General features: G+C 65.7%; 108 protein-coding genes, 1 tRNA gene, 2 rRNA genes and 2 pseudogenes (2 of these 113 running past the window's edge). 46 read left to right on the forward strand and 67 right to left on the reverse strand.

Annotated features, from left to right (window positions below; genetic code table 11):
- The 6 genes from sdhC to ACZ52D_RS04850 form a co-directional block, all read right to left on the reverse strand.
- Positions 1 to 110: the 5' end (the start) of a succinate dehydrogenase, cytochrome b556 subunit gene (sdhC, locus tag ACZ52D_RS04825; RefSeq protein ID WP_222456283.1), read on the reverse strand. It extends 280 nt beyond the left edge of the window; the window shows 110 of its 390 coding nt (coding positions 1-110); it begins with the start codon at positions 108 to 110; the stop codon falls past the left edge of the window.
- Between the two features lie 174 nt (positions 111 to 284).
- Positions 285 to 1004 carry a DUF1194 domain-containing protein gene (locus ACZ52D_RS04830; protein WP_464442737.1) on the reverse strand — a complete coding sequence of 240 codons (720 nt, stop codon included), beginning with the start codon at positions 1002 to 1004 and terminating at the stop codon, positions 285 to 287.
- Positions 1005 to 1108: 104 nt separating this feature from the next.
- The gene (locus ACZ52D_RS04835) at positions 1109 to 2140 is read right to left on the reverse strand and encodes a MaoC family dehydratase (protein WP_464442738.1); all 1032 of its coding nucleotides are present in this window, start codon (positions 2138 to 2140) and stop codon (positions 1109 to 1111) included.
- Entirely contained in the window at positions 2140 to 2343 is a 204-nt protein-coding gene (locus tag ACZ52D_RS04840; RefSeq protein WP_222456286.1) for a DUF1737 domain-containing protein, read from the reverse strand. Before ACZ52D_RS04840 ends, ACZ52D_RS04835 begins: the two co-directional genes overlap by 1 nt.
- A 4-nt stretch (positions 2344 to 2347) precedes the next feature.
- The gene (locus ACZ52D_RS04845; protein WP_464442739.1) at positions 2348 to 2896 is read right to left on the reverse strand and encodes an NnrU family protein; all 549 of its coding nucleotides are present in this window, start codon (positions 2894 to 2896) and stop codon (positions 2348 to 2350) included.
- Positions 2897 to 2930: 34 nt separating this feature from the next.
- A complete protein-coding gene (locus ACZ52D_RS04850; RefSeq protein WP_464442740.1) occupies positions 2931 to 3785 on the reverse strand; it encodes an HpcH/HpaI aldolase/citrate lyase family protein in 855 nt (284 codons plus the stop codon).
- Positions 3786 to 4134: 349 nt separating this feature from the next.
- Between ACZ52D_RS04850 and ACZ52D_RS04855 the strand changes: the two genes are divergently transcribed.
- Positions 4135 to 4449 carry a hypothetical protein gene (locus ACZ52D_RS04855; protein WP_369928534.1) on the forward strand — a complete coding sequence of 105 codons (315 nt, stop codon included), beginning with the start codon at positions 4135 to 4137 and terminating at the stop codon, positions 4447 to 4449.
- 96 nt (positions 4450 to 4545) lie between these two features.
- On the opposite strand, the gene ACZ52D_RS04860 is transcribed toward ACZ52D_RS04855, so the two are convergent.
- On the reverse strand, positions 4546 to 5292 hold the full coding sequence (locus ACZ52D_RS04860) for a sulfite exporter TauE/SafE family protein (RefSeq protein WP_464442741.1): 747 nt from the start codon (positions 5290 to 5292) through the stop codon (positions 4546 to 4548).
- Positions 5293 to 5456: 164 nt separating this feature from the next.
- Here ACZ52D_RS04860 and mdh point away from each other — a divergent pair, with 164 nt between their 5' ends.
- From mdh to ACZ52D_RS04905, 9 genes are all read left to right on the forward strand, one after another.
- Positions 5457 to 6419 (forward strand): malate dehydrogenase, encoded by a 963-nt coding sequence (mdh, locus tag ACZ52D_RS04865; protein WP_222456291.1) that lies wholly within the window; start codon positions 5457 to 5459, stop codon positions 6417 to 6419.
- Between the two features lie 394 nt (positions 6420 to 6813).
- A complete protein-coding gene (gene sucC, locus ACZ52D_RS04870) occupies positions 6814 to 8007 on the forward strand; it encodes an ADP-forming succinate--CoA ligase subunit beta (RefSeq protein ID WP_464442742.1) in 1194 nt (397 codons plus the stop codon).
- An 85-nt stretch (positions 8008 to 8092) separates the two neighbouring features.
- Positions 8093 to 8977 (forward strand): succinate--CoA ligase subunit alpha, encoded by an 885-nt coding sequence (sucD, locus tag ACZ52D_RS04875; RefSeq protein WP_222456293.1) that lies wholly within the window; start codon positions 8093 to 8095, stop codon positions 8975 to 8977.
- A gap of 260 nt (positions 8978 to 9237) precedes the next feature.
- Positions 9238 to 12189, forward strand: coding sequence for a 2-oxoglutarate dehydrogenase E1 component (locus tag ACZ52D_RS04880; RefSeq protein ID WP_369928529.1), 2952 nt, complete (start codon positions 9238 to 9240; stop codon positions 12187 to 12189).
- Positions 12190 to 12202: 13 nt separating this feature from the next.
- Complete coding sequence (odhB, locus tag ACZ52D_RS04885) at positions 12203 to 13741, forward strand: 2-oxoglutarate dehydrogenase complex dihydrolipoyllysine-residue succinyltransferase (protein WP_464442743.1); 1539 nt, start codon at positions 12203 to 12205, stop codon at positions 13739 to 13741.
- A 70-nt stretch (positions 13742 to 13811) separates the two neighbouring features.
- The gene (locus ACZ52D_RS04890; protein ID WP_369928525.1) at positions 13812 to 14081 is read left to right on the forward strand and encodes a hypothetical protein; all 270 of its coding nucleotides are present in this window, start codon (positions 13812 to 13814) and stop codon (positions 14079 to 14081) included.
- Entirely contained in the window at positions 14078 to 14488 is a 411-nt protein-coding gene (locus ACZ52D_RS04895; protein WP_464442744.1) for an MAPEG family protein, read from the forward strand. The genes ACZ52D_RS04890 and ACZ52D_RS04895 overlap by 4 nt, the downstream gene beginning before the upstream one ends.
- Before the next feature lie 92 nt (positions 14489 to 14580).
- On the forward strand, positions 14581 to 15972 hold the full coding sequence (lpdA, locus tag ACZ52D_RS04900; RefSeq protein WP_417475630.1) for a dihydrolipoyl dehydrogenase: 1392 nt from the start codon (positions 14581 to 14583) through the stop codon (positions 15970 to 15972).
- A 51-nt stretch (positions 15973 to 16023) separates the two neighbouring features.
- The gene (locus ACZ52D_RS04905; protein ID WP_464442745.1) at positions 16024 to 16554 is read left to right on the forward strand and encodes a hypothetical protein; all 531 of its coding nucleotides are present in this window, start codon (positions 16024 to 16026) and stop codon (positions 16552 to 16554) included.
- Between the two features lie 91 nt (positions 16555 to 16645).
- Here ACZ52D_RS04905 and ACZ52D_RS04910 read toward each other — a convergent pair whose 3' ends face one another.
- From ACZ52D_RS04910 to ACZ52D_RS04925, 4 genes are read right to left on the reverse strand one after another with little or no spacing between them, the layout of a single operon-like run.
- Positions 16646 to 17251 carry a pyridoxamine 5'-phosphate oxidase family protein gene (locus ACZ52D_RS04910; RefSeq protein WP_464442746.1) on the reverse strand — a complete coding sequence of 202 codons (606 nt, stop codon included), beginning with the start codon at positions 17249 to 17251 and terminating at the stop codon, positions 16646 to 16648.
- The gene (locus ACZ52D_RS04915) at positions 17229 to 17981 is read right to left on the reverse strand and encodes a lysophospholipid acyltransferase family protein (protein WP_222456301.1); all 753 of its coding nucleotides are present in this window, start codon (positions 17979 to 17981) and stop codon (positions 17229 to 17231) included. Before ACZ52D_RS04915 ends, ACZ52D_RS04910 begins: the two co-directional genes overlap by 23 nt.
- A complete protein-coding gene (locus ACZ52D_RS04920; protein WP_222456302.1) occupies positions 17978 to 18877 on the reverse strand; it encodes a cell division protein FtsX in 900 nt (299 codons plus the stop codon). The genes ACZ52D_RS04915 and ACZ52D_RS04920 overlap by 4 nt, the downstream gene beginning before the upstream one ends.
- Positions 18874 to 19551: a cell division ATP-binding protein FtsE gene (locus tag ACZ52D_RS04925; protein ID WP_222456303.1), complete on the reverse strand. Its 678-nt coding sequence runs from the start codon at positions 19549 to 19551 to the stop codon at positions 18874 to 18876. The genes ACZ52D_RS04920 and ACZ52D_RS04925 overlap by 4 nt, the downstream gene beginning before the upstream one ends.
- A 229-nt stretch (positions 19552 to 19780) precedes the next feature.
- On the opposite strand from ACZ52D_RS04925, the gene ACZ52D_RS04930 reads away from it, so the two are divergent.
- Complete coding sequence (locus ACZ52D_RS04930; protein ID WP_464442747.1) at positions 19781 to 20785, forward strand: zinc-ribbon domain-containing protein; 1005 nt, start codon at positions 19781 to 19783, stop codon at positions 20783 to 20785.
- A gap of 185 nt (positions 20786 to 20970) precedes the next feature.
- Here ACZ52D_RS04930 and ACZ52D_RS04935 read toward each other — a convergent pair whose 3' ends face one another.
- From ACZ52D_RS04935 to argH, 5 genes are all read right to left on the reverse strand, one after another.
- On the reverse strand, positions 20971 to 23583 hold the full coding sequence (locus ACZ52D_RS04935) for a TIGR02302 family protein (protein WP_464442748.1): 2613 nt from the start codon (positions 23581 to 23583) through the stop codon (positions 20971 to 20973).
- A gap of 68 nt (positions 23584 to 23651) precedes the next feature.
- Positions 23652 to 24917, reverse strand: a complete 1266-nt coding sequence (gene lysA / locus ACZ52D_RS04940; RefSeq protein WP_464442749.1) for a diaminopimelate decarboxylase — start codon at positions 24915 to 24917, stop codon at positions 23652 to 23654.
- A gap of 470 nt (positions 24918 to 25387) precedes the next feature.
- Positions 25388 to 25552, reverse strand: coding sequence for a hypothetical protein (locus ACZ52D_RS04945; protein ID WP_464442750.1), 165 nt, complete (start codon positions 25550 to 25552; stop codon positions 25388 to 25390).
- Positions 25553 to 25643: 91 nt separating this feature from the next.
- Entirely contained in the window at positions 25644 to 25820 is a 177-nt protein-coding gene (locus ACZ52D_RS04950; protein WP_222456309.1) for a hypothetical protein, read from the reverse strand.
- Between the two features lie 36 nt (positions 25821 to 25856).
- Positions 25857 to 27251, reverse strand: a complete 1395-nt coding sequence (gene argH / locus ACZ52D_RS04955; RefSeq protein WP_222456310.1) for an argininosuccinate lyase — start codon at positions 27249 to 27251, stop codon at positions 25857 to 25859.
- A gap of 22 nt (positions 27252 to 27273) precedes the next feature.
- Between argH and ACZ52D_RS04960 the strand changes: the two genes are divergently transcribed.
- From ACZ52D_RS04960 to phbB, 5 genes are all read left to right on the forward strand, one after another.
- Complete coding sequence (locus tag ACZ52D_RS04960) at positions 27274 to 27834, forward strand: TlpA disulfide reductase family protein (protein WP_464442751.1); 561 nt, start codon at positions 27274 to 27276, stop codon at positions 27832 to 27834.
- A 129-nt stretch (positions 27835 to 27963) separates the two neighbouring features.
- Complete coding sequence (locus ACZ52D_RS04965; RefSeq protein ID WP_222456312.1) at positions 27964 to 28305, forward strand: hypothetical protein; 342 nt, start codon at positions 27964 to 27966, stop codon at positions 28303 to 28305.
- 176 nt (positions 28306 to 28481) lie between these two features.
- Positions 28482 to 29321 (forward strand): EAL domain-containing protein, encoded by an 840-nt coding sequence (locus tag ACZ52D_RS04970; RefSeq protein ID WP_222456313.1) that lies wholly within the window; start codon positions 28482 to 28484, stop codon positions 29319 to 29321.
- Positions 29322 to 29632: 311 nt separating this feature from the next.
- Entirely contained in the window at positions 29633 to 30808 is a 1176-nt protein-coding gene (locus ACZ52D_RS04975; RefSeq protein WP_222456314.1) for an acetyl-CoA C-acetyltransferase, read from the forward strand.
- 202 nt (positions 30809 to 31010) lie between these two features.
- Entirely contained in the window at positions 31011 to 31733 is a 723-nt protein-coding gene (gene phbB / locus ACZ52D_RS04980) for an acetoacetyl-CoA reductase (protein WP_222456315.1), read from the forward strand.
- A 113-nt stretch (positions 31734 to 31846) separates the two neighbouring features.
- On the opposite strand, the gene ACZ52D_RS04985 is transcribed toward phbB, so the two are convergent.
- On the reverse strand, positions 31847 to 31996 hold the full coding sequence (locus ACZ52D_RS04985) for a hypothetical protein (protein WP_369928493.1): 150 nt from the start codon (positions 31994 to 31996) through the stop codon (positions 31847 to 31849).
- A 114-nt stretch (positions 31997 to 32110) separates the two neighbouring features.
- On the opposite strand from ACZ52D_RS04985, the gene ACZ52D_RS04990 reads away from it, so the two are divergent.
- Both ACZ52D_RS04990 and yddG read left to right on the forward strand, forming a co-directional pair.
- Positions 32111 to 33058, forward strand: a complete 948-nt coding sequence (locus ACZ52D_RS04990; protein WP_222456317.1) for a transcriptional regulator GcvA — start codon at positions 32111 to 32113, stop codon at positions 33056 to 33058.
- Complete coding sequence (yddG, locus tag ACZ52D_RS04995; protein WP_464442752.1) at positions 33055 to 33918, forward strand: aromatic amino acid exporter YddG; 864 nt, start codon at positions 33055 to 33057, stop codon at positions 33916 to 33918. The genes ACZ52D_RS04990 and yddG overlap by 4 nt, the downstream gene beginning before the upstream one ends.
- A 125-nt stretch (positions 33919 to 34043) precedes the next feature.
- On the opposite strand, the gene ACZ52D_RS05000 is transcribed toward yddG, so the two are convergent.
- From ACZ52D_RS05000 to ACZ52D_RS05010, 3 genes are all read right to left on the reverse strand, one after another.
- Positions 34044 to 34217, reverse strand: coding sequence for a YdcH family protein (locus ACZ52D_RS05000; RefSeq protein ID WP_222456319.1), 174 nt, complete (start codon positions 34215 to 34217; stop codon positions 34044 to 34046).
- Between the two features lie 248 nt (positions 34218 to 34465).
- Complete coding sequence (locus ACZ52D_RS05005; protein WP_464442753.1) at positions 34466 to 35230, reverse strand: tRNA1(Val) (adenine(37)-N6)-methyltransferase; 765 nt, start codon at positions 35228 to 35230, stop codon at positions 34466 to 34468.
- Complete coding sequence (locus ACZ52D_RS05010) at positions 35227 to 35442, reverse strand: putative signal transducing protein (protein WP_222456321.1); 216 nt, start codon at positions 35440 to 35442, stop codon at positions 35227 to 35229. Before ACZ52D_RS05010 ends, ACZ52D_RS05005 begins: the two co-directional genes overlap by 4 nt.
- Before the next feature lie 57 nt (positions 35443 to 35499).
- Here ACZ52D_RS05010 and ACZ52D_RS05015 point away from each other — a divergent pair, with 57 nt between their 5' ends.
- The gene (locus ACZ52D_RS05015) at positions 35500 to 36498 is read left to right on the forward strand and encodes a polyprenyl synthetase family protein (RefSeq protein ID WP_464442754.1); all 999 of its coding nucleotides are present in this window, start codon (positions 35500 to 35502) and stop codon (positions 36496 to 36498) included.
- A 179-nt stretch (positions 36499 to 36677) separates the two neighbouring features.
- On the opposite strand, the gene ACZ52D_RS05020 is transcribed toward ACZ52D_RS05015, so the two are convergent.
- From ACZ52D_RS05020 to soxR, 4 genes are all read right to left on the reverse strand, one after another.
- On the reverse strand, positions 36678 to 37499 hold the full coding sequence (locus ACZ52D_RS05020; protein ID WP_464442755.1) for a 4-(cytidine 5'-diphospho)-2-C-methyl-D-erythritol kinase: 822 nt from the start codon (positions 37497 to 37499) through the stop codon (positions 36678 to 36680).
- The gene (locus tag ACZ52D_RS05025; RefSeq protein WP_464442756.1) at positions 37489 to 39210 is read right to left on the reverse strand and encodes a tetratricopeptide repeat protein; all 1722 of its coding nucleotides are present in this window, start codon (positions 39208 to 39210) and stop codon (positions 37489 to 37491) included. Before ACZ52D_RS05025 ends, ACZ52D_RS05020 begins: the two co-directional genes overlap by 11 nt.
- Before the next feature lie 135 nt (positions 39211 to 39345).
- Positions 39346 to 40992 (reverse strand): electron transfer flavoprotein-ubiquinone oxidoreductase, encoded by a 1647-nt coding sequence (locus ACZ52D_RS05030; RefSeq protein WP_369928480.1) that lies wholly within the window; start codon positions 40990 to 40992, stop codon positions 39346 to 39348.
- 172 nt (positions 40993 to 41164) lie between these two features.
- On the reverse strand, positions 41165 to 41632 hold the full coding sequence (soxR, locus tag ACZ52D_RS05035) for a redox-sensitive transcriptional activator SoxR (RefSeq protein WP_222456325.1): 468 nt from the start codon (positions 41630 to 41632) through the stop codon (positions 41165 to 41167).
- A gap of 97 nt (positions 41633 to 41729) precedes the next feature.
- On the opposite strand from soxR, the gene ACZ52D_RS05040 reads away from it, so the two are divergent.
- From ACZ52D_RS05040 to ACZ52D_RS05050, 3 genes are all read left to right on the forward strand, one after another.
- Positions 41730 to 42110 (forward strand): VOC family protein, encoded by a 381-nt coding sequence (locus tag ACZ52D_RS05040; RefSeq protein WP_464442757.1) that lies wholly within the window; start codon positions 41730 to 41732, stop codon positions 42108 to 42110.
- Positions 42111 to 42355: 245 nt separating this feature from the next.
- Positions 42356 to 42826: a transcription elongation factor GreA gene (gene greA / locus ACZ52D_RS05045; RefSeq protein ID WP_464442758.1), complete on the forward strand. Its 471-nt coding sequence runs from the start codon at positions 42356 to 42358 to the stop codon at positions 42824 to 42826.
- Positions 42827 to 42847: 21 nt separating this feature from the next.
- Positions 42848 to 43897 carry a hypothetical protein gene (locus ACZ52D_RS05050; RefSeq protein WP_464442759.1) on the forward strand — a complete coding sequence of 350 codons (1050 nt, stop codon included), beginning with the start codon at positions 42848 to 42850 and terminating at the stop codon, positions 43895 to 43897.
- Between the two features lie 172 nt (positions 43898 to 44069).
- On the opposite strand, the gene ACZ52D_RS05055 is transcribed toward ACZ52D_RS05050, so the two are convergent.
- The 4 genes from ACZ52D_RS05055 to ACZ52D_RS05070 all read right to left on the reverse strand — a co-directional run bounded on the left by ACZ52D_RS05055 (position 44070) and on the right by ACZ52D_RS05070 (position 47530).
- Complete coding sequence (locus ACZ52D_RS05055) at positions 44070 to 45326, reverse strand: molybdenum cofactor synthesis domain-containing protein (RefSeq protein ID WP_464442760.1); 1257 nt, start codon at positions 45324 to 45326, stop codon at positions 44070 to 44072.
- A gap of 68 nt (positions 45327 to 45394) precedes the next feature.
- Positions 45395 to 45886 carry a molybdopterin-guanine dinucleotide biosynthesis protein B gene (gene mobB, locus ACZ52D_RS05060; protein WP_464442761.1) on the reverse strand — a complete coding sequence of 164 codons (492 nt, stop codon included), beginning with the start codon at positions 45884 to 45886 and terminating at the stop codon, positions 45395 to 45397.
- Positions 45883 to 46521 carry a molybdenum cofactor guanylyltransferase MobA gene (mobA, locus tag ACZ52D_RS05065; protein ID WP_464442762.1) on the reverse strand — a complete coding sequence of 213 codons (639 nt, stop codon included), beginning with the start codon at positions 46519 to 46521 and terminating at the stop codon, positions 45883 to 45885. Before mobA ends, mobB begins: the two co-directional genes overlap by 4 nt.
- A gap of 136 nt (positions 46522 to 46657) precedes the next feature.
- Positions 46658 to 47530: a formate dehydrogenase accessory sulfurtransferase FdhD gene (locus tag ACZ52D_RS05070; protein WP_417475685.1), complete on the reverse strand. Its 873-nt coding sequence runs from the start codon at positions 47528 to 47530 to the stop codon at positions 46658 to 46660.
- Between the two features lie 64 nt (positions 47531 to 47594).
- Here ACZ52D_RS05070 and ACZ52D_RS05075 point away from each other — a divergent pair, with 64 nt between their 5' ends.
- Together ACZ52D_RS05075 and ACZ52D_RS05080 are read left to right on the forward strand one after the other, a co-directional pair.
- Positions 47595 to 48323 carry an AzlC family ABC transporter permease gene (locus tag ACZ52D_RS05075; RefSeq protein WP_464442763.1) on the forward strand — a complete coding sequence of 243 codons (729 nt, stop codon included), beginning with the start codon at positions 47595 to 47597 and terminating at the stop codon, positions 48321 to 48323.
- Entirely contained in the window at positions 48320 to 48649 is a 330-nt protein-coding gene (locus ACZ52D_RS05080) for an AzlD domain-containing protein (RefSeq protein ID WP_222456334.1), read from the forward strand. The genes ACZ52D_RS05075 and ACZ52D_RS05080 overlap by 4 nt, the downstream gene beginning before the upstream one ends.
- Before the next feature lie 24 nt (positions 48650 to 48673).
- Here ACZ52D_RS05080 and ACZ52D_RS05085 read toward each other — a convergent pair whose 3' ends face one another.
- The 5 genes from ACZ52D_RS05085 to ACZ52D_RS05105 all read right to left on the reverse strand — a co-directional run bounded on the left by ACZ52D_RS05085 (position 48674) and on the right by ACZ52D_RS05105 (position 52904).
- Complete coding sequence (locus ACZ52D_RS05085) at positions 48674 to 49294, reverse strand: hypothetical protein (RefSeq protein ID WP_417475647.1); 621 nt, start codon at positions 49292 to 49294, stop codon at positions 48674 to 48676.
- A gap of 24 nt (positions 49295 to 49318) precedes the next feature.
- A complete protein-coding gene (locus ACZ52D_RS05090) occupies positions 49319 to 49453 on the reverse strand; it encodes an aa3-type cytochrome c oxidase subunit IV (protein ID WP_222456336.1) in 135 nt (44 codons plus the stop codon).
- 207 nt (positions 49454 to 49660) lie between these two features.
- A complete protein-coding gene (locus ACZ52D_RS05095) occupies positions 49661 to 50113 on the reverse strand; it encodes a DUF6173 family protein (protein WP_222456337.1) in 453 nt (150 codons plus the stop codon).
- Positions 50114 to 50148: 35 nt separating this feature from the next.
- A complete protein-coding gene (locus ACZ52D_RS05100; RefSeq protein WP_464442764.1) occupies positions 50149 to 51195 on the reverse strand; it encodes an MBL fold metallo-hydrolase in 1047 nt (348 codons plus the stop codon).
- 5 nt (positions 51196 to 51200) lie between these two features.
- Positions 51201 to 52904, reverse strand: a complete 1704-nt coding sequence (locus ACZ52D_RS05105; RefSeq protein WP_464442765.1) for an acyl-CoA dehydrogenase — start codon at positions 52902 to 52904, stop codon at positions 51201 to 51203.
- Between the two features lie 141 nt (positions 52905 to 53045).
- On the opposite strand from ACZ52D_RS05105, the gene ACZ52D_RS05110 reads away from it, so the two are divergent.
- Positions 53046 to 54008, forward strand: a complete 963-nt coding sequence (locus tag ACZ52D_RS05110; protein ID WP_222456340.1) for an L-threonylcarbamoyladenylate synthase — start codon at positions 53046 to 53048, stop codon at positions 54006 to 54008.
- Between the two features lie 293 nt (positions 54009 to 54301).
- On the opposite strand, the gene ACZ52D_RS05115 is transcribed toward ACZ52D_RS05110, so the two are convergent.
- Complete coding sequence (locus tag ACZ52D_RS05115) at positions 54302 to 54859, reverse strand: YqgE/AlgH family protein (protein WP_369928453.1); 558 nt, start codon at positions 54857 to 54859, stop codon at positions 54302 to 54304.
- A gap of 168 nt (positions 54860 to 55027) precedes the next feature.
- Between ACZ52D_RS05115 and ACZ52D_RS05120 the strand changes: the two genes are divergently transcribed.
- Together ACZ52D_RS05120 and ACZ52D_RS05125 are read left to right on the forward strand one after the other, a co-directional pair.
- Positions 55028 to 55858: a protein-disulfide reductase DsbD domain-containing protein gene (locus tag ACZ52D_RS05120; protein WP_464442766.1), complete on the forward strand. Its 831-nt coding sequence runs from the start codon at positions 55028 to 55030 to the stop codon at positions 55856 to 55858.
- Between the two features lie 8 nt (positions 55859 to 55866).
- Positions 55867 to 56394 carry an NUDIX hydrolase gene (locus ACZ52D_RS05125; RefSeq protein ID WP_464442767.1) on the forward strand — a complete coding sequence of 176 codons (528 nt, stop codon included), beginning with the start codon at positions 55867 to 55869 and terminating at the stop codon, positions 56392 to 56394.
- Here ACZ52D_RS05125 and ACZ52D_RS05130 read toward each other — a convergent pair.
- From ACZ52D_RS05130 to ACZ52D_RS05155, 6 genes are all read right to left on the reverse strand, one after another.
- A complete protein-coding gene (locus ACZ52D_RS05130; RefSeq protein WP_464442768.1) occupies positions 56343 to 59738 on the reverse strand; it encodes an efflux RND transporter permease subunit in 3396 nt (1131 codons plus the stop codon). The genes ACZ52D_RS05125 and ACZ52D_RS05130 overlap by 52 nt on opposite strands.
- A gap of 5 nt (positions 59739 to 59743) precedes the next feature.
- Positions 59744 to 61207: an efflux RND transporter periplasmic adaptor subunit gene (locus ACZ52D_RS05135; RefSeq protein ID WP_464442769.1), complete on the reverse strand. Its 1464-nt coding sequence runs from the start codon at positions 61205 to 61207 to the stop codon at positions 59744 to 59746.
- A 129-nt stretch (positions 61208 to 61336) separates the two neighbouring features.
- Positions 61337 to 61879, reverse strand: a complete 543-nt coding sequence (gene moaB / locus ACZ52D_RS05140; protein WP_464442770.1) for a molybdenum cofactor biosynthesis protein B — start codon at positions 61877 to 61879, stop codon at positions 61337 to 61339.
- A 5-nt stretch (positions 61880 to 61884) separates the two neighbouring features.
- Entirely contained in the window at positions 61885 to 62505 is a 621-nt protein-coding gene (locus ACZ52D_RS05145; protein ID WP_222456347.1) for a LysE family translocator, read from the reverse strand.
- Positions 62502 to 63101, reverse strand: a complete 600-nt coding sequence (locus ACZ52D_RS05150) for a metallophosphoesterase family protein (RefSeq protein WP_464442771.1) — start codon at positions 63099 to 63101, stop codon at positions 62502 to 62504. Before ACZ52D_RS05150 ends, ACZ52D_RS05145 begins: the two co-directional genes overlap by 4 nt.
- A 15-nt stretch (positions 63102 to 63116) precedes the next feature.
- Positions 63117 to 63881, reverse strand: a complete 765-nt coding sequence (locus ACZ52D_RS05155; protein WP_464442772.1) for a uracil-DNA glycosylase — start codon at positions 63879 to 63881, stop codon at positions 63117 to 63119.
- Positions 63882 to 64087: 206 nt separating this feature from the next.
- On the opposite strand from ACZ52D_RS05155, the gene ACZ52D_RS05160 reads away from it, so the two are divergent.
- From ACZ52D_RS05160 to ACZ52D_RS05185, 6 genes are all read left to right on the forward strand, one after another.
- Positions 64088 to 65038: an aspartate carbamoyltransferase catalytic subunit gene (locus ACZ52D_RS05160; protein WP_369928436.1), complete on the forward strand. Its 951-nt coding sequence runs from the start codon at positions 64088 to 64090 to the stop codon at positions 65036 to 65038.
- Positions 65039 to 65042: 4 nt separating this feature from the next.
- Positions 65043 to 65576, forward strand: coding sequence for a hypothetical protein (locus tag ACZ52D_RS05165; protein WP_464442773.1), 534 nt, complete (start codon positions 65043 to 65045; stop codon positions 65574 to 65576).
- Positions 65577 to 65616: 40 nt separating this feature from the next.
- Positions 65617 to 66924, forward strand: a complete 1308-nt coding sequence (gene pyrC / locus ACZ52D_RS05170; RefSeq protein ID WP_464442774.1) for a dihydroorotase — start codon at positions 65617 to 65619, stop codon at positions 66922 to 66924.
- On the forward strand, positions 66924 to 67529 hold the full coding sequence (gene plsY / locus ACZ52D_RS05175) for a glycerol-3-phosphate 1-O-acyltransferase PlsY (RefSeq protein ID WP_464442775.1): 606 nt from the start codon (positions 66924 to 66926) through the stop codon (positions 67527 to 67529). The genes pyrC and plsY overlap by 1 nt, the downstream gene beginning before the upstream one ends.
- Positions 67526 to 67801, forward strand: a complete 276-nt coding sequence (locus ACZ52D_RS05180) for a hypothetical protein (RefSeq protein WP_464442776.1) — start codon at positions 67526 to 67528, stop codon at positions 67799 to 67801. The genes plsY and ACZ52D_RS05180 overlap by 4 nt, the downstream gene beginning before the upstream one ends.
- Positions 67802 to 68154: 353 nt before the next feature.
- The gene (locus ACZ52D_RS05185; RefSeq protein ID WP_464442777.1) at positions 68155 to 68628 is read left to right on the forward strand and encodes a YHS domain-containing (seleno)protein; all 474 of its coding nucleotides are present in this window, start codon (positions 68155 to 68157) and stop codon (positions 68626 to 68628) included.
- Positions 68629 to 68767: 139 nt separating this feature from the next.
- Here ACZ52D_RS05185 and ACZ52D_RS05190 read toward each other — a convergent pair whose 3' ends face one another.
- From ACZ52D_RS05190 to ACZ52D_RS05210, 5 genes are all read right to left on the reverse strand, one after another.
- Positions 68768 to 70138: a glutamate--cysteine ligase gene (locus ACZ52D_RS05190; RefSeq protein ID WP_464442778.1), complete on the reverse strand. Its 1371-nt coding sequence runs from the start codon at positions 70136 to 70138 to the stop codon at positions 68768 to 68770.
- Between the two features lie 65 nt (positions 70139 to 70203).
- Positions 70204 to 70731, reverse strand: coding sequence for a hypothetical protein (locus tag ACZ52D_RS05195; protein WP_222456357.1), 528 nt, complete (start codon positions 70729 to 70731; stop codon positions 70204 to 70206).
- Positions 70728 to 70910, reverse strand: coding sequence for a hypothetical protein (locus ACZ52D_RS05200; protein ID WP_464442779.1), 183 nt, complete (start codon positions 70908 to 70910; stop codon positions 70728 to 70730). The genes ACZ52D_RS05195 and ACZ52D_RS05200 overlap by 4 nt, the downstream gene beginning before the upstream one ends.
- Positions 70911 to 71047: 137 nt before the next feature.
- Positions 71048 to 72028: a hypothetical protein gene (locus ACZ52D_RS05205; RefSeq protein ID WP_464442780.1), complete on the reverse strand. Its 981-nt coding sequence runs from the start codon at positions 72026 to 72028 to the stop codon at positions 71048 to 71050.
- The gene (locus tag ACZ52D_RS05210) at positions 72028 to 72753 is read right to left on the reverse strand and encodes a 16S rRNA (uracil(1498)-N(3))-methyltransferase (RefSeq protein ID WP_417475661.1); all 726 of its coding nucleotides are present in this window, start codon (positions 72751 to 72753) and stop codon (positions 72028 to 72030) included. The genes ACZ52D_RS05205 and ACZ52D_RS05210 overlap by 1 nt, the downstream gene beginning before the upstream one ends.
- A gap of 12 nt (positions 72754 to 72765) precedes the next feature.
- On the opposite strand from ACZ52D_RS05210, the gene ubiA reads away from it, so the two are divergent.
- The 3 genes from ubiA to ACZ52D_RS05225 are packed head-to-tail and all read left to right on the forward strand — an operon-like array spanning position 72766 to position 76031.
- Positions 72766 to 73728, forward strand: a complete 963-nt coding sequence (ubiA, locus tag ACZ52D_RS05215; protein WP_222456361.1) for a 4-hydroxybenzoate octaprenyltransferase — start codon at positions 72766 to 72768, stop codon at positions 73726 to 73728.
- A gap of 60 nt (positions 73729 to 73788) precedes the next feature.
- The gene (locus ACZ52D_RS05220; RefSeq protein ID WP_464443117.1) at positions 73789 to 75717 is read left to right on the forward strand and encodes an OmpA family protein; all 1929 of its coding nucleotides are present in this window, start codon (positions 73789 to 73791) and stop codon (positions 75715 to 75717) included.
- Positions 75717 to 76031 (forward strand): hypothetical protein, encoded by a 315-nt coding sequence (locus ACZ52D_RS05225; RefSeq protein WP_222456363.1) that lies wholly within the window; start codon positions 75717 to 75719, stop codon positions 76029 to 76031. The genes ACZ52D_RS05220 and ACZ52D_RS05225 overlap by 1 nt, the downstream gene beginning before the upstream one ends.
- A gap of 1226 nt (positions 76032 to 77257) precedes the next feature.
- Here ACZ52D_RS05225 and ACZ52D_RS05230 read toward each other — a convergent pair.
- The 10 genes from ACZ52D_RS05230 to ACZ52D_RS05275 all read right to left on the reverse strand — a co-directional run bounded on the left by ACZ52D_RS05230 (position 77258) and on the right by ACZ52D_RS05275 (position 86440).
- Positions 77258 to 77704: a molybdenum cofactor biosynthesis protein MoaE gene (locus ACZ52D_RS05230; RefSeq protein WP_417475664.1), complete on the reverse strand. Its 447-nt coding sequence runs from the start codon at positions 77702 to 77704 to the stop codon at positions 77258 to 77260.
- Positions 77705 to 77708: 4 nt separating this feature from the next.
- The gene (gene moaD, locus ACZ52D_RS05235; RefSeq protein WP_464442781.1) at positions 77709 to 77954 is read right to left on the reverse strand and encodes a molybdopterin converting factor subunit 1; all 246 of its coding nucleotides are present in this window, start codon (positions 77952 to 77954) and stop codon (positions 77709 to 77711) included.
- Positions 77954 to 78625 carry a CDP-diacylglycerol--glycerol-3-phosphate 3-phosphatidyltransferase gene (gene pgsA, locus ACZ52D_RS05240; protein ID WP_222456366.1) on the reverse strand — a complete coding sequence of 224 codons (672 nt, stop codon included), beginning with the start codon at positions 78623 to 78625 and terminating at the stop codon, positions 77954 to 77956. The genes moaD and pgsA overlap by 1 nt, the downstream gene beginning before the upstream one ends.
- Before the next feature lie 137 nt (positions 78626 to 78762).
- Complete coding sequence (gene uvrC, locus ACZ52D_RS05245) at positions 78763 to 80652, reverse strand: excinuclease ABC subunit UvrC (RefSeq protein ID WP_464442782.1); 1890 nt, start codon at positions 80650 to 80652, stop codon at positions 78763 to 78765.
- Positions 80653 to 80963: 311 nt separating this feature from the next.
- A complete protein-coding gene (locus tag ACZ52D_RS05250) occupies positions 80964 to 81770 on the reverse strand; it encodes an SDR family oxidoreductase (protein WP_369928409.1) in 807 nt (268 codons plus the stop codon).
- 46 nt (positions 81771 to 81816) lie between these two features.
- A complete protein-coding gene (locus ACZ52D_RS05255; protein WP_417475665.1) occupies positions 81817 to 82767 on the reverse strand; it encodes a calcium/sodium antiporter in 951 nt (316 codons plus the stop codon).
- A 171-nt stretch (positions 82768 to 82938) separates the two neighbouring features.
- Positions 82939 to 83736 (reverse strand): S49 family peptidase, encoded by a 798-nt coding sequence (locus ACZ52D_RS05260; RefSeq protein ID WP_464442783.1) that lies wholly within the window; start codon positions 83734 to 83736, stop codon positions 82939 to 82941.
- 321 nt (positions 83737 to 84057) lie between these two features.
- Positions 84058 to 84819, reverse strand: coding sequence for an ABC transporter permease (locus tag ACZ52D_RS05265; protein WP_222456371.1), 762 nt, complete (start codon positions 84817 to 84819; stop codon positions 84058 to 84060).
- Complete coding sequence (locus ACZ52D_RS05270; protein ID WP_222456372.1) at positions 84816 to 85784, reverse strand: ABC transporter ATP-binding protein; 969 nt, start codon at positions 85782 to 85784, stop codon at positions 84816 to 84818. The genes ACZ52D_RS05265 and ACZ52D_RS05270 overlap by 4 nt, the downstream gene beginning before the upstream one ends.
- 122 nt (positions 85785 to 85906) lie before the next feature.
- The gene (locus tag ACZ52D_RS05275; protein WP_464442784.1) at positions 85907 to 86440 is read right to left on the reverse strand and encodes a CoxG family protein; all 534 of its coding nucleotides are present in this window, start codon (positions 86438 to 86440) and stop codon (positions 85907 to 85909) included.
- Positions 86441 to 86607: 167 nt separating this feature from the next.
- On the opposite strand from ACZ52D_RS05275, the gene ACZ52D_RS05280 reads away from it, so the two are divergent.
- A complete protein-coding gene (locus ACZ52D_RS05280) occupies positions 86608 to 87282 on the forward strand; it encodes an NAD(P)-dependent oxidoreductase (protein ID WP_464442785.1) in 675 nt (224 codons plus the stop codon).
- A gap of 92 nt (positions 87283 to 87374) precedes the next feature.
- Here ACZ52D_RS05280 and pobA read toward each other — a convergent pair whose 3' ends face one another.
- Entirely contained in the window at positions 87375 to 88556 is a 1182-nt protein-coding gene (gene pobA / locus ACZ52D_RS05285) for a 4-hydroxybenzoate 3-monooxygenase (RefSeq protein ID WP_464442786.1), read from the reverse strand.
- 124 nt (positions 88557 to 88680) lie between these two features.
- Here pobA and ACZ52D_RS05290 point away from each other — a divergent pair, with 124 nt between their 5' ends.
- Together ACZ52D_RS05290 and ACZ52D_RS05295 are read left to right on the forward strand one after the other, a co-directional pair.
- Entirely contained in the window at positions 88681 to 89541 is an 861-nt protein-coding gene (locus ACZ52D_RS05290) for a helix-turn-helix domain-containing protein (RefSeq protein WP_464442787.1), read from the forward strand.
- Between the two features lie 47 nt (positions 89542 to 89588).
- Positions 89589 to 90674 (forward strand): CaiB/BaiF CoA transferase family protein, encoded by a 1086-nt coding sequence (locus ACZ52D_RS05295; protein WP_464442788.1) that lies wholly within the window; start codon positions 89589 to 89591, stop codon positions 90672 to 90674.
- Positions 90675 to 90676: 2 nt separating this feature from the next.
- Here the strand turns inward: ACZ52D_RS05295 and ACZ52D_RS05300 are convergent, their stop codons facing one another.
- Positions 90677 to 90844 (reverse strand): hypothetical protein, encoded by a 168-nt coding sequence (locus ACZ52D_RS05300; protein WP_417475672.1) that lies wholly within the window; start codon positions 90842 to 90844, stop codon positions 90677 to 90679.
- A gap of 74 nt (positions 90845 to 90918) precedes the next feature.
- Positions 90919 to 91953 carry a uroporphyrinogen decarboxylase gene (hemE, locus tag ACZ52D_RS05305; protein WP_464442789.1) on the reverse strand — a complete coding sequence of 345 codons (1035 nt, stop codon included), beginning with the start codon at positions 91951 to 91953 and terminating at the stop codon, positions 90919 to 90921.
- Between the two features lie 182 nt (positions 91954 to 92135).
- Here hemE and hemC point away from each other — a divergent pair, with 182 nt between their 5' ends.
- Positions 92136 to 93095 (forward strand): hydroxymethylbilane synthase, encoded by a 960-nt coding sequence (gene hemC / locus ACZ52D_RS05310; RefSeq protein WP_464442790.1) that lies wholly within the window; start codon positions 92136 to 92138, stop codon positions 93093 to 93095.
- Positions 93096 to 93182: 87 nt separating this feature from the next.
- Here hemC and ACZ52D_RS05315 read toward each other — a convergent pair whose 3' ends face one another.
- From ACZ52D_RS05315 to clpS, 5 genes are all read right to left on the reverse strand, one after another.
- Complete coding sequence (locus ACZ52D_RS05315) at positions 93183 to 93998, reverse strand: glycoside hydrolase family 25 protein (RefSeq protein ID WP_464442791.1); 816 nt, start codon at positions 93996 to 93998, stop codon at positions 93183 to 93185.
- A 189-nt stretch (positions 93999 to 94187) separates the two neighbouring features.
- Complete coding sequence (hemF, locus tag ACZ52D_RS05320) at positions 94188 to 95081, reverse strand: oxygen-dependent coproporphyrinogen oxidase (RefSeq protein ID WP_464442792.1); 894 nt, start codon at positions 95079 to 95081, stop codon at positions 94188 to 94190.
- A 12-nt stretch (positions 95082 to 95093) separates the two neighbouring features.
- Positions 95094 to 95900, reverse strand: a complete 807-nt coding sequence (locus ACZ52D_RS05325) for an SDR family NAD(P)-dependent oxidoreductase (protein ID WP_222456383.1) — start codon at positions 95898 to 95900, stop codon at positions 95094 to 95096.
- A gap of 97 nt (positions 95901 to 95997) precedes the next feature.
- Positions 95998 to 96987, reverse strand: a complete 990-nt coding sequence (locus ACZ52D_RS05330; RefSeq protein ID WP_464442793.1) for a class I SAM-dependent methyltransferase — start codon at positions 96985 to 96987, stop codon at positions 95998 to 96000.
- A 15-nt stretch (positions 96988 to 97002) separates the two neighbouring features.
- The gene (gene clpS, locus ACZ52D_RS05335; protein WP_464442794.1) at positions 97003 to 97368 is read right to left on the reverse strand and encodes an ATP-dependent Clp protease adapter ClpS; all 366 of its coding nucleotides are present in this window, start codon (positions 97366 to 97368) and stop codon (positions 97003 to 97005) included.
- Positions 97369 to 97432: 64 nt separating this feature from the next.
- Here clpS and ACZ52D_RS05340 point away from each other — a divergent pair, with 64 nt between their 5' ends.
- The 4 genes and pseudogenes from ACZ52D_RS05340 to ACZ52D_RS05355 form a co-directional block, all read left to right on the forward strand.
- Positions 97433 to 98146: an HAD family hydrolase gene (locus ACZ52D_RS05340; RefSeq protein WP_464442795.1), complete on the forward strand. Its 714-nt coding sequence runs from the start codon at positions 97433 to 97435 to the stop codon at positions 98144 to 98146.
- Positions 98147 to 98213: 67 nt separating this feature from the next.
- On the forward strand, positions 98214 to 98540 hold the full coding sequence (locus tag ACZ52D_RS05345) for a hypothetical protein (RefSeq protein WP_464442796.1): 327 nt from the start codon (positions 98214 to 98216) through the stop codon (positions 98538 to 98540).
- A gap of 271 nt (positions 98541 to 98811) precedes the next feature.
- Positions 98812 to 100617 carry a D-alanyl-D-alanine carboxypeptidase family protein gene (locus tag ACZ52D_RS05350; RefSeq protein WP_464442797.1) on the forward strand — a complete coding sequence of 602 codons (1806 nt, stop codon included), beginning with the start codon at positions 98812 to 98814 and terminating at the stop codon, positions 100615 to 100617.
- A 204-nt stretch (positions 100618 to 100821) separates the two neighbouring features.
- Positions 100822 to 101681, forward strand: a pseudogene (locus ACZ52D_RS05355) (IS3 family transposase); the annotation flags it as partial.
- A gap of 10 nt (positions 101682 to 101691) precedes the next feature.
- Here the strand turns inward: ACZ52D_RS05355 and ACZ52D_RS05360 are convergent.
- Positions 101692 to 103098: an IS30 family transposase gene (locus ACZ52D_RS05360; RefSeq protein WP_464442798.1), complete on the reverse strand. Its 1407-nt coding sequence runs from the start codon at positions 103096 to 103098 to the stop codon at positions 101692 to 101694.
- 43 nt (positions 103099 to 103141) lie between these two features.
- On the opposite strand from ACZ52D_RS05360, the pseudogene ACZ52D_RS05365 reads away from it, so the two are divergent.
- Together ACZ52D_RS05365 and ACZ52D_RS05370 are read left to right on the forward strand one after the other, a co-directional pair.
- Positions 103142 to 103414 (forward strand): annotated as a pseudogene (locus tag ACZ52D_RS05365) (integrase core domain-containing protein); the annotation flags it as partial.
- Between the two features lie 178 nt (positions 103415 to 103592).
- Complete coding sequence (locus ACZ52D_RS05370; protein WP_464442799.1) at positions 103593 to 103988, forward strand: hypothetical protein; 396 nt, start codon at positions 103593 to 103595, stop codon at positions 103986 to 103988.
- A gap of 4 nt (positions 103989 to 103992) precedes the next feature.
- Here the strand turns inward: ACZ52D_RS05370 and ACZ52D_RS05375 are convergent.
- From ACZ52D_RS05375 to ACZ52D_RS05385, 3 genes are all read right to left on the reverse strand, one after another.
- Positions 103993 to 104069 (reverse strand) — tRNA-Met (locus ACZ52D_RS05375).
- A gap of 123 nt (positions 104070 to 104192) precedes the next feature.
- Positions 104193 to 104307 (reverse strand): 5S ribosomal RNA (rrf, locus tag ACZ52D_RS05380).
- A 215-nt stretch (positions 104308 to 104522) separates the two neighbouring features.
- Positions 104523 to 106087 (reverse strand): 23S ribosomal RNA (locus ACZ52D_RS05385); it runs 1263 nt beyond the window's last position.

Raw genomic sequence — 106087 nt, forward strand, 5'->3', positions numbered from 1 at the left:
ATGGCTGTAATACGAACCATGATCGAAGAGATGGAGGTCATCTGCGGCCGGTAATATGGCCCGATCATGAATGGCGAAAGCGGGCGGTTGCCCCGATTGACATCGGCCATGTTGGCTCCTTTCCGGTTGGCTGACGACGTTTTAGCCGATTTTCACGGCATGTCACCCGAAGGAAGGATTAAAACACGCCGGAAATCGCGCCGGTGACGCGAAAAGACCACGCGTTGTGATCACACAAAATATTTAGTGATCACAAATCGCCTGTTTGGATATTATTTGCAGAATCAGCGGCCGAATTGCAAATCACTGCAAAGGCAGGCAGCGGTCGGATCAGCCGGCGTCAGCGCCGCGGTCTGCTGGGCGACCTCTCGCACCAGCTTCTTTCGGATCCGGGCCGGGTAATCGGCAAAGCTGGCGGCTGTGACCACAAATGCCCCCTCGCCCCGGATCACGTTCTCGAAGAAGTAGGCGGTCAGCCCCGGCTCGCTCTGCTCGATGGCGATGGCATTCACGGTGACGCCCGCCGCCGCCAGCGGCCCATGCGCCGCGCGCGGCTCCACGCCCTCGTTGGAGAAGCCGTCACCGGAAATGTCGATCACCCGGCGGCGACAGTCCGGCACCGCCGCGAACTGCTCCAGCGCCAGGAACAGCGCCTCCCCCACCGCTGTGGAATAATTGCGCCAGGGCCGCGGCGCGGTCTCGATCCGCTGCGCCAGGGCTTCGACATCCGCAAAGCTGCGCAGCTGCGCCCAGCCCAGGGACACTTCCTGCCGCGACCGGCCGGACCATTGCACCAGCGAAACCTGCGCACGCGCCCGCACCAGGGCTTCCGAGACCACCCCATCGCGCAGGCCCGCCGCCAGTCCGTCCATCTGGATCCGGTATTCCTTCGCATCGACCGAGCCGGAGACATCCACCGCCAGCACCAACGCAAGGTCACAGGCAAGGGCCCGTGACGGCCCCTGAAGCCCCAGCAGCAATACGACTAGCAGCACGATGCGCATGCCCCAGCCTAACCGTCACCACGCCGCCGGGTCACGCCTTTTCACCTGTCCCCTCGCCGCTCAGGCAACCCAAGCGCGGCAAGGAAGGGGCAACGGCCCGCGTGTCACTTCGGCATCAAGGCCCAGTAGTCCAGGTCCAGCAGCACGCCGGGCAGGTATTTGCCGTCGTCACCCTTCAGCTCAAACGGTGCGCCGCCCGCGGTCGCCACCAGCCGCAGCCGGATCGCGCCGACACCCGGCGCGGCCGTCTCGGCCTTGTCCAGAACTTCGGACCAGGCCCGCACCGTCATCCCCGCAAGGCACGGGTTGGCATGGGCGCCGCCGTTCAGCCCGACGATCATCTGCGCATTGGCCAGCCCGTTAAAGCTCAGCGCCCGCGCCATCGAGATCACATGCCCGCCATAAATCAGCCGGGTCCCGTCGGGGCGCGCGGTAGTGTCGAAATGCACCTTGGCAGTGTTCTGCCACAGGCGCGTGGCCAGCATATGCTCGGCCTCCTCGATGGTGACACCATCGACATGGTCAATGGTCTCGCCCACCTCATAGTCGCCCCAGCGGTGCGGCTCGCCCGCCAGGGTGAAATCGTAATTGCTGAAATCCAGCCTCGCCGGGACCGCCAGCCGGTCGGCCGGGATCGCCTTGGTCAATTCGGGGATCACCGTCTCGGGCGCCGGCGCTTCGGGGTCGCGTTTGCGCACCATCACCCAGCGCACGTATTCCAGCACACATTCGTCGCGCTGGTTCAACCCGCGGGTGCGCACATAGACCACGCCCGACTTGCCGCTGGAGTTCTGCTTCAGCCCGATCACCTCGGATTCGGCGCGCAGCGTGTCGCCGGGATAGACCGGCAGCAACCAGCGCCCCTCGGCATAGCCGAGGTTCGCCAGCGCGTTCAGGCTGATGTCCGGCACCGTCTTGCCGAACACCAGATGGAAGGCCGCCAGATCATCCAGCGGCGCCGAAGGCAGACCAGCCGCGCGCGCGAACTCATCCGAGGAATAGAGCGCATGACGCGCCGGGTAGAGCGCGTGATACAGCGCCCGCTCGCCGCCCGATACCGTGCGCGGCACCGCGTGGGCGATCACCTCGCCAACGGTATAATCCTCGAAAAAGCGGCCCGGGTTGGTCTTGGCCATCAGTGTTCTCCCAGTTTGGTCTCAGGGGTGTAGGTGCCGTCGACGACCTTCACCACCGCCTGACCGCAGCGCATGACGCCCTTCACGGGATCAAAGGCCTGGGTCGGGCTGCCGTGCAGCTCCCAGCCCTTGTTCAGCGCATCAGTCACCTTGTGGCAAAAGGCGGACGTGTCGTCTTCAGACAGAAATCGGTACAGTTTCATGGTGTTATCCTCCAAAGGGCGATGGCCCGACCATCCCGTGGACGTAGCCGATCACCCCCAGCAGCACAATCGAGCCGCCAAGGAACATGGCATCCTTGGCCAGGCTGCCCTTGGGGCCGGGCTGCCACTCGGGCTGCGAGCGGTTGATGACGATCACCTCTGCCACCGCCCAGGCCAGCAGACCGCCGAACAGCACAAAGGACGCCAGGTCCCAGTTCACCAAAAGATGCGCCAGTGCCCACAGCTTGATCCCTGCCAGCATCGGATGGCGCATGCCATGCAGCAGCGCGCCCTTTTTCGGTGCCGGGCTCATCAGGAAGATGGCGACCAGCACCAGCAGGTTGTTGATATGGCGCAGCACCGGCGGCACCGCCGCGATGTCGTAATACTCGGCACTGCGGTAGCCGATCACCATCAGCACCACCGACAGCAGCAACACCAGCGCCACAAGCGGCCGCCCCTTGCTGCCCAGCGCGGCGCGCATGTCCGGGGCCAGCCGCTTGAACAGATGCGCGCCCCACCACAGCAAAAGTCCCAGAATCAGTAACGCCATGCCGGCCTCCCTCAGATGTTAATTCGATTAACACCTATTCGGAAAGCGCGGCGATTGCATCCGCTTTTGCAAGAATTTCGCGTGCCGTCGCCACATGCAGGTTCTCGACGATCTTACCGTCCACCACGGCGACGCCCTGCCCCTCGGCTTCCGCCGCCTCGAACGCCGCGATCTGGCGCTGCGCGAGATCAATCTCCGCCTCCGACGGCGCGAAGGCGGCATTCGCGATCTCCACCTGCGCCGGGTGGATCAGCGTCTTGCCGTCAAAGCCCATGTCGCGGCCCTGCTCGCATTCCGCGGCCAGCCCCTCGGCGTCCTTGAAGGCGTTGTAGACACCGTCGACGATCACCACGCCCTCGGCCTTGGCCGCCAGCAGGCACAGGCCCAGACCCGCCATCATCGGCAGCCGGTCGGCGCGATAGCGGCATTGCAGCTCCTTGGCGAGGTCATTGGTGCCCATCACCATGCCCTGAAGCCTGGGGTGCGCTGCGATCGCCGGTGCGTTCAGCATGCCGCGCGGCGTTTCCATCATCGCCCACAGCGGCATATCCCCGGTGATCTCCGCCAGCGCGTCCAGATCTGCCGGGCTGTCCACCTTGGGCAGCAACACCGCGTCGCAGTCCATCTGCGCCGCCGCCGCGGCATCGGCGCGGCCCCAATCTGTGTCCAACCCGTTGATCCGCACGATCTTCATACGCGCACCGTAGCCGCCCGCCGCCAGCGCCTCGGCCAGGGTCGCGCGCGCATTCTCTTTTTCCTCGGGCGAGACCGCGTCCTCGAGATCAAAGATCACCGCATCCACCGGCAGCTGCCGCGCCTTATCCAAGGCCCGCAGCTTGGAACCGGGGATATATAAAACCGAACGATACGGGCGGGTGCGCGGGTCCATCACGAGCCTCCAGAAGTTATTTTATTGCGCAAACGGCTACAGATTCGGTTGCAACCTTTCAAGGGGAATTTTGCCGCAGCGCAGAAACGCGCCAAGTGAATGACGCCCAATATTTTGAAAAAAATGTGAAATTACCGGGTACGCGCCATTAACCACTTGTCAGCACCTGCCCGGCACAGTGTAAGGTACCACGGCACCGGACCCAGGCCGCCATCTCCGGCCGCGCCCGACGCCAGCAGGCATGGGGCCTGCACCTGCAACTTCGTCACTCACCGGCCCACCCAGGGACGCCGGGGGCAGCGTTTCGCCGCCCCGCCCTGTCCGGCCGTTCCGGAAAGGGTAAAACAGTATGAAACCGACATTTCCTGCACTGACGGCCGCCTGCGCGGTGCTGACCCTGGCGGCCGCCCCGGCGATGGCTCAGGGGCGCAACTGCGCCCCCCGCGACATGGTCGTGAAACGCCTGGCCGAGAAATACGGCGAAAGTCGCCAGAGCATCGGCATGGGCCAGCAGGGCGCGGTCATGGAGACCTTCGCCTCGGGCGAGACCGGCAGCTGGACCATCACCGTGACCACGCCGAACGGGATGACCTGCCTGGTGGCCTCGGGCCAAGCCTACGAAACCCTCGCCGAGGCGCTGCCGCAATCCGGCGACGACGCCTGATCCGAGTGCCCGCGTCACCGCCCCGCGGCGGTGGTCCTCCCCGCGTCACTGTGCTGAGGTCAGGGATGCTGCAGCGGACCGAGGCTGTCGCCGGTGTCAGACAAACCCGTCCCAGATCAGCTTGATCCCGGTGATGGTCAGCAACACGTAGGTCAGCCCGAAGAACCAGCGCTCGGGGATCCGGTGATGCAGCCATACCCCCAGCGCAGCGCCCCCGAGGGCAAAGGGCACCAGCATCAGATCCAGCAGCAATGTTTCACGTGTGAACAGCCCCAGCCCCGCATAGGGCACGGCCTTGGCCAGGTTGATCGCCCAGAAGATCAGCACCGTGCTGGCCTGAAACTCTGTTTTCCGCAATCCAAGGCTGAGCAGGTAGACCGCCGCCGGCGGCCCTCCGGCATGGCTGACAAAGCTGGTGAAGCCAACAACCAGCCCCGCCAGCGCCCCTGCGGCACGGCCCAGCGGGCGCGCGGCGACCACTGGCCAGCCCAGCTTGGCGCGCAGCTGCCACAGCACGAAACCGACCGATACCGCACCAATCAGCACCCGCATCACATCCGCGTCCACCGCGCTGTACAGCCACGCCCCCAGCGCCACACCGGGCAGACCGCCCGCGATCAACAGTAGCGATGCGCGCAGGTTCCAGCGCCCCCAATAGGGTTTCAGCGACACCAGGTCGATCAGCATCAGCAGGGGCAGCATCAGCGCCAGCGCCATGCCCGGCTCCAGCACCAGCGCCAGAATCGCCGAGGATGCAAAGGCCGCACCCGACCCGAAGCCACTTTTGGACACGCCCGCAAACAGAACCGCCGGAACCGCAAAGGCGAATATCGTGACATCCATCACCGGGCTGCCCTCTTTGAAATCCTTTTGTCCAACAGCCTTAGCCGCAAAATTTCGGCATACACAAGTATGCCAAACACAATGCCGCAGCGCAGAAGACTTGCACCAAGGGGCGATTGGACGTAGGCATCAGGAAATTTCAACCGGACCGGAGACTTTTCCCAATGGCACGACCCAAAATCGCCCTTATCGGCGCAGGTCAGATCGGCGGCACCCTCGCGCATCTCGCAGCTCTCAAGGAACTTGGTGACGTCGTTCTCTTCGACATCGCCGAAGGTATCCCCGAAGGCAAGGCGCTGGACATCGCAGAATCCGGTCCCTCGGAAGGCTTCGACGCCTCCCTCAAGGGCACCCAGTCCTACGAGGACATCGCAGGCGCCGATGTCTGCATCGTCACCGCAGGCGTGCCGCGCAAGCCGGGCATGAGCCGCGATGACCTGCTGGGCATCAACCTGAAGGTGATGAAATCCGTTGGCGAAGGCATCCGCGACCACGCGCCCAACGCCTTCGTGATCTGCATCACCAACCCGCTGGACGCGATGGTCTGGGCTCTGCAGCAGTTCTCGGGCCTGCCCACGAACAAGGTCTGCGGCATGGCCGGTGTGCTGGACAGCGCCCGCTTCCGCCACTTCCTGGCCGAAGAGTTCAACGTCTCCATGAAAGACGTCACCGCTTTCGTTCTGGGCGGCCATGGCGACACCATGGTGCCGTCCGTGCGCTACTCCACCGTGGCCGGCATCCCGCTGCCCGACCTGGTCAAGATGGGCTGGACCAGCCAGGAGAAACTGGACGCCATCGTTCAGCGTACCCGTGATGGCGGCGCCGAGATCGTCGGCCTGCTGAAAACCGGTTCCGCCTTCTACGCTCCGGCAACCGCAGCGATCGAGATGGCCGAAGCGTTCCTCAAGGATCAGAAGCGCGTGCTGCCCTGCGCGGCCTATTGCAACGGCGAGCTGGGCGTGAAGGACATGTATGTGGGCGTGCCCACCGTGATCGGCGCCGGCGGCATCGAGAAGATCGTGAACATCCAGCTGACCGAAGAAGAGCAGTCCATGTTCGACAACTCGGTCAACGCGGTGAAGGGTCTGGTCGACGCCTGCAAGGGCATCGACAACTCGCTGGCGTAATCACGCCCACCTTTTTTCTAAGACTTTCGCAAAGGCCCGGTTCTCCGGGCCTTTCGTAATTCAGGGCCTGTGGCCCCAGCTGCCGATGCTGCTCCGCTTCCTCGACCGGCGGACTTTGCCCCAGGCACGGCGCCCGCGTCCCCACTGATGCCCGTCGCACGGCATTTCACACCAAACACCGCAGATCGCCCGCCGCTGGAGGATCTTCAAGATTCGTTCCGCAAGCTGCGCAGCGTGCGGCAAGCCTATTTGTGATCACACGCGCAAAAACTGTGATCACAAAAGTGAAAAATCTTCGGCATTTCCCCGCGCCCCGTCAAAAAAGCCTTTAACACTTGGCCCTAAGACAGCCTATAAATCGACAGATAATTGCAGCCAGACGGGACCGTTTCACATGAACATCCACGAATATCAGGCCAAAGCCCTTCTTCGCAGCTATGGCGCGCCAGTGTCCGACGGGCGCGTGGTACTGAAAGCCGAAGAGGCCAAGACCGCAGCCGGTGAACTGGACGGCCCGCTCTGGGTCGTCAAAGCCCAGATCCATGCGGGCGGCCGCGGCAAGGGCTCCTTCAAGGAGGCAGATGCCGGCGAAAAAGGCGGCGTGCGCCTGACCAAGTCGGTGGAAGAAGCCGCCGAAGAAGCCAAGAAGATGCTGGGCCGCACCCTGGTCACCCATCAGACCGGCCCCGCAGGCAAGCAGGTGAACCGCATCTACATCGAGGCCGGTTCCGGTATCAAAACCGAACTGTACCTGGCGCTGCTGGTCGACCGTCAGACCTCGCGCATCTCCTTCGTCTGCTCGACCGAGGGCGGCATGGACATCGAGGAAGTGGCCGAAGCCACCCCCGAGAAGATCCTGTCCTTCTCCGTTGACCCGGCCACCGGCTACCAGCCCTACCACGGCCGCCGCATCGCGTTTTCGCTGGGCCTGCAGGGCGCGCAGATCAAGCAGTGCGTCAAGCTGATGGGCCAGCTCTACAAAGCCTTCGTCGAGAAGGACATGGAGATGCTGGAGATCAACCCGCTGATCATCGGCGACGACGGCAACCTCAAGGTGCTGGACGCCAAGATCGGCTTCGACGGCAACGCGGTCTACCGCCACGCCGACATCGCCGAGCTGCGCGACACCACCGAGGAAGACCCGAAAGAGCTGGAAGCCTCCAAGTACGACCTGAACTACATCGCGCTGGACGGTGAGATCGGCTGCATGGTGAACGGCGCGGGTCTGGCGATGGCCACCATGGACATCATCAAGCTCTACGGCGCCGAGCCCGCGAACTTCCTCGACGTTGGTGGCGGCGCCACCAAGGAGAAAGTGACCGAGGCGTTCAAGATCATCACCTCTGACCCGAACGTCAAAGGCATCCTGGTCAACATCTTCGGCGGCATCATGCGCTGTGACGTGATCGCCGAGGGCGTGGTCGCCGCGGTGAAGGAAGTCGGCCTGAAGGTGCCGCTGGTTGTCCGTCTCGAGGGCACCAACGTCGAGCAGGGCAAGGAGATCATCAACAACTCCGGTCTGGACGTGATCGCAGCCGACAACCTGTCCGACGGTGCCGAGAAGATCGTCAAAGCGGTCAAAGGCTAATCCCGATTTTCCGTGGGATGGGCTGCGGCCCGTCTTTCCGTAGAATTCTGGCAGGCTGCGCCTGCCTAAAACAGGAGAACGCCAAATGGCAGTCCTCATCGACGAAAACACCAAGGTCATCTGTCAGGGCTTCACCGGCTCGCAGGGCACCTTCCACTCCGAACAGGCGATCGCCTATGGCACCAAAATGGTCGGCGGCGTCACCCCCGGCAAAGGTGGCCAGACCCACCTGAACCTGCCGGTCTTCAACTCGGTGCATGAAGCCAAGCACGTGACCGAGGCCAACGCCTCTGTCATCTACGTGCCGCCGCCGTTTGCCGCCGATTCCATCCTCGAGGCGATCGACGCCGAGATGGAGCTGATCGTTTGCATCACCGAAGGCATCCCGGTTCTGGACATGATGAAGGTGAAGCGCGCGCTGGAAGGCTCCAAGTCCCGCCTGATCGGCCCGAACTGCCCCGGCGTCATCACGCCCGACGCCTGCAAGATCGGCATCATGCCCGGCCACATCCACAAGCGCGGCTCGGTCGGCGTTGTGTCCCGCTCCGGCACCCTGACCTATGAGGCGGTGAAACAGACCGCCGACATCGGCCTGGGCCAGTCCACCGCCGTGGGCATCGGCGGCGACCCGATCAAGGGCACCGAGCACATCGACGTGCTGGACATGTTCCTGGACGACCCGGAAACCGAATCCATCATCATGATCGGTGAAATCGGCGGTTCCGCCGAAGAGGAAGCCGCGGAGTTCCTCGCCGAGCAGAAAAAGAAGGGCCGCTGGAAGCCGACCGCCGGTTTCATCGCCGGGCGCACCGCCCCTCCGGGCCGCCGCATGGGCCACGCAGGCGCGATCGTTGCCGGCGGCAAAGGCGGCGCCGAGGACAAGATCGAAGCGATGAAATCCGCAGGCATCGTTGTCGCTGACAGCCCGGCCGGTCTCGGCGAGGCCGTTCTGAAGGCGATCGGCAAGTAAAATGCCTTCGGCAGCACATCACGGCTGCATCCGGCGCCCGTCCTCGTGGCGGGCGCTGCTGATGCATCAGGCCCTGCTGTCGCTGGCCGCGATCCGGCGGCGCGCCTGCCGGACATGGGATACCGCTGTCGATGCGGCCTTCGCGGCCGCATCTGCTGTGCGATCCACACCGCACGTCACCATTTAGAAACCTGTGCAGGCCACCCTGCCCTGGTCCCGGCCTTACTGATTTACGGTCCCAACGCGCAAGAGGCACCCAAATGACCGACCAAAGCCCCAACGACCTCTTCCACGCCTCCTCCTTCATGCAGGGGCACAATGCGGAGTATCTGGAGCAGCTTTACGCTCAATACGCCAATGATCCGGGCGCGGTAGACGCCGCCTGGGCCGAGTTCTTCCGCCAGATGGGCGATGCCGAACTCGACGTTAAGGCAGAAGCCAACGGCCCGTCCTGGGCGCGTGGTGACTGGCCGCCCGCCCCGCAGGACGATCTGACCGGCGCGCTGACCGGCGAATGGCCGGCCCCGGAAGAGGCGCAGGGCGCAGGCAAGAAGATCAAGGAACAGGCCGCCAAGAAAGGCGTCGAGCTGACCGATGACCAGGTGCAGCGCGCGGTGCTGGATTCGATCCGCGCCCTGATGCTGATCCGCGCCTATCGCATCCGCGGCCACCTGGCCGCAGACCTCGACCCGCTGGGCATGCGTGCCGCCGCCAGCCACCCGGAGCTGGACCCCAAGACCTACGGCTTCACCGATGCCGACATGGACCGGCCGATCTTCATCGACAACGTGCTGGGGCTTCAGGTCGCCACCATGCGCCAGATCGTCGACATCGTGAAGCGCACCTACTGCGGCACCTTTGCCCTGCAGTACATGCACATCTCCGACCCCGAGCAATCCGCCTGGCTGAAGGAGCGGATCGAGGGCTATGACAAGGAGATCCGCTTCACCCGCGAGGGCCGCAAGGCGATCCTGAACAAGATGGTCGAGGCCGAGGGCTTCGAGAAGTTCCTGCACGTCAAATACACCGGCACCAAGCGTTTTGGCCTCGACGGCGGCGAAAGCCTGATCCCGGCGATGGAGCAGATCATCAAGCGCGGCGGCGCGCTGGGTGTGAAGGACATCGTGATCGGCATGCCGCACCGCGGTCGCCTCAACATCCTCGCCAACGTGATGCAGAAGCCCTACCGGGCGATCTTCAACGAATTCCAGGGCGGCAGCTTCAAGCCCGATGACGTGGACGGCTCCGGCGACGTGAAATACCACCTCGGCGCCTCCTCGGACCGCGAATTCGACGGCAACAAGGTGCACCTCAGCCTCACCGCCAACCCCTCGCACCTCGAGGCGGTGAACCCGGTGGTGCTGGGCAAGGTCCGCGCCAAGCAGGACCAGCTGAACGACGTCGACCGCACCCAGGTGCTGCCGATCCTGCTACACGGTGACGCTGCCTTTGCAGGTCAGGGCGTGGTGGCGGAATGCTTTGCGCTCTCGGGTCTGCGTGGCCACAAGACCGGCGGCACCATCCACATCGTGGTGAACAACCAGATCGGCTTCACCACCGCACCGCATTTCTCGCGCTCCTCGCCCTACCCGACCGACAACGCGCTGGTGGTCGAGGCCCCGATCTTCCACGTCAACGGTGACGACCCGGAAGCGGTGGTGCATGCCGCCAAGGTGGCCACCGAGTTCCGCCAGAAGTTCCACAAGGACGTGGTGCTGGACATCTTCTGCTACCGCCGCTTCGGTCACAACGAAGGCGACGAGCCGATGTTCACCAACCCCTTGATGTACAAGAAGATCAAGGGCCACAAGACGACGCTCAGCCTCTATACCGACCGGCTGGTGCGCGACGGGCTGATCCCCGAGGGCGAGATCGAGGACATGAAGGCCGCCTTCCAGGCGCACCTGAACGAGGAATTCGAGGCCGGCAAGGATTACAAGCCCAACAAGGCCGACTGGCTGGACGGCCGCTGGTCGCACCTCGACAAGCAGGACGCCGACTATCAGCGCGGCCGCACCGCGATCGAGCCGGACACGATGGCCGAGATCGGCAAGGCGCTCAGCGGCGTGCCGGAAGGCTTCCCGATGCACAAGACCGTCGGTCGTTTCCTGAACGCCCGCGCCAAGATGTTCGAAACCGGCGAGGGCTTTGACTGGGCCACCGGCGAAGCCCTGGCCTTCGGCTCGCTGCTGCTCGAAGGCTACCCGGTACGTCTCTCCGGTCAGGACGCCACCCGCGGCACCTTCTCGCAGCGCCATTCCGGCATCGTGAACCAGGAAACCGAGGAACGCTTCTACCCGCTCAACAACATCCGCGCAGGCCAGTCGCAGTTCGAGGTGATCGACTCGGCGCTGTCCGAATACGCGGTTCTGGGCTTCGAGTACGGCTACTCGCTGGCCGAGCCCAACGCGCTAACCCTGTGGGAAGCCCAGTTCGGTGACTTTGCCAACGGCGCGCAGATCATGTTCGACCAGTTCATCTCGTCGGGTGAATCGAAGTGGCTGCGGATGTCCGGCCTTGTCTGCCTGCTGCCGCATGGTTTCGAGGGCCAGGGCCCCGAGCACTCCTCGGCCCGCCTCGAGCGCTTCCTGCAGATGTGCGGCCAGGACAACTGGATCGTCGCCAACTGCACCACGCCCGCGAACTACTTCCACATCCTGCGCCGTCAGCTGCACCGCACCTTCCGCAAGCCGCTGATCCTGGTGACCCCGAAATCCCTGCTGCGCCACAAGCTGGCGGTTTCCAACGCCGAGGATTTCACCACCGGCTCCAGCTTCCACCGGGTGCTGTGGGACGACGCGCAAAAGGGCAACTCCGACACCCAGCTGGTGGCGGACGACAAGATCAAGCGCGTGGTGATGTGCTCGGGCAAGGTCTACTACGACCTGCTGGAAGAGCGCGATGCCCGCGGCATCGACGACATCTACCTGATGCGGATCGAGCAGTTCTACCCCTTCCCCGCGATCTCCATGGTGAAGGAGCTGGAACGCTTCAAGCAGGCGGAAATGATCTGGTGCCAGGAAGAGCCCAAGAACCAGGGCGCTTGGACCTTCATCGAGCCCAACATCGAATGGGTGCTGACCCGCATCGGCGCCAAGCACACGCGGCCCGTCTATGTCGGCCGCGCCACCTCGGCCTCGCCCGCAACCGGCCTGGCCAGCGAACACAAAGCCCAACAAGCAGCCCTCGTGAACGAAGCGCTGAGCATCTGAGGAAGACAGAGACATGACCACCGAAGTCCGCGTACCCACCCTGGGTGAATCCGTGACCGAGGCCACCGTGGCCACCTGGTTCAAGAAACCCGGCGACAGCGTCAGCGCCGATGAAATGCTCTGCGAGCTGGAAACCGACAAGGTGACGGTCGAAGTGCCCTCGCCCGCCTCCGGCACCCTCGGCGAAATCGTTGCAGCCGAAGGGGAAACCGTCGGCGTCGATGCGCTGCTGGCGACCCTGACCGAAGCCAACGGCGCCGCGGCGCCCGCCCCCGCCGGCGGCAGCTCCGACGCCAGCACCAAGAGCGCAGCCCCGGCCGCCGCACCCGCTGGCGACGGCGGCGCACCGGTGCCGGTCATGGTGCCCGCGCTCGGCGAGTCGGTCACCGAAGCCACCGTTTCGTCGTGGTTCAAGAAGGTCGGCGACACCGTCGCCCAGGACGAGATGCTCTGCGAGCTGGAAACCGACAAGGTCTCCGTCGAGGTTCCCGCGCCGACCGCCGGCGTGCTGACCGAGATCATGGCCGAGGAAGGCGCCACCGTGCAGGCCGCCTCGCAGCTGGGCGTGATCGCAGGCGGTGCCGCGGGTGCCGCTCCGGCCGCCCCCGCCGAAGGCCAGACCCCGGCCGCAGCGGACGCCGCCGCGGGCAAGGACGTGGCCAATGCGCCCTCCGCCGAGAAGGCGATGGCCGAAGCCGGCCTCAGCGCCGCCCAGGTCACCGGCACCGGTCGCGACGGCCGCATCATGAAGGAAGATGTCGCCGCTGCCATCGCCGCCGCCAAGTCGGCACCCGCCGCCGCGCCCGCCTCGACCCCGGCCCAGGTCCGCGCACCGGTTCCGGCCGATGACGCCGCCCGCGAAGAGCGGGTGAAGATGACCCGCCTGCGCCAGACCATCGCCAAGCGCCTGAAGGACAGCCAGAATACCGCGGCCATGCTGACCACCTACAACGAGGTGGACATGACCGAGGTGATGGAGCTGCGCAAACAGTACAAGGACCAGTTCGAGAAGAAGCACGGCGTGCGCCTCGGCTTCATGTCCTTCTTCACCAAGGCCTGCTGCCACGCGCTGAAGGAAGTGCCCGAGGTCAACGCCGAGATCGACGGCACCGACATCGTCTACAAGAACTTCGTGCACATGGGCGTCGCCGCCGGCACCCCGACCGGCCTGGTCGTTCCGGTCATCCGCGACGCGGATTCGATGTCCTTTGCCGAGATCGAAAAGGCGATCGCCGAGAAGGGCAAGCGCGCCCGGGAAGGCAAGCTGTCGATGGCGGAAATGCAGGGCGGCACCTTCACCATCTCCAACGGCGGTGTCTACGGCTCGCTGATGTCCTCGCCGATCCTGAACCCGCCGCAGTCGGGTATCCTCGGCATGCACAAGATCCAGGACCGCCCGGTGGCGATCAACGGCAAGGTTGAAATCCGCCCGATGATGTACCTGGCGCTGAGCTACGACCACCGCATCGTCGACGGCAAGGGCGCCGTGACCTTCTTGGTCCGCGTCAAGGAAGCGCTGGAAGACCCGCGCCGCCTGCTGATGGATCTGTAAGGCACACACCGCCACTCCGCATCGGGCCCATAAGCGGCCCGATGCACCGTCAAAGCATTGCGTGGGCTGGATGAGCTATCAACCCGAACCGGATCCTGAAAAGGAATACCCAAGGCTGTTCGCGCTTAAACACCGCGTGATCGCATGGAAGGCTCAGCGCCCGATAGCCTTTTGGTTCTGGGTCTGGATCGTCTGCACCGGCGCAACGCTGTTAGGATTCGTCGGCGGATCCGAACATCAAATGCAGCGTCCTTCGACCAAGCTGTTTGCACTCTATGCCGCCCTCGGCTGGATTTACCCGTTCTACCTATGGGTAAAAGCCCGGACACACCGCACATGACCCCCGAACTCACCGTCCTCACCCTTGCCGCGCTGCTGCAGGTCTTCCAGATCGCCCTCATGGCGGTCCCGGCCAACCTCGAGCTGAAGCCGGGCCAGACCCTCGGCCCGCGTGACCGCGACCGGCTGGGCAGCGACCTGCAGGACCAGGTCTCGCGCCGCACCGCGCGGCTGTGGCGGGCGATGAACAACCATTTCGAGGGGCTGATCCTGTTCACCATCGCCTGCGTCGTGGTCACACTGGCGCAGAAATCCTCGCCCCTCACCGCCGCCTGCGCCTGGCTCTACCTCGGTGCGCGCGTGCTCTACATTCCCGCCTATGCCTTTGGCTGGACGCCCTGGCGCAGCCTGATCTGGCTGGCCGGCTACCTCGCAACCGCGGCCATGCTGGCCGCCTGTCTCACTTGACCCTTCACCTTTGCCCATACACTCCGGGGGAGGCCCACAAGGGCCGGGGGCAGCGCCCCCTCCCCGCTCAACCCTAAAGGAGCACATGACACATGGCATCCTATGACGTGATCGTAATCGGCGCTGGCCCCGGCGGCTATGTCTGCGCCATCCGCTGCGCCCAGCTGGGCCTGAAAACCGCCATCGTGGAAGGCCGCGAAACCCTCGGCGGCACCTGCCTGAACGTGGGCTGCATCCCCTCCAAGGCGCTGTTGCACTCGACCCACCTGCTGCACGAGGCAGAGCACAACTTCGCCCATATGGGCCTCAAGGGCAAAAGCCCTTCGGTCGACTGGGACCAGATGAAGGCCTACAAGGACGAGGTCATCGGCCAGAACACCGGCGGTGTCGAGTTCCTGATGAAGAAGAACAAGATCGACTGGATCAAGGGCTGGGCCTCGATCCCCGAGGCCGGCAAGGTCAAGGTCGGCGACGATCTGCATGAGGCCAAGAACATCGTGATCGCCTCTGGCTCGGTGCCTGCCTCCATTCCCGGCGTCGAGATCGACGAAAAGATCGTGGTCTCCTCCACCGGCGCGCTGGAACTGCCGAAGATCCCGAAGAAGCTGGCCGTGATCGGCGCCGGCGTGATCGGGCTCGAGCTGGGCTCGGTCTATGCCCGCCTCGGCTCCGAGGTGACCGTGATCGAATACATGGACGCGGTCTGCCCCGGCATGGACAAGGACGTGCAGCGCAGCTTCAAGCGGATCCTGGAAAAGCAAGGCCTGAACTTCGTGATGGGCGCCGCCGTGCAGTCGGTGGAAACCTCCAAGACCAAGGCCAAGGTCAAGTACCAGCCCAAGAAGGGCGGCGACGAGGTGGTGCTGGACGCCGACGTGGTGCTGGTCGCCACCGGCCGCAAGCCCTATTCCGAGGGTCTGGGGCTGGACGCGCTTGGCGTCAAGTTGACCGAACGCGGCCAGATCGCCACCGACGACCGCTGGTCCACCAACGTCAAGGGCATCTACGCCATCGGCGACGTGATCGAAGGCCCGATGCTCGCCCACAAGGCCGAGGATGAGGGCATGGCGGTGGCCGAGGTCATCGCGGGCAAGCACGGTCACGTGAACTACAGCGTCATTCCCGGCGTCGTCTACACCACGCCCGAGGTGGCCACCGTCGGCCAGACCGAGGACGCGCTGAAGGCCGAGGGCAAGAAGGTCAAGGTCGGCAAGTTCATGTTCATGGGCAACGCCCGCGCCAAGGCCGTGGGCCAGGCCGAGGGCGGTTTCGTCAAGATCATCACCGACGCCGAAACCGACCGCATCCTGGGTGCAGCCATCATCGGCCCGGCGGCCGGCGACATGATCCACGAGCTGTGCGTTGCGATGGAATTCGGTGCCTCGGCCGAGGATGTGGCACTGACCTGCCACGCGCATCCGACCTATTCCGAAGCCGTGCGCGAAGCCGCACTGGCCTGCGGCGACGGCCCGATCCACAGCTGATCGAAACTGCCCGGCCCCAATGCGGGGCCGGGTCTTTGGCAGGACCAGCGATTGAAACTCAGAATATTGCTCACGGTATGTGCAGCCGGTCTCGCAGCAGGTTTGATGCTTGGCCGTATTCTGAAGCACGAACCCAGCCGCCCTGAACGCACTGTCCAGCTTTTCACAGACATTTGTGTGCCATTTTCGCGCGGTCAGCTCAGTGCGCCACCAGAAGGGCTGGGGCTGGTCAGGACTGACCTGTTGCCACGGGAGCGGCGATGGACAGATCCTGTTTCGGCAAGCTACCTCCTTCTGGATGAACACACCTGCTCCATTTCGACAAATGCGCCGAATGCGCTCACAAAAGCCGAAGGCGACGTGCTGGCCGCGGACATCGAGCAGGTTGTGGCCGTGGCTTTCCCGGAACTGGCCTTGGACCCAAAGGCAACCATGGGCGAGGATGTTCTGTTTCGGGCATGGATGACTGGGAAGGTGGCCTCGCCTCAGCGCTGGGGCGTATCCGTTTACATGTTTCCGGAATGGGGAGATGCCTCAGGTAGCCACGTGAGCCTCACACTCCCTCGCTCAAACCGCCAATAGGCAGCAAGTTACCGCTGCGATCTGAATCCATCTGTACGCGTCCGCTGGACAACTCCCGAAGCGGCTCTATTGGCCACGCCGCGTATAAGCGTTACCACATGGTCTTGGCCGCGCGGGCGTCCCAACCCGCGTCATAGGCGGCACCGCCCTCTTCTCCCGCGGTCTGCTCGGCCAGGATATCGCCCATCGTGGGCAGGCCTGCGCTCTCGTCCTGACCGCTCCATGTGCCCGCCCGCATCAGGGCGCGGGCGCATTGGCTGTAGATCTCGCCGATCTTGATGACGATCACCGTGGCGGGCAGCTTGCCGTTCTTCTCGAACCGCGCCCGCAGGTCCGCATCAGCGGTCAGCCGCGCCATGCCGTTGACCCGCACCACGTTGTTCGATCCCGGCACCAGGAACATCAGCGACACCCGCCCGTCCCGCAGGATGTTGCGCAAACTGTCCAGCCGGTTGTTGCCGCGCCAGTCCGGCAGCGCCAAGGTGGCGGGGTCAAGCTCAGCCACCACTGGCCCGTCATCGCCGCGCGGGCTGCCGTCGGTGCCCTCGGGGCCAACCGTGGACAGCACGCAGAGTTTCGACGCCATGATCCACTTGCGGTACAGCGGCGTCATCTGCCGGGCCACTTTACGTAAAGAAGGCGCTCCCGGTGTCCCGTAAAGCGCCTCCAGCTCGTCAATGCTGCTGAGATAATTCATGTGGTCCCTCAAACCCAGCTGCGGCCATCAACGCATCCGAGCGCCGTTCCACCTCATGCTCCAGCCGCGTCATGAAATCCGCCCGAGCGACGCCGGGCTGGATCGGCTCAAGGAACTCCACCACCGCCAGTCCCGGCTTGCGGTAGATCCCGGTGCGCGGCCAGAACACGCCGACATTCGTCGCCACCGGTACGCAAGGCTGGTTCAACCCCTCGTACAGCACCGCGGTGCCGATTTTGTAGGGTTTCTGCGCCCCCGGCGCGACGCGGGTGCCCTGCGGGTAGATCACCAGCTGCCCCGGCTCGCGGTTCTCGGCCGCGACATCGCGCACCATCTTGGTGATGGCGGCGCCGCGCTTGCCGCGGTTCACCGGCACGCAGCCCAGCCGCTTGGCATAGACGCCGATCACCGGCGTCCACATCAGCTCGCGCTTCATGATGAAGCGGGCCGAGGGCAGCGCGTTGAAAATGATCAGGATATCCAGAAAGCTCTGGTGCTTGGCGGCAACGATCACCTCGCCCTGCGGCACTTCTCCGCGCACCTCGGAGCGGATGCCGACCATCCAGGTGGCGGTCCACAGCACCCAGCGCGCATAGCTTTTGCAGGCCATCCGCGCGCCCTTGCGCGACACCGCCGCCCAGGGCGCAAACAGGATGCCCATCAGCAGCATCATCAGGTACATCTGCACGGTAAAGACCGCCGAACGCAGCCATTGGATCGCAAATTTCACGTAAGTTCCCCCAGACGTTTGGTGGCCGCGCGGGTGGTTGCGGCAAAGGCGACCAGCGCGCCGAGTGGCGGGATCGCCAGCGGTACCAGCCAGCCCCAGCCCTGGAACCCCAGACCGGTGAGGAAGCCGCCCTCATCCGAGGCTTCCGGCATCAGCCAGACCCCGATCATCCCCAGCAGCACGCCCACGGCCGCGCCGCTCAGCGCGCGCAGGGTGAACCGCCGGATGAAGGCCTGGGCGATATAGCTGTCGAGCGCGCCGACCAGCCGCAGGACCTCGATCACCTGGGCGTTGGCCGCCAGCGCCGCATTTGCGGCCAGCGTGATCATCGCGGCGGTGGCGCCGCCGATCAGAAGGATCGACACCCAGGCGAGACGCCGCAGCGAGCGTGCCGCGTCCACCAGCGGCTCGCGCCAGCGGGTGTGGTCGTCCAGCACCGCGCCGGGCACCTCGGCCTGCAGGCGCAGCCGCAGCCCGGTAGCGTCATAGCCGTTGCCATCCGCCGTCACCTCGATCAGCTGCGGCAGCGGCAGGCTGCCCGCGGGCAGGGTCGCGCCGAACCAGGGCGCCAGCAGGGCCGCCTGCTCTTCGCCGGACAGGGCGCGGGCGGTGGCCACCCCCGGCGTCTGGCGCAGGATCTCCAGCGCCGCCTCTGTCTGGGCCACGCGCTGCTCTGCCGGCGCGTTGATGCGCAGGGTAGCGGCACGGGCCAGCTCCTCGGCCCATTGGTCCGCCAGCCGCCCCGAGGCCATCGACAGCGCCAGTGCAAACACCGCCAGAAACGCCATGGCGCCGGATACGAACAGGGTCAGATGGGCGGTAAATCCGCTGGGCGGCACCACCCGGTTGGCCTGGGTATCGCCCAGCACCAGCTTGCGCAGCTTGCCCTCGGTCATAGGTCCGCCCCCGCCAGCTGCAACTGCCGGTTGGAAATCCGCAGCACCCGTGCCTGCACCTGGTTCTTGGCGGCACGGATCAGCGACAGGTCATGGGTGGCCACCAGGATCGTCTTGCCCATCCGGTTCAGCTCCACCAACAGCTGCAGCAGCCGCTGCGACATTTCCCAATCGACGTTGCCGGTGGGTTCATCGGCAATGATCACATCCGGCGACAGGATCACCGAGCGCGCCAGCGCCGCCCGCTGGCGTTCACCGCCCGACAGCTCCGGCGGCAGCGCATGGGCGCGCTCGCTGAGCCCGACCCAGTTCAAAAGCTCCCGCAGGTTCGCCTCCTCGTGGCTCAACTCGCGGCCCGAAACCAGCAACGGCAGGGCGATGTTCTCGATCACCGGCAAATGGTCCAGAAAGCGGCAATCCTGATGCACCACGCCAACCCGGCGGCGCAGATAGGCCATCTGGTCGCGGTCCAGTCCCTGCACGTCCATGTTGAAGGCTCGCACCCGCCCCGCGGTCGGGGTCAGCGCGCCGTAGCACAGTTTCAGAAGCGTGGTCTTGCCCGCGCCGGACGGGCCGGTCAGGAAATGGAACGACCCCGGCGCCAGCTGCACCGACACGGCATTCAGCAGCTCTCCGCCGCCGTAGTTGTAGCCTACGTTCTCCAGCTCGATCACGGCTGCCCCCTGGTTACGTCCCGCGTTCGGGACCCGGCTGTTTTGCCCCAAGGGGCACGCAGTTTCAATGGGGGCTCTGTTGCGCGGATACCGCCGCGCGGCGCAGGCCGGGCCAGCCCCCGTGATTGACCCTTTCACCGGCGCACGGGTGCACATATAATCCCTTGAAAAACAACCCGCCGCCCGCAGTTGCAACCGCGGCTGGCGGGATGGTGCCGAGGAGAGCATGATGCGCCTGACCTGCCCGAATTGCGCAGCCCAGTACGAAGTCCCGGAGGAGGTGATCCCGGCCGAAGGGCGCGATGTGCAATGTTCGAACTGCGGTGAAACCTGGTTCCAGGCCGCGGCCGCGCGGGCCGCGGAGCCGACGACCACAGACGCCGACAGCGCCGCTGCACCGCAGGAGACCGACGCGGAACACACTGCCCCGGCCGCTGCAAAGCAGCCGTCGCAGGAAGCGCCCTCCACGCCTGAGCCAGAGCCAAAGCCAGAGCCAGAGCCAGCGCCGAAACCGGCCGCCGCGCCGGTGTCCACCCCCGCCAGCTCCGATCCCCGCGAAGAGACCGAGGCCAGTGACGAGCCGACGTCCCGGCCGGACCCGGCTGTGCCCGCCGCGCCACAAGAGGTGGAAGAGGAGGACGAGGACACTGCGCCCATGCAGCCGGACGAGACCCCGCCGGTGCGCAGCCGCAGCCTGGACCCGGCCCTGTCCGAAATCCTGCGCGAAGAGGCCGAGCGCGAAGCTGCCCTGCGTGCCAAGGAGGCTGAAAGCCTCGAAAGCCAACCCGACCTCGGCCTGCAGGAACCCCGCCGCCCGGCACGCGCCGCCGAAACCGAGGACGCGCAACGCGGGCGCGAGGCCCGCGACCGCATGGCCCGGTTGCGCGGCGAGGATCCGCGGCTGGCCGCGGCTGCCGAAACCGGCAAGCGCCGCGAACTGCTGCCCGATATCGAGGAAATCAACTCCACCCTGCGCGCCAGCGGCGCCGACACCGCGCCGTCGGCATCACAATCCGATCCGCACCCGCCCGCGCCGCGGCGGCGGAGCGACTTTGCCCGCGGTTTCACCCTGTCGGTGGTGGCCGGATTGCTGCTGGTGCTGGTCTATGACAAGGCCACGGTGATCTCGGACACGCTGCCGCAGGTGGAACCGGCGCTCGACAGCTATGTCGCCTGGGTCGATCAGGCGCGGCTATGGCTGGATACCCAGGTGCGGGGCATGACCACGCAGTAACGCGGCACAGGGAAAAAGCCGCCCGCGTTTTCTGCCCAAGCGCGCCACCCTTCCGTCACCTTTGCTGGCCATCGCCTGTGGTCGCGGTCGAAAGACCGCGGGTTGCCCGGCTCGATGCGCTCTCCAAGTCGGTTTCTGCGCCCCTATCGACCCGGGCGGCTCCGCGATCGGAACGGGCCTCGCTATCAGAAGCGGTCCAGCAACCTTTGCAGGTAGCTGCGCTCCCGCTCGCTGCGCTCGCGTTCTCCGGCCCGGCGGCGGATGTCCTCCAACAGGTCCCAGGCGCGGCGATAGGCCTGCCCCTCGCCGACCTTGCCGCCATCATCGATGCCACCGTTGCTGCGCCCCAGCGGGTCGAGGCGCCCGCCTTCGGCTGTTGCCGAGGGCTGCCCCTGACCGTTGGGCTGGCCGTTCTGCTGCTGCTCGGCGAGCGCCTCGCCCATGCTGCGCATCCCTTCCCGCAAGGCTTCCATCGCCTCGGACTGGCGGTCGATCGCCTCGGCCCGGTCGCCGTCCCGCAGCGCCTGTTCGGCGCCCTCCATGGCCCGTCCGGCCCGATCCAGCGCCTCGCGCGCGGCCTCGCCAGCCTCGCCGCCCAGGTAGGGCAGCCCGTCGCGTTGACGCTGCAGCTGCTGGCGCAACGCCTGTTGGCGGTCCGCCAGTGAGCCGCCCTCGCCGCTGCGACCGCTGCGGCCATCGCTGCCCTGCCCGTCACGACCGCTGTCGGCGCCCTGTCCCCCCTGGCCACCCTGATGCTGCTGGCCACGTCCCAGGCCGCCGTCGCGGCCCTCGTTGCCCTGGCTTTCGCCGCTGCGGGCACCGGGGTTGAACTGTTCCTGCAGATCGCGGAAGGCCTGATCCGACAACCCCTGCTGCTCCCGCAGGGTTTCGCCCAGCCCCTCCATCGCTTCGCGGCCTTCGTTGCCGCCGCCCTGCCCCTGCTGCGAGCGCGTCATGCGCATGTTTTCCATCATCTGCTGGAACTCGCGCAGCGCTTGTTCCGCCTCGGCCATGCGGCCCTGCTCCATCAGCTCCTGGATGCGGTCCATCATCGCCTGCAGGTCATCCTGGCTGAGGGTCATCATGTCCTGGGGATTGCCACCCGGCGCGCCCATCTCACCCTCGGCCTCGGCCTGACGGCTGAGCTGGCGCAGATAGTCCTGGGTGGCCTCGCGCAACTCCTGCATCAGGCGGGCGATTTCCTGCTCGCTGGCGCCATCGCGCATCGCCTGGCTCAGCTGCTCCTGGGCGCGGCGCATCCGTTCCAGCGCATCGCCCACGTCGCCCTCCTCCAGCTGGATCGCCAGATCCCACAGCGCCGCCGCGATTTCCTCCTGCCGCTCCTCGGCTATGCTGCCCTGCACCGTGTGGGCCTCCAGCCGCCGCAGGATCATGCGCAGCCGCAGATAATCCCCATAGTCGCGAAAGACCCCTTCGGGCCGGTGCGACAGCGTGCGCAGCACCTGCGCCACCCGCGGCGCATTGGCGCGCGCCCACAACAGGTCGCGGCGCTGCTCGGCCACCGCCGCCGCCAGCGGATCAAAGAAGCGCCGCGTCACCAGCGGCGCGCCGAAACCTGCCGCCGCCGCGGATTGACCCGCTTCATCGACGACGGAAAATGTGAACACCACCGGCAGGTTGGCCCAGGGGTGTCGGGCAAAATCTTCGACCAGCTGCTCGGTGAATGCCTGCCGCGAGCCGGTGATCGGCAAGGGCAGATCCAGCACCAGTGGCGCACGCGGGTCGGGGTCGATGGCGAGCCCGTGGCGTCGCTCCACCGCGGCCAGGTCCAGGGTAATCCGCGCTTGGCCCGCTGCCACGCCGTAATCGTCCCGCGCCGAGAACGCCAAGGTGGTCACCCCGTCCTCCGCCAGCTGCGGCTGCCCTGCCGCCGCGATACGCGGCGGCTGATCCGGGATCATCTCGACCTGCCAACTGCGCCCGCCCGGACCGTTGATTTCCACGGACCCGCTGCGCGCCACGTTGAAGGTCGGCGCGGTGCCGTCCACCGCCGTCCCCTGGCCGCCATCCGCGCCGCCCGAGACGTCCTCGACCAGCGTCAACGCCCCGGTTTCCCCATAAAAGCGCAGCGTCAGGCGACTGCCCTGCGGCAGCGCCAGCACGCCTGCGGCCTGATCGTTCAGGTAAAGAACCGGCAACCGGGTGTAGGCCGGTGGCTCGGCCCAGCCTTCCCAGGCAGGGCCGGTCAAACCGGCGCTGCGACCGAGGCCCAGATCCCGCACCGTCGCCACCTGCCAGACCGAGCCGAACAGAAGCGCCACCGCCAGCATCAATGTCGCCATGTAGCGCAACGCGTAGGGGTCAGCGGCGGCAATGTTCAGATCCGGCTTGGCGGGACGCGCGGCGCGCGTCGCTTGGGCCATGCGGCGCTGGTGCGCCTGCCACAGCGCCGCCGAGGCCGCGTCATCGGCGCCACTTGCCTGCCGGTCCAGCAGCGCCGAAACCGGCCGCCCCGGCAGGGTTTCATCCAGTCGCGCCAGCGCAGCCTTGCGACCGGGCCAGCGAAACCGCCACAATCCCCAGCCCAGGGCGACAGCGCCAGCCAGCAGCGCCACTGCTGCCGCGCCCCAGACCAGCTCCGCCGCGAACCACTGGTGCACTCCCAGCATCAGCGTTGCCAGCACCACCATCAGCACCGATGCCAGCGGCCAGAAGGCACGCAAGCCCCGCTCCGCCACCATCCCCGCCTGCGTCAGCCGCAGCGGCGAGCGCAGGTGGCTCAGCTCCGGTTGCGGCGGGCTGTTGCGGGTCTGGTTGCCGTGACGGTCACTTGGCATGCGGGCCTCATCTGCAGGTGGCCCGCGCAGGGTCGCGCCAGTTCAGGCCCGGCCACAGCGGACCGGGCTCAGAGCCACTGGGGGATGGTATCGCGGTTTATCATTTCGTCAAAGGTGGGACGCGCGCGAATAACCGCGAATTGATCTTCATGCACCAGCACTTCGGGGATCAACGGGCGCGAGTTGTACTCGCTGGCCATCACCGCGCCATAGGCGCCGGCGCTGCGAAAGGCGACCAGATCGCCCGCCGCCAGCGGCGGCATGTTGCGCTGCTTGGCAAAGGTGTCGCCTGTCTCGCAGACCGGGCCGACGATGTCATAGGGCTGCTGCTCGACGCCTGCCGCCGCTTCCTGCACCGGCACGATGTCGTGATGGGCTTCATACATCGCCGGGCGGATCAGGTCGTTCATGGCGCCGTCAATGATCAGGAAATCGCGACCCTGGCCGGATTTCACGTAGATCACCTTGGAGACCAGCAGCCCCGCGTTGCCGGTAATCAACCGCCCCGGCTCGATTTCCAGCTCGCAGCCAAGGTGGCCCAGCGTCTCCTTGACCATCTGCCCGTATTCCACCGGCAGCGGCGGCGCGGTGTTGGAGCGCTCGTAAGGAATGCCAAGGCCGCCGCCCAGGTCCAGACGGCGGATGTCGTGGCCATCGGCGCGCAGGGTTTCGGTCAGCTCGGCGACCTTCTGATAGGCCAGCCGGAACGGCTCCAGCTCGGTCAGCTGCGAGCCGATGTGGACATCGATCCCCACTACGTCCAGCCCCGGCAGGGCGGCGGCGCGGGCATAGACCTCGCGGGCGCGGGCAATCGGGATGCCGAACTTGTTCTCGGATTTGCCGGTGGCGATCTTGGCATGGGTCTTGGCGTCGACATCCGGGTTCACCCGAATGGTGATCGGTGCCACCACGCCCAGCTCCTGCGCCACCGCGTTGATCACTTCCATTTCCGGCTCAGACTCGACGTTGAACTGGCGTATGCCGCCGCTCAGCGCGACGCGGATCTCCTCTGCCGTCTTGCCGACGCCGGAAAACACGATCCTGTCGCCCGGCACGCCCGCGGCCTTGGCCCGCAGGTATTCGCCCTGGCTCACCACGTCCATGCCCGCGCCCGCCTGCGCCAGCGTCTTCAGGATAGCCTGGTTGGAGGCCGCCTTCATCGCATAGCAGACCAGGTGGTCGGTGCCTTCCAACGCCTCGTCGAACAGGCGGAAATGGCGCAACAGGGTTGCCGTGGAATAGACATAGAACGGAGTGCCCACCGCCGCGGCGATCTCGGAGATGGGAACGTCTTCGGCGTAAAGCGCGCCGTCGCGGTAGAGAAAATGATCCATGCCCCGCGTTTAGGGCAAAACGGGCTGGCGGATCAATTGAATTCCCGCGCAACCCGCCGCGCCGACGCCTGCGGCAGGCGTTGGTTTTTTGAGTATTTGAGGAAAGATGAAAACGCCGCCGCGCGCTTCATCTTTCTCCAAATACTCACTGCGCGGGGCTATCATCAGGCGCGCCGTTGCGGCGGCAGCGCACGCCCCTCTCACCCGATGTTAAAAGCGGTTGTGCCATTGTGTCCCGGATCGCGATCATGTGCCGGGGCTGACACCCCCGGCCGCTAGGAACAGGGCCCCGTGGCAGGGGCACGCAGAGACAACGTTCAGCGTGCGGGCGGATACGCCCGTCCCGCCTCCGCCATCGTGGCGGCGCCGCCATTCCCAACCGTTGCGCGCTTTCCCCGGATTTCCGCAACGGATCGAGCCGACCACATCGACGGCGTCTTCGCTGACCCGGCGCCCCTCGGCGGACCGGTTCAGAAGCTGTGCGATACCCCTATCCGCGCATACCCCGAAACCGACACCCCGCTGGTGGGAGCGGGCTTCTGCGACGCCGCGGCGCGGTCTCCGGAGGCGCCGGTATCACAGGCGGCCATCATCGTGGTTGCGGCCAGTGCCAGCGCCAAAAGTGCAGATTTCATCGCGACGTCTCCAAGAAAAAACCGTCCGGACATCGGCCCGGACGGTTTTGGAGGTGGGGCGTGATACGCCGCCGATCAAGGGGGCGTGCGCTCAGAACCCAAGGGCCACGTGCAGCGGACCTTTGCTGAGGCCAACCGCGCCGCCGACATGAACACCGCCACTGCCGATACCGACCCCGGCATTCAGCGACGGCTGCACCGGCTCGCCATCGACACCGCAGGCGCACAGCATCGCCAGCCCCAGCACCGCAATAATCCTGTTCCGCATGTTCTGCCTCCTTGCAGCTGCGCGGGTGGCCGGGCCTCAGCCCTCCAGCATCTCTTTCCACCGGGCCACCTGCGCGCGCACCTGCGCCGGGGCGGTGCCACCGTAAGACATGCGCGAGTTGACCGAATTTTCGACCCCGAGCACCGAGAAGACATCCTCGGTGATGCCGTCGTGTACGCCCTGCATATCCTCCAGGCTCAGATCCGGCAAATCGCACCCGCGGCTTTCCGCCATGGCAACCAGCGTTCCGGTGACATGGTGGGCGTCGCGGAACGGCACCTTGAGCACCCGCACCAGCCAGTCGGCGAGATCGGTGGCGGTGGAGAAGCCGGAGCCCGCCGCCGCCGCCAGCGCCTCGCGGTTGGCGCTCATGTCCTTGACCATGCCTTCCATCGCCGCCAGCGCCAGCATCCAGTTGTCAGCCGCGTCGAACACCTGTTCCTTGTCTTCCTGCATGTCCTTGGAATAGGCCAAGGGCAGGCCCTTCATCACCATCATCAGCGCGGTGTTGGCGCCAAAGATCCGGCCCACCTTGGCGCGGATCAGCTCGGCGGCATCCGGGTTCTTCTTCTGCGGCATGATCGAAGAGCCGGTGGAGAAACGATCCGACAGGGTGACAAACCGGAACTGCGCCGAGGACCAGATCACCAGCTCTTCGGCAAAGCGGCTGAGGTGCATGGCGCAGATCGACGCCACCGAGAGGAACTCCAGCGCGAAGTCGCGGTCAGACACCGCATCGAGCGAGTTGGCGGTCGGCCGGTCAAAGCCCAGCGCGCTTGCGGTCATCTCCCGGTCGATCGGGAAGGAGGTGCCTGCCAATGCCGCCGAGCCCAGGGGTGATTCGTTCATCCGGACGCGAGCATCGCGCACACGGGACAGATCGCGGCCGAACATCTCGACATAGGCCATCATGTGGTGGCCCCAGGTCACCGGCTGCGCGGTCTGCAGGTGGGTGAAGCCCGGCATCACCCAATCGGCCCCCGCCTCGGCCTGCGACAGAAGCGCGCGGATCAGCGCCAGCAGGCCCGATTCCGCCGCGTCCAGCTGGTCACGCACCCAGAGTTTGAAATCGGTCGCCACCTGGTCATTGCGGCTGCGGCCGGTGTGCAGACGGCCCGCAGGCTCGCCGATGATCTCTTTCAGGCGGGCCTCCACATTCATGTGGATGTCCTCAAGCGCGGTGGAAAACTGGAAAGTTCCGCCCTCGATCTCTGACAAAACGGTGAGCAGCCCTTCCCGAATGGCCTCGGCATCATTATCCGTAATGACACCTGTGGCGGCGAGCATCGCCGCATGGGCCCTGGAGCCGGCAATGTCCTGCGCCGCCATCCGCTTGTCGAACCCGATCGAGGCGTTGATCGCCTCCATGATCGCGTCCGGGCCAGCGGCAAAGCGGCCGCCCCACATCTGGTTCGAGGATTGATCTGTCATGGTGTGGAACCCCGGAGATAATATGCGTCTGTTTCGTCAGCTTTCCCTTTATATGGCCCTTGCCTTGGGTGCAAATGCGGCCTTTGCCGCCGAGCCGGCGCAGCTGGAGGCGCTGCGCGACGGTTCCATGAAGAAACTTGTGGTGCACGCCGAGCCAAAGCCGGTCTCGGACACCGCCTTCCACCTCGCGGATGAGGCCGGGATGACCAGCCTCGAAGACTACCGCGGCAAGGTGGTGCTGGTGAACTTCTGGGCCACATGGTGCGCGCCCTGCCGCAAGGAAATGCCGCAGCTGGCGGAACTTCAGGCGGAGTTCGGCGGCGAGGATTTCGAGGTTCTGACCATCGCCACGGGCCGCAACTCGGCGGTGGGGATCCAGAAATTCTTTGATGAAACCGGCATCGACAACCTGCCCCGCCATCAGGATCCGAAACAGGCGCTGGCCCGCGAGATGGCGGTGATCGGCCTGCCGATCACCGTGCTGCTGGACCGTGACGGGCAGGAGGTTGCCCGGCTGCTGGGCGATGCCGAGTGGAACTCGGAGAGCGCCAAGGCGATCATTCGGGCGATGATCGACAGCTAGGGTTCTGCCCCGGGCCCGCCTTCCCTGCCTGATGGACGTTAGCCGGGCTGTGCCCTGACCCGGCCGACAACTGCACTATCTCTATTCCATGGAGGCCGCCGCTGTGCGGCGCGAATGGGAGAACGAGATATGAAACCTGTCGTGTTACTGATCGGCAAGTTGCCACATGTGATCGGCGATGTGGCCAGGCAGCTGGACCATCTGCCGATTCACTGGCTGGGCGCGCATGACCAGCCCGAGGTGGTGCGCCAGCTCGAGAGCGAGCCGCGCATCGCCTGCGTCATCATGGGCGCGGGGCTGGATGACCGCATCCGCGGCGACCTTATTGGCATCATCGCCGCGCTCCGGCCCGATGTCTGCATACACCTCAAGGACCGCGCCTCGGGCTCGGAAGGGTTGGTGCCCTTTGTCGAACGGGTGGTGCGGATGCAGCTGCTGTCGCCACCGCAGCACATGGCAGTGGCGGTCTGAGCCAGCGCCCGAACCGGACGTCGCCTCAGCCCCCTGCAGCGGCCTGAAACGGGTCTTGGGGGCGCGGCATCCGGTTCATTCAAATGCGATCTTTAATCCCGCATCAACCCTTTTGCCCGATGCTGCGGCAAGCATCATACTGTGTTACACCTTTGCCGGAATGGGGCCGCAGCAGAATGAGAAAGAAACACGGCAAGGCCGTATTGCCCGAAGGGGCGGAAAACCCGCTCAGCGCCGCTGTCGCGGGGCGCGATCAGTCCACGCTCGACATGGTGGCCGAGGCGATCAAGCACGACCAGACGGTGCTGGCCTATCAGCCGATCATGCAGGCGCTGGAGCCGCATGGGGTGGCCTTCTACGAGGGCTACATCCGGGTGCTGGACGCCACCGGCCGGGTCATCCCGGCCCGCGAATTCATGCATGTGGTCGAGGACAAGGAACTGGGCCGCGAGCTGGATTGCCTTGCGCTGCAACACGGCCTGCGGGCGCTGGAACAATTTCCCCAGATCCGTCTGTCGGTCAACATGTCGGCACGCTCCATCGGCTACCAGCGCTGGACGCGGGTTCTGGAACGTTTCCTGAAACGCGACGAGACCCTCGGTGAACGGCTGCTGCTGGAAATCAGCGAGGCCTCGGCCATGGCCGCGCCGGAACTGGTCACCGATTTCATGGGCCGGATGCAGCCGCATGGCATTGCCTTCGCCCTGGATAATTTTGGCGCCAGCACCACCGCCATCGGCCATTTCCGCCAGTTCTTCTTTGACGCGGTCAAGATCGACGGCCAGTTCGTGCGCGGCGTGCACGCCAATCACGACAATCAGGCCGTGGTCCGCGCGCTGGTCGGCATCGCCAAGCAGTTCGACATGTTCTGCGTCGCGGAATCGGTGGAGACCCAGGCCGATGCGGAGTTTCTAGTCTCCAACGGCGTCGACTGCCTGCAAGGCTACCTGTTCGGCGCCCCCTCCGTGTCGCCCTCCTGGATCGACGACATGAAGCACCGCCAACAGGCCGGCTGATTTCTTCGCGCCCGCCGCGCGCGACGTCGGCCGGGGCGATCCCGGTCCCGACAGCCCGCGCGGCGGCGCTTGCTGCATTGCAGCGTCAAGACAGACTTTTTCGAAAACTCCGCAGAATCCTGCTGCATCGACCTGCGCTGACGGTTGACTCGGCGCCTGCCCCTGGGACACCCTGTCAATTGCTGCACGTGCAGCAATAGATTAAGCCGGTTCCTGGAGGAGACGAAAAGACTGTTGCGCACATGACCGTGAACGCCCGGCGCAGCTCCCCCCTCCCTGAGACCTGAATTGATGGCTGAGGATCAAAACCAATGACCAATGTTGTAATCGCATCTGCCGCGCGCACCGCTGTCGGCTCCTTCGGCGGCGCATTCGCCAACACCCCCGCCCACGACCTGGGGGCCGCGGTACTGGAAGCCGTGGTAGAGCGCGCCGGCGTCGACAAATCCGAGGTGTCGGAAACCATCCTGGGCCAGGTGCTGACCGCCGCACAGGGCCAGAACCCGGCGCGCCAGGCGCATATCAACGCCGGTCTCCCCAAGGAAAGTGCCGCCTGGGGCATCAACCAGGTCTGCGGCTCGGGCCTGCGCGCCGTGGCGCTGGGGGCCCAGCACATCCAGCTGGGTGATGCCTCCATCGTCGCCGCCGGCGGCCAGGAAAACATGACCCTGTCGCCCCATGCCGCGCATCTGCGTGCCGGTCACAAGATGGGCGACATGAAATACATCGACACCATGATCCGCGATGGTCTGTGGGACGCCTTTAACGGCTATCACATGGGCCAGACCGCCGAAAACGTGGCCGAGCAGTGGCAGATCTCCCGCGACATGCAGGATGAATTCGCCGTGGCCTCGCAGAACAAGGCGGAAGCGGCGCAGAAGGCCGGCAAGTTCGCCGATGAGATCACCCCCTTCACCGTCAAGCACCGCAAGGGCGACATCGTGGTCGACCAGGACGAATACATCCGTCACGGCGCCACCCTCGAAGCGATGCAGAAGCTGCGCCCCGCCTTCACCAAGGACGGCAGCGTCACCGCGGCCAATGCCTCGGGCCTGAACGACGGCGCCGCCGCCACCCTGCTGATGAGCGCCGACGAAGCCGAGCGCCGCGGCATCGAGCCGCTGGCCCGCATCGCCTCCTATGCCACCGCGGGTCTCGACCCGTCGATCATGGGTGTCGGTCCGGTCTATGCCTCGCGCAAGGCGCTGGAGAAGGCCGGCTGGTCGGTGGACGACCTCGACCTCGTCGAAGCCAACGAAGCCTTTGCCGCCCAGGCCTGCGCGGTGAACAAGGACATGGGCTGGGATCCGGCGATCGTGAACGTGAACGGCGGCGCCATCGCCATCGGCCACCCGATCGGCGCGTCCGGCTGCCGGGTGCTGAACACGCTCTTGTTCGAAATGAAGCGCCGCGGCGCCAAGAAGGGTCTGGCCACCCTGTGCATCGGCGGCGGCATGGGCGTCGCCATGTGCGTGGAGCGCCCGTAAGTGGCGCGTTTTTGCTGATACGCGGGGCGCCCCTTTGGGGCGCCCTTTTTCTTTTACATTCGCACGTTATCTGAGTCGGAAGGCCCGAGGGTGCGACAATTTTATGCGGCAGTGCAGAATTTCCTCCGCGAAATATTGTTGCTAGATTGGACCTGAGTTTACAATAAGATTACCACTCGAAGACTAACTGGAGGACTTTTGAATGGCACGAACTGCACTCGTCACCGGCGGCTCCCGCGGCATCGGCGCAGCTATTTCCGAGGCGCTGAAGGCGCAAGGCTGCACCGTTGCAGCCACCTATGCCGGCAATGACGAAGCCGCGGCGAAATTCACCGAAGAAACCGGCATCAAGACCTACAAGTGGAATGTCGGCAGCTACGAGGAAAGCGCGGCAGGCATCGCCAAGGTCGAGGAAGAGCTTGGCCCGATCGACATCGTGGTGGCCAATGCCGGCATCACCCGCGACGCGCCATTCCACAAGATGACCCCGCAGCAGTGGCAGGAGGTGATCGACACCAACCTGACCGGCGTGTTCAACACCGTTCACCCGGTCTGGCCCGGCATGCGCGAACGCAAGTTCGGCCGCGTCATCGTGATCTCCTCGATCAACGGTCAGAAGGGGCAGTTTGCCCAAGTGAACTATGCCGCGACCAAGGCCGGTGACCTCGGCATCGTCAAATCGCTGGCCCAGGAAGGCGCCCGCGCGGGCATCACCGCCAACGCCGTCTGCCCCGGCTACATCGCGACCGAGATGGTCATGGCCGTACCGGAGAAGGTGCGCGAATCGATCATCAGCCAGATCCCGGCCGGGCGCCTGGGCGAACCGGAAGAGATCGCCCGCTGCGTGGCCTTCCTGGCCTCCGACGACTCGGGCTTTATCAACGGCTCGACGATCTCCGCCAACGGCGCCCAGTTCTTCGTCTGAACCGCGCCAAGGCTCGAAACGGCAAGGGCCGGTCCCGAAGGACCGGCCCTTTTCCTATCCCGTAAGAACCCTGCGCGCTCAGGCTCAGCGGGAAATTCTGTTGCGACGGGCGCTCAGGCCCAGCGCGAAACTCTGGGGCGAAGACCCGGCTGGGTGCATTTCGACACCAGCCAGCGCAGAGCCTGTTTCAGCACCGCCCCACGGGCCGCATGGGCACGGGTCATGGCGGTTTTGACGGCGGCATTGGCGGAGTATTCAAGCATCTCGGGCCTCCTTGGTTCGGATCAGTATCCTTGGATGTGTTGAATATGCGCGCGCCGAGAGAAACTGACAAACGAGACTTCTCCGCGCTTCGGTTAAGTATTACTTATGTGAACATGTCTGATCGCCTGCCCCCGCTGACCGCCCTGCGCGCCTTTGAGGCCGCCGCCCGTCACATGTCCTTTGCCAAGGCGGCAGAGGAGCTGCACGTCACCCCTGCGGCCTTGTCCTTCCAGGTGAAATCGCTCGAAGAACACCTGGGGGAGCCGTTGTTTCACCGGCTGAACCGCGCCGTGGAGCTGACCGAGGCGGGCAAGACGCTGGCCCCCGGCACCCGCGACGGCTTCGAACGGCTGAGTGCCGCCTGGCGCGCCACCCGCAGGCTGCAGGACAACACCACGCTGACGGTGACAGCCGGGCCTGCGCTCACCTCGAAATGGCTGGCACCGCGTCTCTATGAGTTCGCGCGAAGCCACCCGGAAATCGACCTTCGGTTCTCGGCCACGCTGCGGCAAATGGATTTTGCCCGCGACGAGGTCGATGTGGCGATCCGCTTTGGCTACGGCCCGGACGAGGGCGTCTGGGCGATGCCGCTGCGCAAGGATTGGCTGACGCCTGTGATGACGCCGGAAATGGCCGAGCGCTACCCCACCCCCGAAAGCCTGACAAAAGCACCGCTGCTGTTTGACGAGTCGCTGAACTTCCTGGATCCGCCGTGCGACTGGCCGGTGTGGTTCCGCTCGCAGGGGATCGATTTCACCCCTACCCACGGCGCCTGGTTTTCCCAGGCCGACCATGCCATCGACGCCGCTCTTGCCGGGGTCGGCGTGGCGCTGGGGCGGCGGCCGATCATCGTGACCGACCTGCACGCAGGCCGACTGGTGGCGCCCTTCAAGACCGCGATCGAAACCGACGCGCATTTCCGCTTCCTCTGCGCCAGCGGCACGGAGAACCGGCCGCAGATCGCCGCCTTTCGCGACTGGTTTGTTGCGGAGATCGAAAAAACCTCTTACATATCAGACGCTTTCGAGATCATCCCCGCAAAGGACCTGCCCCCACCATGACCCGTACCCGCGCGACCGCCATTGGCTTCATCGCTGTTCTCCTGTGGTCGCTGCTGGCGTTGCTGACCGTGGGCTCGGCCCCGACCCCGCCGCTGCTGCTGAACGCGCTGTGCTTCACCATCGGGGGCACCCTTGGGCTGGTCTGGACCGCTGCCAGCGGCAAGCTGGGCCAGCTGCGGCATGTGCCGGTGCGGGTCTATGTCTTCGGAACGCTGGGGTTGTTCGGCTATCACGCCTTGTATTTCTCGGCTCTGCGGCTGGCTCCCGCGGCCGAGGCCGGGCTGATTGCCTATCTCTGGCCGCTGCTGATCGTGCTGTTTTCCGGCCTGTTGCCGGGGGAACGCCTGAAGGCCGGGCATCTCATCGGTGCGGTGCTCGGCTTTGCCGGTGCGGCGACGATCATCTCGGGCGGCGGGGCCGGGTTCCAGGCGCAGTATCTGCCGGGCTACGGGCTGGCGCTGTTGTGCGCGCTGACCTGGTCGGGCTACTCGGTGCTGTCGCGGCGTCTGGGCGGCGCGCCGACCAGTTCGGTGGCGGTGTTCTGCCTCGCGACCGCCCTGGCGTCGTGGGGGCTGCATTTCGCACTGGAAGAGACGGTCTGGCCTGCGGGCACGCTCGGCTGGGTCTCGACCCTGCTGCTGGGACTGGGACCGGTGGGGCTGGCCTTCTATGTCTGGGACATCGGCGTGAAGCAGGGGGATATCCAGATGCTGGGCACCAGTTCCTACGCCGCGCCGCTGTTGTCGACGCTGGTGCTGGTGCTGGCAGGCGTCGCCACCGCGAGCTGGGGCCTGGCGGTCGCTGCGGCACTGATCACCGCGGGGGCGCTGATTGCCGCCCGTGCCAGCGCCGCGCGCTGACACCTCCCGGCAACGCCAGCTGCTAAACCTCCGGCCCAATCAAGAGGCCCACAAAACAAGGAAGGGTCGCCGTATCCGGGCGACCCTTCTCGTCTACATGCCGGGCGCGAGGCCCGGCCGGAACCTCAGACGGCCTCTGCCGTCAGGCGCTCAATCTCTTCCTTCAGCTTGAGCTTTTGTTTCTTCATTGTCGCGATTTGCAGACCGTCGGTACTCGGCGATCGTTGGGCCTGTTCCACTTCCATGCTCAGATGCTCGTGCTTCTTCTTAAGTTCGGTCAGGTGCGAGCTGAGGCTCATGGCACTCCTCCTTCGTTGAGCTAGATGTGTTCGGACAAGAAGAGTGGAGCACAAGTTTGCGCGTCTGTCACGCCGCAGCCGCAGCATTTTTGTCATGAAATATTCATATCGGCCGAGTGCCGCCCATCCGGCGCCAATTGCCCGCAAATTCCGGCTGCACACCGCATTCACCCCCACCGCAGAGGTTGAAACCGCATCGCCGGATCCCTATCTGGGCACGGCTGCCAAAAGGCGAGGCAGCCCGCGGTTCAGGGCCAGGGCAAGGCCGCCCCGTCCCGCAGCACCGCGCGAATTTGGGGGCTGTAGCTGTCTCCGTCGCGCTCATGTCGCGCGCCTTCGTGCAGAATCAGCGGCGCATGCAGACGGAAATCTGCGCGCCCGCCCTTGCGGGCCCGCAGGATCACCAGCTCCGCCGCGCGGTTTTGCCGCGGCGCCAGCGGCAGCACCTCGACCGAGCCCAGACAGTCCGCGCAGGCCGTGAGCATGTCCGGCAGCCGATCGGCCCGCTGGATCATGTGCAGGTAGCCCCGGTGCACCAGCCGCCGGGCCGCGGTGCGGATCCACGCGGCCAACGGGGTGCGCTCGCCCAGCGCCACCTGCCGCCCGGCATCGCGGGCCGGGCTGTGGGCGCCCGGCTTGTAATAGGGCGGGTTGGCGATGACATGGGTGAACTGACGCTGCTTCAGCGGCTCGGGCAGCGCCGAAAGATCCGCCTCGAAGACCTCCATCGGCTGGGCGTTGGCGGCGGCGTTGCGCCGGGCGAGATCGGCGTAGGACGGTTGCAGTTCCACGCCGGTCAGCGACAACTGCGGCACCCGTGCGCCCAGACACAGCAGGGCCTGGCCCGCGCCACAGCCCAGCTCCAGCACCGCATCCTTCGGCCGCGCCGGAACGCTGGCCGCAAGCAGCACCGGGTCCACCCCGGCGCGGTAACCCGCCAGCGGTTGCCACAGCTGCACCCGGCCGCCCAGAAACCCGTTGCGGCTCAGCTCGTTGTCGGCAAAACCCGTCATCTGCCCAGGGGAATGTCGTTGTCGCGCATCACCACCAGCGCCGCGTCGTAATCATCCGCACGCACCATCAGGCGGCGGGGGAAAATGCCGATGCCACCTTCCAGGATGCTCATATTTACGTCCATTTGAAAGCAGTCTATATCCTCACCCTCAAGAAGGGCGGAGGCAAAGGCCATGATCGTCGGATCGGTGCTGCGCAAAAGCTCTTTCATGGAACAGGATCTAAGGGCAAGGCGCCTGCCTTGTCGAGCCTCGCAGGCGGGAATGTGATGGACCAAGTGATGACCAAGAAGCCGCATGAGATGCTGGCCGCCACGCTGAGCCAGGAACTGGAGGCGGTGAACGCGCTGATCCGCGACCGGATGGCTTCACGTCATGCGCCGCGCATCCCCGAGGTCACCGCGCATCTGGTCGAGGCCGGCGGCAAGCGGCTGCGGCCAATGCTGACGCTGGCGGCAGCGCGGCTGTGCGGCTACGAAGGCGAGCATCACCTGAAGCTGGCGGCGACGGTGGAGTTCATCCACACCGCCACGCTGCTGCATGACGACGTGGTGGACGAGAGCGGCCAGCGCCGCGGGCGGCCCACCGCGAACCTGCTGTGGGACAACAAAAGCTCCGTGCTGGTCGGCGACTACCTGTTTGCCCGCAGCTTCCAGCTGATGGTCGAGACCGAGAGCCTGCGGGTGCTGGACATCCTTGCCAATGCCTCGGCCACCATAGCCGAGGGCGAGGTGCTGCAGATGACCGCCGCCTCGAACCTGAAGACGGACGAGGATGTCTATCTGCAGGTGGTGCGCGGCAAGACCGCGGCGCTGTTCTCGGCCGCGACCGAGGTGGGCGGCATCATTGCCGGCGCGCCGGAGGACCAGGTGCAGGCGCTGTTTGATTATGGTGATGCGCTCGGGATTGCCTTCCAGATCGCCGATGATCTGCTGGATTACCAGGGCGACACCAAGACGACCGGCAAGAACGTCGGCGATGATTTCCGCGAGCGCAAGCTGACGCTGCCGGTGATCAAGGCGGTGGCGCAGGCGACGGAGGAGGAGCGCGCCTTCTGGACGCGCACCATCGAGAAGGGCAAGCAGCAGGACGGCGACCTGGAGCAGGCGCTGGCGCTGATGGCGAAATACGGCACGCTGGAGGCGACGCGGCAGGATGCGCTGGCCTGGGCAGCCAAGGCACGCGCGGCACTGCAGGCGCTGCCCGATCACGCGATCCGCGGCATGCTGAGCGATCTGGCCGACTACGTGGTGGCACGGCTGCACTGACGGGGTTTTGAGGGGCGCTGCCCCTCGCGCCGCTGGCGCTCACCCCGGAGTATTTTTGCAAAGGTGAATGGCCGGACGATAACGCGCCGTGCGTCAGCGCGGCGCGCGGCCCAACGGCGGACAAGCATCCGTGATGCGCCGTGCCGCGGGCGGGAGCCTTCGGTCCGCGGAGGGGCGGGTCAGGTCAGGGTGACCGCGCTGCACCACCAGTCGGGATGCTCCGCGCCGATCTCATAAGCCGCCATATGGGCGGCCTTTTTTGTCGGATACAGTGCAAAGCAGGTGGCGCCGGAGCCGGACATGCGCGCGAGCAGCGCCTGCCGGGAGTTGCGCAGGTCGGAGAGGGTGCGGTCGATCTCCGGGACAAGTCGGCGCGCCGGGGCCTCCAGGTCATTGCGCTGTTCCTGCAGCCAGGCGGCGCAGTCCTCGGTGCCGGTGAAGGCGGGGAGCGCCTCGGGCATCGGCGGGTTTTCCCGCATCTCCAGCCCGTTGAAGACGGCACCGGTGGGCACATGCACGCCCGGATTGACCAGCAGCGCATGGAGCGGCGGCAGGTCGGTCGGGGTGACGCCTTCGCCGATGCCCTGCATCCGGGCAGCGCGGGCGGCCATGCAGACCGGCACATCGGCACCCAGCGACAGCGGCAGCTCTGCGGGGATCTCTGCGCCCTGCCCGGCGACGGCCTTCAACAGCGCCGCGGCATCAGACGACCCACCGCCGATGCCCGCCCCATGCGGCAGTTGCTTGTCGAGGTGAATGCGTCCGCGCCAGCCCGCGCCCGCGGCCGCGCGCCACACAAGGTTGCGCGCATCCGTGGGCACGCCCCTGGCGAACAGGCCGGAGACCTCAAGCGCCAGCTCCGGTCCCGGCTCCAGCCGCAGCCGGTCACCGACATCGGCAAAGACCACCAGCGAATCCAGCAGGTGATAGCCGTCATCGCGGCGGCCGGTCACATGCAGGGTCAGGTTGATCTTGGCCGGGGCAAAGACCTCAACCGCCATTGGCGACCTTCAGAGGTTGGGCCCCCTCCTCAACCAGCAGCGCATCGAGACCGATTTGCAGCTTGCGACGGATGCGGTCCGGATCGGCCTCGCCATCCGTGTCGGCGGGGTCGATGAAGGACAGGGCCCGCTTCCACTGAAACTCCGCCTCGCGGGCGCGGCCCACCGCCCAGTAAACGTCCCCCAGATGGTCATTGACCACGGGGTCCACCGGCATCAGCTCGACCGCGCGCTCCATATGCGCGACCGCCTCTTCGAAGCGGCCGAGGCGGAACAGCACCCAGCCCAGCGAGTCGACGATGTAGCCACTGTCCGGCCGCGCGGCGACGGCGCGTTCGATCATGTCCAGCGCCTCATCCAGCTTGATCTGCTTTTCCACCAGCGAATAGCCGAGATAGTTCAGCACCTGTGGCCGGTCCGGCTCCAGCTCGAGCGAGGCGCGGAAGTCGGCCTCGGCCTGCTCCCACTGATCCAGCCGTTCATGGCAGATGCCACGGGCATAAAGCAGGAACCAGCGGCTGTCGGACTCTTCGGGGAGATGTTCAAGCGCGGTGTCATAGGCGTCGATGGCCCCCGCGTAGTCTTCCTGCTGGCGCAACAGGTCGCCAAGGCTGATGTAGACGCTGGCCTGATCGGGGAAGGCGCGGCTCAGCTGGGCCAGCACCTCGGCGGCGGCCTCGGGTTTCGCCGCGCGGCGCAGCGCCTCGGCGCGCCCCATTTCGGCCGCGTGGTAGTCCGGGTGGCCACTGGGCACCTGCCGGTACGTGGCGACGGACAGTTCATAGCGCCCCATCTGGTCCAGCAAGCTGGCGCTGAGCAGAAGCGCGTCCACGTGGTCGGGTCGCATCGCGGCCGCGATGCGGGCGTACATCAGCACGTAGTCGTTGGCGGTATCGCCATTCAACGCCGCCCCCAGCGTAAAGAACACCTCGGCAATGCCATCGCGCGGCGTCGGAGCAATGGTGAAGGCCAGGGTTTCACCGGCCTGCAACTGCGCCTCCAGCGCCGCCAGCCCCGGGTCGAGCCGATCGGAGAAAGCCGCGTGCAGCGCCTCGCGGGCCTCGTCATTGCGGCCCAGCTGCGACAGGATCTGCACCCGCGCAATTGCCGCCCGGCGGCTGAGCCCGCCCAGGCGTCCCTCGTCCGCGGCAAACAGCGCATTGGCGCCGCCGTAGTCACCCGCAGAGGCCAGCGCCAGCGCCCGGTGATAGAGCACGAAGGGCCTGAGGCTGTCGTCCTCGGCCAGCTCATCGAACGTCTTCAACGCGTTGGATACCGACCCCACGCCGACATGCGCCCAGGCTTCGAGCAAGCCGTCGACAAGCGGGTGGATCGCCTCCAACTCGGGGTCGCGGGCCAGGATGGCCTCGAAATTTTCGTTGAGGGCATGGCTGCCAGCGATCACCACATTGCCGACCTGGCTGCGCGCACCGGCCTGCAGCAGCCGCTTGGCCACCGGCACCGCGGCGTCAATCCGGCCCATGGCGAGCTGGGCAAAGACGACGTTTTCCATCAGCAGCGGGTTCTGGGGATCGCGGGCCAGCGCCTGCGTGTAATAGAGCGCAGCCGCGGCAAAATCATTTTCGTATTTGGCGGCGCGACCGGCCAGGTAGGAACCGGCCAGCCCGCTGGCCTGCAGGGCAGGCGGAAAGACGGCGCAGACGGCGAGAAGAGCCGCCCCGGTCAGGCTGCGGTAGATGGATACGGGCACGCGGGACCCCCTTTGAGATTTACTGCTCTGGCGTTACCCCGAAAGCGTAGTCCGCTGCCCGCGAACACGCAATGGGGCGGCCCGAAGGCCGCCCCGAATTTCCGGCAAAACCACGCCGAATGCGTAAAATACGCGTTACATGTTGGGGTAATTCGGCCCGTCCCCGCCCTGCGGCGTGGTCCAGGTGATGTTCTGGCTGGGATCCTTGATGTCGCAGGTCTTGCAGTGGACACAGTTCTGGAAGTTGATGACGAACTCCGGCTGGCCGTCCTTTTCGACCACTTCGTAGACACCGGCCGGGCAGTAGCGCTGCGCCGGCTCCGCGAATTTCGGCAGGTTCACCTTGATCGGGGTGTCCTGGTTGCCGAGCCGCAGGTGGCAGGGCTGGCTTTCCTCGTGGTTGGTCATCGAGAAGCTGACGTTGGTCAAGCGGTCGAAGGACAACACGCCATCGGGCTTGGGATAGTCGATCGGCTGGTGCTTGGAGGCTTCCTCGGTCGCTTCGGCGTCGTTCTTGCCGTGGCCGAGCGTGCCGAAGAAGGAGAAGCCAAAGGTGTTGGTCCACATGTCCAGACCGCCCAGCATCAAGGACGCGGTGAGACCCCACTTGGACCACATCGGCTTCACGTTGCGGACCTTCTTCAGGTCTTCGCCGATGGCGCCGTTGCGGACCTCGGCCTCGTAGGCGGCCAGTTCGTCGCCCGAGCGTTCTGCCTTGATCGCCTCATAAGCGGCTTCCGCCGCCGCCTTGCCGGACAGCATCGCGTTGTGGTTGCCCTTGATGCGCGGCACGTTGACCATGCCCGCGGCACAGCCCAACAGCGCCACGCCCGGCGCGACCAGTTTCGGCATCGACTGCCAGCCGCCCTCGGTGATCGCCCGGGCACCATAAGCCACGCGCTTGCCGCCCTTCAGCAGGTCAGCCACCACCGGGTGGTGCTTGAAGCGCTGGAATTCCATGTAGGGGAACAGGTGCGGGTTCTTGTAGTTCAGGTGCACCACGAAGCCGACATAGACCTGGTTGTTGTCCAGGTGGTAGATGAACGAGCCGCCGCCCGCGTTCTTACCAAGCGGCCAGCCCATGGTGTGGGTCACGGTGCCTTCCTTGTGCTTGGCCGGGTCGATCTCCCAGATCTCCTTCATGCCGATGCCGTATTTCTGCGGCTCCTTGCCGTCCGACAGGCCATATTTGGCAATCACTTCCTTGGACAGCGAACCGCGCACGCCCTCGCCGAGGAAGACGTATTTGCCGTGCAGCTCCATGCCGGGTTCATAGGCCGGACCGGGGGTGCCGTCGGGGTTCTTGCCGAACTCGCCCGCGATCACGCCCTTTACCTCGCCATTGTCGCCATAGACCAGTTCGGAGCAGGCCATGCCGGGGAAGATCTCGACCCCAAGCGCCTCGGCCTGTTCGGCCATCCAGCGGCAGACGTTGCCCATCGACACGATGTAGTTGCCGTGGTTGTTCATCAGCGGCGGCATCGGGAAGTTGGGGATGCGGACCTGCCCCGCCTCGCCCAGCATCAGGAAGTTGTCTTCCTTGACCGGCACGTTCAGCGGCGCGCCTTTTTCCTTCCAGTCGGGGATCAGCGCATCCAGGCCGCAGGGGTCCAGAACCGCGCCCGACAGGATATGCGCGCCCACTTCCGACCCTTTTTCCAGCACCACCACTTCGAGGTCGGAATCCAGCTGTTTCAAGCGGATGGCAGCAGACAAGCCGGCGGGACCGGCCCCGACGATCACCACGTCGTATTCCATCGCTTCGCGTTCAATCTCGGCCATTTGCGGCGCTCCTTGGCTTTGTCTTCGCTACCGGCTCCACCACGAGAGGTAGGTGGGCGCAATTTTCTTTCGCGGTTGCTTAGCTGGTGGCAGGCCGCCGGGTCAATCCAAACACCGCGTCACGGGTTGTAAAACAGGCAACTGAGACAAAAAGTGCGTCCAAATTCGCCATTCAAGGATCATTTTCCGTCTCGGGGCTGTCTCCCATCAGATATCTTGGCCCCTTGCCCTTTGCCGCGGCGCGGTCGTCAGGGTTGTAGAGCTTGCAGGAAGACAGCGACAGGCAACCGCAGCCGATGCAGCCGTCCAGATTGTCGCGCAGTTTCACGAGAGTTTCGATTCGCTGGTCCAGCAGGTCGCGGAAGTTTTCCGAGATCTCGGCCCAGTCCTGCTTGGTCGGGGTGCGCCCGTTCGGCAGGCCGCGCAGGAAGCCGCGGATCTGCGGCAGTGAAAACCCGAACTGCTGCGCGATCATCACAAAGCTGAGCCGCCGGATGTCGGCGCGGTGAAAGCGGCGCTGGCCGCCCGCGTTGCGCCAGGGCTCCACCAGCCCCTGCGCCTCGTAATAGCGAATGGCCGAGACGGCGAGGCCGGTGCGCTCGGCCAGGTAACCGATGGAAATGCCTGCGGACGGGGGCATCGGACCTCCTGAAGAAAATGCTTGAGCTAAAGTTAGGTTTAGAAATTACGGTGACTCGCATCAACCGTTTTTTAAATCCAAACACAGGAGATTTCCGATGAGCGCAGTTCTGGAACACGCCAATGTCACCGTCGCCGACCCCCATGGCACCGCCGCCTGGATGCAGAAAGTCTTTGGCTGGCACATTCGCTGGGAGGGCGCGGCCAAGAACGGCGGCTACAGCGTGCACGTCGGTGAGTCCAACAGCTACCTGGCGCTCTACGCGCCCCCCTCAGCTGCGGGCAAGGCGCCCGAAAGCTATGGCATCATCGGCGGGCTGAACCATCTGGCGGTGATCGTGCCGGACCTCGACGCCACCGAGGACGCGGTCAAGGGCGCGGGCTTCACCCCGATCAACCACGGCGACTACGAACCCGGGCGCCGGTTCTATTTCCACGATGAAAACGGCATTGAATTCGAGGCGGTGCAATATGATTGATCTGATGTGGCAAGCGGCGCTGCGCGGCGGCGGCGCAGGCGGCATTATTCCGCGCAAAGCTGTGGAAAACCCGCGTAAAATCCCCCGTTTGCGGCAATAAGCGCCCGCAAGCGGCCCGCGCCCACTTGAAATCGGGCGCGGGATTGGGTCAGGTATCTGTCAACCGGATCGGACGCCCCGCGGCTTATGCTGCGGGGCTCCGGTTTTCCACCTGACAAGAACACTAAGCGACCTGGACCAATCTCATGGAAAAGATCCCGATGACCCCCACGGGTCACGCCGCGCTGGAAAGCGAACTGAAGACTCTCAAGTCGGTCGAACGTCCGGCCATCATCCAGGCCATCGCCGAAGCACGCGAGCTGGGTGACCTGTCGGAAAACGCCGAATACCACTCGGCCCGCGAAAAGCAGTCCTTCATCGAAGGCCGCATCAAGGAGCTGGAAGGCCTGCTGTCGCTGGCTGACGTGATCGACCCGGCCAAGCTGTCCGGCTCAGTCAAGTTCGGCGCCAAGGTGACCGTGGTCGACGAGGACAGCGACGAGGAAAAGTGCTGGCAGATCGTCGGCGAGCACGAAGCCAACATCGAGGCGGGCCTGCTGAACATCAAATCCCCCATCGCCCGCGCCCTGATCGGCAAGGAAGAGGGGGACAGCGTCGAGGTGCGCACGCCCGGTGGCGAGCGGTCCTATGAAATCCTCAAGATCGTCTATTCCTGATCCGCAAACACGGCAGCCCAGATGACAGGCCCCAGCAGCACAGGCCCCAACAGCAGTTCCGGCAGCGGCAGCGCCTTCAGCAGCGGTCGCCCGCTGCCGCGGCTTGACGGCCCTCCCGGCAACGGTCTGGGCGGTGCCGAGCTGGTCGCGATCGGGTTGGGGGCCTTGTGGCTGGTGGCGGCGGCGGGGCTGTACCTGTTTGCGCCGCAGGACAGCGGACTGGACGAATGGGGCGACCGCATCGTCGCCATCCTGGCGCTGGTACTGCCGCTCGCGATGCTGTGGGTGGCGGCCTCGGCCGCGCGGTCGGCCCGCGTCGTGCGCGAGGAATGCGAGCAGCTGCAAGCCGCCATTGACGGTCTGCGCCAGACCTATCTGACCCAGGCACAGCAGCAGGCCGCGGTGGCCGAACCCTCGGTGGCCAAGCGGCTGGAAGAAATCGCCGAAGCGACCCGCAAGACCGAAACCGCCCTGGCCACGTTCCACACCAGCCGCCGCAACCAGCCGACCCGGCCCGCGATTCCCGCCGCGGCTGCCGAGATGACGGCCGCCGAGCAGGGGTCCCTGGCGCTGGACACCCCCGCCGAGGAAGCGGCGCCGCCGCTGGCGGCGGACCAGTTCATCCGCGCGCTGAACTTTCCCGAAACCGCCGAGGACACCGAGGGCTTTGCCGCCCTGCGCGCAGCACTGAAGGACCGCAAGACGGCGCAGGTGATCCAGGCGGCGCAGGATGTCCTGACCCTGCTGAGCCAGGACGGCATCTACATGGATGATCTGCGCCCCGACATGGCGCGCCCCGAGGTCTGGCGCCAGTTCGCCCAGGGCGCCCGTGGCCGGGCGGTAGCGGCGCTTGGCGGCGTGCGCGATCGCAGCTCGCTGGCGCTGACGGCCGCGCGGATGAAGCAGGATCCGATTTTCCGCGACGCCGCGCATCACTTCCTGCGGCGGTTCGACCAGATGTTTGCCGACTTCGAGGCCGAGGCTACCGACAGCGATATCTCGGCCCTTGCCAATACCCGCACCGCGCGCGCCTTCATGCTGCTGGGCCGGGTGGCCGGCACCTTCGACTGAGCCACACCCGATCACGGCCAGTTCGCCCCTGTTGCCCGCACGGGCGCGGCTGTCGACAACGAATGTATGGCTTCAGAACCATGAGGCCTGCCCGCCGCGCCCAGGCGCGGCGCCCGGCCCAACGGCGGGCAAGCATCTGCGATGCGCCGGCCCGCGGGCGGGAGCCCCACCGTTACATCGCGAAACTGCCATAGGGGATGAAGCGCACCGGATCGCCCGGTTTCACATGCACGGCACCGTCCGGCAGCTCGACCAGCCCCTCGGCCCAGCTGAGGCCGCTGATGCGGCCGGAGCCTTCGGAGGCGAAGACCTCCGCGCGGCCATCGCGCATCCGGGCACGCAGGTATTCGCGGCGGCCCGGTTTCTTGCGTTTCTCGAACCCGGCCGGCACGTCAAAGCCCTGCGGGCGCTGCCAGCCCGCCCCCGCCATCAGCCCCATCGCCGGGCGCGCAAAGATCAGCGTGCAGACCAGCGCCGCCACAGGGTTACCCGGCAGGCCGAAGACCGGCGTGCCCTGCCACATCCCCAGCGCCAGCGGGCGGCCCGGTTTCAGCGCGATACGCCATTCCTGCATTGCACCGGCCTCGCGCAGCAGTGCGGAGACATGGTCCTCATCCCCGGCTGAGGCCCCGCCGGAGGTCAGGATCACATCGGCGCGCGCCGCTGCATCGTCCAGCCGGGCGCGCAAATCGCCGCGATCGTCTGCGGCCCGCCCCAGATCCAGTGCCTGAAATCCCATCTGCCGGAGCAAGGCCAGCAACATCGGCCGGTTGGCGTCATAGATCTGGCCCGGCCCCGCGGGCATCCCCGCCTCGACCAGCTCGTCCCCGGTGGAAAGCACACCGACACGCAAGGGCTGGCGCACCGGCAGCTCTGCCAGCCCCGTGGCGGCGGCCAGTGCCAGATCGGCGGGGGTAATCACCCGGCCCGCGGTCAGGATCACCGCGCCTGCCTGCACGTCCTCGCCCGCGCGGCGGGTGTTGGCGCCCTGCTTCAGCGGCCCGTTGAAGGCGATCTGGCGACCATCCGTGTTCACGTCCTCCTCGAGGATCACGGTATCGACCCCATCGGGCAGCGCCGCGCCGGTCAGCACCCGGATCGCCTGCCCTGCAGGCACCGCGCCGTCAAAGGGCACGCCTGCTGCCGCCCGCCCCTCAACCAGCGGCAGCACATGCGCGCCCGCGGGTCGTCCGCCCGCAAATCCGTAGCCGTCCACCGCGGTGTTCGGCTGCGGCGGGTTGGCGCGCCGGGCTGCCACATCCTGCGCCAGCACCCGACCCAATGCGGCCTCCAGCGGCACGGTCTCAGCCTCCGTGACCGGCGTCAGCCGCGTGCGCAGCAGCTCCAGCGCGTCATCCACCGGCGTCCAGTCGACCCCTGCGGGCAGGGCAAAACAATCGTTGCTGAGGGGGGGCGGGGTCAGGGTCATCTCGGGCAGCCTCAAAGGGTTGGAGCCATCACAGCCTGGAAGTCACAGGCCAGTTTCACAGGCCGATTTCACAGGCCGATATCGGCCAGCAGGAAATCGGCAATGGCCACGGTATCATCCAGATCGAACACCGGCCGGTCGAGGTCCAGCGGCACATCGCTGGCAACCGCGCGAATGCTGTCATCCCCCGGCGCGATCAGTTCGGTCCCGGCCGCCTGGCGGTGGGCTTCGATCTTGGGGTGGGCTTCGCGTTTGTAGCCCTCGACCAGCACCAGATCGACCGGGGAGAGCCGCGCCAGCAAGTCCGCCAGCGGCGGCTCCGGCTGGCCGCGCAGTTCCTGCATGAGGGCGATGCGGGCAGGGCTGGCCAGCACCACCTCTGCCGCGCCGGCCATGCGGTGGCGGTGGCTGTCGGTGCCGGGCCGGTCGACATCGGCACCGTGATGGGCGTGTTTGATGGTAGAGACCGTCAGCCCGCGGGCGGTGATCTCGGCCACCAGCCGTTCCATCAGACCGGTCTTGCCGTTGTTCTTCCAGCCAGTGACGCCGTAGATCTTCATGCCAGCAGCGCCTCGGCCCTGGCCAGATCCTCGGGCGTGTTGATGTTGAAGAACGGGTCGAAAGGCTCCGCCTCGAACAGTGCCTCGCGGCCCTGGTACCGGTCGGTCCAGAGCACCACCTTGCGCAGACCGTCCTGCAGTGCCGCGCGCAGGTCGTCGCGCAGGGCAACGGGCCAGAGGCCGAAGGCCGGGTGGCGGTTCACACGCTTGCCGCCGCCGGATTTCAGCGCCTCGTCGCCGCTGCGCGGGGTGGTGGCGAGCACCAGCGGATGCGCCATCCCTGCCCCGGCTTCGGTCAGCCGGGCCACCAGGTCGGTGGGAAAGAACGGCGTGTCGGCGGCGGCGGTGACGATGCTGTCTGCCCCCTGCTCTGCCGCCCAGTCGAGACCTGCCAGCACGCCCGCCAGCGGCCCGGCGAAGCCCTCGATCGAGTCGGCAATGACCGGCAGACCAAGGTCGGCAAACCGCGCAGCGTCACCATTGGCGTTGAGCGCGAGGCCCGCGACCTGTGGTGACAGGCGGTCAATGACGCGGGAGATCAGGCTTTGGCCGCCGACCTGCAGGCGACCCTTGTCGCCACCTCCCATCCGGGTGGCGAGGCCGCCTGCGAGGATTACGCCGAGGGGTTGGGTCATCTTTTGAGGTCTCCAGCTTTTGAGAAGCCGCCCGACCGGTAGGCCGGGCAGCGCCCGTCCCGCCCCCCACGGCGCGGGCGCTTCACGCCCTCCCCGTCGGGCCGAGCGCTGCCCTCGTCTCTATGTGACCGAACAGTCATTCCGCACTCTTCCGACGGTGCTTCTTTTCCTCCACCGGCGCGTCCTTGGGGTCCATGTCGCGGACCAGCCGCTCTTCGCCGGAAAGGCAGATGAACCGCTGGCCACGCATCCGGCCGATCAGGGTGAGGCCGACCTCGCGCGCGATCTCGACACCCCAGGCCGTGAAGCCGGAGCGCGATGCCAGCACCGGGATGCCCATCATCGCGGTCTTGATCACCATTTCCGAGGTCAGCCTGCCGGTGGTGTAGAGGATCTTGTCCGCGGGATCGGCGCCTTCGGACAGCATCCAGCCGGCGATCTTGTCCACCGCGTTGTGGCGGCCGACGTCCTCCATATAGACCAGCGGGCGGTCCTGATGGCACAGCACGGTGCCGTGGATCGCCCCTGCCTCGAGGTACAACGAGGGGGTGCGGTTGATCTTGTGCGCCAGCGCGTAAAGCCAGGAGGTGCGGATCTCGGCTTCGGGCAGGCGCACGTCCTCCAGCCCCTCCATCATGTCGCCGAAGACGGTGCCGACCGCGCAGCCGGAGGTGCGGGTCTTCTTCTTCAGCTTTTCCTCGTGGCTGGTTTCAACGGCGGTGCGCACCACCACGGTTTCCAGATCCTCGTCATAGTCGACGCGGGTGACCTCATCGCCGTCGCGCAGCATCCGCTGATTGCGCAGAAACCCCAGCGCCAGGTATTCCGGGTAGTCGCCGATGGTCATGGCGGTGACGATTTCCTGCGAGTTCAGGAAGATGGTCAGCGGGCGCTCCTCGACCACGGCGATCTCGAGGGCGTCGCCGTTCTGATCGGTGCCAGTGACAGCGCGGGTCAGCCGGGGGTTCGAGACCCCGGGGGCGATCAGATATTCTGACGTGATATCCATGCTCACCAATTGCATTCCTCCTGCGTCCGGCGTAGGCCGGATGCAGGCAATCTAGGACGCACAGATGGCAAGCTCCACCACCAAATCTGCCTTTTGGCAAGGCTTTCGCGACAGCGCGCCGTTTCTCTTCATGGCCTCGCCCTTCGGTTTCCTGTTCGGCGTGCTCGCCGCCGAGGCCGGGTTGATCGTGCCGGAAGCCTTTGCGTTTTCGCTGGCAGTCTTTGCCGGCGCCGCCCAGTTTACCGCGTTGCAGCTGATGCAGGAGAATGCGCCGCTGCTGATCGTGCTGGTGTCGGCGTTGGCGGTGAACCTGCGGATGGCGATGTATTCCGCCTCGCTGACGCCCTACCTTGGCGATGCGCCCATGTGGCAGCGAGCGCTGGCGGCCTATTTCGTGGTCGATCAGTCCTATGCGCTGTCGATCGTGAAATTCGAAAACGAGCCGCGGATGACCACCGGGCAGCGCATGGCCTATTTCCTGGGCACCAATGGCATCGTCACCCCGGCCTGGGTGATTGCGACCGTGGCTGGTGTCATGGCGGGCAGCCGCATCCCCGAGAGCTGGGGCGTGGATTTCGTACTGCCGCTGGCGTTCCTGACGATGATCGGGCCGATGCTGCGCACCCCGGCGCATATCGTAGCCTGCCTGGTGGCGGTCGCGACATCCCTGCCCGCGGCGATGCTGCCCTACAACCTGGGTCTGATCGTTGCAGGGATCGCGGGCATGATTGCCGGGGCGCAGGCCGAATTGTGGCTGGAGCGGCAGAAATCGAAGGCGGAGACCGTGAAATGAGCAGCATCCCCACCCCGGTCCTTTGGACCGTCATCGCCGGACTGGCGCTTGGCAGCTATGCGCTGCGCTTCGTGTTTCTGGGTTTCATGGGGGGACGCCCGATTGCGCCCTGGCTGATGCGGCATCTTCGCTATACCGCGGTTGCGGTGCTGCCCGCGCTGGTGGCGCCGCTGGTGGTCTGGCCTGCCCCGACCGACGGCACACCGAGCCTGATCCATTTCGCGGCCGCAGCCGCGACCTTCACGGTCGGCTATGTGACCCGCAACGTTCTGTACGCGCTGGCTGCGGGCGGCGTGTCATTGCTGTTGCTGTATCTCGCCGCATGACGCGCTGCGCGCCGGGCCGCCCCATCAGTTGACGGTGGCAGCCAACTCGGCGTTGCTGCGGGCGATCCCGTCCTTGAGATCGGCGCTGTCGTCTTCGTAATAGCGGGTGGTGCGCACGCCCGGCAAAGTGGCAAACTGCTCCGCCAGTTTTTCCGGGTAGAAGGTGCGTTCAACGGATTCGAACCCCGGGATCTGCTGCAGGATCGCCGCCGTGGCCTGGGCACAGAAGGCGCCCGGCACCCGACCATTGGTAACCGCCAGCTGATAGGCCTGCTGGGCCTGCTCCGGCGTGACCTCAACCTCCTGAACCATCACGTGGAAGGTGCTGCGCGCGTGCGACCCGCGGTAGGCCTTTTCCACCGCCGGGGTAATCCCGTAGAGCACGTCGTTCCGCTCCGGCACCACCGGGGCGTAGAAAGAGCCCGCAGGGTCGAAGATCACCCGCTCGGAGGCGTTGATCATCAACGAGGTGTGACCGCCCCGGCCGGTGCGGTTGTTGATCATCGTATAAAGAGTGAGCTTGGGCGGGCCGGGGTGGCGATAGGCCACCTGCGCCAGCGTTGCGGCGTCCGCATTGGGTTGCTGCGGCGCAGCGCAACCCGCGAGCGCCAGCAGCGCCGCGCCAAGACACAGCAGTTTGCGCATCGGCACCGTCCTTCGATCAGGAGATCAGGTTGCGAAGATCGCCAGGAACAGCGCGAAGAAGACCAGCGCGATGCAGGAGCGGGTGATGAAAGTCAAAAACCCTGCATAGACCTTTTCCTGAGTGGTGATGTCCATGGAGCCGTGCTGATGTTCAGCCATGTGCGTATCCCTCAAAATTCGCGTGCGTTTTGCCGCTGATTACTGGATTTGGCCCGGGCTGTCACCACGTCATTCCGGCGCAGCTGCCACAAATCGCCACCCCGGCACGAGCTGACAGGGGCCAGTGGGCCACAATTGCCACCGAACAGCGTCGAGCTGGCCGTTACGGCCAGCCCTGCCGCCGCGTTGGCGCGAATCGGACGCGCCTCAGACCGCGTCCAGATCGGACGCCAGCCGGAAGCCGATCCGGTTTGCCGGTTCCGCCTGCCGCAGCTTGGGCACCGCGCGCAGCATGACGTTGAGCTGGCTGACATGCTGCACCAGCTGGGTCTTGGTGCCGTTGGCCTCGCTGCCGTAGAAGGTGATGATGTCGGGATCGAAATAGCCGATGCCCTCGATCCGCAGCACGCCGGCGTCACCACCGGCAAAGCCCATGGCGACTTCGTGTTCGCTGTCCAGCTGCTTCTCGAAGTTCTGGATGTAGAGGATCAGCCGTTCATACGCCCAGCGCGACGCGCTTTTGGTGGCATCCGGCTGCTGCAGGCGTTCCGGTACCTTGGTCAGCCCGGCGCAGGCCTCGGGATCGGCGTGGACCTCGTGCACGCAGGGCAGGATCGCGGCCTCGGCCGCCTCGGCGCTGGTTGAAATTTCGTTGTCCATGCTTCCCCCCGATGGTGATGTCGCCCGAAGGTGCGTTACCCCCGGTTCTGGTAGAGCCAGGCGCCGTCCTCGCGTTTCCAGCGGGCCACCTGACCAATGTGGTACAGGTGATTTACATGGGCCACCGACTCGACCAGTGCAAGGCCGTATTCCCCTTCGCCAATCGTGCGCTTGAACAGAACGGAGAAGCAGTCCGCGGCAGTGCGGGGCTGGTTCAGATGCTCGCGCAGCCGTTCCAGCGCGCCGTGGTGGTTGCCGATCAGCTGCTGCATCCGGAGCGGCAGGCGCGAGAACGGCAGCTTGTGCCCGCCCAGCGCCAGGTGCTCGGGGCGCGCCAGCGGTGCCAGCCGCTCGCAGGCCTCCAGCCACTCGCCCAGCGGATCGGCCATCGGCTCGGTGGCATAGACGCCGATGTTGGGGCTGATGGTCGACAGGATCTGGTCGCCGGTCAGCACCAGGTTGTCGTCGCGGCTCCAGAACGTGGCATGTTCAGGCGCGTGGCCGTTGCCGATATGCACGTCCCAGTCGCGACCGCCCATGCGGATCACGTCATCCTGCCGGATGCGGGTAAAGCCCAGCGGCATGGGATGCACGGTGTCGGCGAAATTGAAGGGGCGCTCAGCCGCGCGCTTGTCGTAGAACGCGCGGTCCATGCCCGCACTGCGATAGAAGGCGAGTGTTTCCTCCGGCCAGGCTTCCTGCACATCCAGCGTCAGCATGCGGGCAAACAGCCAGGCAGTGCGGGTGGTGACCAGCTCGGCCCCGTGCGCGCGCTGGAACCAGCCCGCGAGGCCGATGTGATCGGGATGGTGATGGGTCACCACCACCCGGCGCACCGGCTTGCCGCCCAGCGGGCCGGCCATGAGCCGTTCCCAGATCGCGCGGCTGCGGCGGCTGTTCATGCCGGTATCAATCACCGTCCAACCGTCGCCGTCATCGAGCGCATAGACGTTGACGTGATCGAGCTTCATCGGCAGCGGCAGGCGCATCCACAGCACGCCTTCGGCCACCTCGATCGCCTCCCCCTCGGCCGGAGGGTCCTGCCAGGGGGTGCGCGGGGCGACGTCGGGAACGCTGGTCATCGGGCTTACCCTGCCAGCTCGTCCAGGCTGAGAGCGAAGGCCCCTTCCGCCCCTGCCTGTGCGTGGGCCAGCAGGCCAGCGTGTTCGGGCAGTATCCGGTTGATGTAGAAGCGCGCCAGTTTCTCGCGCGCGCCGCCCGGATCGGCCATCGCGGCGGCGAGGTGGTAGTGACCGCCCAGAACCCGGGCAAAGGCCTTGAGGAACGGCACCGCACCGGCAAACCGGTCCTGCAGGTCTTGCTGGGCCACCAGCCATTCGGTGGCTTCGCGCAGGGATTCGCAGGCCTGCCAGACAGCTTCGGCCATGTTGGGATGGCTGGCGCGGGCGCGTTCGGCCTGCTCTTCGATTTCCTCGATCAGGGCAAAGGCCGCCTCGCCCCCGTCCATCATCTTGCGCGCGACGAGGTCCATTGCCTGGATGCCGTTGGTGCCTTCGTAGATCGCCGTCACCCGCACATCACGGTAGAACTGCGCGGCGCCGGTTTCCTCGATGAAGCCCATGCCGCCGTGCACCTGCACCCCGGTTTCCGCCACCCGGATGCCGGTGTCGGTGCCAAAGGCCTTGGCGATCGGCGTGAGGAAAGCGGCCCGCGCGGCCCAGCCCGCGTCCCCGGTGGCCGTCTGCATGTCGATGGCCTGCGCACAGGCCAGCAGGATGGCCCGCGCCGTGAACAGATCCGCCTTCATCTCCATCAACATGCGGCGCACATCGGCGTGGTCGGCAATGACGCCGCTGGCGGATTTGCCCTGCTTGCGCTCCAGCGCATAGGCCAGCGCCTGCTGGTAGGCCCCTTCGCCCGCACCAACGCCCTGGCCGCCAACACCGAGACGCGCGTTGTTCATCATGGTGAACATCGCCGCCATGCCGCCATGCTCCTTGCCGACCAGCCAGCCGGCGGCGCCGTCATATTGCATGACGCAGGTGGGCGAGCCGTGCAGGCCCATCTTGTGCTCCAGGCTGACCACCTTCAGATCGTTGGCCTTGCCCGGATTGCCGTCGGCGTCGGGCAGGTATTTCGGCACCAGGAACAGCGAGATGCCCTTGGTCCCCGGCACGCCGTCGGGCAGCCGCGCCAGCACCAGGTGGCAAACGTTCTCGCAGAAATCATTGTCACCCCAGGAGATGAAGATCTTCTGCCCCGTCACCGCGTAGGTGCCATCGCCATTCGCCACCGCCTTGGAGCTGAGCGCGCCAACGTCGGAACCGGCCTGCGGCTCGGTCAGGTTCATGGTGCCCGACCATTCGCCCGAAATCAGCTTGGGCAGGTACAGTTCCTTCAGCGCATCCGAGGCGTGGTGCTCCAGCGCCTCGATCTGGCCCTGGCTCATCAGCGGAGCGAGCTGCAACGACAGGCAGGCCCCCGCCATCATCTCGTTCACCGCGGTCGCCAGGGTCAGCGGCAGCCCCATGCCGCCATGTTCCTCTGGCGCGCTGATACCGATCCAGCCCCCTTCGGCAATCGCCTTGTAGCCCTCGGCAAAACCGGGAGAGGTCCGCAGCACCCCGTTTTCCAGGCGGGCCGGCGTCAGATCCCCGTCGCGCTGCAACGGAGCCATCACGCCGTCACACATCTTGCCGGCCTCGGTCAGAATGGCGCTGACGACATCCGCAGTTGCATCGGCAAAGCGGTCGGTCGCGGCGATCCGGTCGTAGCCGGCAACATGTTTCAGCAGAAATTCATACTCGGCAACGGGGGAACGGAAGGTCATGGCGCATCCTTTGGTGGTCTGGACGGGTCGTTTGCATCGGGCGGTCTTGGCATCCCCGAGCCGGCCCATTAAGGTCTGGGGCTTGATCGATTACCTACCCGCCCCCCCGTTTCAAGCAACCAAAACGCCGCGTCACACGCAATGCCCCAGTTGAGCACCGAAATTCTTGCCGCCGACGGCCCCGGCTTCGCCCGCGCAACCGAGCTGCTGCGCCAGGGCGCGCTGGTCGCCTTCCCCACCGAAACGGTCTATGGGCTCGGCGCGGATGCGCGGCAGGGGCAGGCCGTGGCCGCGATCTATGAGGCCAAGGGGCGGCCCAGCTTCAACCCGCTGATCGCCCATGTGCATTCCGCCGAGGCCGCGCGGCGCTACGTGCAGTGGAATGACGCTGCGGAACGGCTGGCGCAGGCCTTCTGGCCGGGACCGCTGACATTGGTTCTGCCGCTGCGCGACGGGCACGGGATTTCTCCGCTGGTGACGGCAGGTCTGGAAACGCTGGGGCTGCGCGTGCCCGCGCATCCGGCTGGTCAGGCCCTGTTGCAGGCACTGGACGGGCCGGTTGCGGCGCCTTCGGCCAATCCCTCCGGCCGGATCAGCCCGACCACCGCGGCGCATGTTGCCGGAGGGCTGGGCGGCCGCATCGCCGCCATCCTCGATGACGGTGCCTGCGGCGTCGGGCTGGAATCCACCATCATCGGCCTCGCCGGGCCAGAGCCGATGCTGTTGCGGCCCGGCGGGCTGGCGGCGGAGGAGATCGAAGCGGTGCTGGGCCGGAAACTGGTGATGCGCAACGTGCACGACCCGCTGACCGCGCCGGGCCAGCTGCTGTCGCATTACGCCCCCGGCGCCTCGGTGCGCCTGAACGCCAGCACCGCTGCCCCGGGCGAGCTGTTTCTGGGCTTCGGCCCCATGGGCAATGCGCAGACCTGCGACCTCAACCTGTCGGAAACCGGTGATCTAGCCGAGGCCGCGGCCAACCTGTTCGGCCATCTGCACCGGCTGGATGCGCTGGGACAGCCCATCGCGGTGGCACCGATCCCGGATCACGGACTGGGCGCGGCCATCAACGACCGCCTGCGCCGTGCCGCCGCACCACGAGACTGAATAAACGGCGCGCAGGCGCGACTGGATCCCGGTAGCCGCGTTCATTGGCGGTGGCCACAGACCAGGACAACAGGCGAAACCGCCGCCTGCCCGGCCTCAAATCACACGGCCCCTCTCGGTCTGGGACGGGAGCGCCGTGCGCAGCACGGCGCCGGGCCCAACCTTTGCCCGGTCATCCCTGATGACTGGGTCAAAGGGCGGGAGCCCGTGCTTCTGTCCGGGTCCGGCCCGCAAACCGGGCCAATCGGCGTTCTGGGTGAAGGAGGCTCCGGATGCGCCTGCGGCGACCGCGGTCAGGCGTGACCTGCGCTGGCCGACAGGTTCAGCGGATCGACGCCCAGCGTCTTCAGCGCCGCGCCCCATTTGCTGTCATCCGCCAGGGTAAAGACCAGCTCGGGGCTCGCCTCGGCCGTCAGCCAGCCATTCATGGCGATTTCCGACTCCAGCTGTCCCGGCCCCCAGCCGGCGTATCCCAACAAGACCAAGAGGTCGCGCGGCCCCTTGCCCTGGGCGATATCTTCCAGCACGTCCAGCGTCGCGGTCATCGAGAAGCCGCCAGACACCTTCAGCGAGCTGACGTCTGATTCGTAATCCGGCGAGTGCAGCACGAAGCCGCGCTGGGTCTCGACCGGACCACCAAAGCGCACCGGCAGCGTGGCGGCAGAGCTGGCCTCGCCCCCCATCTCGAGCTGTTCCAGCAGATCGCCCAACACCACACCATCGGCCGGCTTGTTGACGATCAGCCCCATGGCACCTTCTTCCCCATGCGAGCACAGGAAGATCACCGAATGTTCGAACCGGGGGTCGCCAATTCCGGGCATTGCAATCAAGAGCTTGCCAGTAAGATCCATGACCGTCCATCTTTCTGCTGCGTTCTCCCACCATGCCGCCCAGCCCGCCGGCACGCAAGGGGCGCATCGGCGCGCGGCCGCCAACTCTCCGGCAAAATTGCCGCAAACACAGCACGATGACTGCAACGTGACTTGGCAAACCCCGCCGCGCGACGCATGTATCCGGGCATGAGACAACGACTTTCATCCGTCGCAACCGCGCTGGCGGTGGCCGCCGCACTGGCCTGCGGCCTCTTCGGCCTTGGTGCCACCGCGCGCGCCGGAACCGGGGAAATCGTGCGGGTCGAGGTGCTGGACGGCGGCACCACCGCGCGCGGCACGCTGCAGGCGGCACTGCGGATCACCTTGCAGCCGGGTTGGAAAACCTATTGGCGGGCGCCGGGCGATGCGGGCATTCCGCCGACCTTCTCCTGGCGGGGTGCGCGCAACCTCGGCGCGGTCGCCTTCACCTGGCCGACGCCCGAGGTTTTCCTGACCTCCGGCTTTCGCACCATCGGCTATCACGATCAGCTGGTGCTTCCGGTTGAGGTGACGCCACAGACCCCGGGCAAGCCGGTGCGCCTGAAGGGGCGGATGGAACTGGGCGTCTGCAAGGATGTCTGCGTGCCCGCAGACGTGCGCTTTGACCACCAGCTTGATCCGGGCGCGCCGCGCCACCCGGCGATAGCCGCCGCCCTGGCCAGCCGCCCCTGGTCCGCCAGCGAGGCGGGCGTGCGCGCCGCCACTTGCAGCCTGCGCCCCACCAAATACGGCATGGAGGTCACCGCCCGCATCACCATGCCCTCGACCGGTGGCGAGGAGATCGCGGTGATCGAACCTGGCAGCCCCACCCTGCACGCCGGGGAAACCAAGACCCGGCGCGAGGGCAACCAACTGATCGCACAGACCGAATTCCTGCCTGCCGAGGGCCGCGCCTATGCCATCGACCGCTCGAAACTTCGGATCACCGTGCTGGGCCGCGACCACGCGGTGGACATCCGCGGCTGTGACGCGGGATGAGTCGACGCATGCCCGAGGACAAGACCCTGCCCACCGTGGACGCAACCCCCGAACCCCTGCCCGATCCAGTCGTGAAACGCCCGGTTCTGGGGGCCATCGCAGTGGTGTCCCACCGGATTGACGGGCAGGATCACGTCATCCTGGTGCAGCGCGGCAAAGCGCCCAACGCGGGCTGGTGGGGCTTTCCGGGCGGGCACGTGGAATTGGGAGAAACCGCGCTGGAGGCGGCGGCCCGGGAGCTTCTGGAGGAAACCGGCGTCCACGCGCGGCCAGTCGAATACCTGACCAACATTGACGTGATTGCCCGGGACGCGGACGGCGCAGCACAGCAGCAGTACCTGCTGTGCGTGGTGCTCTGCGAATATCTGCACGGCACCCCGGCACCGGAAGATGACGCCGAACAGGCCGAATGGATCCCGGTGGCGGAGATCGCCACCCGCGGGCTGCAACTTCTGGACCAGGTGCCGGAAGTCGCGCTGGCAGCTCAGGCGCGCTGGCGGGAGTTGGCCCGCAACGCCAACCCGCCGACAAGGTAGGTCAGCAGCGCCAGAACCAGCGCCCCGAGGACAAAGGCCAGCAGCCCCGCCCGCACCGGCTCCATCGCTGCCAACGATGGCAGCGACCGCAGGGCCGGATGCAGCGCACCGGTGGCCATCGGCCAGCCCAGCGCCAGAACCAGCCAGCCCAGTTGCACCATCGCAGCCCCCGTCATCAGCCAGCGTAGCCGCCCGGCACCGCGTCGCAGCGCGCGCCGGAAGGAGGTCACCGGCCGGCTGAGATCGCGCTGCACCGCCACCAGGGCAGGCACCACGAGAAGCACGAGGAACATGCCGAAGCCGAGGCCGTAGACCAGGGTAATCACCGTGGGTTTCAAGAACTGCGCCTGCTGCGAGCGCTCGAACAACAAGGGCGCCAGCCCCAGCACAGTGGTCATCGTGGTCAACATCACCGGGCGCAGCCGGTCCGCCGCCGCGTCGATGATCGAGGGAATCAGCCCGCGATCCCTGGCGTATTCGTCGATGGTCGTCACCAGCACGATGGAATCATTGATGATGATACCGGTCATGCCGAGAAGCCCCACCACGGTGAACATGCTCAGCGGCACCTCCCACATGTAGTGGCCCCAGATGGTCCCCACCAGGCCGAAGGGGATGATCGCCATCACCACCAGCGGCCGGGTCCAGCTGGCAAAGATCCAGGACAGCACCAGGTAGATGCCGGTCAGGCACAGCACCAGCCCGGTGCCCGCCTCCTGCAGGAAGGTCTGTTCCTGCTCGGCCAGACCGGACAGCCGCCAGTCCACCTGCCGTTCGCTGGCGATCTGCGGCAGGATTTCCTGCTGCAGCGCCTGCATCACCGCCTCGGCGCGGGCGGGGTCATCCTCGGAGATGTCACCGGTCACACTGATCACCCGCACGCCGTTTTCGCGCCGCACGGTGGAAAAGCCGCTGCGCCGCTCGACCGAGACGATGTCAGCGAGGGGCACGTAAATGCCGCTGGGCGCGCGCATCAGGGTGCGTTCCAGGAAATCAGCGGTCAGCTCACCCTCCGGCAGCTCGACCCTAATGGTGGCGCTGCGCGGCCCATCCGGGTAGGTCGCAGCCTCGATCCCGTTCAGCCGCGCCCGCAGCGCCTGACCCAGGCTGCCGATGGTAAAGTTCAGAGCCTGCCCCTGCGGGGTCAGGTCCAGGATCAGCTCTTCCTTGTCATAGGCGAGGTTGTCCTCGACCGCGGAGACCTCGGGGAAGCGCAGCAGCGCGGTCTTAAGATCCTCGGAAGCGTCTTTCAGCACCTGCACGTCAGCGCCGGAAAACTGCACGTCCAGCGCGTCCCCCCCCGGCCCGGAACGCCAGCCGCGGAAGGACACGGTCTCGACCAGCGGGTGACGCACCACCCGTTCCTGCAATTCCGCAACGAAGGCAAAGCTGGAATAGGGGCGCAGGTCAGCCTCGATCAGCTCGATCGAGATGCCGCCAAGGAGATCGGCATCCTTGGCTTCGACCCCGGACAGCCCGCGCCCGCTGTTCCCGCCGACCTCGGCCATCACGAAAGCCAGCGGATTGCGGCCATACCGCGCCTCATACTCGGCGCCCAGCGCCTCGGTCGCGCGCTGCATCTCCTGCATCATCGCCAGCGAGTCGGCACGGGTGGCGCCCTCGACCATGGCGAAATTGCCGGTGACGGACCCGCGTTCCGGCGCATTGAAAAAGCGCCATTTCACGTCGCCGTTGATGAACAGGGCCGCCTGGCTCGCCAGCACCGCCAGTGCCCCCGCCAGCACCGCGTAGCGCGCCCGCACCACCAGCGCCATCAGCGGGCGGAAGCCATGGTCGCGCAGCCAGCGAAAGCCGCGGTTCACCATCCGGTTGGGCCAGTCGTACCAGTGCCGCGCCTGCGCGTGGGTCAGCGCATGGGCGAGGTGGTTGGGCAGGATCAGGAAGCATTCCACCAGCGAGGCCGCCAGCACCGCGATGACGGTGAAGGGGATGTCGCGGATCAGCTCACCAAAGCGCCCCCCCACCGACACCAGGCCAAAGAAGGCAATGATGGTGGTCAGTGTCGCCGCGAAGACCGGCATCGCCATGCGGCGGGCGGCGTTCTCGGCGGCCTCGACCGGGCTTTCGCCCAGGCGGCGCACGCGGAAGTCAGCATGCTCCCCCACCACGATGGCATCATCCACCACGATCCCCAGCGTGATGATGAGACCAAAGAGGCTGATCATGTTGATGGTGATGCCCGCGGCATACATCAGCGCCACGGCGGCAAACATCGCCGCCGGGATGCCCGCCGCGACCCAGAAGGCGATGCGAGTGTTCAGGAACAGGAACAGCAGGCACATCACCAGCCCCAGTCCCGCCAACCCGTTGTCGACCAGGATATCCAACCGGTCAGTGATCGCCTGCGCCCGGGTGCGGATCAGCTCGGCGGTTACCCCCTGCGGCAGGCTGGCCTGCAACTGGTCCACCACCTCCTGCACCTGCGCCTGCAAGCGGATCGCATTGCCCTGATCCGAACGGTCGACACGGATCGACATCGCCGGATTTTCACCGACAAAGTAGGAACGGTTGCGGTCGACGCCTTCGACCCGTAGCTGCGCCACATCGCCAACCGTCAGCACCGAGCCATCGGCATTGGTGCGCAGCACGATGGCCGCCAGCTGATCGGGTTTGCGTTTCTCGCTGCCGGTGCGAACGCGGGCATTGGCGCCGCTGATGTCGCCTGCCGGGTCTGCATCGACCTCGGCGGCGATGGCATCGGCGATTTCGCGCATGGTGATGTCATGGGTAATCAGGCTGGCGGTGGGCACCTCGACGATGGTTTCGGGCGCCGCCACGCCGCGGATGGTGGTGCGGGTCACCCCGGCCTCGAACAGGCGCACGACCAGCTCATCGGCGAATTGCCCCAGCTGCCCCGGCGCCACCGGGCCGGAGATCACCACGTCTGTCACCCGGTCTCGCCAGGCGCCCCGGCGCACGCTGGGCTCCTCGGCCTCCTCCGGCAGCGTGGTGACGCCATCCACGGCAGATTGCACGTCATCGGCAGCCTGCCCCATATCGGTGCCCGGCTCGAATTCCAGTGTCAGCGTGGCGCTGCCCTCGCGCGAGGTGGAGGTGGTTTCCTCGACCCCGTCCACCGCGAGCAGCACCGGTTCCAGCACCTGCACGATGGCGCTGTCGACATCCTCCGGGCCTGCGCCTTCCCATTCCACTGAGACGGTGACGCTTTCGACGATCACATCGGGAAAGAACTGCGCCCGCATGTTGGGGATTGCCATCCCCCCCAGCACCAGCATCAGCACCAGCATCAGGTTGGCGGCGGTGCGATGGCGGGTGAAGTAGCTGAACAGCCCGCGGGCGGTGTGCGGCAGATCGCGGACCATCGGGATCAGCCTCCCATCCGCGATTCAATGCGGCTGACAAGCCCCGCTGGCACCCGCGCCGCGGCCAGTTTCTGCAGCATCTGCTGCTTTTCCTCCGACGGCATCGTGCCATTGGCCTCGACAAAGGCCACCAGCCGGGCGCGGCGCTCGTCGCTGAGTTCGATCAGATCCGGCAGGTCCGGACGCGCCTGCGCCTCGGCGCCCTGGCGCAGCGGGCGGACCTTGATGCCCGCCCCCAGCAGCGGCGTGCGCCCGGTGACCACCGCGCGCCCGGCGAGACCGGCCCCGCGGATCAGCACGTCGTCGCCCTGGCGGCGCACCAGCTCTACCGGCAATGCCTCCAGCCGGTTGTCGGCATCCAGCACCAGCACACTGCCATCCGCGCCCAGCGCCGAAGCCGGGACGCGGGCCACGCCCGCGACTTCCGGCTCGGTCACCCGCACGGTGACAAAATCACCCGGTTTGAACCCCGGCGCGACGTCCAGTTCAGCGTAGATCAATCGCCCGGTCTGCCCATCGCCCGCCGCGCCGCTGGCGCGCGTGATCCGGCCCGTGGCGCTGAGCCCGGCACCGGCGGCATCCAGCGTCACCCGAACCGGTGCTGTCAGCACCCGCCCCTCGGCATCCAGCAGCCGGGCGTATTGCGCGGTAGACACACGAAAGGCGACCTCGAGCAGGTCGGGATCGACGAGCTCAGCCAGTTTTTCATTGGCCGACACCAGCCGCCCCTGCACCAGGCTGACGCCCTGCAGGGTACCGCTGAAACCGGCGGTGATGGTGGTATCCTCAAGGTCGCGGCGGGCCTCGTCCAGCGCGATCTCGGCGCGCGCCACCCGGGTGGCGGCCTGGTCGGCGCGGGCCTCGGCCTGGCTGACGGCCTGACGGCGCGAAATCACCGCCTGGCGGGCCTGCACCGCCGCCAGCTCGGCGGTTTCAACGGTGGCGGCGGTGCCGACGCCACGTGCCTGCAGATCCTGCTGACGCTGGAACGCCCGTTCGCGCAGTTGCGCCTGATCCTGCGCCGCCTGCAGTTCGTCCTGCGCCAGGATCAGCGCCCGGCCGGCGTCGCGTTCTTCGGCGCGGGCATCCATCATGTCGGCCTCGGCGCGGTCCAAAGCGGCCTGCGCGTCCGCCGGGTCAATCTGCACCAGCACTTCGCCCGCGCGCACGCTGCCACCTTCGACGAAGCCCTCCGCCAGCTGCACCACCCGCCCCGAGGTGGCGGTGCGCAGCTCGAGCGTCCGGCGGCTCTCGATACGGCCAAAGGCGGTCAGCTCCGGGGCCACGGTCTGCATCTGCGCGGTGACGACATTCACCGCGAACACCCGCTCGCGCGACGGCGGCGCGGCACGTTCGGCCCCCAGCCGCGATTGCACCGCGTCAACGATCAGCTGCGCGGCAAAAATCAGCAGGGCCGCCGTCACCGCCACCAGCAAAAGGCCTGTTACACTCTGCCGCAAAAAGCGCATCCTCAAATCCTTCCGGTGGCGGTTGCTTCCGGGGCCGCCGCATTGCTATGCCTGGGCGCGAACGCCTTGAACCCGCTTGCAAACATACCGTTTTGCGCAGGGGTTTTCGAGCTTACACGCAAGCCACCGTCATTTCCGACGCAGATGTTCGTCCAATCTGGGCATTATTTCCACGAAATTGCAGGGCCGGTGCCGGTAATCGAGCTGTTTGCAAAGGATCTCGTCCCAGCCGTCCTTGCAGGCGCCGGGGCTGCCGGGCAGCGCAAACAGATAGGTCCCGCCTGCGACGCCGCCCGTGGCACGCGACTGCACCGCGCTGGTGCCGATCTTCTGCATCGAGATGATGGTGAAGACGGTGCCGAAGGCCTCGATCTCCTTTTCGTAGACGTCACGGTGCGCCTCGACCGTGACATCGCGCCCGGTCAGACCGGTACCGCCTGTCGAAATCACCACATCAACCTTGGGGTCAGCCACCCAGGCGCGCAGCTGCGCCGCGATCTCCGCGCGCTCATCCGGGATGATCTTGCGATCCGCCAGCACATGGCCTGCGTCGCGCAGCCGGTCCACCAGCACCTGGCCGGAGCGGTCGTCCTCCAGTCGGCGGCTGTCGGAGACCGTCAGCACGGCGATGCGTACCGGGATGAACTCCCGCGTTTCGTCGATCCGGGACATGAGCGTCACACCTTTTCCATGATGGCCAGCCGTACCGCCAGCGCTGCAAAAATCGTTCCCGACACCCGGCCGAGCCAGCGGGCAAAGACTGGCGAACCCGTCAGCTTGCGCCCGGCCTGCCCGGCAAAAAGACCGACCAGCCCGTTGATGATGAAACCGCCCAGCGACAACACCGCGCCGTAGATCAGGAACTGGCCGAACACCGGCCCGGCTTCGGGCACCACGAACTGCGGGATGAAGGCCAGCACGAAGAGGATTACCTTGGGGTTCGTCAGGTTCACGATGAACCCCGCCCGGAACGCCCGCGCCGCGGGCACCGGCACTCCGGCGGCGGCCACCTGCCGACCGCGCCACGCGCCCCAGGCCAGATAAAGCAGGTAGCCGACTCCGACCCAGCGGATCACGTCGAACAGCCCCGGCAGCGCGGCCACCACGGCCCCGAGCCCCAGTCCCGCCAGCACCACATGCACCATGCACCCGGCGGTGATGCCCGCACTGGCCGCCACCGCGGCACCACGCCCCGAGCGCAACCCCTGGCCGAGGCAGAACATCATGTCCGCCCCAGGGGTGAGATTCAGCGCCAGCGCCGCCGGAATGAAGGCCAGCAATGTCAAAAGATCGATCATCGTTCCACCTCGAACCACGTCACGCCGGGGCCGAGGTTGACCACCTGCGTTTTTCCGATCCGGCCGCGTTGCCCCCAGCAATCATGCACGTGTCCGCACAACAGCAATTGCGGCTGAATCCGCTCGGCAGCAGCGCGGATCGCGGTGGAGCCCACCGAAATCCCGCCGGATGTCACATCGGCAACCCCCTTGGGCGGGGAGTGCGTTATCAGGATATCGGCGGTGTCGCAGCCCGCCAGCATCGCGTCCGCCTCTGCCTCGCTCAGATCGCAGGACCAGCTGCCAAAGGGCGTTTGCGGCACGCCATATCCGAGGCCGAACAGGCGCAGTCCTGCGCTCTTTGTCCCTTCACCATGCAGAACCGTTGTCGCGGCAAAGCCCGCAGCGCGCAGCTCATCGGCGCTTTCGCCATTTCCGGGCACAGCCACCATCGGCGCCTGCAGGTCCGCCAGCATGGCCGCCGCCCGGTCGAGCCCCCGCCGCATGTTGCAGAAATCTCCGGCTCCGATCACCAGATCCGCCTCGGCGCTGGCCGCCACCAGCGCCGCCGCGTGCGGCACCGACAGGTGCAGGTCGGAAAAGGCGAGGATCTTCATCGGCTCCCCCCGAGATCAGCTGACGGCATCCAGCCGGGCGCGAAGCGCCAGCAGATCCGCCCATGCCAACCGCTTCTGACGTGGCTGGCGCAACAGGTCCGCCGGATGGTACATGGGTACGACGGGCTTGCCCCACGCCTGCTCCCACTTGCCACGCAGCCGGGACAGCCCCCGTTTGCCAAGCACCGCCTGACAGGCGACATTGCCCATCAGCACCAGCACCTCCGGCTCCGCCAGCGCCACATGCCGCTCCAGAAACGGTGTCAGCATGGCGATCTCCGCAGCCGTCGGGTCGCGCCCCTGAGGCGGGCGCCATGGCAGCACATTGGTCATGTAGACCTGGGCGTCACGTTCAAGATCAATGGCCGCCAGCATCCGTTCCAGAAGCGCCCCCGCCTGCCCCGCGAACGGCAGGCCCGAACGATCCTCCTCGCGGTTGGGCGCATCCCCGATAAGCATCACCCGCGCCCCCGGCGCACCAGCAGAGAAGACCAAGTTGCGGGCGCCGAGTTTCAATTCGCAATGGCTGAAGGCCTCCATCGCCGCGCGCAGGGCGGCCAGGCTTTCGGCAGCGCGCGCCGCCTTGCGCGCCTCCTCGACCGGGTCGACTTCCTTGGGCTTGGGCGGCGGCGCCGGGGCCGCCCCGGGCTTGGGCTTCGGCGCCGGGTCCTCCAGCGTGTAGCGATCCACTGGCGCCTCGCACAGGGCATCGGTGGCGCCAAGCTCCACCTGCCACTCCAACAGCGCCCGGGCGCTCCAGTAATCCAATGCCGATTCCATAGGCCCAAGCTACTCCGCCCCGCCCCCGAGCGGAACACCTCTCGGACCCCTCGCCCCAACTTTCAAGCCCTTCACCTTTTTGGAAATACTCCGGGGAGCGCGAGGGGCCGGCCCCTCGCCTGCGCGCGCGGCGCAAACTGCCGCAGCGCTTGCCGCACGCAGCCGCCCCGCCTATAACAAGCCGCAAATCACGCGGAGCTGCCCCCATGTCCTTTGAACACCGCCACCTGCTTGGCATCGAGCCGCTGAAGCCGCATGAAATCACCGCGATTCTCGATCTTGCCGACGAATACGTGGCGCTGAACCGCCGCCCGGAAAAGCACTCCGACGTGCTGGCGGGGCTGACCCAGATCAACATGTTCTTCGAGAATTCCACCCGCACCCAGGCCTCGTTCGAACTGGCGGGAAAACGGCTGGGCGCGGATGTGATGAACATGGCGATGCAGGCCTCCTCGATCAAGAAGGGCGAGACGCTGATCGACACCGCGATGACGCTGAACGCGATGCACCCGGATCTTTTGGTGGTGCGCCATCCGCATTCCGGCGCGGTGGATCTGTTGGCGCAGAAGGTAAACTGCGCGGTGCTCAACGCCGGCGACGGCAAGCATGAGCACCCGACACAGGCGTTGCTGGACGCGCTGACCATCCGCCGCTCGAAGGGGCGCCTGCACCGGCTGAACATCGCGATCTGCGGCGACATTGCGCATTCCCGCGTGGCGCGGTCGAACCTGATCCTTCTGGGCAAGATGGAAAACCGCATCCGGCTGATCGGCCCGCCGACGCTGGTGCCCGGCCAGTTCGCCGAGTTCGGCGCCGAGATCTATGACGACATGCGCGAAGGTCTGAAGGATGTCGACGTGGTGATGATGCTGCGGCTGCAGAAAGAGCGGATGGACGGCGGCTTCATCCCCTCCGAGCGCGAGTACTATCACCGCTATGGCCTCGACGCCGAGAAGCTGGCGCTGGCCAAGCCCGATGCCATCGTCATGCACCCCGGCCCGATGAACCGCGGCGTCGAGATCGACGGCACGCTCGCCGATGACATCAACCGCTCGGTCATCCAGGAGCAGGTGGAAATGGGCGTTGCGGTGCGGATGGCGGCAATGGACCTTCTGGCGCGCAACCTGCGGGCGGAGCGCCAGGCAAAAGCGGGGTGATCTCATGACCGACGTAATCCATATCCCGGCAGGCGAGCGCGGCGTCGTGCGGCTGTTTGCGCTGGACATGCGCCCCGAGCAGGCGATGTTCCTCAAGGAGCCCGGCGCGCTGGCGCAGGTGCTGGGAATTGAAGACATCGACCTGGAGCAGGTCGAGATCTTCCCGGTCAGCGATCTGGAAGACATCGGCCTCGCAGGCTACCTGCGCGAAGGGCTGGGAGTGCCGTCCGAGCAGATCGAGGCCGACCGTGACAGGCTGGACGCGCTGGACGGCCATGTGCTGCTGATCCGCTCGCGCGCCTTTGACGGGCGCGAAACCCGGCTGACACCGGCCAGCCAGATCACCCTGATCGGCAGCTACGGCGAGCGCGCCACCGACTGGAGCGGCGCCCCGCTGACCGCCGAAAGCGCCAAGCCCAACTCGGCCCCGCCGCTGCCGCCGCGCGAAGCGCGCGCCAAGGCGCAGCGCATCGGCGCAACGCTGTTCGCAATCGGCATGATCCTGATCGCCCTCCTGGTCTGGGCGCTGGCGACGTGACGGCGCACCGGATCTCCAGAAATTCAGTCAAGGTACGCACATGACCACTCTCTTCACCAATGCCCGCCTGATTGATCCCGAAGGCGGCACCGATGCGCCGGGCCAGCTGCTGGTCCGCAACGGCCGCATCGCCGCGGTCGATGCGGCCTCTGACCCGGCGGCGCTGCTGGCGGCGCAGGGCCTGCGCGCCGAAGACGTGACCGTGCAGGACTGCGGCGGCAAGTGCCTGGCGCCGGGGATCGTGGATATCGGCGTCAAGGTCTGCGAGCCGGGCGAGCGGCACAAGGAAAGCTACAAGACCGCGGGCCTCGCGGCGGCGGCGGGCGGGGTCACCGCCATCGTCACCCGGCCTGACACCGCCCCCGCGATCGACAGCCCGGAGACGCTGGAGTTCGTCACCCGCCGCGCCCAGGCCGACACGCCGGTGAAAGTGCTGCCGATGGCGGCCCTGACAAAGGGGCGCGAGGGGCGCGAGATGACCGAGATCGGCTTTCTGATGGATGCCGGCGCGGTGGCCTTTTCCGACTGCGACCACGTGGTCACCGACACCAAGGTGTTCCAGCGGGCGCTGGCCTATGCGCGCTCTTGCGGGGCGCTGGTGATTGCCCACCCGCAGGAGCCGGTGCTGAGCCGCGGCGCCGCTGCCACCAGCGGCAAGTTCGCCGCGCTGTATGGCCTGCCCGCGGTGTCGCCGATGGCCGAACGCATGGGGCTGGACCGCGACATCGCCCTGCTGGAGATGACCGGCGCGAAGTACCACGCCGACCAGATCACCACCGCCCGCGCCCTGCCCGCGCTGGAGCGCGCCAAGGCCAACGGGCTGGACATCACCGCGGGCACCTCGATCCACCATCTGACGCTGAACGAGCTGGACGTGGCGGGCTATCGCAGCTTCTTCAAGGTAAAGCCCCCGCTGCGGGCCGAGGACGACCGGCTGGCGGTGGTCGAGGCGGTACGCACGGGGCTGATCGACATCATTTCCTCGATGCACACGCCGCAGGACGAGGAAAGCAAGCGCCTGCCGTTCGAGGAAGCCGCCGCCGGGGCGGTGGCGCTGGAAACCCTGCTGCCGGCCGCGCTGCGGCTGTACCATGCCGAGCTGCTGGATCTGCCCACCCTGTTCCGCGCCATGGCCCTGAACCCGGCCAGGCGGCTGGGGCTGGACAGCGGCCGCCTGGCCGTCGACGCGCCTGCCGATCTGGTGCTGTTCGACGCCGATGTGCCGTTTGTGCTGGACCGGTTCAAACTGCGTTCGAAATCGCAGAACACCCCTTATGACGGCCAGCGCATGCAGGGCCGCGTCGAGGCAACATTTGTGGCGGGTGAAGCCGTCTACCGGAGGGACTGATGCCCGTTATCGAAAGCTCTGCCGCCACGCTGATGCTGTGGGCGCTGATCGGCTACGGCCTTGGCTCGGTGCCGTTCGGCATGGTGGTCACCCGGCTGTTCGGCCTCGGCAACCTGCGCCAGATCGGCTCCGGCAATATCGGCACCACCAATGTGCTGCGCACCGGCAGCAAGACGGCGGCGGCGCTGACCTTGCTGCTGGACGGCGGCAAGGGCGCGGTCGCGGTGCTGCTGGCGCGGGCGCTGGCGGGCGAGGATGCGGCGCAGGCCGCGGGGCTTGCCGCCTTTCTCGGCCATTGTTTCCCGGTCTGGCTGGGGTTCAAGGGCGGCAAGGGCGTGGCCACCTTCCTGGGCCTGATGCTGGCGCTGGCCTGGCCGGTGGGCGTGGCCTGCTGCCTGAGCTGGCTTGCGACTGCGCTGATCAGCCGGATTTCCTCGCTCAGCGCGCTGGTCGCGGCGGCGCTTGCGGTGGTCTGGTCGATCCTGCTGGGCTACCAGTCGGTGGCACTGCTGGCGGCGGTACTGGCGGCGGTGGTATTCATCCGCCATTCCGCCAACATCAACCGGCTGCGCACCGGAACCGAGCCGAAAATCGGCCAAAAATGACCCCCGGCGGCGGGCTGGCGGCATTCCTTGCCGCCTTTGATGCGCTGCCGCTGGGAAGTTTCACCGGCACCGCCGAGGGCCGCAGATACCGGGTCAGCCGTCAGGATATGGCCGATGGCAAGGCGCAGAAACTGGTCGCGCATGAGCTGGGCGGCAAGGATTACATCAGCCTGAACCTCTACCGGCTGGCCAGCGGCGCGCGGCTGAAGCCCTGCGAGATGCCGGAGCAAAAGGTGATCCGCTTCGTCCTCGCCCTGCGCGTCACGGGCTGAGCCGCGGCCACGCGGCCATAGGCCCAAATGCCCTGCACCTTTCTACTGGGCTTCAGCACATGGAGCACCGGTGGCTGCCCCCGCTTGACGCGGTTCACCTCGCCGATCCGGGGGCCGCTGCCGACGAGTTCTTGGACCGCGATCTCCCTGCCTTCACGCCCGCGTGTGCGCAGGTGCGCACAGGCCAGCCGCGCCGCTGCACAGACAATTTGAGTTGTTTTGAACGTGATCGCCCGATGCCCCACTTCGGTTGCGTGACCCGCACTGATGCGCGGCACAAACAACAGAACATGTGACCCTCTGGCCGGGGCAGGTATTTTCAGCCCCCGGCGGATTTTCAAAAGGACGGAACAATGAACAAGGTAAAAGCGCTCCTCAGCGGTGTGGCCCTGTCGGTGGCCATGGCAACCTCGGCGCTGGCGGCCGGCGTGGAGATCAACGCCTCCTCCACCGGGCTGGCGATGCAGGGCTATGATCCGGTTGCATATTTCACCGATGGCGCCCCGACCAAGGGCAGCTACAAGATCACCTCGATTTACAATGACGCGACCTACCGCTTTGCCTCGGAAGAGCACAAGGCGGCATTTGAGAAGAACCCCGAGGCCTATGTGCCGGCCTATGGCGGCTATTGCGCCTTCGGCACCGCTATGGGCTTCAAGTTCGACGGCGACCCGAACCACTGGAAGATCGTCGACAACACCCTGTACCTGAACCTGTCCGAGGACATTCAGGAGCGTTGGGAGGGCGACATTCCCGGCTTTATCCAGAACGCCGACGCCAACTGGACCGACATCGCCGAAAAGTCGCCGGAAGAGCTGCAGCAGTAAACACCTGCACCACTCAGCCGGAACCGTCGGCGGCAGGGCGACCTGCCGCCGACTTTTTCATGCGGGGGCTGCTGACACGAAAAAGGGCCGCGTCATCGACGCAGCCCCGTTCGTTGCGCATTGTGCGGCAAGCCGCTGATCAATAGGCAAATTCGCCGTAGATCCGGCTCAGGTCCCCGCCCCATGCGCCGTTGTAGCGCTCCAGAAGCTCATCCGCGGGCACCTTGCCGCTTTCCAGGCTGTCCTTCAGCGCGTTCAGGAAATGGGTCTCATCCGGGACCAGGCCACCGGCGCCGGGACGCGCACGCGCCTTCAGGCCGCTTTCGGAGATCGCCACCACTTCGCGGGCCAGCTCATGCATGTTGATGCCGCCGACCTGCGCCTGCAGGCCGTGTTCGGATGCGGCGGCGCGCAATTCTTCGCGGGTTTCGGCGTCCCAGCCCTTGACCAGGTCCCAGGCAGCGTCCAGCGCGGACTGGTCGTAGGTGAGGCCGACCCAGAACGCGGGCAGCGCGCAAAGGCGGCGCCAGGGGCCGCCGTCGGCGCCGCGCATCTCGATGAATTTCTTCACCCGCGCCTCGGGGAAGATGGTGGTCAGATGGTCGGCCCAGTCGCTGAGGGTCGGAGTCTCGCCCGGCAGCGCCGGCAGCTCGCCCTTGAGGAAGTCGCGGAACGACATGCCCAGCGCGTTGATGTATTCGCCGTTGCGGTAGACAAAATACATCGGCACATCCAGCGCGTATTGCACCCAGGCCTCGAACCCGAAGCCCTCGTCGAAGACAAAGGGCAGCATGCCGGTGCGCGCCGCGTCCAGGTTGCGCCAGACCAGCCCGCGGGTGGATTTCACCCCGTTCGGCTTGCCGTCCAGGAAGGGTGAATTGGCGAACAGCGCATTGGCCACCGGCTGCAGCGCCAGCGCCACGCGCATCTTCTGCACCATGTCGGCCTCGGAAGAGAAGTCGAGGTTCACCTGCACGGTGCAGGTGCGGCGCATCATGGTGGTGCCCATGGTGCCGACCTCTTGCATGTAGCTGTCCATCAGCTTGTAGCGGCCCTTGGGCATCAGCGGCATGTCCTCGTGCCGCCAGACCGGTGCCGCGCCGAGGCCGATGAAGCCGACGCCGATCTTGTCGGCGATGTCCTTCACGTCGCGCAGATGGCCATTCACCTCGTCGCAGGTCTCGTGGATGGTTTCCAGCGGCGCGCCCGACAGCTCCAGCTGGCCGCCCGGCTCAAGGCTGATGTTGGCGCCATCCTTGGTCAGGCCGATGAGGTTGTCGCCCTCGACCAGCGGATCCCAGCCGTGACCGTCGCGCAAACCCTCCAGCACCGCCAGAATCGACCGCTCACCCGCATAGGGCAGCGGTTTGAGCGTATCCTTGCAATAGCCGAACTTCTCGTGCTCGGTGCCGATGCGCCAGGCATCCTTGGGCTTGCAGCCCGCAGCGAGGTATTCGGCAAGCTGTTCGTGGCGTTCGATCGGCCCGCCGCCGGACTGGGGAATGGACATGCCTGGCACTCCGTCCTGTTAGGTCTGTCATGAAGGGTCAGTGGTGAGCGGAATCGCACCCGGTGTCAATGCAGCCGCTGATGTTCCGGTCGGCTCGGGACACGCTCCCAGATCACGACCTGGTGAGGGCCGCCCTTGCGCAATTCGCTCAGCATCCGCTCGGTCCTGAGACCGGGCAGCGCCGCAAAGACGTCGAACAGCGCATCCGATCCTTCGGCGTTAACCGGGATCGCCAGCGGTGGTTGGCCGGGCTGTTCCAGCACCCAGTGTGGCGGGCGGGCGGATTTGTCCAGCGCCAGCCGCTCCAGCTCCGAAGCCGCCACCGCGCCGCCGGTGAGCGGCCCGAAATAGGCGATCTGGCCCTCGTCCACCTGCACCACGCCGGGGCCGCCCGTGCCGCGCCGGAAGCGCATCCGCTGGGCGCCGATGACAGCGGTGACCAGGCCGGTGGCGATCAGCGCCCAGCCGGTAATGGCGGTAAATCCAAACGAGGTGAACGCCCACTTCAGGCCGAGAAGGGTCATCAGCGCGGCGCCGATGACCTCGCGCCATTGCCACAGGGTGGCGCGGGCTTCAGGTCGGATGAAAGTCATGGCTCCTCCTGCGACTGCGCAGAGATACACAGTGTCTGTGCGGCATCAAACAACAGCAAACCATAGGTTCCTCCCGACTGGAATCCCTTGGCGCAGTAGGCGCGCGCGGCGGCGTCGGCCGCGAACAGAACCTTCTGCTGCTCTCCGCGGGTCCGGGCTTCGGCCAGATGCGGCGCCACTGCGTGACGGGCAAGGTCAAGGGGGCAGGTGGTTTCCTTCCGGGGCCGGAATTGCGGCGCTGCTCTGGCTTCACCGGCCCGGCCCGGTCCCGGCGATGACGCGAGCCGTGCAGAGCAGGTTTTTGACGGCGCCGACCTCACGGCAGGATCTTCCTGCCCTGACGCAGATCCTTGAGGTAGGCCTCGATCCTTGCGCGGCGCATCCGCATGCGGCGCACGCGTTTGGTCTTCTTGGAGTACATCCGGAGGAATGTCAGACCGACAAAGAAGATGAAAAAATTCTCGACCTCCTCCTCGGGCGCATTGCCGTATGCGAGAAACTGCCGCATCTCGGCTTCGTCCAGCCCGTAGATGAATTCACTCTCCAACTTCCTGCCCTGGAAGTCCTTGGAGACCAGGAAAATAGCCGCCTGCCGGGATCTGAAGAAGGTTCCGCCGCGATGAATATCAATCGCGGCGACACCCCCATCCGGCCGCAGGATGAGATTGCGCGGTGCGAAATCCGGATGACCCGGCCCTCTGAGAGCGGGGCGTTCGCCGAAATCCGCCAGCATAGCCAGCAATTCGTCTGCCAGCTCGGCCAGCAGCGCAGCGTCAGGGTGATCCGCAGAGGTGGCAAGCACGTTGTGGATTTCACCGGCGAACCGATCCGCTGGCAGGGCGGTGGCGGCAACGTCACCCTGCCCGGCCCAGTCATGCCATGCGCAGCAGCGCCGGATCACGTCCGAGCGGTTCGCCGCAGGTTGCCGGAACAGCTGGTCCACTGGCGTGCCTTGCTCGAAACTCACCACCACAAGGCCGAGATTGCCGGAACTGGCAAAATACCTGTTCACGGAGTAGTCGCTGTGCCCCTCCAACCCGTCGAAACGCTTCAGCGCGTGAACGGTGCCGCCCACGAACTCGCGACGGGTGCCGCGGTCCCAGAACTTCTTCACGACCACGGGGTCCGACCCACGGTAGCCACGAAAGACCGAGGCTTCCGCCGCGATCTTCAGCGGGCTTTCCAGCCTGATGCGCCCGACCGGCCATTTCAGCAGCGCCTGGCGCTGCACCCGCTGCATCTGGCGCTCGGCACCTTTCGGTGCGGCTGCCTGCGGCAAACGCTGCAACAGCCCCATCACCAGTCCCCCAGCGCCTGCTGCCACAGGGTCAGCGCCGCGACGGCCGCCGTATCGGCACGCAGGATGCGGGGGCCGAGGCTGACCACATGCGACTGCGGCAGATCATGCAGGCGTTTGCGCTCGGCCTCGGAGAAGCCGCCTTCGGGGCCGATCAGGATCGCCCAGGGCGCGCCTTTCCGGGTTTCTGCGGCAAGCTGAAGCGCATTGCCGACCTCGGCCTCGTCGCAGAACATCAACTGCCGTTCGGCAGGCCAGTGGTCCAGCAGGCGCGACAGCTTTTGCAACTCGGCCACGTCCGGCACGTAGGTTCCGCCGCATTGCTCGGCGGCCTCGACCGCGTGGGCCTGCAGGCGATCCTGGCGGATGCGTTCGGAATTGGTGAAATCGGTCTGCACCGGCAGGATCCGTGCCGCGCCCATCTCGGCGGCCTTTTCGACGATGAAGTCGGTGCGCGCTTTCTTGATCGGCGCAAACAGCAGCCACAGGTCGGGGGGCAGCTGCAGCGGTCTGGTCTGTTCCAGGCAGGCCAGCGTGCCGCCGCGTTTTCCGGCTTCGGCGACTTCGGCCAGCCATTCTCCATCGCGCCCGTTGAACAGGGCCACATGGGCTCCGGCCGCCTGCCGCATCACCCCGAACAGGTAATGCGCCTGGTCACGGTCCAAAGGAACCGTTTGCCCTGCCCCCAGCGGGTGATCTACATACAGTCTGATTTTTGCACTCATGAGGTCCTACATATGCAAGGGCAACAGCCAGCGCCAGAGGGTCAGGTCGCGGATGCGGTCGCGGGAAACTGGGTCGACAGATACGCCCCCGGCTGGAGCCGCCCCTATCTGCGCCTCAGCCGCGCCGACCGGCCGATTGGCACCTGGCTTTTGCTGATCCCCTGCTGGTGGGGACTGGCGCTGGCGATCCTGGCGGACCAGACCCCGCGCTGGCAGGATCTGTGGATCGCCGTCGGCTGCGCCGCTGGTGCCTGGCTGATGCGCGGCGCAGGCTGCACCTGGAACGACATCACCGACCGTGACATCGACGACAAGGTGGAGCGCACCCGCTCGCGCCCGATCCCCTCCGGCCAGGTCACGGTCAGGGGTGCGCTGGTCTGGATGGGGCTGCAATGCCTAGCCGGGCTTGCCATCCTGCTGACCTTCAACCAGGCGGCCATTGCCATGGGTGTGCTGTCGCTCCTGCCGGTGGCGGTGTACCCGTTTGCCAAGCGCTTCACCTGGTGGCCACAGGTCTTCCTGGGGCTGGCCTTCAACTGGGGCGCGATGCTGGCCTGGGTGGCGCATACCGGCACCTTGAGCTGGCCGCCGGTGCTGTTGTATCTGGCGGGCATCGCCTGGACGCTGTTCTACGACACCATCTATGCCCACCAGGACACCGAGGACGATGCGCTGATCGGGGTGAAATCCACCGCCCGGCTGTTTGGCAGCGACACGCCGAAATGGCTGCGCCGCTTCATTACGGCCTTCGTTTGCCTGATGGCGCTTGCGGTCATCCTTGCGATGCAGGCCAGCGCCTCGGTGCTGGCGCTGGTGCTGGCGCTGGCCGGCCCCTGGGCGATGGGCTGGCACATGACCTGGCAATTGCGCATCTTTGACGCCGACAACAACCCGAGACTGTTGCAGCTGTTCCGGCTCAACCGGGATACCGGCCTGATTCCGCTCATCTTCTTCACCATCGCCATGTTCGCATGATTGAACCTCGGCCGCCTGCACGGTATGAGCGTTCAACGCAAACTGGAAAGTTGTTGCCATATGCGCCTGTCTAAGCTGTTCATCCCGGTCCTGGCCTTTGCCTCAGCCGCGGGGCTAAGCCTCGTCGCCGCCGGGTTCGCAGTGACCGCGGTCGAACGTGGCACCGAAACCGAGGTCCGACGGGCGCTTGATGCGCGAGGGTACACCTGGGCAGAGGTGACCGCCGATGGCCTGCAGGTTCTGCTGGAGGGCACCGCCCCGGACGAAGCCACTCGGTTCTCGGTGAAATCCACGGTTGGCACGGTGGTGGATGCGGCGCGCATCCTGGACGGGATGGAGGTGCCGCCCGCCGATGGCCTTGCCCCGCCGCGGTTCTCGGCAGAGATACTGCGTAACGATGGCGGCATCTCGATCATCGGTCTGATCCCCGCCGGGTCCGGTCGCAGCACGCTGGTCAGCCAGCTGGTTGACCTGGCTGGCCCCGACAGCGTCGCCGACCTGCTCGAGGTTGCCAAATACGACATCCCGGACGGCTGGACCGAGGCGATGGACTACGCGGTCGAGGCCCTGAAACTGCTGCCGCGGGCCAAGATCTCGGTGGCGGCGGGCGAGGTGTCGATCACCGCGATTTCCGGCAGCGAGGAAGCCAAGGCACGACTGGAAGAGCAGCTGGGCCGCAACGCCCCGCCGGGATTGCGGCTGGCCCTGGACATCGCGGCGCCGCGCCCTGTCATCACGCCCTTCACGCTGCGGTTTCTGCTGGACGAGGATGGCGCCAGTTTCAATGCCTGCTCCGCCGAGAGCGAAGAAAGCCGTGATCGCATCCTGGCCGCCGCCCGCAAGGCCGGGCTGACCGGCAGCGCCGACTGCGTGATCGGCATGGGCGTGCCGTCTCCCAATTGGGCGCGGGCCGCAGAGCTGAGCATCGGTGCCCTGGCAGAGCTGGGGGCGGGTTCGGTGACCATCGCCAATGCCGACATCACCCTGGCCGCCGCCGAAGGGACGCCAAATGCCCGCTTCGACCATGTGGTGGGTGAGCTGGAAAGCTCCCTGCCCCGGGTGTTTGCCCTGCATGCGGTGCTGCCAGTGCCCGAAGCGCAGGACGCGGACGGGGTGCCGGAGTTTACCGCCACGCTCAGCCCCGAAGGCCAGGTGCAACTGCGCGGCCGCCTGTCCGACGCCGCCCTGCGCCAGGTCGTCGACAGCTATGCACGGGCCCGCTTCGGCTCTGCCAATGTGCACAGCGCCGCGCGGGTGGTGGCCGATCTGCCCGCCGACTGGCCGGTACGGGTGCTGGCCGGGCTCGAGGCGCTGTCCTACCTGCAGCGCGGGGCCGTCACCGTGACGCCGGAAAACCTGGAGCTGCGCGGCATGAGCTTTCGCAAGGATGCTCCGGCCGAGATCGCCCGTTTCCTGTCGGCCAAGCTCGGCGAGGCGGAGACCTACGACCTCGACATCAGCTACGAGGAACCGCCCGCCCCGAAGGATCAGCCGATCCCGCCGGAGCTCTGCGAGGCCCAGCTGGTCAGCGCCCAGAGCGAAACCAAGATCACCTTCGAACCCGGCTCCGCCACAATCGCGGCCGACAGTGCCGACACGATGGACCGGATTGCCGAGGTTCTGGCCCGCTGCGGCCCCGTCCGACTGGAGATTCAGGGCCACACTGACAGCCAGGGGCGCGAGACGATGAACCAGAACCTCAGCCAGGCACGGGCGCAGTCGGTGCTGAACGAATTGCGGGCCCGGCGCATCGTCACCTCGACCTTCACCGCCAAGGGCTACGGCGAGAGCAACCCGATTGCCGACAACGGCACCGAGGAAGGCCGCGAGGCCAACCGCCGCATCGAGTTCAAACTGATCCAGCCCACGGGTCCGCAGGCCGAGGCAGACAGTGAACAGTCCGAGGATGCCGAAGCGCAAGACGCGCCGGAGACGGATGAAGACGCCGCGGACGGCACAAGCGAAGACGCACAGGAGACCTCAGAGTAATGAACAGGACAGAGTTCATCATCACCACCGCGATCATCCTGTTTGTGGCCTTTGCGCTTGGCTGGTTTGCCAACTGGCTGGTGCACCGTTTCACCCGCGTGCGGCAGAGCGACGTGGCAGATCTCGACCGGATGAGCCAGGAGCTGCACGAGGCCGAAGAGACCCGTGACCAGGCGATCACCTATCTGCAGCAACGCGAGGCGGAGCTGACCAACCAGCTGACCCAGACCGAAGCCGAGCTGCGCGCCGCCATGGACGGCCTGCGCGAGGCCCGACGCGAGGCCGAAGAGCTGCGCGCCCAGCTGCCGCAGTAAGGCGGCGAGGCTGACCGAAGGCAGAAGGAGGAACTCCCGCGCCTGCGGCCTGCGCTGGCTATGCGCCAGCACCGGCCGAGCAGCCTTGGGCATAGCGCCGTGCTGGCGCACGGCGTGGGCGTTAATGCAGCGGCCCGACGGATGCCCCCAGGCATTGCGCTTGCTGTAGTCACAGAGAGATGCAGCGATATGGACGGGGGCTGAATGCCGCCGCCCGCTATTGCCCCCTGCAAATCGGCAACAGCATGGCCCGCCTGGTTGCGGTTACGGCCTCTTCATGCTGCGTAGGATTGTCGCTGCGGGTTCATTAGCCGGACCGCCCCTCTTGTCGTTCTGAGACGCCGAATTCAGCATATCAGCCGGTGACACTCGAGAGGAACTCTCGGGCGACCGAAACGGTGCTTAGATGCCTGCACCAGAGATCGTTAAGGTTCGTCGCTGGATCAGCACGCTTTATTCCTGCACAGCTGGTTCAACTGATTTTATCTCTGACAAGGTACAGGACTACACGAACAGTGGTGGTCGGCGGGCAACTAGCCCCCGACCTGTTTGCGGTTCCGCCTCACTTCAAGGGACTGCAACGCGGTGCAGGAGCATAGTCAGCCGACTCCATCGGACACGCGAGCCACGCCAGGCAGCCGCTCAGAGCGCTTGGAACGCGAGTCCCTGCGCATTCAAAAGCCCGACCATATTGCCGGTTGCGCTCCAGGAGAGCAGGAATAGTCGCTCGTGTCCGAAAGACAGTACACCACGCAAGATCCGTTTTGGTCTCGGCACAAACGCCCCCACCTTGCGAATACGCAAGCAACGGCGGCAACGTGCTGAGAGACGCCTTCCCGCAACCGTGCAGGCCAAGCCCAGCGACGTTATCGCCGGCAGACAAACCTGTTCTCGCCAGAAATTTCGACCTCATGCCGACAACAAAAGCTCTTTCGCACGGCGCGGCGTTCGAGGGGCATCTACAGGCGTTCCCAGCGAGGGGAATAAAGGATGCTACGGGAAGCACGCCAGCGCCACCACACCTCGGCCCCGTCGCAAAAGGGTGCGCATCACTTGTCAGACACCCTTTATCGCCCCCTGCCCAAGCATGACCGCGCTTCCTGAGACCACCACCGCTGCCAAGCGATACCCCCCCGCCGCGCGCAGCGCGGCGCCGGGCCCAACAGGCGGAGATCATCCTTGGATGGTCGAACACCTGGCGGGAGCCCGCCCGGTGATGCGAGGGCTTACCAGCGTTTCAGCGCGTCCTCGTCGGCGTCCTTGGCCGCGACCCAGTCGGCACTGCCGCCGGACAGGATCTCTTTCTTCCAGAACGGCGCGCGGGATTTGAGGTAGTCCATCAGGTATTCCGCCGCCTCGAAGGCATCCTTGCGATGGCGCGCGGCGGTGGCGACCATCATGATGCGCTCGCCCGGCGCCAGACGGCCATGGCGGTGGATCACCAGCGCATCCGCCAGCGACCAGCGGCGCATGGCCTCCTCGGCGATGGCGGTCAGCGCCTTTTCGGTCATGCCGGGGTAATGCTCGATCTCCATGGCCACCAGACCGCCCTGATCGGCATCGCGTACCACGCCGGTGAAAGTCACCACCGCGCCAGCACCCGCGACACCGGCGGCAAAGGCGTCGCTTTCGGCGCCCAGTTCGAACGGTGCCTCCTGAACCGCAATCCGCATCGGCTCAGCCGCCCGTCATCGGCGGGAAGAAGGCCACCTCGCGCACGCCCTCAAGCGGCGAGTCGAAATCCGACAGCTCCTGATCCAGCGCCACCCGCAGCGCCGAGAGGTCAGCGAAGGCCGCGGCATAGCGCTCCTCGCGGGCGCTGAGCTCTGCCACCAGCTCGGCGACGGTGGCGGCCGAGGTCTCCACCCGCTCGCGCGGCAGGCCGATGCGCTCGCGCACCCAGGCGAAATACAGGATTTCCATCAATGCGCCTCCTTCAGATGCGGCATCGCCTTGCGCAGGTAGTCCGCGCCGGTGATCACCGTCAGCGCCGCCGCGATCCACAGCAGCCACAGGCCGATGCGGCCGGTCCAGAACACGCCCGCCTCTTTCCAGCGCAGACCGAACAGGTCCTCCAGCTCGCCCGCGATGATCTGGGTATAGATCTGGTCGTCCATGCCAAAGGAGGACATCACCAGATAGTGCTCGAAGATACCCTGCGAAAACAGCGTGGCGATGGCGATCATCTGGGTAGTGGTTTTCCACTTGGCCAGCTTGGTGACCTTAAGCGTGCCGGCAGTGTCGCCGAGGTATTCACGCAAGCCCGAGACAAAGACCTCGCGGAAGAGGATCACGGTGGCGGGCAGCACCAACCAGGGGGTCCAGTGTTCGGCGGCATAGCCGACGATGATCATCAGCGCGATCACCACCATCGCCTTGTCGGCGATCGGGTCCAGCATCGCGCCGATCTTGGTTTCCTGTTTCCAGGCCCGTGCCAGATAGCCGTCGAACCAGTCCGTCACCGCCGCCGTGATGAACAGCAGCAGAGCAAACCAGTCCGCGTAGGGGCGCGAGAAGTAGAGGAACATCACCGCAAGGCCGGGCGCGGCAAGCAGGCGCAGCAGGGTGAGGATATTGGGCAGGGTCCATTTCATGGACGCACATTATCCGGCTGTTTAGAAAGTGGAAAGCGCATGCGCTGAAAAATCCGCCCCATCCGGGGCGGATGCCCCCGGCGGGGATAGGTTGGGCCAGAAGAAGGGCCGGGCGTTTCAGTTTTCAAGAGGTGTTCTCAGCTGCTGGCGTGGAAGTGGTCGTAGATCCGTTCGGCCAGCGCCGCCGAGATGCCCTCGACCGCCTTCAGATCCGCAAGGTTGGCGCGGCTGACGGCCTTGGCGCTGCCGAAATGCGCCAGAAGCGCGCGTTTGCGGGAGGCGCCGACGCCCGGCACCTCGTCCAGCGGCGTGGCGCTGACCGCCTTGGCGCGCTTGGCGCGGTGGGTGCCGATGGCAAAGCGGTGCGCCTCGTCCCGCATCCGCTGGATGAAATACAGCACCGGATCATTGCGCTGCAGCGCAAAGGGCCGCGCACCGGGGCGGTGGAATTCCTCCTTGCCGTGGTCGCGATCAACCCCCTTGGCGACGCCAACCATGGGAATATCCTGCACGCCGTGCTCTTCCATGATCTCCGCCACCGCCGAGACCTGGCCCGCGCCGCCATCGATCAGCAGCAGATCGGGCCACAGCCCCTTTTCGCGGTCCGGGTCTTCCTTGAGCAGGCGCGAGAAGCGGCGGTTCAGCACCTCTTTCATCATTCCGAAGTCATCGCCCGGCACCAGGTCATCACCGCGGATGTTGAACTTGCGGTAGGCGTTTTTCATGAAGCCCTCCGGCCCCATCACGATCATGCCGCCCACGGCGTTGGTGCCCTGGATGTGGGAGTTGTCGTAGACCTCGATGCGCTGCGGCGGCGCCTCCAGGCCGAACGCCTCGGCCAGGCCGCGCAGGAGCTTGGCCTGGGTGGCGCTTTCGGCCATGCGGCGGGCGAGGCTTTCGCGGGCGTTGCGCACGGCAAAGGCCACCAGCTCGGTCTTTTCACCGCGCTGGGGCACCAGCAGTTCCACCTTGCGGTCTGCCTTGTCGCTCAGCGCCGCTTCCATCAGGTCGGCATTCTCGATCGCGTCCGACAGGATCAGCTGCCGCGGCGGCTCCTTGTTGGCGTAGAACTGGCCGAGGAAGGCCTCCATCACCTCTGCCGGGCTCATGTCGGCATCGATGCGCGGGTAGAAATCCTGGTTGCCCCAGTTCTGGTTGGCGCGAATGAAGAAAACCTGCACGCAGGCCTGGCCGCCCTCCATGTGCAGGCCGATCACATCCGCCTCGGCCACGCCGCGCGGGTTGATGCCCTGGCTGGACTGCACCTGGGTCAGCGCCTTGATCCGGTCCCGCAAGGCGGCGGCACGCTCGAACTCCATCGCCTCGGAGGCAGCCATCATCTGCTCGGCCAGCTCTTCCTGGATCTTGGTGGAACGGCCCGACAAGAAACGCTCGGCGTCGCGCACGCTTGCAGCATAGTCCTCTTCCGAGATCAGCCCCACACAGGGCCCCGAGCAGCGCTTGATCTGATATTGCAGGCAGGGGCGCGTGCGGGTCTCGAACATGGAATCCGAGCAATTGCGCAACAGGAATGCCTTTTGCAGCTGGTTCAGCGTCCGGTTCACCGCACCCGCACTGGCGAAGGGGCCGAAATAGCTGCCCTTCTGCTTGCGCGCGCCGCGGTGCTTTTTCAGCTGCGGAAAGTCGTGATCCTTGGCCACCAGAATATTGGGGAAGCTTTTGTCATCCCGCAGCAGCACGTTGTATTTCGGCTTCAGCTGCTTGATCAGGTTCTGCTCCAGCAGCAGCGCCTCGGTTTCCGTGCGCGTGGTCAGGAACATCATCGAGGTGGTCAGCGCGATCATCCGCTCGATCCGCGGACTGTTGCCGGGCCGGGTATAGTTCGACACCCGTGCCCTCAGGTTGCGCGCCTTGCCGACGTAGAGCACCCGGCTCTCGGCATCCAGCATCCGGTAGACGCCGGGCGAGGCATCCAGAGTTTTCACGTAATCCTGAATCACCGCGTAGCCACTACGCGGCTTTGGGGTCGGCGAATCCGGGGCTGTGTCGGAAGGCTGATCAGTCATGCGCACAGACATATGATTCCCCGCATTGGGCTGCAATGTTTGACCCGCGGGATCAAGAGAGAGGAAATCCACGCAACATGTGGATAACTACGAAGATAACTTTGGGCTATCTGCGATTTTTTCTTATTTTTACGCTATTCCGGCCAAATGCCTAAAATTTAAGCAATTTACCAAATTATTGAAAATAAACGAAACTTTTTACGACCCCTGACAAGGTTATGAAAACAAAGGGGTTTTTGTAACGCTTCCGTGACACCCCTCGAGGCGGTGTACAACTTTCCGGGCCGAAGCCGAAATCGTCGCCCGAAACGCTACTCCAGCCCGTCGCTGTCGGGGGTCTGCCAAGCCAGGTGCTGACCGCCATCCGGACAAATCATTTGGCCCGTCACGGCCCGTGCGCGCAAAAGATACGCCAGCGCAGCCGTGACATCTTCGCTGCTGGCCCCCCGTTGCAGAATGGTGGCCGCGCGTTGCCGCGAGAACTGGTCTGCTGTTTGCCGCGCTCCCCTCAGGGTTGGTCCCGGCCCGATGGCATTGACCCGGATCCAGGGGGCCAGCGCCTGTGCGGCGGTGCGCGTCAGCGTCCACAGCGCCGACTTGGCCAGGGTGTAGGACATGAAATCGGGGGTCAGCTTCAGGACCCGCTGGTCGATCATGTTGACCGCCAGCCCCCAGGCCAGCGGCTCGCCCTCCGCGTCGCGAAGCTCGCGCACGCCCTGTTGCGCGGCCATTGCCTGCAAAAGGACGAAAGGGGCACGCAGGTTGCTGGCCATGTGACGATCCCAGCTGTCGCGGGTGGCGCAGGTCAGCGTGTCGCGTTCGAACACCGAGGCATTGTTCACCAGGCACGTGATCGGCCCACCCAGCGCGTCCACGGCACGCGGCAGCAGTGTCTGGCACTGCGCCTCGTCCAGCAGATCGGCCTGCAAGGTCACGGCCTGTCCCCCTTCGTCGACGATCTGGCTGGCGACCTCCTCGGCGGCCTCGGCCGAGGTGCCGTAATGCACCGCAACCGCATGACCGCCCCGGGCCAGCTCCAGCGCCATGGCACGCCCCAGACGTCTGCCCGCTCCGGTCACCAATGCCCGCATCGCTGTCTCCTTCCTGCCCCGGCCCATGGGACAGCAGCCAATCGATGGCCCCTGCCCCTTGCCATGCCGGAGGTTAGAGCAGCACCGCCAGATACGCCAGATAGAGCGCGCTGAGGATGATCCCCCAGATGCGGGTGATGTCCTGTTTGAAGAACACGAACGGGATCAGCAGCAGCGACGCGGCCAGCATCACCCAGAGATCAAACCGCAGGAACTCGGGATCCACCGAGATCGGTCCGACAAAGGTGGCGAGCCCGACGATGGCGAGGAGGTTGAACATGTTGGAGCCGATCACATTGCCCAGCGCGACATCCGCCTGCCGACGCAGCGCCGCCATGACCGTGGTGGCCAGTTCCGGCAGCGACGTGCCCACCGCCACCAGCGTCAGGCCGATCACGGTTTCGCTCACGCCATAGGTCCGGGCAATGATGGTGGAGTTGTCGACCAGAAGATCCGCCCCGAGCGGCAGCCCGACAAGACCCAGCAGGAGGTACAGCCCCACCCGCCAGTAGGGCATGTTCGGGTCGGCTTCCTCGATGTCTTCCAGGTCGTCTTCCGCGGCCTTGCCGTTGCGACGGTGGTTGCGGGCCTCGCGGAAGGCGATGCCCAGCACCACCGACAGCGCGGCCAGCAGGATCAGGCCCGACCAGATGGTGAAGGTGCCACAGAAGGCGAGGCCGATGAACAGCACCGACGCGATCAGCATGAAGATGTAATTCTTGCGCGTGCTGCACTCGCTGGTGTGCAGGGCCCGCATCAGGGCGGGGATGCCCAGCACCAGCAGGATGTTGGCGGTGTTCGATCCCACCACGTTGCCCAACGCGATCCCATCGGCATTGCGCGCGACAGCCTTGACGGCGATCAGCAGTTCCGGTGCCGAGGTGCCAAACGCCACGATCGTCAGGCTGACGATCAACGCGGGCACACCCAGACGCAGGCTGAGATTTACCGCCCCACGCACCAGGGCGTCCCCTGCCAGCAGCAGAATCACCAGCCCCAGGGCCGAGTACAGCCATGGCATCATTTGCCAGACCCTCCGTTCTTGCAGGCGCAGACGCCCCTGCCGATCTTGAAGCGGCCACAGGACGGGCACCGCTTTGAATTGATATGTTTCTGGCCGGGAAACCGCAGCTTGCCGAACATCGCAAGCACCACCATCACCACCAGAAAGATTGCAACGATCTTTACCAGCACGTCAGAGCCCGAACCGCGCGAACTCGGCGCGCTCCTCGATTCCGGCCAGCGCGTCCTGGGCGATCTGCACGCCAAAACGGCTCAACAGCGGCTTCTTGACACCATAGCGGCGGAAGCGGACCTTTTTGCCGAAACGCTCCTGCATCTTGGGCTTGAGATGGCCGATGCCGTCGATCAAGCCCAGCTCGGCCGCGCGGCGTGCCAGCCAGATCTCGCCGGTGAACAGCTTCTGATCCGTCGCCAGTTTGGCACCGCGGCGTTCGGTGACATGGTCGATGAAATTGGCGTGGATGTCGTTCAGGATCTCCTTGAGACGCTCCACGTCCTCCTGGTTCTCCGGCCGGAACGGGTCCAGCATCGATTTGCTCTCGCCCGCGGTATAAACGCGCCGCTCGACCCCTTGCCGGGCCAGCAGCACATGGGCGCCAAAGCCGGCCGAGATCACCCCGACGGACCCCACGACAGAGCTGGCGTCCGCCCAGATCTCATCCGCCGCGGCCGCCAGCCAGTAGCCGCCCGAGGCCGCCACATCTTCGACGAAGGCGTAGACAGGGATCTCCATCTCTTCGGCCAGACTGCGGATGCGGGCCCCGATCAGGGAGCTTTGCACCGGCGAGCCACCGGGAGAATTGATCTCCAGCGCCACCGCGGCAGGTTTGCCTTTGCGGAAGGCACGTTCGAGCACGGGCGCCAAGGTGGTGTCGCTGAGAGAGCCGCGGCCGGTCATGCCGATGGCACCGTTCAGCCGCACCACGGCGACCAGCGGCTGTTTGTTCAGGAAAGGCAGGTGAAATCTCATGGCGCCGATGTAGAGGCCCGCCCGAGGTGAAACAAGATGCGGTGCCGGGGGAATTGCGGTGAAATGCAAAAACCACACAGCCACAGGCAAAAATGCAACGCTGCCCTGCCTGCCCTGACCACCTGCCGGTCCAGGCCCGCGTGCCGCCAGATCAAAACGCTCCCGCCCGTCAGGCCATCTGCCGCGGCAGCTGCCTTCCCGTTGGGCGGGGCGCCGCGCCAACGCGCGGCGCGGCACGCGCAGCGTGCCGGGCCCAAATGCAAGGCGGCCGCCAGGCCGCAGGCGCAGGCGGGAGCATATGCTGCCCCGCGCCAGTCGCGCTCAGGCGCGGATGCGCCAGCCGGTCTTGAAGATCCACCAGATCACGCCCATGCAGGCCAGGGTGAAGCCGCCGATGGCGCAGAGGCTCAGCAGCACCGGCACATCCGCCTGGCCAAAGAACGCCCAGCGAAAGCCCGACACCAGGTAGACCACCGGGTTGAACAGGGTAATGGTCTGCCACACCGGCGGCAGCATCGAGATCGAGTAGAAGGACCCGCCGAGGAACACCAGCGGTGTCACCACCAGCAGCGGCACCAGTTGCAGCTGCTCGAAATTGCCGGCCCAGATACCGATGATGAAGCCCATCAGCGCAAAGCTGAGACAGGTCAGCACCAAAAAGGCCACCATGGCGATGGGGTGCTGGATATGCAGATCAACGAACAGCGAAGCGGTGCACAGGATCACGGTGCCGATGAACAGCGACTTCGTCGCCGCCGCGCCGACAAAGCCTGCGACCACCTCGAGGAAATTGATCGGGGCCGACAGGATCTCGTAGATATTGCCGATGAATTTCGGGAAATAGATCCCGAAGGAGGCGTTGGAGATGCTCTGGGTTATGACCGACAGCATGATCAGCCCCGGCACGATGAAGGCGCCGTATTCCACGCCGTCGACTTCCTCGATGCGGCTGCCGATGGCGCTGCCGAAAACCACGAAATACAGCGAGGTCGACAAAACCGGCGAGATGAAGCTTTGCAGGAAGGTGCGCCAGAACCGCGCCATTTCCGCCTTGTAGATGGTGGCCACTGCCGTCCAATTCATGCCGCGTCTCCTGAAACTGCCGCCGTGCCGCTCCGGTCAGCGCCGTTGCGCGCGACGAGACCCACAAAGATGTCCTCGAGGCTGGATTCCCGGGTCTGCACATCCGCCAGCACCAGCCCGGCCTGCGCCACGTCATTCAGCAAGGTGGTGATCCCCGTGCGCTCGGCCCGCGTGTCGTAGGTATACAGCAACCCGTAGCCGCCATTGACCAGCTCGAGCCGATGTGGCGCCAATCCGGCCGGGATTTCCGATATCGGAGCGGTCAGCTGCACTTCCAGCTGCTTCTGCCCCATCCGAGCCATCAGCTGCTCCTTTTCCTCCACCAGCAGCAGCTCGCCGCCGGTGATTACCCCGACACGGTCGGCAATCGCCTCGGCCTCTTCGATGTAATGGGTGGTCAGGATGATGGTCACGCCATCGGCCTTCAGCTCGGCGACGATTTCCCACATGTCCTTGCGCAATTCCACATCGACCCCGGCGGTCGGCTCATCGAGGAACAGGATCCGCGGGTCATGCGCCAGCGCCTTGGCGATCAGCACCCGTCGCTTCATGCCGCCGGACAGTTCCATGATCTTGCTGTCGCGTTTCTCCCACAGCGACAGCTTGCGCAAGACCGCCTCGATCCGCGCCGGATCGGCGGGTTTCCCGAACAGCCCGCGCGAGAAGGTTACCGTGTCCAGAACCTTGGCGAAGGGCTCGAGCGTGATCTCCTGCGGCACCAGCCCGATCAAAGACCGGGCGGCCCGAAATTCCGTCACATTGTCGAAGCCGCCGACGCTGACCTGACCCGAAGACGCGGTGGTGATGCCGCAGATGGTGGAAATCAGCGTTGTCTTGCCCGCGCCATTGGGCCCGAGGAGGGCCAGGATTTCACCCTCTTCGATATCCAGAGAGACGCCCTTCAGCGCCTCGAATCCGCCGTCATAGACCTTGCGCAGGTCGCGGATGGACAGGATGGCTGCCATGATGCCTCCGGTGTATGCTCAAATCCCGGCCACCCTAGCGGCAGTGTGCCGCATCTGCCAGCCCCGCAACCCGCATATGCAACTGTGCATCAGCGCAGAGAGCGCGCGCGAAGGAGCCGACCTCACCCGCGACCGGTCACCTTGCTGAACCAGCCCTTCTTGTCGGCGCCACCGGCTTCCGCCTCCGACGCCTCCGCCGCATCGTCCGGCGCGTCCGCAGGCGCGAGGTGCGACTGGAGATTGGCGAAGAACTGATCCGCCATCTTCTTGGCGAAGCCGTCGATGATGCGGCTGCCCAGCTGCGCCAGCTTGCCGCCGACCTTGGCCTCGACGTCATAGGACAACAGCGTGCCGGTCTCTGACGGGGCCAGCGTCACCGTGGCGCCGCCCTTGGCAAAGCCGGCCGCGCCGCCCTTGCCTTCACCGCTGATCTTCAGTTGTTCGCCCGGCACCATGTCCGACAGCGTCACCTGCCCCTTGAAGGTCGCCTTCACCGGGCCGACCTTTTGCGTGACCTTGGCCTCGAACCCCTCTTCCGGGGTGCCGGTCACCTCCTGCGCGCCGGGCACGCAGGCCTTCAGAACCTCGGGATCCAGCAGGGCCGCGTACACAGTGGCGGGATCGGCGGCGATTTCCTTCTGGTCAGTCATCTGCATGGCTTGGCCTCCCTGGCGTCATGGCGTGTTTCACCAGACCTAGCCAACGGGCCGCGGCCTGCCAAGCCATCTGTCACAGGCAGCGGGCGGCAGCGCTGCATTTTTATCTTGACGTCGAGATTGTCGACAGCTATCTCGATATCAAGATAACTTAAAGGAGCACCCCAATGAAAATCCTCATCCTTGGCGCCACCGGCGATGTTGGCGGCGCGGCCCTGCGTGCGGCCGTGGCCCGCGGCCATCAGGTCACAGCAGCCGCCCGCAAGCCGCAGGCGCTGGCCGCGATCAGCCCGCTGGTCACCCCCTGCCCGCTGGACCTGTTGGCCCAGCCGCAGGCGGCGACCGAGGCGGCTGTCGGCCACGACCTGATCATCAGCGCCCTGCGCCCGCCGGTGGGGCGCGAGGCCGACCTTGTGCCCCTGACCCGCGCGGCGCTTGAGGCCGCCGAGACGGCCGGTATCCCGGTGCTGGTCACCGGCGGCGCCGCAACGTTGAAACTGGCCGATGGCAGCGGCCACACGGTATTGACCGCCCCCGGTTTCCTGCCGGGCAGCGTGCGCCCGATTGCCGAGGCCTGCGCCGCGCAGGACGCGGTGCTGGATGCCGCCACCGACACCGGGTGGACCTGCCTGCGCCCGCCCGCGATGCTGATGGAGGGTCCAGCCACCGGGCGCTACCGCTTCGGCACCGACACGCTGGTGGTGGATGAGGAGGGCAACTCACAGATTTCATTCGCTGATTTCGGCTCTGCGCTGATCGATCTCGCCGAAGCGCCCCGCGACAATCATGGCAAGCTGACCGTTGCCTGGGGCGCTCCCGCCCCGGCCCTGGCGGCCGGCTGACGCCGGACCTTGGGCCGCGTTGGGCCGGGCATGCATCTGTGATGCAGGGCAAAGGCGCGGGAGCCCCTCGCCGCTGCGGCACGCAGCTCAGCTCAATACGGCAGCCCGACGTAGTTTTCCGCCAAAGAGGCCTGCGCCGCAGCGGAGGAAAACAGATAGTCCAGATCGGCCTGCTGAAGCCGCAGGTCGGTGTCATTGCCGTCCGGTGCGCGGTGCAGCAGGTTGGTCATCCACCAGCTGAACCGTTCCGCCTTCCAGACCCGCGCCAGCGCCTTTTCCGAATAACTGTCCAGCCCGGCGCTGTCGCCGTTCAGGTAGTGATCCTGGAACCCATGATACAGATAGTAGATGTCCGAGGCCGCCAGGTTCAGCCCCTTGGCACCGGTTGGCGGCACGATATGGGCGGCGTCGCCCGCCAGGAACAAATTGCCATAGCGCATCGGCTCGGCAACGAAACTGCGCAAGGGGGCGATGGATTTCTCGATCGACGGCCCGGTCTGCAGCCCGGCTGCCACGTCCTGCGGCAGGCGGCTTTTCAGCTCGGCCCAGAAGGCGTCATCGCTCCAGTCCTCCGCACGGTCACTCAGCGGCACCTGGATGTAGTAGCGGCTCAGGCATTTGCTGCGCTGCGAGCACAGGGCAAAGCCGCGCGGATGGCGGGCATAGATCAGCTCCTCCGCCACCGGCGGCGTCTGCGACAGAACCCCCAGCCAGCCAAAGGGATAGACTTTCTCGTACTCGGTCAGCACATCCGCCGGGATCGACTTGCGGCTGACGCCGTGAAAGCCGTCGGCGCCGACGATGAAATCGCAGTCGGCCCGATGCGTGCCGCCGTCCTGCTGCCAGGTCACGTAAGGGCGAGCGTCCCGCAGCTCGTGCAGCTCAACGTCCTCGACACCGTGGAGGACAACGCCCCCCATCTCGTCCCGCGCCGCGTACAGGTCCCGGGTCACCTCGGTCTGGCCGTAGACCATCACCGTGGCGCCGCCGGTGGCACCAGCCAAATTGATCCGATCAAGCCGCCCCTGATGGGCGATGTAGAAGCCTTCGTGGGTCTCTCCCTCGCGATCCATGCGCGCGCCGCAGCCGGCCTCGCGCATCAGCGCAACAAGCCCCTGCTCCAGAACACCGGCGCGGATCCGCCCCAGCACATGGTCCCGACTGCGCTTTTCCAGCACGATGCTGTCGATGCCCTTGCGATGCAAAAGCTGTGACAGCAGCAACCCCGAAGGCCCGCCGCCGATGATGACAACCTGGGTCTCGTAACTGGTCATATGGCTCCCCCCCAAACCACCGGTCCGCCGCAGGCAGGACCAAACAAAGTGCTGGCGGCCATAATGCGCCCGGAACGCCGCTTTGCGAATGGACCAACTGCGCCAGTTCTTGTACATTTCGAACATGCCCTCCGCCGCCCGCATCAGCAGCTACAACCTATTCGGCGAAACCGCCGAACTGGCCGATGTCCTGCATGTGGAAACCATACGCGCCCGATCCGAGCTGCATGACTGGCAACTGAAACCGCACCGCCACGACCGCCTGCACCAGCTGCTGGTGCTGATGCGCGGCGGCGGCAGCACTGAAATTGACGCAAACACCCATCCGCTTTCCCCGCCGTGCCTGGTCAATGTGCCGCGCGGTGCAGTGCATGGGTTCCGCTTTGCCAGCGGCACCAGCGGTTGGGTGCTGACGCTGACCTCCGACCTCCTGGACCAGGGGCTGTCCGCCCAGGAAGGCGTGCAGGCGCCGCTGGACCTGCCCGCGGTGCTGCCGCTGCCGGACGGCATGGAGGCGCTGGCGCGGCAACTGATCGCGGAGTACCAGCGCCGCGACTTTGGCCGCGCGCAGATGCTGCGCGGGCTGGCGCTGGCGGCCACTGCACTGGCCGCGCGCGCCATCGCCACCGCGCAGCCCACCACGGGCACGCCGCAGACCAGCCCGCTGTTTGCCCGTTTTGAAGCCCTGGTCGAGGAAAACTTCCGCCAACGCCTGCCGCTGGCCGACTACGCGCGGCAGCTGGCGGTCTCCCCCACCCATCTGAACCGGATCGCCCATCAGGCCACCGGCCAGCCCGCCTCGGCGCTGATCCGCGCGCGCACCCTGCGCGAGGCGCGGCGACTACTGATCTACACCAGCCTCAGCGCCGCCCAGATCGCCTATGAGCTGGGCTTCTCCGACCCTGCGCATTTCAGCCGCTTTTTTGCCAGGGGCACCGGTATGCCGCCACGGAAGTTCCGCCAGCAGCTTGCCCGCGGCGGCTAGGCTGCCGCAGGCTGGCTGCAGTACGCCGACACGGAGGAGCAGGCCGCATGCTGGAGGGAATTCGTATTCTGGAGGTCGAGGGGCTGGGCCCGGCCCCGTTCGCCGGGATGACACTCGCCGATCTGGGCGCCGAGGTGATCTGCGTCCACCGTCCGGGCGCGCCGCCCACGCCGGGGATGCCCGAACGGTCGCTGCTGGACCGCGGCAAGCGGTCGATCACCCTGGACCTCAAGGCCCCAGCCGACGCCGAGGTCTTCCTGAAACTGGCCGCAACGGCGGATGGTCTGATCGAGGGCTTCCGCCCCGGTGTGATGGAGCGGTTGGGCCTTGGCCCGGCAGAATGCCACGCGGTGAACCCGGGACTGGTCTATGGCCGGATGACCGGCTGGGGCCAGGACAGCCCGCTGGCCCAGACGGCAGGGCATGACCTCAACTATATCTCGCTGTCGGGCGCGCTGTGGTATGCCTCGACCCCCGGCGATGCGCCGCTGACGCCCGCCACGCTGGTCGGCGACATCGGCGGCGGCGCGATGTACCTGGTGGCGGGAATGCTGGCCGGGCTGCTGAAGGCCCGCGCCAGCGGCGAAGGCTGCGTGGTGGACGCGGCGATCTATGACGGCTCGGCCCATATGATGAATCTTCTGATGAGCATCCGCCAGGCCGGGCATTTCGGCGTCACGCGCGGGGCGAACCTGCTGGACGGCCCGCATTGGAGCCGCACCTACGCCTGCGCGGACGGCGGCCATATCTCGGTGCAATGTCTGGAGCCAAAGTTCTACGCGCTGTTTCTGGACAAACTGGGGCTGGCGGAGGACCCCGCGTTTCAGCAGCAGTTCGACCGGGCGCAGTGGCCGGTGCTGACGGCACGGCTTGCCGGGATATTCGCCGCCCAGCCGCGCGATCATTGGGCGGCGCTGTTTGACGGTAGTGATGCCTGCGTCGCCCCGGTGCTGAACCCCGAGGAAGCCATGGCGCATCCGATGAACGCCCGCGGCACCTGGGCCACACCGGACGGCGTGCTGCAAGCCGCCCCCGCGCCGCGGTTCAGCGGCCAGCCCGAGTGGGAGCCGCCCCAGATCCCGGAGCGCGGCCAGCACGGACAGGACATCCTGGCCGAGCTGGGCTTGCGCTAGGCTCAGTCGTCCTTCTTGGGCTTTTCGGCGGCAGCCTTCATCCGCTTCAGCAGCTCGGCCTTGCTGGCCTGCTTGCCAAAGGGGTTCTTTGCCGTGCCCTTGGCGTTGTGCTCGGCATGGCGCGGCTTGTTGCGGCCCATGCGGGCGCCGCCCATTCTGCTGTAGTCCATGGTGTGACCTCCGGGTCTGTGCGCACAATGCGCGAGGATGCAGCTCTTGCCGCATCCTGCGCATCAGCACAAGATCAGCCTTCGCGCACCGTGTCGATCATCAGCTGCACATTGTCCGGATCCGCGTCCGGCGTGATGCCATGGCCGAGGTTGAAGATATGCGGGCCGTTTCTGAAGGCGGCAACGATCCGGCGGGTCTCATCCACCAGCTCCTGACCGCCGGTCACCATGTGGCGCGAGGCGAGGTTGCCCTGCACGCAGCCGTCCACCTGCACATGTTCCGCAGCCCATTCGGGATCGACCGAGTTGTCCAGCGCCACGCAGTCGATGCCGGTTGCCTTGGCAAAGCCCACATATTTCTCGCCCGCTTCGCGCGGGAAGCCGATCACCGGGATGCCCGGGTGGCGCGCCTTCAGGGCGGCGGTGATCTGGCGGCAGGGTTCCAGCGCGTATTTCTCGAACGCCGCGCCCTGCAGCGAGCCCGCCCAGCTGTCAAAGATCTTGACCACCTCGGCCCCGGCCTCGATCTGGCAGGAGAGGTATTCGATGGTGGCTTCGGTGATCCGAGCCAGCAGCGCCTCGAACAGGGCGGTGTTTTCCTCGCGCAGCGCGTGGGCCGGTCCCTGATCCGGCGTGCCACGGCCCGCGATCATGTAGGTGGCGACCGTCCAGGGCGCACCGGCAAAGCCGATCAGCGTGGTCTCGGACGGCAGTTCGCGCGACAGGATGCGCACGGTCTCATAGATCGGATTCAGCGTCTCGTGGATGTCGGCGACCGGGCCAAGCTTGGCAAAATCCGCCTCGGTCGTGATGGTCGACAGCCGCGGGCCTTCGCCGGTCACGAACCACAGATCCGCGCCCAGCGCCTGCGGCACCAAGAGGATGTCGGCAAACAGGATCGCTGCGTCAAAGCCATAGCGGCGGATCGGCTGCAGCGTGACCTCGGCCGCCAGCTCCGGGTTGTAGCACAGCTTGAGGAAATCCCCCGCCTCGGCCCGCGTCGCACGGTACTCCGGCAGGTAGCGGCCCGCCTGGCGCATCATCCAGATCGGCGGCACATCCTGTTTCTCGCCCGCCAATGCACGCAGCAGCTTCTTTTGTCCGGCCATGTCACCCTCGCTATCTTTCGCCCCCTGAGGTCACGCCTGCGCGGGCGAATGTCAAGGGCAGGGGCGATCTGCCGCGCCCCCGGCCCGGGCACTTTGCCCCATGGCAAAGCCGCCCGGCACAGGCCATGCGAGGGACAAAACCTGTTTCCACCGGGGCGCAAACTGATTTAAGGCTTCTTTCCATGACACTGACCCTGCCCACCCCCGCTTCGCCCCTGAAAATCGGCACCCGCGGATCGCCGCTGGCGCTGGCCCAGGCGCATGAAACCCGCGACCGTCTGGCCGCCGCCTTCGACCTGCCGGCCGAGGCCTTCGAGATCGTGGTTATCAAGACCACCGGCGACAATCAGGCGCTGATCGCGGCGGACAAGCCGTTGAAGACGCTGGGTGGCAAGGGGCTGTTCACCAAGGAAATCGAAGAGGCGCTGCTGTCCGGTGGCATCGACATCGCGGTGCATTCGATGAAGGACATGCCGGTGGCCCAGCCCGAAGGGCTGCAGCTGGATTGCTACCTGCCGCGCGAAGACGTCCGTGATGCGTTCATCTCGCCCGCGCTGTCCTCGATCCATGATCTTGCGCCGGGCGCGGTCGTGGGCACGTCGTCGCTGCGCCGCCGCGCGCAGCTCTTGAACCGCCGCCCCGATCTGAAGGTGGTGGAGTTCCGCGGCAACGTTCAGACCCGGCTGCGCAAATTGTCCGAGGGCGTGGCCGAGTGCACCTTCCTCGCCATGGCCGGGCTGAACCGGCTGGCGATGGCCGATGTGCCCGCCACCGCGATCGAGACCGCCGACATGCTGCCCGCCGTGGCGCAGGGCGCCATCGGTATTGAATGCCGCACTGACGACAGCCGCGCGCGCGACATGCTGGCGGCGATCCATGACGCGCTGACAGGCCAGCGACTGGCGGCGGAACGCGCCTTCCTGGCGGCGCTGGACGGCTCTTGCGAGACCCCGATCGCGGGCCTTGCGGAACTGGACGGCCCCACCCTGCGCCTGCGCGGCGAGGTGCTGCGCCCGGACGGGTCCGAGGCAATCAGCGACGACCAGACCTGCCCCATGGAGGACGGTGCGGAGCTGGGCCGCGAGATGGCCGCGAAACTGCTGCAACAGGCAGGCCCCGGCTTTTTCGACTGGAAATCGTAAGCGAGCAACGCACCGCGCTCCGGACCGAAAAATCGAAGGGTAAGCGCCCATGGCGCGCGGGGGCAAGGCCCCCTGCCCGCCCTCGGCTCAGATCTGTCCCGACCACCTGAGCCAGCTTTCGGGACTGCCGCGGAAGGTGTTGAGGTCAACGTTGCCCGCCACGCCCGGCACCGCGCCGGTGCCGGAATATTGCCAGAAGCTCCAGCTTTGGCCCGGGTAGACCTGCTGCGGATGGCCCGCGACCGAGCGCAGCCAGAACTCGGTGCCGCCAAGCCGCCCGATGCCAGTGTCGCGGTAGAAATCCACCGTTGTGTAGATCACCGGGCGCTTGCCGTAGTGGCGCTCCAGGATGTTCAGGAACTTGCGCGCCTCGGCCCGCACCGTCGCGCCGTCGGGCCGGGTGCGGCAGGTGCGGGAGCGGTGGTTCCACTCCATGTCCAGCACCGGCGGCAGCGCGTTTGCGTCGCGCGGCACGTGTTTGATGAACCAGCGCGCTTGCTCAGCCGCCGGGCGGCAGAAGTAATAGTAGTGATAGGCGCCGCGCTTCAGTCCCGCCCGGTCGGCGCCGCGCCAATTGTCGCGGAACTTCGCATCGGTGTGGTCGCCGCCCTCGGTTGCCTTGATATAGGCAAAGGAGACCCCGGCGCGGCGCACCTGGTGCCAGTCCACATTGCCCTGGTAGCGCGAAACGTCGATGCCATGGACCGCGTAGGTCCAGGGCGCGCGCCCGTCCCAGTCATGCGGATCGTTATCGCCGAACCGCGGATAGGTGCGCAATCCCGCGAGCGCGCCATTGGCAGGCTCGCCGCGGCTGACCGCGGGTGCCTGTGCCGAGCGCTCGGGCGGCGCGCCGCAGCCCATCACCAGTGCCACCGCCAGCAACCCCGAAACCCATCTGCGCATGTGAAAGGCCCCTGCCCTGATACCTGAAACCGCGCTTATGCTTGCGCCTTTGTCCATATCTTAGCGCGCGCACCGGCAAAGTCGCGCATACCGGCATGAAATCAGCGCAAATCCGCCAAAGACAAAACGCGCTGTCCAGAGCAGGCCAGCGCGTTCAAGATTTCAGGACAGGCAGCAGGACCGGTCAGGTCAGACCCATTTGGCCAGCGGTGGCAGGCTCATCAGCACCGCGTTGGCGTCATGGCCGGTTTCCAGCCCGAACTTGGTGCCGCGGTCATAGACCAGGTTGTACTCTGCATAGAGCCCGCGATGGATCAGCTGGGCGTCCTTGTCGGCATCGTCAAAGGGCTGCACCCGGCGCTTTTCCACCAGCGGCACAAAGGCGGGCAGGAAGGCGCGGCCGATGTCCTGGGTCAGAGCGAAATCCGCCTCCCAGCTGCCGCTGTTGCGGTCATCCATGAAGATGCCGCCAACGCCACGGGCCCGGCCGCGGTGGGGGATGTAGAAATACTCATCCGCCCAGGCCTTGAGCCGCGGATAAAGATCGCCCCCATGCGGGTCCAGATGCTGTTTCTGAACCCCGTGGAAATGCGCGGTGTCCTCCGCGTATTCGATGCAGGGGTTGAGGTCCGAACCGCCGCCGAACCACCAGCCATGCGGGGTCCAGAACATGCGGGTGTTCATGTGCACCGCCGGCACATGCGGATTGCGCATGTGGGCGACCAGCGAGATGCCCGAGGCCCAGAAGCGCGGATCTTCCTTCATGCCTGGCAGCCCCTTGCGCGCCGCCATCGCGGTCTGCGCCCGCTCGCCCAGGGTTCCGTAGACCTCGGAGATGTTGACGCCGACCTTCTCGAACACCCGGCCGCCGCGCATCACGCTCATCAGCCCGCCACCCGCGTCAGAGCCATCCTCGGCGCTGCGTTTGGTCTCCGTCACCTCGAAGCGTCCCGGCTCCTGGTCGCTGAACGGGCCGTCGCCGTGATCGGCTTCGAGCCGCTCGAACGCCGCAACGATCTGGTCGCGCAATTCACGGAACCAGGCAGCCGCGCGGGCCTTTTCCTCTGTCATCTCATGCGTCATGGCAATGTCCAATCAATGTACCGGTGCCGCCACCGGATCCAGCAGCGTGCGGCCGCCGTCCAGCGTCAGCACCTGCCCGGTCATGAAGCCGGAGGCGTCCGAGGCCAGGTATTGCGCAGTTTCGGTCAACTCGTTCGGAGAGGCGATACGGCCCAGCGGGGTATGCGCCTCGATATCCTGACGGTAGCTGCGGTTGTCTTTCAGCGTGCCCTGCATCGACGCGCTCATGACCGAGCCGAAGGCGATCGAATTCACCCGAATCCGGTGCGGTGCCAGCGCCACCGACAGCGAGCGCGTGGCCTGATCCAGCGCCGCAGAGGCCACCGAGTAGGCCATCAGCTGCGGGTGGGTGCGCCGCGCCGCGATCGAGGACAGGTTGATGATGCTGCCCAGCGGCCCATCAGCGTCCTCGTTATCCTCGCCCTGCTTGATCATCCGTTTGGCCACCTGCTGCGACAGCCGGACCGTTGGCAGCAGGCTTTGCGTCAGCAACTGGTCCAGCGTGTCATCGCTCGGGTCCAGCGGATCGGTCGCCACCATCTGCCGCGCCCCGTTGACCAGGATATCGACCCCGTCAAAGGCGTCGATAGTGGCCGACAGAAGGTTGGCGATGGTCAGCCGCTCGCGGAGATCCCCGGCAAAGTACCGGATATTGCTGTCATCCGCCTGCGCGCCCAGCTCGGCCAGCAACTGCGCCTCCTGGGTGTCGGCAAACATCACGTTGGCGCCCGCCGCCGCGAATTGTTTGCCGATGGCCAGACCGATGCCGCTGGAGGCCCCGGTCACGATGGCGGTCTTGCCAGAAATTGAAAAGGACATGCGAAAGGCTCCCTTGGCCGTTTGACTGGCGCGTCTTGCAGGCACGTTAGACCGGGGCGACCGGATTGCAACCCGGCATCCCCCGCGGCCACTTTGGCTATCGGCGCTGGCGCCGGGGCTTGGAGGCGGTCAGGATCTTGAAGCGGTTGTCGCCACCCTCCTCGCGGACATGGGCAAAGCGTTCGCCCAGCACCGCCTCGTAGGGCAGATGACGGTTGGCAACCATCCACAGGCTGCCGTTGGCCGCCAGCATCGACGCCGCCGCCGCGATGAAGGCCTGCCCCAGCGACGGTTCCGCCGCGCGGCCGGTGTGGAACGGCGGGTTCATCACCACCGTGTTGACCGTGGTCGGCGGCGTCCAGCCGCGCACGTCGACCCAGTGGAACTGCGCCCGTGCGTCGGTCAGGTTCTGCCGCGCACAGGCCAGGGCGTGATAATCCGCCTCGGCCAGATGCAGCTCCTCGACCCCTTCGCGTTTCAGCACCTGCGCCGACAGATACCCCCAGCCGGCGCCGAGATCGGCCACGCAGCGGCCAAGTTTCCGCGGCAGCGCCGCCGCCAGCAGCGCCGACGCCGGGTCGATCCCGTCCGCCGAGAACACGCCGGGCGCGGTGACAAAGCCGTCGACCTTCTGCTCCGCTGCGGGCAGCCAGTCCGACAGGTCCATGCTGCCATCGATCCAGAACACCTTGCCATGCGCCTTGGAAATCGGGTCGGAGGGCGTGCCGCGCTGGCGCAAGGCCTTCAGCAGCGAATCAACACCATCGGTCTTGGCGCCATCGATCAGCACCGGCCCATCCGTCGCCGCGACCGCCTGCGCCACCAGCATCCGTGCCAGCGCCTTGGCGCGCGGCAGGAATACCACCGCGGCAGCGAACGAGGTCTGCGGATCGGCCTGCGGGGTGCAGTCATACCCCTGGGCGACAAAATGCTCGTGGTCAGGACGCAGCGGCTGGATCACCTGCACGCGATCCTTTGGCAGCGGTGACAGATCGTGATCCGTGCGCGGGTGAAACACCGCTATGCGGCCTTCGGACGGCACGGCAAAGCCGCCCGTCTCGACCGCCAGTGACAGGCGTAGGGACATCGTGCAGCCTCTTGATTAGTCTTCTTTTTCCATGGTGCATTGCAGCGGATGCTGCTGGCGGCGGGCAAAATCCATCACCTGGCCCACCTTGGTCTCGGCGACCTCGTGGCTGAACACGCCAACCACGGCAACGCCCTTCTTGTGCACCGTCAGCATGATTTCGAACGCCTGCGCGTGGGTCATGCCAAAGAACCGTTCCAGCACCATCACCACGAATTCCATCGGGGTGTAATCGTCGTTCAGAAGCAGCACCTTGTAGCGCGGCGGACGCTTGGTCTTGGGCCGCGTCTTGGTCAGGACACCGGATTCGGTATCGTCGTCTGAATGATCGGTCATCATTACGGTCTGCAGCGGCATAAGCGATTTGATCCAGTGATGCATGGAATTTCCTTTGACGCTTATATAGCCTCTTGGGTGGGCAGGAAAAGACACTGAGGCACAGAGATTGGCACGTAATTTGACAACAATCGGCTTCGATGCCGACGATACCCTCTGGCACAATGAACGGTTCTTTCGGGTGACGCAGGAACGGTTTGCCGAACTGCTGATGGATCACACCCCGGATGACCTCGGTCCCGAGCAACTGGACCGGCTGCTGCTGGATGCGGAAAAACGCAACCTTGGGCGCTACGGCTACGGGGTGAAAGGGTTTACGCTGTCGATGATCGAAACCGCGATCGAGGTGACCCAGGAGCAGGTGCCTGCCTCGGTGCTGAAGGAATTGCTCGTCGCCGGGCAGATGATGCTGTCTTACCCGATCGAACTGCTCCCCCACGCGCAGGAGGCGGTCGAGGCGGTGGCAGGCCGCTACAAGGTGGTGCTGATCACCAAGGGCGACCTGCTCGATCAGGAGCGCAAACTGGCGCAGTCCGGTCTTGGCGAGCTGTTCGACGCGGTGGAGGTGGTCTCGGAAAAGACCCCCGAGGTCTACCACGGCATCTTTGACCGCCACGGCGACGGGGCCGCCCGCGCAATGATGGTGGGCAATTCCATGCGCTCCGACGTGGTCGCCCCGATCGAGGCCGGTGCCTGGGGCACCTATGTGCCGCACGGGCTGGTCTGGGAGGTCGAGCAAGCCGAGACACCATCCGACAACCCTCGCTACCGCGAAATTGCCGACCTGGGCGAATTGGCTGCGCTCCTGGACCAGCTGACCTGAGCCGGACCCGCGCTGGACGCCGCGCCGACGGGGCGCTATCCGGTTGCAAACCTGAAGGGAGCCGCCAATGCCGCATGCAGAACTGAAATTCTCCAGCGACCTCGACATCAATGCCGAGGCGATTCTGGAAGAGATCGACACCATCATTCGCCGCCATGACGATGGCTCGGGCGCCTGCAAGGGGCGCGCCTACCCTGCGGAGCGGTTTCACCGCAGCCATTGCGCCGTCCGCGTCACCCTGCTGCGCAAGCCGCACCGCGACGAGGCATTCTGCACCGCCCTGCTCGAAGAGATCGAATCCCGCATCAGCAAGCGGATCACGCAACCCTGCGCCTTCACCGTTGAGCTGGACTTTTTCAGCCCGTTTTTCACCGCGCGCGACATCAGCAACTGACCTTGCCACCGGCGGTGGCAGGGGAAAATCCCCCTGTCCCCCCGGCGCGGCACCCGGTCTTGTCACGCAAAGCACAAGTTTTTTTAGTAACCTTTTGTTAGGACTTGGCGCATCTAGAGGCCACACCAACGCCACCCACTAAATGCCGGCCAAAAGCCGCCAGCCCTGGCGGCGACGCCCTGCGCCACCTGTTTATTCCTCGTAAACCCTGTGGTAAGATTTCGGCATCAGGCAAAATCGTCAGCCGGAAAACCGGCGGCATGAGGCAAACATGGCAGTGAACACGCAGGTCAATCCGGCGGCGGGTCGGTTTACCCGTACCCCGCGAGTCGGTTTCCGGTCTCTTCGCAACCGGTTTCTTCTTCCCCGTTTCGACGCGTTTCGGCAGCGATTTGCAGCGCCGCCTTCCCTTCCTCGCCCGTCCGCGAGTTGGCACACCACGGGGCTGCGATGGGTTGCAGTCCTGCTTCTGCTGACGCTGGCCGCGACCTGGTTGCCCGCGCGACAGGCGTCCGCCGCGCCTTATGCCGCGATGGTCATCGACGCGCGCACCGGTGAAGTCCTGCATTCCCGCAACGCTGACACCCGTCTGCATCCGGCCTCGCTGACCAAGATGATGACGCTCTACATCGCGTTCGAAGCGGTCCGCAACGGCGAGATCACCCTCGACACCAAGGTCACGATCAGCCGCAAGGCCGCCGCGGAGCCGCCCTCGAAACTGGGGCTGAAGGCGGGGCAGAAGATCGCCTTCCGCTACCTGATTCGCGCGGCCGCGGTGAAATCCGCCAATGATGCCGCCACCGCCATCGGCGAGGCCCTCTCGGGCAGCGAGGCCGCCTTTACTCGGCGCATGAACCGCACCGCCAAGGCGCTCGGGATGACGCGCACCACCTTCAAGAACGCCCACGGCCTCACCGCCAGCGGTCACCTGTCCACCGCCCGTGACATGACCACGCTCGGGCGGCACCTGCTGTATGATTATCCCGAGTACTATAACCTGTTCTCGCGCCGCTCGACCCATGCGGGCATCCGCGAAGTGCCCAACACCAACCGCCGCCTGCTCGCCGCCTACCGCGGCGCCGACGGCATCAAGACCGGCTACACCCGCGCTGCCGGCTTCAACCTGGTAGCCTCGGCCAAACGGGGCGACGAGCGCATCATTGCAACCGTGTTCGGCGGCAAATCCTCGACCTCGCGCAACGCCAAGGTCGCCGAGCTGCTCGATCTCGGCTTCCGCCGCGCGCCGTCGCGCGCCAAGCTGCGCCGCCCGCAACGACCCGCCTACATGGGCGCGGATGTGGTCGTGGCCGACAGCGGGGACATTTCCGCATCCGAGGCCGTGGGCAAGACGATCCGCGTCAGCGGTCAGGTTTCCACCAGCCTGCGTCCCAAGCTGCGCCCGGCCAGCGGCGACTCCCCGGTTCTCGTGGCCGCCCTGGAAGAAGCCCTGCAGGCGCCTGAGCCGGTTCTGGAACCGCGCCCCCGGCCGGAAGACCTGTCCGCGGATGCGGATGCGGTCGCCGTGGCCGTCGCCGGCGCCGAAGCTGACGCCGCCACCGAAGATGCCGACACGCCAGCGAGCGCCCAGATCGAGAAACTGCAGACGGTCAGCGCCGCCGGAGCCCCGGTCAAGGACGCCGTACTCAGCAGCATCGCCGCGGCCCTGGCCGAGACCGAGGTGCAACCCGCCGCCGCCGCGCCGCTGGCGCCAAAGATCCGCCCCGCGGTACAGAAGCAGCCCTACACCGGCTTGCGCCCCGTCGCGCGTCCGGCCCGCCTGACCCAGGCGGACCCGGAACCCAAGCCGGTCGTGGTGACCCGCCTGTCGACCTCGGGCGGGCGCTACTGGGGCATCAACGTCGGCCTCTACACCAACCGCTACAAGGCCGAGAAAGTTCTGCTGCGCACCGCGCTTTCCGAACTTGAAACGCTGGATGGAACGCTGCGCAAGGTCGCCAAGACCCGCCGCGGCTTCGAGGCCAACTTCCTGGGCATGAGCCAGGAACACGCAGAACTGGCCTGTCGACGGCTGAACGCCCGCAACATCGCCTGCAAGACCATCGGCCCATCCTCTTGACTCCGGCCCGGCGAGGAAGCCGGGCCTCCCGCTCAGTCGCCAGTGCGGCAACCGCCACCCACTCCGTGAGGGGCACGGGTACTGGACAGCGCCCCAGTCGCCTTTTCTCGATTTGATTGATGAACCACTCACCGGTGTCCCTGGACCTGTCGCGGAATTGTGCCGCTCCTTTGAACACGTATCGTGTCGCAAAGGAGAACAGACATGGCATCACGACCGAGCCCGGAGTTCCGCGCAGAAGCGGTTCGGGTCGCATTGACGAGCGGGCTTTCCCGCAAGCAGGTTGCCGCTGACTTCGGTGTTGGCTTTTCAACGCTGAGCCGGTGGATCCAGCAGGAACGCAAGAACCCCGAGAAGCCGACAGCGCAATCCGACCTTGAGCGCGAGGTCGCAGAACTGCGCAGAGAGAACCGGCAGCTCCGGGAGGAGAGGGACGTTCTAAAAAAGGCAACGGTGTTCTTCGCGGAGAGAAGCAAATGAGGTTTGCCTTTGTTGAAGAACACCGCAACGAAATCCTGGTTAACCGGATCTGCGAGATTATGGATGTCAGCCCTCGGGGATATCGAGCCTTGCGCAGTCGTCCGCTCAGCGACAGCCAGCGCAAGGACATGGTGGTCCTGGCCCACATTCGCGAGCAGTTCGCCCTGTCCCTGGGCAGCTATGGCCGTCCGCGGATGACCAAGAAGTTGAAGGAACTGGGCATCGATGTCGGCCATCGTCGTGTTGGCAGGCTGATGCGCCAGAACGGTATTTCCGTGAAGCGGAGCAAGAGGCTCAAGGCGACAACCGACAGCAATCACAGCTTCAACATCGCGCCAAACCTGCTGGATCGTGACTTCTCGGCGGATCGCCCGAACCAGAAATGGGCGGGCGACATCAGCTATGTCTGGACACACGAAGGCTGGCTCTATCTCGCCGTGATCCTCGCCCTGCATTCCCGGCGTGTCGTCGGCTGGGCGGTGAGCAACCGGATGAAGCGTGATCTGGCAATCCGGGCATTGAAGATGGCCACTGCTTTGCGGCAACCGCCCAAGGGATGCATCCATCACACGGATCGTGGAAGCTAGGGCGGATTCAACCGGTCGTCGCAACACCCTCGATCATATCCTGTTTGAGCAGCTGGTCGAGTGCTTCTGCCGGTGTTTGCCAGCTCAGCGTTTTGCGTGGTCGCGTGTTCAGCGCGTGAGCAACCGCATTCAGTTCGTCTGCACTATGCTGGCTTAGGTCTGTTCCCTTTGGGAAGTATTGGCGGAGCAGACCATTGGTGTTCTCGTTGCTACCTCGCTGCCAAGGACTTTGTGGGTCGCAGAAGTAGACGTCGAGACCGGTTTTGATCTGGAGCTGGGCGTGTTGTGCCATTTCTGCCCCCTGGTCCCAAGTCAGTGATCTGCGCAGGTGCGCCGGCAGATCCATGATGGTTCCCGCGATGGCATCACGGACGGCTTCGGCACCGTGACCGGCAAGAGCTGGACCGTTCTTTATGGACTTTGTCTTTCCGTGACCTTCCATGCGCGGCAGATGCAACAGCATCGTGAAGCGTGTTGTTCTCTCGACCAAAGTACCGATCGCCGAACTGCCCAGGCCGAGAATGAGATCGCCCTCCCAGTGACCTGGCACCGCCCTGTCACCGATTTCTGCCGGACGATCACTGATCATCAAGGCATCAGAGATGAAAGCCTTTCCGCGGTTCCGGGCGCGCTCTCGAGGGAGCCGCAAAGCGCGCCCAGACCGCAAGCAGGCGGAGAGCTCCCGCCTCAACGCACCGCGCCCTTGAATGTACAGCGCCTGGTAGATTGCTTCGTGACTGATGCGCATGTTCGGGTCCTCGGGAAAGTCCACCTTCAGACGCTGCGAGATCTGCTCCGGGCTCCAGGCCAAGGACCAGCGTCGGCTTTGACGACGAACAGCCCGCCGCTTCTTCCATACCACGACAGGCCCTTTGAAAGCGATGCCGTCCGGCGTGGTGATCAAGCCCGCCAGCCGATCCTGCACGTAGTCACGCAGAGCGGGATTGAGCGCGAGCTTGCTGGCCTTCGGACGCTTGGCGGAACGATCCGCGTGCCACTGCGCGTTGATCGCGCGGTAGTCAAAGTCTCCGCCACGGGTCGCCGAATTGCGCCTGATTTCTCGGGAGATCGTGCTGGGCGCGCGCCCCAGCTTGAAGGCGATACCGCGCACGCCCGTGCCCCTTGCGCACTCCAAGGCAATTTCCTCGCGTTCCGCGAAAGAAAGGTTTCGCCCCTTTGGCGGCGGTGTCGAAGGCGCAAGATGTGTTGGTGGCATTCCGCCAGAACTCCGAAACCATCGGGTTCCGACAGGAGCAGAGACACCCGCTTCAACGGCGGCTTCCTCACTGGATAGCCCCGCTGCAATCTCCCGCCAGAACCGGCATAGATTCTCACGCTGCCAGACTGGCGGTCGACCTGGCGAGGATAATTTGCGCCGCGTCGAGCGCTCAGATTTTCGTTTTCCTGTTGTCATCAAGACCTCCAACAATGGGGTGTTGCGACGACCGGTTGAATCCGCCCAGTATTGTTCTCACGACTACCAGAAGATCCTGCGTCAGCATGGCTTTGAGGTCTCGATGAGCGGGAAAGGCAACTGCTACGACAACGCAGCGGTCGAAACATTCTTCGAGACCATCAAGGCCGAGTTGATCTGGCGTCGTTCATGACCGACACGGCGGGCTGCCGAACTGGCAATCTTCGAATACATCAACGGCTTCTACAATCCGCGCCGTAAGCATTCAGCTCTCGGCTGGAAAAGTCCCTTGGCCTTCGAGGCTCAAGCTGCATAAGTGAGAAATCGGAGCGGCATCAAAGCGTGACAGGTCCACCCAGTCTTGCGGACTAAAGCCGCGTTGGCGGGCGCTGGACCTGCTGGCGCAATTCGCCGAGGAACACCGAAAAGCTTTCAATGAAGCTGCTGTCGGCGCCACCCTGGAGCGCCAGAAGGCGGAAGCCTCCCTGAAGAAAGTGGAGGCAAAGATCGCGGGCATTCTGAAGGCCATCGAAGACGGCATGTACCATGCGTCAGTGAAGGCCACGATGTCGGACCTGGAAGAGGAGAAGGCCCGGTTGGAGGCCCTCATCAAGGAAAGTCCGGAGCCCCCTGCCCTGCGGCTGCATCCCGGCCTTTCGCAGCGCTACCGCGAGATGGTCGAGGATCTCGCCCGGTCGCTTAACGCGCCGGAGGTGAAGCGGGAAGCCACGGCAGCGCTGCGGTCGCTGATTACGCAGGTGCGCATGGTTCCGGTTGCTGATGCGCCGGGCGGCCATCAGCTTGAGCCTATTGGGGAACTGGCCGGGCTCATGGCTTTGGGGAGCGCTGAACCGAAGAAGCCCCCGCTTTTTGCGGAGGCTTTGTCGTGACCTTTGGTTGCGGGAGCAGGATTTGAACCTGCGACCTTCAGGTTATGAGCCTGACGAGCTACCTGGCTGCTCCATCCCGCGACACTTTTTTTGGCCTACCGCGCGGATCGCTACTTGAGGCCGGTTATTATCCGGTGACTTGCCGTATCGGCGCGTTTTCCGGGTAATCTTGTATCGTTGAAGAGAGGTTTTGGATTTTACTAGGTTTGGCGGTGACCTACTCTCCCAGGGCTTGAGCCCAAGTACCATCGGCGCGACAGTGCTTAACTTCCGGGTTCGGGATGGGACCGGGTGTTTCACTTGTGCTGTAGCCACCAAACCGAGGAAAATCCAAATCCGACGGCCTTGCGGAGCAAGGCTGGCGAGCGGCAGGCAGCGTGTTTGCGAAGCAAATGCGCGTTGCCGCTGGGTTGTTATGTCACCGCCGATTGGCGGCAGGCAGAACAACCTGCGTCGGTTACAATCAACGTTGTCCAGGTTTTGTGTTTTGGATGGTTTGCTTTCTGTTTCCTGTAACACTGTCTGTTACTGGATCAAATCAAGCCTATCGGGCGATTAGTACCGGTCAGCTGAACGCATTGCTGCGCTTACACCTCCGGCCTATTGGCGTGGTGGTCTTCCACGGCCCTCAGGGATACCTTGTTTTGAGGGGGGCTTCCCGCTTAGATGCCTTCAGCGGTTATCCTGTCCGATCATAGCTACCCTGCACTGCTGCTGGCGCAACAACAGGTCCACCAGTGGATCGTTCACCCCGGTCCTCTCGTACTAGGGGCAACTCCTCTCAAGTATCCTACACCCACGGCAGATAGGGACCGAACTGTCTCACGACGTTCTAAACCCAGCTCACGTACCTCTTTAAACGGCGAACAGCCGTACCCTTGGGACCTGCTCCAGCCCCAGGATGAGATGAGCCGACATCGAGGTGCCAAACACTGCCGTCGATATGGACTCTTGGGCAGTATCAGCCTGTTATCCCCGGCGTACCTTTTATCCGTTGAGCGATGGCCCTTCCACGCGGGACCACCGGATCACTATGGCCGACTTTCGTCTCTGCTCGACTTGTCAGTCTTGCAGTCAGGCTGGCTTCTGCCATTGCACTCAACGAGCGATTTCCGACCGCTCTGAGCCAACCTTCGCGCGCCTCCGTTACTCTTTAGGAGGCGACCGCCCCAGTCAAACTACCCGCCACGCAGGGTCCCGGATCCGGGTAACGGACCGCGGTTAGACATCAAGAGTGCGAAGGGTGGTATCTCAAGGGAGGCTCCACCGGAACTTGCGTTCTGGTTTCGATGCCTACCACCTATCCTGCACATCACAATCCTGATGCCAGTGCGAAGCTGTAGTAAAGGTGCACGGGGTCTTTCCGTCTAACCGCGGGAAGCCTGCATCTTGACAGGCAATTCAATTTCGCTGAGTCGATGTTGGAGACAGCGGGGAAGTCGTTACGCCATTCGTGCAGGTCGGAACTTACCCGACAAGGAATTTCGCTACCTTAGGACCGTTATAGTTACGGCCGCCGTTTACCTGGGCTTCAATTCGGAGCTCTCACCCCTCCTTTTAACCTTCAGGCACCGGGCAGGCGTCAGACCCTATACGTCGTCTTGCGACTTCGCAGAGCCCTGTGTTTTTAATAAACAGTCGCCACCCCCTGGTTTGTGCCCCCGGATCCAAGTTGCCTTGAACCCGGGCCTCCTTCTCGCGAACTTACGGAGGTATTTTGCCGAGTTCCTTCAACATCGTTCTCTCAAGCGCCTTGGTATTCTCTACCAGTCCACCTGTGTCGGTTTAGGGTACGGTCTGATGGAGGGCTATTTCCAGGGACTGCTGAGCAGCCCACTCAATCCGATAAGAGTGAACTACCTTTGCAATCCGTCACATCCTCCTGGCCCAGGAATATTAACCTGGTTCCCATCGCCTACGCCTTTCGGCCTCGGCTTAGGGGCCGGCTTACCCTGCTCAGATTAGCTTTAAGCAGGAACCCTTGGACTTTCGGCGAGAGTGTCTCTCACACTCTTTGTCGCTACTCATGTCATCATTCTCGCTAGTGATCTCTCCACCGGATGGCTCACGCCCCGGCTTCATCGAAAGCCTCTCTCCTC

It is taken from the genome of Leisingera sp. S2M4 (assembly GCF_055398055.1).

Bases quoted from the DNA above. Each gene is read 5' to 3' on its own strand.
- ACZ52D_RS04830 (WP_464442737.1), bottom strand. From the start codon at position 1,004: ATGCGCATCGTGCTGCTAGTCGTATTGCTGCTGGGGCTTCAGGGGCCG.
- ACZ52D_RS04835 (WP_464442738.1), bottom strand. From the start codon at position 2,140: ATGGCCAAGACCAACCCGGGCCGCTTTTTCGAGGATTATACCGTTGGC.
- ACZ52D_RS04840 (WP_222456286.1), bottom strand. From the start codon at position 2,343: ATGAAACTGTACCGATTTCTGTCTGAAGACGACACGTCCGCCTTTTGC.
- ACZ52D_RS04845 (WP_464442739.1), bottom strand. From the start codon at position 2,896: ATGGCGTTACTGATTCTGGGACTTTTGCTGTGGTGGGGCGCGCATCTG.
- ACZ52D_RS04850 (WP_464442740.1), bottom strand. From the start codon at position 3,785: ATGGACCCGCGCACCCGCCCGTATCGTTCGGTTTTATATATCCCCGGT.
- ACZ52D_RS04855 (WP_369928534.1), top strand. From the start codon at position 4,135: ATGAAACCGACATTTCCTGCACTGACGGCCGCCTGCGCGGTGCTGACC.
- ACZ52D_RS04860 (WP_464442741.1), bottom strand. From the start codon at position 5,292: ATGGATGTCACGATATTCGCCTTTGCGGTTCCGGCGGTTCTGTTTGCG.
- mdh (WP_222456291.1), top strand. From the start codon at position 5,457: ATGGCACGACCCAAAATCGCCCTTATCGGCGCAGGTCAGATCGGCGGC.
- sucC (WP_464442742.1), top strand. From the start codon at position 6,814: ATGAACATCCACGAATATCAGGCCAAAGCCCTTCTTCGCAGCTATGGC.
- sucD (WP_222456293.1), top strand. From the start codon at position 8,093: ATGGCAGTCCTCATCGACGAAAACACCAAGGTCATCTGTCAGGGCTTC.
- ACZ52D_RS04880 (WP_369928529.1), top strand. From the start codon at position 9,238: ATGACCGACCAAAGCCCCAACGACCTCTTCCACGCCTCCTCCTTCATG.
- odhB (WP_464442743.1), top strand. From the start codon at position 12,203: ATGACCACCGAAGTCCGCGTACCCACCCTGGGTGAATCCGTGACCGAG.
- ACZ52D_RS04890 (WP_369928525.1), top strand. From the start codon at position 13,812: ATGAGCTATCAACCCGAACCGGATCCTGAAAAGGAATACCCAAGGCTG.
- ACZ52D_RS04895 (WP_464442744.1), top strand. From the start codon at position 14,078: ATGACCCCCGAACTCACCGTCCTCACCCTTGCCGCGCTGCTGCAGGTC.
- lpdA (WP_417475630.1), top strand. From the start codon at position 14,581: ATGGCATCCTATGACGTGATCGTAATCGGCGCTGGCCCCGGCGGCTAT.
- ACZ52D_RS04910 (WP_464442746.1), bottom strand. From the start codon at position 17,251: ATGAATTATCTCAGCAGCATTGACGAGCTGGAGGCGCTTTACGGGACA.
- ACZ52D_RS04920 (WP_222456302.1), bottom strand. From the start codon at position 18,877: ATGACCGAGGGCAAGCTGCGCAAGCTGGTGCTGGGCGATACCCAGGCC.
- ACZ52D_RS04930 (WP_464442747.1), top strand. From the start codon at position 19,781: ATGCGCCTGACCTGCCCGAATTGCGCAGCCCAGTACGAAGTCCCGGAG.
- ACZ52D_RS04935 (WP_464442748.1), bottom strand. From the start codon at position 23,583: ATGCCAAGTGACCGTCACGGCAACCAGACCCGCAACAGCCCGCCGCAA.
- lysA (WP_464442749.1), bottom strand. From the start codon at position 24,917: ATGGATCATTTTCTCTACCGCGACGGCGCGCTTTACGCCGAAGACGTT.
- ACZ52D_RS04945 (WP_464442750.1), bottom strand. From the start codon at position 25,552: ATGAAATCTGCACTTTTGGCGCTGGCACTGGCCGCAACCACGATGATG.
- ACZ52D_RS04950 (WP_222456309.1), bottom strand. From the start codon at position 25,820: ATGCGGAACAGGATTATTGCGGTGCTGGGGCTGGCGATGCTGTGCGCC.
- argH (WP_222456310.1), bottom strand. From the start codon at position 27,251: ATGACAGATCAATCCTCGAACCAGATGTGGGGCGGCCGCTTTGCCGCT.
- ACZ52D_RS04960 (WP_464442751.1), top strand. From the start codon at position 27,274: ATGCGTCTGTTTCGTCAGCTTTCCCTTTATATGGCCCTTGCCTTGGGT.
- ACZ52D_RS04965 (WP_222456312.1), top strand. From the start codon at position 27,964: ATGAAACCTGTCGTGTTACTGATCGGCAAGTTGCCACATGTGATCGGC.
- ACZ52D_RS04970 (WP_222456313.1), top strand. From the start codon at position 28,482: ATGAGAAAGAAACACGGCAAGGCCGTATTGCCCGAAGGGGCGGAAAAC.
- ACZ52D_RS04975 (WP_222456314.1), top strand. From the start codon at position 29,633: ATGACCAATGTTGTAATCGCATCTGCCGCGCGCACCGCTGTCGGCTCC.
- phbB (WP_222456315.1), top strand. From the start codon at position 31,011: ATGGCACGAACTGCACTCGTCACCGGCGGCTCCCGCGGCATCGGCGCA.
- ACZ52D_RS04985 (WP_369928493.1), bottom strand. From the start codon at position 31,996: ATGCTTGAATACTCCGCCAATGCCGCCGTCAAAACCGCCATGACCCGT.
- ACZ52D_RS04990 (WP_222456317.1), top strand. From the start codon at position 32,111: ATGTCTGATCGCCTGCCCCCGCTGACCGCCCTGCGCGCCTTTGAGGCC.
- yddG (WP_464442752.1), top strand. From the start codon at position 33,055: ATGACCCGTACCCGCGCGACCGCCATTGGCTTCATCGCTGTTCTCCTG.
- ACZ52D_RS05000 (WP_222456319.1), bottom strand. From the start codon at position 34,217: ATGAGCCTCAGCTCGCACCTGACCGAACTTAAGAAGAAGCACGAGCAT.
- ACZ52D_RS05005 (WP_464442753.1), bottom strand. From the start codon at position 35,230: ATGACGGGTTTTGCCGACAACGAGCTGAGCCGCAACGGGTTTCTGGGC.
- ACZ52D_RS05010 (WP_222456321.1), bottom strand. From the start codon at position 35,442: ATGAAAGAGCTTTTGCGCAGCACCGATCCGACGATCATGGCCTTTGCC.
- ACZ52D_RS05015 (WP_464442754.1), top strand. From the start codon at position 35,500: ATGGACCAAGTGATGACCAAGAAGCCGCATGAGATGCTGGCCGCCACG.
- ACZ52D_RS05020 (WP_464442755.1), bottom strand. From the start codon at position 37,499: ATGGCGGTTGAGGTCTTTGCCCCGGCCAAGATCAACCTGACCCTGCAT.
- ACZ52D_RS05030 (WP_369928480.1), bottom strand. From the start codon at position 40,992: ATGGCCGAGATTGAACGCGAAGCGATGGAATACGACGTGGTGATCGTC.
- soxR (WP_222456325.1), bottom strand. From the start codon at position 41,632: ATGCCCCCGTCCGCAGGCATTTCCATCGGTTACCTGGCCGAGCGCACC.
- ACZ52D_RS05040 (WP_464442757.1), top strand. From the start codon at position 41,730: ATGAGCGCAGTTCTGGAACACGCCAATGTCACCGTCGCCGACCCCCAT.
- greA (WP_464442758.1), top strand. From the start codon at position 42,356: ATGGAAAAGATCCCGATGACCCCCACGGGTCACGCCGCGCTGGAAAGC.
- ACZ52D_RS05050 (WP_464442759.1), top strand. From the start codon at position 42,848: ATGACAGGCCCCAGCAGCACAGGCCCCAACAGCAGTTCCGGCAGCGGC.
- ACZ52D_RS05055 (WP_464442760.1), bottom strand. From the start codon at position 45,326: ATGACCCTGACCCCGCCCCCCCTCAGCAACGATTGTTTTGCCCTGCCC.
- mobB (WP_464442761.1), bottom strand. From the start codon at position 45,886: ATGAAGATCTACGGCGTCACTGGCTGGAAGAACAACGGCAAGACCGGT.
- mobA (WP_464442762.1), bottom strand. From the start codon at position 46,521: ATGACCCAACCCCTCGGCGTAATCCTCGCAGGCGGCCTCGCCACCCGG.
- ACZ52D_RS05070 (WP_417475685.1), bottom strand. From the start codon at position 47,530: ATGGATATCACGTCAGAATATCTGATCGCCCCCGGGGTCTCGAACCCC.
- ACZ52D_RS05075 (WP_464442763.1), top strand. From the start codon at position 47,595: ATGGCAAGCTCCACCACCAAATCTGCCTTTTGGCAAGGCTTTCGCGAC.
- ACZ52D_RS05080 (WP_222456334.1), top strand. From the start codon at position 48,320: ATGAGCAGCATCCCCACCCCGGTCCTTTGGACCGTCATCGCCGGACTG.
- ACZ52D_RS05085 (WP_417475647.1), bottom strand. From the start codon at position 49,294: ATGCGCAAACTGCTGTGTCTTGGCGCGGCGCTGCTGGCGCTCGCGGGT.
- ACZ52D_RS05090 (WP_222456336.1), bottom strand. From the start codon at position 49,453: ATGGCTGAACATCAGCACGGCTCCATGGACATCACCACTCAGGAAAAG.
- ACZ52D_RS05095 (WP_222456337.1), bottom strand. From the start codon at position 50,113: ATGGACAACGAAATTTCAACCAGCGCCGAGGCGGCCGAGGCCGCGATC.
- ACZ52D_RS05100 (WP_464442764.1), bottom strand. From the start codon at position 51,195: ATGACCAGCGTTCCCGACGTCGCCCCGCGCACCCCCTGGCAGGACCCT.
- ACZ52D_RS05105 (WP_464442765.1), bottom strand. From the start codon at position 52,904: ATGACCTTCCGTTCCCCCGTTGCCGAGTATGAATTTCTGCTGAAACAT.
- ACZ52D_RS05110 (WP_222456340.1), top strand. From the start codon at position 53,046: ATGCCCCAGTTGAGCACCGAAATTCTTGCCGCCGACGGCCCCGGCTTC.
- ACZ52D_RS05115 (WP_369928453.1), bottom strand. From the start codon at position 54,859: ATGGATCTTACTGGCAAGCTCTTGATTGCAATGCCCGGAATTGGCGAC.
- ACZ52D_RS05120 (WP_464442766.1), top strand. From the start codon at position 55,028: ATGAGACAACGACTTTCATCCGTCGCAACCGCGCTGGCGGTGGCCGCC.
- ACZ52D_RS05125 (WP_464442767.1), top strand. From the start codon at position 55,867: ATGCCCGAGGACAAGACCCTGCCCACCGTGGACGCAACCCCCGAACCC.
- ACZ52D_RS05130 (WP_464442768.1), bottom strand. From the start codon at position 59,738: ATGGTCCGCGATCTGCCGCACACCGCCCGCGGGCTGTTCAGCTACTTC.
- ACZ52D_RS05135 (WP_464442769.1), bottom strand. From the start codon at position 61,207: ATGCGCTTTTTGCGGCAGAGTGTAACAGGCCTTTTGCTGGTGGCGGTG.
- moaB (WP_464442770.1), bottom strand. From the start codon at position 61,879: ATGTCCCGGATCGACGAAACGCGGGAGTTCATCCCGGTACGCATCGCC.
- ACZ52D_RS05145 (WP_222456347.1), bottom strand. From the start codon at position 62,505: ATGATCGATCTTTTGACATTGCTGGCCTTCATTCCGGCGGCGCTGGCG.
- ACZ52D_RS05150 (WP_464442771.1), bottom strand. From the start codon at position 63,101: ATGAAGATCCTCGCCTTTTCCGACCTGCACCTGTCGGTGCCGCACGCG.
- ACZ52D_RS05155 (WP_464442772.1), bottom strand. From the start codon at position 63,881: ATGGAATCGGCATTGGATTACTGGAGCGCCCGGGCGCTGTTGGAGTGG.
- ACZ52D_RS05160 (WP_369928436.1), top strand. From the start codon at position 64,088: ATGTCCTTTGAACACCGCCACCTGCTTGGCATCGAGCCGCTGAAGCCG.
- ACZ52D_RS05165 (WP_464442773.1), top strand. From the start codon at position 65,043: ATGACCGACGTAATCCATATCCCGGCAGGCGAGCGCGGCGTCGTGCGG.
- pyrC (WP_464442774.1), top strand. From the start codon at position 65,617: ATGACCACTCTCTTCACCAATGCCCGCCTGATTGATCCCGAAGGCGGC.
- plsY (WP_464442775.1), top strand. From the start codon at position 66,924: ATGCCCGTTATCGAAAGCTCTGCCGCCACGCTGATGCTGTGGGCGCTG.
- ACZ52D_RS05180 (WP_464442776.1), top strand. From the start codon at position 67,526: ATGACCCCCGGCGGCGGGCTGGCGGCATTCCTTGCCGCCTTTGATGCG.
- ACZ52D_RS05185 (WP_464442777.1), top strand. From the start codon at position 68,155: ATGAACAAGGTAAAAGCGCTCCTCAGCGGTGTGGCCCTGTCGGTGGCC.
- ACZ52D_RS05190 (WP_464442778.1), bottom strand. From the start codon at position 70,138: ATGTCCATTCCCCAGTCCGGCGGCGGGCCGATCGAACGCCACGAACAG.
- ACZ52D_RS05195 (WP_222456357.1), bottom strand. From the start codon at position 70,731: ATGACTTTCATCCGACCTGAAGCCCGCGCCACCCTGTGGCAATGGCGC.
- ACZ52D_RS05205 (WP_464442780.1), bottom strand. From the start codon at position 72,028: ATGGGGCTGTTGCAGCGTTTGCCGCAGGCAGCCGCACCGAAAGGTGCC.
- ACZ52D_RS05210 (WP_417475661.1), bottom strand. From the start codon at position 72,753: ATGAGTGCAAAAATCAGACTGTATGTAGATCACCCGCTGGGGGCAGGG.
- ubiA (WP_222456361.1), top strand. From the start codon at position 72,766: ATGCAAGGGCAACAGCCAGCGCCAGAGGGTCAGGTCGCGGATGCGGTC.
- ACZ52D_RS05220 (WP_464443117.1), top strand. From the start codon at position 73,789: ATGCGCCTGTCTAAGCTGTTCATCCCGGTCCTGGCCTTTGCCTCAGCC.
- ACZ52D_RS05225 (WP_222456363.1), top strand. From the start codon at position 75,717: ATGAACAGGACAGAGTTCATCATCACCACCGCGATCATCCTGTTTGTG.
- ACZ52D_RS05230 (WP_417475664.1), bottom strand. From the start codon at position 77,704: ATGCGGATTGCGGTTCAGGAGGCACCGTTCGAACTGGGCGCCGAAAGC.
- moaD (WP_464442781.1), bottom strand. From the start codon at position 77,954: ATGGAAATCCTGTATTTCGCCTGGGTGCGCGAGCGCATCGGCCTGCCG.
- pgsA (WP_222456366.1), bottom strand. From the start codon at position 78,625: ATGAAATGGACCCTGCCCAATATCCTCACCCTGCTGCGCCTGCTTGCC.
- uvrC (WP_464442782.1), bottom strand. From the start codon at position 80,652: ATGACTGATCAGCCTTCCGACACAGCCCCGGATTCGCCGACCCCAAAG.
- ACZ52D_RS05250 (WP_369928409.1), bottom strand. From the start codon at position 81,770: ATGGGCCGGGGCAGGAAGGAGACAGCGATGCGGGCATTGGTGACCGGA.
- ACZ52D_RS05255 (WP_417475665.1), bottom strand. From the start codon at position 82,767: ATGATGCCATGGCTGTACTCGGCCCTGGGGCTGGTGATTCTGCTGCTG.
- ACZ52D_RS05260 (WP_464442783.1), bottom strand. From the start codon at position 83,736: ATGAGATTTCACCTGCCTTTCCTGAACAAACAGCCGCTGGTCGCCGTG.
- ACZ52D_RS05265 (WP_222456371.1), bottom strand. From the start codon at position 84,819: ATGAATTGGACGGCAGTGGCCACCATCTACAAGGCGGAAATGGCGCGG.
- ACZ52D_RS05270 (WP_222456372.1), bottom strand. From the start codon at position 85,784: ATGGCAGCCATCCTGTCCATCCGCGACCTGCGCAAGGTCTATGACGGC.
- ACZ52D_RS05275 (WP_464442784.1), bottom strand. From the start codon at position 86,440: ATGCAGATGACTGACCAGAAGGAAATCGCCGCCGATCCCGCCACTGTG.
- ACZ52D_RS05280 (WP_464442785.1), top strand. From the start codon at position 86,608: ATGAAAATCCTCATCCTTGGCGCCACCGGCGATGTTGGCGGCGCGGCC.
- pobA (WP_464442786.1), bottom strand. From the start codon at position 88,556: ATGACCAGTTACGAGACCCAGGTTGTCATCATCGGCGGCGGGCCTTCG.
- ACZ52D_RS05290 (WP_464442787.1), top strand. From the start codon at position 88,681: ATGCCCTCCGCCGCCCGCATCAGCAGCTACAACCTATTCGGCGAAACC.
- ACZ52D_RS05295 (WP_464442788.1), top strand. From the start codon at position 89,589: ATGCTGGAGGGAATTCGTATTCTGGAGGTCGAGGGGCTGGGCCCGGCC.
- ACZ52D_RS05300 (WP_417475672.1), bottom strand. From the start codon at position 90,844: ATGGACTACAGCAGAATGGGCGGCGCCCGCATGGGCCGCAACAAGCCG.
- hemE (WP_464442789.1), bottom strand. From the start codon at position 91,953: ATGGCCGGACAAAAGAAGCTGCTGCGTGCATTGGCGGGCGAGAAACAG.
- hemC (WP_464442790.1), top strand. From the start codon at position 92,136: ATGACACTGACCCTGCCCACCCCCGCTTCGCCCCTGAAAATCGGCACC.
- ACZ52D_RS05315 (WP_464442791.1), bottom strand. From the start codon at position 93,998: ATGCGCAGATGGGTTTCGGGGTTGCTGGCGGTGGCACTGGTGATGGGC.
- hemF (WP_464442792.1), bottom strand. From the start codon at position 95,081: ATGACGCATGAGATGACAGAGGAAAAGGCCCGCGCGGCTGCCTGGTTC.
- ACZ52D_RS05325 (WP_222456383.1), bottom strand. From the start codon at position 95,900: ATGTCCTTTTCAATTTCTGGCAAGACCGCCATCGTGACCGGGGCCTCC.
- ACZ52D_RS05330 (WP_464442793.1), bottom strand. From the start codon at position 96,987: ATGTCCCTACGCCTGTCACTGGCGGTCGAGACGGGCGGCTTTGCCGTG.
- clpS (WP_464442794.1), bottom strand. From the start codon at position 97,368: ATGCATCACTGGATCAAATCGCTTATGCCGCTGCAGACCGTAATGATG.
- ACZ52D_RS05345 (WP_464442796.1), top strand. From the start codon at position 98,214: ATGCCGCATGCAGAACTGAAATTCTCCAGCGACCTCGACATCAATGCC.
- ACZ52D_RS05350 (WP_464442797.1), top strand. From the start codon at position 98,812: ATGGCAGTGAACACGCAGGTCAATCCGGCGGCGGGTCGGTTTACCCGT.
- ACZ52D_RS05360 (WP_464442798.1), bottom strand. From the start codon at position 103,098: ATGACAACAGGAAAACGAAAATCTGAGCGCTCGACGCGGCGCAAATTA.